The sequence below is a fragment of the Shinella zoogloeoides genome, from assembly GCF_030733845.1.
Lineage (GTDB): Bacteria > Pseudomonadota > Alphaproteobacteria > Rhizobiales > Rhizobiaceae > Shinella > Shinella zoogloeoides_C.
On record NZ_CP132311.1, the window covers coordinates 664,797 to 774,898 of the forward strand.

Annotated in this window: 119 protein-coding genes and 4 pseudogenes (2 of these 123 cut by a window edge); 61 read left to right on the plus strand and 62 right to left on the minus strand. The window is 65.7% G+C overall.

Annotated elements, in window-relative coordinates; translation table 11 throughout:
* From Q9316_RS04155 to Q9316_RS04165, 3 genes are all read left to right on the plus strand, one after another.
* On the plus strand, positions 1-579 hold the 3' end of the coding sequence (locus tag Q9316_RS04155; RefSeq protein WP_306033986.1) for a response regulator. 1,161 nt of this gene lie to the left of the window's left edge; the window shows 579 of its 1,740 coding nt (coding positions 1,162-1,740); its start codon lies off the left edge, out of view; its stop codon occupies positions 577-579.
* A 152-nt stretch (positions 580-731) separates the two neighbouring features.
* On the plus strand, positions 732-2,087 hold the full coding sequence (locus Q9316_RS04160) for a putative bifunctional diguanylate cyclase/phosphodiesterase (protein ID WP_306033987.1): 1,356 nt from the start codon (positions 732-734) through the stop codon (positions 2,085-2,087).
* 116 nt (positions 2,088-2,203) lie between these two features.
* A complete protein-coding gene (locus tag Q9316_RS04165) occupies positions 2,204-2,539 on the plus strand; it encodes a PilZ domain-containing protein (protein WP_306033988.1) in 336 nt (111 codons plus the stop codon).
* A 3-nt stretch (positions 2,540-2,542) separates the two neighbouring features.
* On the opposite strand, the gene Q9316_RS04170 is transcribed toward Q9316_RS04165, so the two are convergent.
* Positions 2,543-3,472 carry a LysR substrate-binding domain-containing protein gene (locus tag Q9316_RS04170; protein ID WP_306033989.1) on the minus strand — a complete coding sequence of 310 codons (930 nt, stop codon included), beginning with the start codon at positions 3,470-3,472 and terminating at the stop codon, positions 2,543-2,545.
* Between the two features lie 89 nt (positions 3,473-3,561).
* Between Q9316_RS04170 and Q9316_RS04175 the strand changes: the two genes are divergently transcribed.
* Positions 3,562-5,103 carry a trimethylamine methyltransferase family protein gene (locus Q9316_RS04175; protein ID WP_371877951.1) on the plus strand — a complete coding sequence of 514 codons (1,542 nt, stop codon included), beginning with the start codon at positions 3,562-3,564 and terminating at the stop codon, positions 5,101-5,103.
* A 69-nt stretch (positions 5,104-5,172) separates the two neighbouring features.
* Here the strand turns inward: Q9316_RS04175 and Q9316_RS04180 are convergent, their stop codons facing one another.
* The 5 genes from Q9316_RS04180 to Q9316_RS04200 form a co-directional block, all read right to left on the minus strand.
* On the minus strand, positions 5,173-5,886 hold the full coding sequence (locus tag Q9316_RS04180; RefSeq protein ID WP_306033991.1) for a PRC-barrel domain-containing protein: 714 nt from the start codon (positions 5,884-5,886) through the stop codon (positions 5,173-5,175).
* A 200-nt stretch (positions 5,887-6,086) separates the two neighbouring features.
* Positions 6,087-6,971: an SMP-30/gluconolactonase/LRE family protein gene (locus Q9316_RS04185; RefSeq protein WP_306033992.1), complete on the minus strand. Its 885-nt coding sequence runs from the start codon at positions 6,969-6,971 to the stop codon at positions 6,087-6,089.
* Positions 6,968-7,606 carry a 2-dehydro-3-deoxy-6-phosphogalactonate aldolase gene (locus Q9316_RS04190; protein WP_306033993.1) on the minus strand — a complete coding sequence of 213 codons (639 nt, stop codon included), beginning with the start codon at positions 7,604-7,606 and terminating at the stop codon, positions 6,968-6,970. Before Q9316_RS04190 ends, Q9316_RS04185 begins: the two co-directional genes overlap by 4 nt.
* 25 nt (positions 7,607-7,631) lie before the next feature.
* Positions 7,632-8,561 (minus strand): 2-dehydro-3-deoxygalactonokinase, encoded by a 930-nt coding sequence (locus Q9316_RS04195; protein WP_306033994.1) that lies wholly within the window; start codon positions 8,559-8,561, stop codon positions 7,632-7,634.
* On the minus strand, positions 8,561-9,322 hold the full coding sequence (locus Q9316_RS04200; protein ID WP_306033995.1) for an SDR family NAD(P)-dependent oxidoreductase: 762 nt from the start codon (positions 9,320-9,322) through the stop codon (positions 8,561-8,563). Before Q9316_RS04200 ends, Q9316_RS04195 begins: the two co-directional genes overlap by 1 nt.
* A gap of 101 nt (positions 9,323-9,423) precedes the next feature.
* Here Q9316_RS04200 and Q9316_RS04205 point away from each other — a divergent pair, with 101 nt between their 5' ends.
* From Q9316_RS04205 to Q9316_RS04260, 12 genes are all read left to right on the plus strand, one after another.
* A complete protein-coding gene (locus Q9316_RS04205) occupies positions 9,424-10,212 on the plus strand; it encodes an IclR family transcriptional regulator (RefSeq protein ID WP_306033996.1) in 789 nt (262 codons plus the stop codon).
* 263 nt (positions 10,213-10,475) lie between these two features.
* The gene (locus tag Q9316_RS04210) at positions 10,476-11,204 is read left to right on the plus strand and encodes a helix-turn-helix transcriptional regulator (RefSeq protein ID WP_306033997.1); all 729 of its coding nucleotides are present in this window, start codon (positions 10,476-10,478) and stop codon (positions 11,202-11,204) included.
* 88 nt (positions 11,205-11,292) lie between these two features.
* Positions 11,293-12,036: a helix-turn-helix transcriptional regulator gene (locus tag Q9316_RS04215; RefSeq protein WP_306033998.1), complete on the plus strand. Its 744-nt coding sequence runs from the start codon at positions 11,293-11,295 to the stop codon at positions 12,034-12,036.
* Between the two features lie 144 nt (positions 12,037-12,180).
* Positions 12,181-13,362: an Mrp/NBP35 family ATP-binding protein gene (locus Q9316_RS04220; protein WP_306033999.1), complete on the plus strand. Its 1,182-nt coding sequence runs from the start codon at positions 12,181-12,183 to the stop codon at positions 13,360-13,362.
* 159 nt (positions 13,363-13,521) lie between these two features.
* Positions 13,522-14,505 carry a magnesium transporter CorA family protein gene (locus Q9316_RS04225; RefSeq protein WP_371877952.1) on the plus strand — a complete coding sequence of 328 codons (984 nt, stop codon included), beginning with the start codon at positions 13,522-13,524 and terminating at the stop codon, positions 14,503-14,505.
* 14 nt (positions 14,506-14,519) lie between these two features.
* Positions 14,520-16,421 carry a potassium transporter Kup gene (locus Q9316_RS04230; RefSeq protein ID WP_306034000.1) on the plus strand — a complete coding sequence of 634 codons (1,902 nt, stop codon included), beginning with the start codon at positions 14,520-14,522 and terminating at the stop codon, positions 16,419-16,421.
* A gap of 233 nt (positions 16,422-16,654) precedes the next feature.
* Positions 16,655-17,830, plus strand: a complete 1,176-nt coding sequence (locus tag Q9316_RS04235) for a cell wall hydrolase (protein WP_306035201.1) — start codon at positions 16,655-16,657, stop codon at positions 17,828-17,830.
* Between the two features lie 275 nt (positions 17,831-18,105).
* A complete protein-coding gene (locus Q9316_RS04240; RefSeq protein ID WP_306034001.1) occupies positions 18,106-18,501 on the plus strand; it encodes an AtpZ/AtpI family protein in 396 nt (131 codons plus the stop codon).
* Positions 18,502-18,562: 61 nt separating this feature from the next.
* Entirely contained in the window at positions 18,563-19,315 is a 753-nt protein-coding gene (locus Q9316_RS04245; protein ID WP_306034002.1) for a F0F1 ATP synthase subunit A, read from the plus strand.
* A 66-nt stretch (positions 19,316-19,381) separates the two neighbouring features.
* Complete coding sequence (locus tag Q9316_RS04250; RefSeq protein ID WP_024270186.1) at positions 19,382-19,609, plus strand: F0F1 ATP synthase subunit C; 228 nt, start codon at positions 19,382-19,384, stop codon at positions 19,607-19,609.
* Positions 19,610-19,697: 88 nt separating this feature from the next.
* On the plus strand, positions 19,698-20,351 hold the full coding sequence (locus tag Q9316_RS04255; RefSeq protein WP_306034003.1) for a F0F1 ATP synthase subunit B: 654 nt from the start codon (positions 19,698-19,700) through the stop codon (positions 20,349-20,351).
* Between the two features lie 10 nt (positions 20,352-20,361).
* On the plus strand, positions 20,362-20,847 hold the full coding sequence (locus Q9316_RS04260) for a F0F1 ATP synthase subunit B (RefSeq protein WP_306034004.1): 486 nt from the start codon (positions 20,362-20,364) through the stop codon (positions 20,845-20,847).
* 71 nt (positions 20,848-20,918) lie between these two features.
* Here the strand turns inward: Q9316_RS04260 and Q9316_RS04265 are convergent, their stop codons facing one another.
* From Q9316_RS04265 to Q9316_RS04285, 5 genes are all read right to left on the minus strand, one after another.
* A complete protein-coding gene (locus Q9316_RS04265; protein WP_306034005.1) occupies positions 20,919-21,542 on the minus strand; it encodes an ATP-dependent Clp protease proteolytic subunit in 624 nt (207 codons plus the stop codon).
* A 38-nt stretch (positions 21,543-21,580) separates the two neighbouring features.
* The gene (locus Q9316_RS04270) at positions 21,581-21,940 is read right to left on the minus strand and encodes an SRPBCC family protein (protein WP_306034006.1); all 360 of its coding nucleotides are present in this window, start codon (positions 21,938-21,940) and stop codon (positions 21,581-21,583) included.
* A complete protein-coding gene (locus tag Q9316_RS04275; RefSeq protein WP_306035202.1) occupies positions 21,937-22,251 on the minus strand; it encodes an ArsR/SmtB family transcription factor in 315 nt (104 codons plus the stop codon). Before Q9316_RS04275 ends, Q9316_RS04270 begins: the two co-directional genes overlap by 4 nt.
* A 116-nt stretch (positions 22,252-22,367) precedes the next feature.
* On the minus strand, positions 22,368-23,018 hold the full coding sequence (locus Q9316_RS04280) for a ribonuclease HII (protein ID WP_306034007.1): 651 nt from the start codon (positions 23,016-23,018) through the stop codon (positions 22,368-22,370).
* 183 nt (positions 23,019-23,201) lie between these two features.
* Positions 23,202-24,359, minus strand: a complete 1,158-nt coding sequence (locus Q9316_RS04285; protein ID WP_306034008.1) for a PA0069 family radical SAM protein — start codon at positions 24,357-24,359, stop codon at positions 23,202-23,204.
* A 151-nt stretch (positions 24,360-24,510) separates the two neighbouring features.
* On the opposite strand from Q9316_RS04285, the gene Q9316_RS04290 reads away from it, so the two are divergent.
* The gene (locus Q9316_RS04290) at positions 24,511-25,035 is read left to right on the plus strand and encodes a glycosyl transferase (protein WP_306034009.1); all 525 of its coding nucleotides are present in this window, start codon (positions 24,511-24,513) and stop codon (positions 25,033-25,035) included.
* Positions 25,036-25,073: 38 nt separating this feature from the next.
* Here Q9316_RS04290 and moaB read toward each other — a convergent pair whose 3' ends face one another.
* The 4 genes from moaB to Q9316_RS04310 form a co-directional block, all read right to left on the minus strand.
* Entirely contained in the window at positions 25,074-25,622 is a 549-nt protein-coding gene (moaB, locus tag Q9316_RS04295; RefSeq protein ID WP_306034010.1) for a molybdenum cofactor biosynthesis protein B, read from the minus strand.
* Positions 25,609-26,514 carry a 4-(cytidine 5'-diphospho)-2-C-methyl-D-erythritol kinase gene (locus Q9316_RS04300; protein ID WP_306034011.1) on the minus strand — a complete coding sequence of 302 codons (906 nt, stop codon included), beginning with the start codon at positions 26,512-26,514 and terminating at the stop codon, positions 25,609-25,611. The genes moaB and Q9316_RS04300 overlap by 14 nt, the downstream gene beginning before the upstream one ends.
* A 278-nt stretch (positions 26,515-26,792) precedes the next feature.
* The gene (locus tag Q9316_RS04305; RefSeq protein WP_306034012.1) at positions 26,793-28,649 is read right to left on the minus strand and encodes a tetratricopeptide repeat protein; all 1,857 of its coding nucleotides are present in this window, start codon (positions 28,647-28,649) and stop codon (positions 26,793-26,795) included.
* A 164-nt stretch (positions 28,650-28,813) separates the two neighbouring features.
* Positions 28,814-29,830: a polyprenyl synthetase family protein gene (locus Q9316_RS04310; protein ID WP_306034013.1), complete on the minus strand. Its 1,017-nt coding sequence runs from the start codon at positions 29,828-29,830 to the stop codon at positions 28,814-28,816.
* A 108-nt stretch (positions 29,831-29,938) separates the two neighbouring features.
* Here Q9316_RS04310 and Q9316_RS04315 point away from each other — a divergent pair, with 108 nt between their 5' ends.
* The 9 genes from Q9316_RS04315 (at position 29,939) to Q9316_RS04355 (ending at position 36,082) form a co-directional block, all read left to right on the plus strand.
* On the plus strand, positions 29,939-30,160 hold the full coding sequence (locus Q9316_RS04315; protein ID WP_306034014.1) for a putative signal transducing protein: 222 nt from the start codon (positions 29,939-29,941) through the stop codon (positions 30,158-30,160).
* Between the two features lie 232 nt (positions 30,161-30,392).
* Positions 30,393-31,169, plus strand: a complete 777-nt coding sequence (locus tag Q9316_RS04320) for a tRNA1(Val) (adenine(37)-N6)-methyltransferase (RefSeq protein ID WP_306034015.1) — start codon at positions 30,393-30,395, stop codon at positions 31,167-31,169.
* Positions 31,170-31,218: 49 nt separating this feature from the next.
* A complete protein-coding gene (locus tag Q9316_RS04325) occupies positions 31,219-31,482 on the plus strand; it encodes a CopG family ribbon-helix-helix protein (RefSeq protein ID WP_306034016.1) in 264 nt (87 codons plus the stop codon).
* On the plus strand, positions 31,482-31,799 hold the full coding sequence (locus tag Q9316_RS04330; RefSeq protein WP_306034017.1) for a type II toxin-antitoxin system RelE/ParE family toxin: 318 nt from the start codon (positions 31,482-31,484) through the stop codon (positions 31,797-31,799). Before Q9316_RS04325 ends, Q9316_RS04330 begins: the two co-directional genes overlap by 1 nt.
* An 81-nt stretch (positions 31,800-31,880) precedes the next feature.
* Entirely contained in the window at positions 31,881-32,756 is an 876-nt protein-coding gene (locus Q9316_RS04335) for a S49 family peptidase (RefSeq protein ID WP_306034018.1), read from the plus strand.
* Between the two features lie 37 nt (positions 32,757-32,793).
* Positions 32,794-32,985, plus strand: a complete 192-nt coding sequence (locus tag Q9316_RS04340; protein ID WP_306034019.1) for a hypothetical protein — start codon at positions 32,794-32,796, stop codon at positions 32,983-32,985.
* Between the two features lie 208 nt (positions 32,986-33,193).
* A complete protein-coding gene (locus tag Q9316_RS04345; protein WP_306034020.1) occupies positions 33,194-34,264 on the plus strand; it encodes a dTDP-glucose 4,6-dehydratase in 1,071 nt (356 codons plus the stop codon).
* Positions 34,265-34,578: 314 nt separating this feature from the next.
* Positions 34,579-35,535 carry a glycine--tRNA ligase subunit alpha gene (locus Q9316_RS04350; protein WP_306034021.1) on the plus strand — a complete coding sequence of 319 codons (957 nt, stop codon included), beginning with the start codon at positions 34,579-34,581 and terminating at the stop codon, positions 35,533-35,535.
* A gap of 1 nt (position 35,536) precedes the next feature.
* The gene (locus Q9316_RS04355; protein WP_306034022.1) at positions 35,537-36,082 is read left to right on the plus strand and encodes a nucleoside kinase; all 546 of its coding nucleotides are present in this window, start codon (positions 35,537-35,539) and stop codon (positions 36,080-36,082) included.
* Positions 36,083-36,088: 6 nt separating this feature from the next.
* On the opposite strand, the gene Q9316_RS04360 is transcribed toward Q9316_RS04355, so the two are convergent.
* On the minus strand, positions 36,089-36,286 hold the full coding sequence (locus Q9316_RS04360; RefSeq protein ID WP_306034023.1) for a hypothetical protein: 198 nt from the start codon (positions 36,284-36,286) through the stop codon (positions 36,089-36,091).
* Between the two features lie 197 nt (positions 36,287-36,483).
* On the opposite strand from Q9316_RS04360, the gene Q9316_RS04365 reads away from it, so the two are divergent.
* From Q9316_RS04365 to Q9316_RS04375, 3 genes are all read left to right on the plus strand, one after another.
* Complete coding sequence (locus Q9316_RS04365) at positions 36,484-37,032, plus strand: LemA family protein (RefSeq protein ID WP_306034024.1); 549 nt, start codon at positions 36,484-36,486, stop codon at positions 37,030-37,032.
* A gap of 13 nt (positions 37,033-37,045) precedes the next feature.
* Positions 37,046-38,983, plus strand: coding sequence for a DUF2207 domain-containing protein (locus Q9316_RS04370; protein ID WP_306034025.1), 1,938 nt, complete (start codon positions 37,046-37,048; stop codon positions 38,981-38,983).
* A 348-nt stretch (positions 38,984-39,331) separates the two neighbouring features.
* On the plus strand, positions 39,332-40,300 hold the full coding sequence (locus Q9316_RS04375; protein ID WP_306034026.1) for an IS110 family transposase: 969 nt from the start codon (positions 39,332-39,334) through the stop codon (positions 40,298-40,300).
* Positions 40,301-40,432: 132 nt separating this feature from the next.
* Here Q9316_RS04375 and Q9316_RS04380 read toward each other — a convergent pair whose 3' ends face one another.
* Positions 40,433-41,527, minus strand: a complete 1,095-nt coding sequence (locus tag Q9316_RS04380; protein ID WP_371877953.1) for a glycoside hydrolase family 25 protein — start codon at positions 41,525-41,527, stop codon at positions 40,433-40,435.
* A gap of 318 nt (positions 41,528-41,845) precedes the next feature.
* Here Q9316_RS04380 and Q9316_RS04385 point away from each other — a divergent pair, with 318 nt between their 5' ends.
* From Q9316_RS04385 to mcpU, 4 genes are all read left to right on the plus strand, one after another.
* Positions 41,846-42,301 carry a BA14K family protein gene (locus Q9316_RS04385; RefSeq protein ID WP_443096511.1) on the plus strand — a complete coding sequence of 152 codons (456 nt, stop codon included), beginning with the start codon at positions 41,846-41,848 and terminating at the stop codon, positions 42,299-42,301.
* A 184-nt stretch (positions 42,302-42,485) separates the two neighbouring features.
* A complete protein-coding gene (locus Q9316_RS04390; RefSeq protein ID WP_306034028.1) occupies positions 42,486-44,258 on the plus strand; it encodes an acyl-CoA dehydrogenase in 1,773 nt (590 codons plus the stop codon).
* Between the two features lie 165 nt (positions 44,259-44,423).
* A complete protein-coding gene (locus Q9316_RS04395; RefSeq protein ID WP_306034029.1) occupies positions 44,424-45,185 on the plus strand; it encodes a crotonase/enoyl-CoA hydratase family protein in 762 nt (253 codons plus the stop codon).
* Positions 45,186-45,366: 181 nt separating this feature from the next.
* Positions 45,367-47,460, plus strand: a complete 2,094-nt coding sequence (gene mcpU / locus Q9316_RS04400) for a methyl-accepting chemotaxis protein McpU (protein ID WP_443096509.1) — start codon at positions 45,367-45,369, stop codon at positions 47,458-47,460.
* A 57-nt stretch (positions 47,461-47,517) separates the two neighbouring features.
* Here mcpU and Q9316_RS04405 read toward each other — a convergent pair whose 3' ends face one another.
* From Q9316_RS04405 to Q9316_RS04415, 3 genes are read right to left on the minus strand one after another with little or no spacing between them, the layout of a single operon-like run.
* Complete coding sequence (locus Q9316_RS04405) at positions 47,518-48,768, minus strand: class I SAM-dependent RNA methyltransferase (protein WP_306034030.1); 1,251 nt, start codon at positions 48,766-48,768, stop codon at positions 47,518-47,520.
* On the minus strand, positions 48,765-49,517 hold the full coding sequence (locus tag Q9316_RS04410; protein WP_306034031.1) for a TlyA family RNA methyltransferase: 753 nt from the start codon (positions 49,515-49,517) through the stop codon (positions 48,765-48,767). The genes Q9316_RS04405 and Q9316_RS04410 overlap by 4 nt, the downstream gene beginning before the upstream one ends.
* 42 nt (positions 49,518-49,559) lie before the next feature.
* Positions 49,560-49,832: a hypothetical protein gene (locus Q9316_RS04415; protein ID WP_306034032.1), complete on the minus strand. Its 273-nt coding sequence runs from the start codon at positions 49,830-49,832 to the stop codon at positions 49,560-49,562.
* Positions 49,833-50,022: 190 nt separating this feature from the next.
* Between Q9316_RS04415 and Q9316_RS04420 the strand changes: the two genes are divergently transcribed.
* Positions 50,023-50,832: a class I SAM-dependent methyltransferase gene (locus Q9316_RS04420; RefSeq protein WP_306034033.1), complete on the plus strand. Its 810-nt coding sequence runs from the start codon at positions 50,023-50,025 to the stop codon at positions 50,830-50,832.
* A gap of 7 nt (positions 50,833-50,839) precedes the next feature.
* On the opposite strand, the gene dxs is transcribed toward Q9316_RS04420, so the two are convergent.
* The 13 genes and pseudogenes from dxs to Q9316_RS04485 form a co-directional block, all read right to left on the minus strand.
* Complete coding sequence (gene dxs, locus Q9316_RS04425; protein ID WP_306034034.1) at positions 50,840-52,759, minus strand: 1-deoxy-D-xylulose-5-phosphate synthase; 1,920 nt, start codon at positions 52,757-52,759, stop codon at positions 50,840-50,842.
* A 261-nt stretch (positions 52,760-53,020) separates the two neighbouring features.
* A complete protein-coding gene (locus tag Q9316_RS04430) occupies positions 53,021-53,422 on the minus strand; it encodes a DUF1801 domain-containing protein (protein ID WP_306034035.1) in 402 nt (133 codons plus the stop codon).
* Between the two features lie 19 nt (positions 53,423-53,441).
* Entirely contained in the window at positions 53,442-53,864 is a 423-nt protein-coding gene (locus Q9316_RS04435; protein WP_306034036.1) for a DUF1801 domain-containing protein, read from the minus strand.
* A 9-nt stretch (positions 53,865-53,873) separates the two neighbouring features.
* Positions 53,874-54,080 carry a hypothetical protein gene (locus Q9316_RS04440; protein ID WP_306034037.1) on the minus strand — a complete coding sequence of 69 codons (207 nt, stop codon included), beginning with the start codon at positions 54,078-54,080 and terminating at the stop codon, positions 53,874-53,876.
* Positions 54,081-54,090: 10 nt separating this feature from the next.
* On the minus strand, positions 54,091-54,510 hold the full coding sequence (locus Q9316_RS04445; protein WP_306034038.1) for an SRPBCC family protein: 420 nt from the start codon (positions 54,508-54,510) through the stop codon (positions 54,091-54,093).
* A complete protein-coding gene (locus Q9316_RS04450) occupies positions 54,507-54,830 on the minus strand; it encodes an ArsR/SmtB family transcription factor (protein WP_306034039.1) in 324 nt (107 codons plus the stop codon). The genes Q9316_RS04445 and Q9316_RS04450 overlap by 4 nt, the downstream gene beginning before the upstream one ends.
* A gap of 127 nt (positions 54,831-54,957) precedes the next feature.
* Complete coding sequence (locus tag Q9316_RS04455) at positions 54,958-55,881, minus strand: pirin family protein (RefSeq protein WP_306034040.1); 924 nt, start codon at positions 55,879-55,881, stop codon at positions 54,958-54,960.
* A 90-nt stretch (positions 55,882-55,971) separates the two neighbouring features.
* Positions 55,972-56,328 carry a HepT-like ribonuclease domain-containing protein gene (locus Q9316_RS04460; protein ID WP_306034041.1) on the minus strand — a complete coding sequence of 119 codons (357 nt, stop codon included), beginning with the start codon at positions 56,326-56,328 and terminating at the stop codon, positions 55,972-55,974.
* Positions 56,318-56,626 carry a nucleotidyltransferase family protein gene (locus tag Q9316_RS04465; RefSeq protein ID WP_306034042.1) on the minus strand — a complete coding sequence of 103 codons (309 nt, stop codon included), beginning with the start codon at positions 56,624-56,626 and terminating at the stop codon, positions 56,318-56,320. The genes Q9316_RS04460 and Q9316_RS04465 overlap by 11 nt, the downstream gene beginning before the upstream one ends.
* 24 nt (positions 56,627-56,650) lie before the next feature.
* Positions 56,651-56,902: an exodeoxyribonuclease VII small subunit gene (locus Q9316_RS04470; RefSeq protein ID WP_306034043.1), complete on the minus strand. Its 252-nt coding sequence runs from the start codon at positions 56,900-56,902 to the stop codon at positions 56,651-56,653.
* A 2-nt stretch (positions 56,903-56,904) separates the two neighbouring features.
* Entirely contained in the window at positions 56,905-57,831 is a 927-nt protein-coding gene (locus tag Q9316_RS04475) for a histone deacetylase family protein (protein WP_306034044.1), read from the minus strand.
* A 69-nt stretch (positions 57,832-57,900) separates the two neighbouring features.
* The gene (locus Q9316_RS04480; RefSeq protein WP_306035205.1) at positions 57,901-58,668 is read right to left on the minus strand and encodes a zinc-binding dehydrogenase; all 768 of its coding nucleotides are present in this window, start codon (positions 58,666-58,668) and stop codon (positions 57,901-57,903) included.
* A 150-nt stretch (positions 58,669-58,818) separates the two neighbouring features.
* A pseudogene (locus Q9316_RS04485) lies at positions 58,819-59,040 on the minus strand (alcohol dehydrogenase catalytic domain-containing protein); the annotation flags it as partial.
* Positions 59,041-59,121: 81 nt separating this feature from the next.
* On the opposite strand from Q9316_RS04485, the gene Q9316_RS04490 reads away from it, so the two are divergent.
* Positions 59,122-59,463 carry an acyl-CoA thioesterase gene (locus Q9316_RS04490; RefSeq protein ID WP_371877989.1) on the plus strand — a complete coding sequence of 114 codons (342 nt, stop codon included), beginning with the start codon at positions 59,122-59,124 and terminating at the stop codon, positions 59,461-59,463.
* Here Q9316_RS04490 and Q9316_RS04495 read toward each other — a convergent pair.
* From Q9316_RS04495 to Q9316_RS04520, 6 genes are read right to left on the minus strand one after another with little or no spacing between them, the layout of a single operon-like run.
* On the minus strand, positions 59,449-59,847 hold the full coding sequence (locus Q9316_RS04495) for a GFA family protein (protein ID WP_306034046.1): 399 nt from the start codon (positions 59,845-59,847) through the stop codon (positions 59,449-59,451). The two genes, Q9316_RS04490 and Q9316_RS04495, sit on opposite strands and share 15 nt — an antisense overlap.
* A gap of 10 nt (positions 59,848-59,857) precedes the next feature.
* Positions 59,858-61,039, minus strand: a complete 1,182-nt coding sequence (locus Q9316_RS04500; RefSeq protein WP_306034047.1) for a thiolase family protein — start codon at positions 61,037-61,039, stop codon at positions 59,858-59,860.
* Complete coding sequence (locus Q9316_RS04505) at positions 61,017-62,507, minus strand: class I adenylate-forming enzyme family protein (RefSeq protein WP_306034048.1); 1,491 nt, start codon at positions 62,505-62,507, stop codon at positions 61,017-61,019. Before Q9316_RS04505 ends, Q9316_RS04500 begins: the two co-directional genes overlap by 23 nt.
* Positions 62,508-62,511: 4 nt before the next feature.
* Entirely contained in the window at positions 62,512-63,075 is a 564-nt protein-coding gene (locus tag Q9316_RS04510; RefSeq protein WP_306034049.1) for a biotin transporter BioY, read from the minus strand.
* A gap of 36 nt (positions 63,076-63,111) precedes the next feature.
* Positions 63,112-63,717, minus strand: a complete 606-nt coding sequence (locus Q9316_RS04515; RefSeq protein WP_306034050.1) for an energy-coupling factor transporter transmembrane component T family protein — start codon at positions 63,715-63,717, stop codon at positions 63,112-63,114.
* Positions 63,711-64,391 carry an energy-coupling factor ABC transporter ATP-binding protein gene (locus tag Q9316_RS04520; protein ID WP_306034051.1) on the minus strand — a complete coding sequence of 227 codons (681 nt, stop codon included), beginning with the start codon at positions 64,389-64,391 and terminating at the stop codon, positions 63,711-63,713. The genes Q9316_RS04515 and Q9316_RS04520 overlap by 7 nt, the downstream gene beginning before the upstream one ends.
* A 167-nt stretch (positions 64,392-64,558) precedes the next feature.
* Between Q9316_RS04520 and Q9316_RS04525 the strand changes: the two genes are divergently transcribed.
* Entirely contained in the window at positions 64,559-65,755 is a 1,197-nt protein-coding gene (locus Q9316_RS04525) for a winged helix-turn-helix domain-containing protein (RefSeq protein ID WP_306034052.1), read from the plus strand.
* Between the two features lie 222 nt (positions 65,756-65,977).
* Here the strand turns inward: Q9316_RS04525 and ribB are convergent, their stop codons facing one another.
* The 4 genes and pseudogenes from ribB to Q9316_RS04540 all read right to left on the minus strand — a co-directional run bounded on the left by ribB (position 65,978) and on the right by Q9316_RS04540 (position 71,627).
* Positions 65,978-67,078, minus strand: a complete 1,101-nt coding sequence (ribB, locus tag Q9316_RS04530; protein ID WP_306034053.1) for a 3,4-dihydroxy-2-butanone-4-phosphate synthase — start codon at positions 67,076-67,078, stop codon at positions 65,978-65,980.
* A 25-nt stretch (positions 67,079-67,103) separates the two neighbouring features.
* Positions 67,104-68,201 carry a chorismate synthase gene (aroC, locus tag Q9316_RS04535; protein WP_306034054.1) on the minus strand — a complete coding sequence of 366 codons (1,098 nt, stop codon included), beginning with the start codon at positions 68,199-68,201 and terminating at the stop codon, positions 67,104-67,106.
* Positions 68,202-68,311: 110 nt separating this feature from the next.
* Positions 68,312-68,483, minus strand: a pseudogene (locus Q9316_RS25650) (bifunctional diaminohydroxyphosphoribosylaminopyrimidine deaminase/5-amino-6-(5-phosphoribosylamino)uracil reductase RibD); the annotation flags it as partial.
* Between the two features lie 15 nt (positions 68,484-68,498).
* A complete protein-coding gene (locus Q9316_RS04540; protein WP_306034055.1) occupies positions 68,499-71,627 on the minus strand; it encodes a bifunctional diguanylate cyclase/phosphodiesterase in 3,129 nt (1,042 codons plus the stop codon).
* Positions 71,628-71,911: 284 nt separating this feature from the next.
* On the opposite strand from Q9316_RS04540, the gene Q9316_RS04545 reads away from it, so the two are divergent.
* Positions 71,912-72,172 carry a DUF1344 domain-containing protein gene (locus Q9316_RS04545; protein ID WP_306035206.1) on the plus strand — a complete coding sequence of 87 codons (261 nt, stop codon included), beginning with the start codon at positions 71,912-71,914 and terminating at the stop codon, positions 72,170-72,172.
* Between the two features lie 11 nt (positions 72,173-72,183).
* Here Q9316_RS04545 and Q9316_RS25820 read toward each other — a convergent pair.
* From Q9316_RS25820 to Q9316_RS04565, 5 genes and pseudogenes are all read right to left on the minus strand, one after another.
* A pseudogene (locus Q9316_RS25820) lies at positions 72,184-72,352 on the minus strand (bifunctional diaminohydroxyphosphoribosylaminopyrimidine deaminase/5-amino-6-(5-phosphoribosylamino)uracil reductase RibD); the annotation flags it as partial.
* Between the two features lie 22 nt (positions 72,353-72,374).
* Positions 72,375-72,956: a histidine phosphatase family protein gene (locus tag Q9316_RS04550; RefSeq protein WP_306034056.1), complete on the minus strand. Its 582-nt coding sequence runs from the start codon at positions 72,954-72,956 to the stop codon at positions 72,375-72,377.
* Between the two features lie 16 nt (positions 72,957-72,972).
* Positions 72,973-73,791 (minus strand): enoyl-ACP reductase FabI, encoded by an 819-nt coding sequence (gene fabI / locus Q9316_RS04555; RefSeq protein ID WP_306034057.1) that lies wholly within the window; start codon positions 73,789-73,791, stop codon positions 72,973-72,975.
* 188 nt (positions 73,792-73,979) lie between these two features.
* A complete protein-coding gene (locus Q9316_RS04560) occupies positions 73,980-75,023 on the minus strand; it encodes a DnaJ C-terminal domain-containing protein (protein WP_306034058.1) in 1,044 nt (347 codons plus the stop codon).
* Positions 75,024-75,125: 102 nt separating this feature from the next.
* Complete coding sequence (locus Q9316_RS04565; protein WP_306034059.1) at positions 75,126-75,578, minus strand: RT0821/Lpp0805 family surface protein; 453 nt, start codon at positions 75,576-75,578, stop codon at positions 75,126-75,128.
* A gap of 45 nt (positions 75,579-75,623) precedes the next feature.
* Between Q9316_RS04565 and pdxH the strand changes: the two genes are divergently transcribed.
* Positions 75,624-76,244, plus strand: coding sequence for a pyridoxamine 5'-phosphate oxidase (gene pdxH / locus Q9316_RS04570; protein ID WP_306034060.1), 621 nt, complete (start codon positions 75,624-75,626; stop codon positions 76,242-76,244).
* Between the two features lie 6 nt (positions 76,245-76,250).
* On the opposite strand, the gene Q9316_RS04575 is transcribed toward pdxH, so the two are convergent.
* The 3 genes from Q9316_RS04575 to Q9316_RS04585 are packed head-to-tail and all read right to left on the minus strand — an operon-like array spanning position 76,251 to position 77,836.
* Positions 76,251-76,520, minus strand: a complete 270-nt coding sequence (locus tag Q9316_RS04575; protein WP_306034061.1) for a type II toxin-antitoxin system RelE family toxin — start codon at positions 76,518-76,520, stop codon at positions 76,251-76,253.
* On the minus strand, positions 76,504-76,728 hold the full coding sequence (gene relB / locus Q9316_RS04580) for a type II toxin-antitoxin system RelB family antitoxin (RefSeq protein ID WP_306034062.1): 225 nt from the start codon (positions 76,726-76,728) through the stop codon (positions 76,504-76,506). The genes Q9316_RS04575 and relB overlap by 17 nt, the downstream gene beginning before the upstream one ends.
* A 52-nt stretch (positions 76,729-76,780) precedes the next feature.
* The gene (locus Q9316_RS04585) at positions 76,781-77,836 is read right to left on the minus strand and encodes a polysaccharide deacetylase family protein (RefSeq protein WP_306035207.1); all 1,056 of its coding nucleotides are present in this window, start codon (positions 77,834-77,836) and stop codon (positions 76,781-76,783) included.
* Between the two features lie 268 nt (positions 77,837-78,104).
* Between Q9316_RS04585 and Q9316_RS04590 the strand changes: the two genes are divergently transcribed.
* A complete protein-coding gene (locus tag Q9316_RS04590; RefSeq protein WP_306034063.1) occupies positions 78,105-79,010 on the plus strand; it encodes a LysR substrate-binding domain-containing protein in 906 nt (301 codons plus the stop codon).
* A 35-nt stretch (positions 79,011-79,045) separates the two neighbouring features.
* On the opposite strand, the gene tldD is transcribed toward Q9316_RS04590, so the two are convergent.
* Both tldD and Q9316_RS04600 read right to left on the minus strand, forming a co-directional pair.
* Entirely contained in the window at positions 79,046-80,461 is a 1,416-nt protein-coding gene (tldD, locus tag Q9316_RS04595; RefSeq protein ID WP_306034064.1) for a metalloprotease TldD, read from the minus strand.
* 78 nt (positions 80,462-80,539) lie between these two features.
* A complete protein-coding gene (locus Q9316_RS04600) occupies positions 80,540-81,064 on the minus strand; it encodes an invasion associated locus B family protein (protein ID WP_371877954.1) in 525 nt (174 codons plus the stop codon).
* A gap of 236 nt (positions 81,065-81,300) precedes the next feature.
* Here Q9316_RS04600 and Q9316_RS04605 point away from each other — a divergent pair, with 236 nt between their 5' ends.
* The 14 genes and pseudogenes from Q9316_RS04605 (at position 81,301) to rnhA (ending at position 93,484) form a co-directional block, all read left to right on the plus strand.
* Entirely contained in the window at positions 81,301-82,896 is a 1,596-nt protein-coding gene (locus Q9316_RS04605) for a caspase family protein (RefSeq protein WP_306034066.1), read from the plus strand.
* Positions 82,897-83,194: 298 nt separating this feature from the next.
* Positions 83,195-84,079, plus strand: a complete 885-nt coding sequence (coxB, locus tag Q9316_RS04610; RefSeq protein ID WP_306034067.1) for a cytochrome c oxidase subunit II — start codon at positions 83,195-83,197, stop codon at positions 84,077-84,079.
* A 19-nt stretch (positions 84,080-84,098) separates the two neighbouring features.
* Positions 84,099-85,766, plus strand: a complete 1,668-nt coding sequence (ctaD, locus tag Q9316_RS04615; protein WP_306034068.1) for a cytochrome c oxidase subunit I — start codon at positions 84,099-84,101, stop codon at positions 85,764-85,766.
* Positions 85,767-85,852: 86 nt separating this feature from the next.
* Positions 85,853-86,799 (plus strand): annotated as a pseudogene (locus Q9316_RS04620) (heme o synthase); the annotation flags it as partial.
* Positions 86,797-86,937, plus strand: coding sequence for a hypothetical protein (locus Q9316_RS04625; protein WP_306034070.1), 141 nt, complete (start codon positions 86,797-86,799; stop codon positions 86,935-86,937). The pseudogene Q9316_RS04620 and the gene Q9316_RS04625, both read left to right, overlap by 3 nt.
* 2 nt (positions 86,938-86,939) lie before the next feature.
* A complete protein-coding gene (locus tag Q9316_RS04630; protein WP_371877955.1) occupies positions 86,940-87,566 on the plus strand; it encodes a cytochrome c oxidase assembly protein in 627 nt (208 codons plus the stop codon).
* Positions 87,567-87,624: 58 nt separating this feature from the next.
* Positions 87,625-88,503: a cytochrome c oxidase subunit 3 gene (locus Q9316_RS04635; RefSeq protein WP_306034071.1), complete on the plus strand. Its 879-nt coding sequence runs from the start codon at positions 87,625-87,627 to the stop codon at positions 88,501-88,503.
* 164 nt (positions 88,504-88,667) lie between these two features.
* Positions 88,668-89,102 carry an IS200/IS605 family transposase gene (gene tnpA, locus Q9316_RS04640; protein ID WP_306031944.1) on the plus strand — a complete coding sequence of 145 codons (435 nt, stop codon included), beginning with the start codon at positions 88,668-88,670 and terminating at the stop codon, positions 89,100-89,102.
* Positions 89,103-89,297: 195 nt separating this feature from the next.
* The gene (locus Q9316_RS04645; protein WP_306034072.1) at positions 89,298-89,681 is read left to right on the plus strand and encodes a DUF983 domain-containing protein; all 384 of its coding nucleotides are present in this window, start codon (positions 89,298-89,300) and stop codon (positions 89,679-89,681) included.
* Positions 89,674-90,438, plus strand: a complete 765-nt coding sequence (locus Q9316_RS04650; RefSeq protein WP_306034073.1) for an SURF1 family protein — start codon at positions 89,674-89,676, stop codon at positions 90,436-90,438. Before Q9316_RS04645 ends, Q9316_RS04650 begins: the two co-directional genes overlap by 8 nt.
* Before the next feature lie 38 nt (positions 90,439-90,476).
* The gene (locus Q9316_RS04655; protein WP_306034074.1) at positions 90,477-90,842 is read left to right on the plus strand and encodes a DUF1304 domain-containing protein; all 366 of its coding nucleotides are present in this window, start codon (positions 90,477-90,479) and stop codon (positions 90,840-90,842) included.
* Between the two features lie 9 nt (positions 90,843-90,851).
* The gene (gene ispH / locus Q9316_RS04660; RefSeq protein ID WP_371877956.1) at positions 90,852-91,853 is read left to right on the plus strand and encodes a 4-hydroxy-3-methylbut-2-enyl diphosphate reductase; all 1,002 of its coding nucleotides are present in this window, start codon (positions 90,852-90,854) and stop codon (positions 91,851-91,853) included.
* A 228-nt stretch (positions 91,854-92,081) separates the two neighbouring features.
* Positions 92,082-93,047: a homoserine kinase gene (locus Q9316_RS04665; RefSeq protein WP_306034076.1), complete on the plus strand. Its 966-nt coding sequence runs from the start codon at positions 92,082-92,084 to the stop codon at positions 93,045-93,047.
* Positions 93,044-93,484, plus strand: coding sequence for a ribonuclease HI (gene rnhA / locus Q9316_RS04670; RefSeq protein WP_306034077.1), 441 nt, complete (start codon positions 93,044-93,046; stop codon positions 93,482-93,484). Before Q9316_RS04665 ends, rnhA begins: the two co-directional genes overlap by 4 nt.
* Positions 93,485-93,683: 199 nt before the next feature.
* Here rnhA and Q9316_RS04675 read toward each other — a convergent pair whose 3' ends face one another.
* Both Q9316_RS04675 and Q9316_RS04680 read right to left on the minus strand, forming a co-directional pair.
* A complete protein-coding gene (locus Q9316_RS04675; RefSeq protein ID WP_306034078.1) occupies positions 93,684-94,169 on the minus strand; it encodes a peroxiredoxin in 486 nt (161 codons plus the stop codon).
* Between the two features lie 55 nt (positions 94,170-94,224).
* A complete protein-coding gene (locus Q9316_RS04680) occupies positions 94,225-95,016 on the minus strand; it encodes a protein-disulfide reductase DsbD domain-containing protein (protein ID WP_306034079.1) in 792 nt (263 codons plus the stop codon).
* 172 nt (positions 95,017-95,188) lie between these two features.
* Between Q9316_RS04680 and Q9316_RS04685 the strand changes: the two genes are divergently transcribed.
* The 3 genes from Q9316_RS04685 to Q9316_RS04695 all read left to right on the plus strand — a co-directional run bounded on the left by Q9316_RS04685 (position 95,189) and on the right by Q9316_RS04695 (position 97,258).
* Positions 95,189-95,794 carry a YqgE/AlgH family protein gene (locus tag Q9316_RS04685; RefSeq protein WP_306034080.1) on the plus strand — a complete coding sequence of 202 codons (606 nt, stop codon included), beginning with the start codon at positions 95,189-95,191 and terminating at the stop codon, positions 95,792-95,794.
* A gap of 100 nt (positions 95,795-95,894) precedes the next feature.
* Entirely contained in the window at positions 95,895-96,086 is a 192-nt protein-coding gene (locus Q9316_RS04690) for a CsbD family protein (protein ID WP_306035209.1), read from the plus strand.
* 110 nt (positions 96,087-96,196) lie between these two features.
* Positions 96,197-97,258: a zinc-binding metallopeptidase family protein gene (locus Q9316_RS04695; protein WP_306034081.1), complete on the plus strand. Its 1,062-nt coding sequence runs from the start codon at positions 96,197-96,199 to the stop codon at positions 97,256-97,258.
* Between the two features lie 56 nt (positions 97,259-97,314).
* Here the strand turns inward: Q9316_RS04695 and Q9316_RS04700 are convergent, their stop codons facing one another.
* Positions 97,315-100,158 carry an EAL domain-containing protein gene (locus Q9316_RS04700; protein ID WP_306035210.1) on the minus strand — a complete coding sequence of 948 codons (2,844 nt, stop codon included), beginning with the start codon at positions 100,156-100,158 and terminating at the stop codon, positions 97,315-97,317.
* A 125-nt stretch (positions 100,159-100,283) separates the two neighbouring features.
* Complete coding sequence (locus Q9316_RS04705) at positions 100,284-100,877, minus strand: GNAT family N-acetyltransferase (RefSeq protein WP_306034082.1); 594 nt, start codon at positions 100,875-100,877, stop codon at positions 100,284-100,286.
* 281 nt (positions 100,878-101,158) lie between these two features.
* Here Q9316_RS04705 and Q9316_RS04710 point away from each other — a divergent pair, with 281 nt between their 5' ends.
* Positions 101,159-101,308, plus strand: a complete 150-nt coding sequence (locus Q9316_RS04710; RefSeq protein ID WP_306034083.1) for a DUF1127 domain-containing protein — start codon at positions 101,159-101,161, stop codon at positions 101,306-101,308.
* A gap of 122 nt (positions 101,309-101,430) precedes the next feature.
* Here the strand turns inward: Q9316_RS04710 and Q9316_RS04715 are convergent, their stop codons facing one another.
* Both Q9316_RS04715 and thrC read right to left on the minus strand, forming a co-directional pair.
* Positions 101,431-102,729, minus strand: a complete 1,299-nt coding sequence (locus Q9316_RS04715; protein WP_306034084.1) for a M16 family metallopeptidase — start codon at positions 102,727-102,729, stop codon at positions 101,431-101,433.
* Positions 102,730-102,746: 17 nt separating this feature from the next.
* The gene (gene thrC / locus Q9316_RS04720) at positions 102,747-104,144 is read right to left on the minus strand and encodes a threonine synthase (protein WP_306034085.1); all 1,398 of its coding nucleotides are present in this window, start codon (positions 104,142-104,144) and stop codon (positions 102,747-102,749) included.
* A 226-nt stretch (positions 104,145-104,370) separates the two neighbouring features.
* Here thrC and Q9316_RS04725 point away from each other — a divergent pair, with 226 nt between their 5' ends.
* A complete protein-coding gene (locus Q9316_RS04725) occupies positions 104,371-104,937 on the plus strand; it encodes a hypothetical protein (RefSeq protein ID WP_306034086.1) in 567 nt (188 codons plus the stop codon).
* A gap of 72 nt (positions 104,938-105,009) precedes the next feature.
* Here Q9316_RS04725 and Q9316_RS04730 read toward each other — a convergent pair whose 3' ends face one another.
* Together Q9316_RS04730 and Q9316_RS04735 are read right to left on the minus strand one after the other, a co-directional pair.
* The gene (locus Q9316_RS04730; protein WP_306034087.1) at positions 105,010-105,699 is read right to left on the minus strand and encodes an HAD family hydrolase; all 690 of its coding nucleotides are present in this window, start codon (positions 105,697-105,699) and stop codon (positions 105,010-105,012) included.
* A gap of 317 nt (positions 105,700-106,016) precedes the next feature.
* Positions 106,017-106,727 carry an ArsR/SmtB family transcription factor gene (locus tag Q9316_RS04735; RefSeq protein WP_306034088.1) on the minus strand — a complete coding sequence of 237 codons (711 nt, stop codon included), beginning with the start codon at positions 106,725-106,727 and terminating at the stop codon, positions 106,017-106,019.
* 72 nt (positions 106,728-106,799) lie between these two features.
* On the opposite strand from Q9316_RS04735, the gene Q9316_RS04740 reads away from it, so the two are divergent.
* Together Q9316_RS04740 and Q9316_RS04745 are read left to right on the plus strand one after the other, a co-directional pair.
* Positions 106,800-107,129 (plus strand): NIPSNAP family protein, encoded by a 330-nt coding sequence (locus Q9316_RS04740; RefSeq protein WP_306035211.1) that lies wholly within the window; start codon positions 106,800-106,802, stop codon positions 107,127-107,129.
* On the plus strand, positions 107,126-107,473 hold the full coding sequence (locus tag Q9316_RS04745) for an antibiotic biosynthesis monooxygenase family protein (RefSeq protein WP_306034089.1): 348 nt from the start codon (positions 107,126-107,128) through the stop codon (positions 107,471-107,473). The genes Q9316_RS04740 and Q9316_RS04745 overlap by 4 nt, the downstream gene beginning before the upstream one ends.
* A gap of 36 nt (positions 107,474-107,509) precedes the next feature.
* Here Q9316_RS04745 and Q9316_RS04750 read toward each other — a convergent pair whose 3' ends face one another.
* Positions 107,510-109,180: a vWA domain-containing protein gene (locus Q9316_RS04750; protein ID WP_371877957.1), complete on the minus strand. Its 1,671-nt coding sequence runs from the start codon at positions 109,178-109,180 to the stop codon at positions 107,510-107,512.
* Positions 109,181-109,416: 236 nt separating this feature from the next.
* Here Q9316_RS04750 and Q9316_RS04755 point away from each other — a divergent pair, with 236 nt between their 5' ends.
* On the plus strand, positions 109,417-110,102 hold the 5' portion of the coding sequence (locus tag Q9316_RS04755; RefSeq protein ID WP_306034090.1) for a site-specific DNA-methyltransferase. 445 nt of this gene lie beyond the right edge of the window; only the first 686 of its 1,131 coding nucleotides appear in the window; its start codon is at positions 109,417-109,419; the stop codon falls past the right edge of the window.

A 110,102-nucleotide genomic window follows, 5' to 3' on the forward strand; every position in this document is an offset into this window, starting at 1 on the left:
GGCATCGCGACAAGACTGGTCGTGCCCGACGGCATCGGGCCGGATTTCATACGCGCGCTCGTCGAGGAGCACGAGCTCCTGTCGGAAAACGCTTCGCCGCTTGGCGATATCGTTACGCCCGTCTCACTCGCCGACGACTGGTACATCGCCACCGACATCACGACCATGCTGCCCGCCGCCGTCGGCGACGTGGAAGTGCTCGTCGCCGAGGACAACCAGATCAACCAGTTCGTCTTCTCGCAGATACTCGAGGGCATGGGCATTTCGCACCGTATCGCCGAGAACGGCGAGGAAGCCGTGATGCTGTGGCGCAAGCACCAGCCACGCCTCGTCCTGATGGATATCTCCATGCCGGTCATGAACGGCATCGATGCGGCCATGGAAATCCGCGCGGCGGAAAAGCTGACGGGAACGCACACGCCCATCGTCGCCGTCACCGCCCAGGCGCTCAATGTCGATATGCAGAACTGCATGGATGCCGGCATGGACGACTACATCACCAAGCCGGTCAGCCCGGACATGATCGAAGCCATCTATCGGCGCTATGCCTCCGTGAAGCCCGAAAGATCCGTCGCCTAGGAAAGCTTTGAGTTGAAACGGGGCCGGTCAACTCCCCAGAATTGGGGAGGGTCGTGGGCAGGACTGACGGTCGGTTGCTATGCATTTGTTAACGGTCATGCCTCATCGTGGAGCGGACGTCGGAGGTAGGGTGCAAGTACGGGAAATCATTGATGAAGTCTGCTGATCATGCGGCGCTGGATGTTTCCCAGACTGACCTCCATGCCATGGCCTATACCGATCCCCTGACCGGGCTCGGCAATCTCTACCGCCTGCGTGACAAGGTCCGCCAGATCGCCAAGGAGCGCGAGGAGGACCCGGCGCCCTTTGCCATCGGCATCGCCAATCTCGACGGTTTCAAACCGATCAACGATCTCTTCGGCCCGCGGGCCGGCGACGAGATTCTCTGCCAGGTGGCCCATCGCCTGAAGGCCTGCATTCCCGACGGCGCGACCGTCACCCGCCACGGCGGCGACGAGTTCGCCTTCGTGCTGCCGCTCGTCTTCGAGCGCAAGGGCGCGGAAAAGATCGGCCAGATGCTGCGCGAGGTGCTGTCCGCCCCCTTCGATCTCGGCGACCGCAACGTGCGCCTGTCCGCCTCCTTCGGCTTCGCCATCTACCCCTTCGCGGGCGAGGATTTCACCGAGCTGCTGAAGAGCGCCGACACGGCCCTTTACCGCTCGAAACGCCGCGGCCGCGGCCAGATCACCGTCTATTCGCAGGAAATCGCCCAGGAGATGAAGCGCGCGACGCAGCTCGAACAGGCGCTGCGCAATGCCATCATCGCCAACGAGGTCGACGTGCATTTCCAGCCGATCGTCAGCCTGCGCGACGACACGGTCGTTGGCTTCGAGGCCTTGGCGCGCTGGTGCGACGCCGATCTCGGCTATGTCTCGCCGGCCGTCTTCGTGCCGCTCGCCGAAGAGCGCGGCTTCATCGACGCGCTGTCCGACACGCTCCTGCGCAAGGCGGCAGAGGCGGCGCTCTCCTGGCCGAGGGAGCTGTTCCTCTCCTTCAACCTCTCTTCCGCCCAGCTGATGGACCCGAAGACGGCATTCAACACGCTGGCCATCCTCAACCGCGTCGGGCTCGATCCGCGCCGGCTGGAGCTGGAGATCACCGAGACGGCGGTCATGACCGACGCCGACACGGCGCAGAAGATCGTCGGCGAATTGCGGGCGGCGGGCGTGCGCATCTCGCTCGACGATTTCGGCACCGGCCAGTCGAGCCTCGGGCGGCTGCGCGATTTCACTTTCGACAAGGTGAAGATTGACCGCGCCTTCGTCTCGCGCATCTCCAACGACAAGGCGTCCGAACACATCATCAAGGCCATCGTCGCCATGTGCGAGGGCCTTGACCTTGCGGTCGTGGCCGAAGGCATCGAGGATTTCTCCGAGGCCCTGAAGCTGAAGGCGCTCGGCTGCGGCATGGGGCAGGGCTATTTCTACGGCAAGCCGGCGGACGCCGTCGCCACCCTGCGCTTCCTCGCGGACCGCTATGTCAGCGTCGACGGCCGCGCCGCCTCCTGAGTCTGCCGTCCCCGAACAGGTCACTTCGTTAAAATTGCAGGCGTTTGTTTATCCTGACGGAAAACCATCCGCGCTATCGTCTCCATCACACGAATATTGCGTGAGGGGAGCCACGGATGACGACCATCAAGGATATGCCCGTCAGGGCCACCGACCGTTCCAATGTGCGTATTTTCGCCGACGTGCGCGTCATGCACCAGACGTGCCGCGGCCGGGTCGTCGACCTGTCGCCGACCGGCATGGCGCTTGACCTGGAAAAGCCGATCCAGGCGATGCCGGGCCAGCTCGTGACCATCGAGAGCGAGGAACTCGGCCGCCTCAGCGGCACGATCCGCTGGTTCAGCAACGGCCGGCTCGGCATCCAGTACAAGCTCTCGACCAATGCGCTGGCGCAGATCAATTCCTATTTCCGCTTCTTCCACGAGGAGGTGCGGCCGGTCCTGCGGCGCTGACGATCAGGCCTCGGTGGTCTCCCGGCTCCGCCGGCCTTCCTCCACCAGCCAGTCGCGCACGCGCCGGGCCGGGCCGTTGAGCTCGCGCGAGCGCGGCCAGACGACGTGGAAGGCGTCTTCGGTCTTCAGCACATGGCCGCCGACGGCGACGAGCGCGCCCGAGCGCACCTGCCCCTCGATGAGATGCTGCCAGCCGAGCGCCACGCCTTCTCCCGCCAGCACCGCCTGGATCACCAGCACGTAATCGTTGATGGAGAGCCGCCGCGCCTGCGCGGGATAGCGCACGCCGGCGCTAGCAAACCAGCCCGGCCAGTCGCAGGCCGTGCGCACCGGTTCCTCCAGGTGGATCAGCGGCAGTTTCAGAAGATCCTCGGGCGTCCTCGGAAGGCCGCGGCTCTCCACGAAGGCGGGGCTCGCCACCGCCGTGATGACCTCTGGCGCCAGCAGGGCGGAATGGTAGCGCGGCCATTTGCCCGGGTCGCCGCCGCGGATGCCGAGCGGGATCGGCTCCTCGTCGAGGTCGAGATCGCGCACGCTGGTCTGGATGCGCAGGTCGATCTCCGGCAGGTCCGCCCGCAGCTTGGCAAGCCGTGGCAACATCCACATCGAGGCGAAGGCCGTGGAGGCGGCGAGCGTCACGTTCGCCTCGCGCCCCTTGGCGCGGATGTCCTCCGCCGATTTCTGGATGCGCGACAGGCCGAGCGTCACATCCGCATGGAAGCGCTCGCCGGCATCCGTGAGTTCGACGGCTCTATGGACGCGGTGAAAGAGCGCGACGCCGAGCTGTTCCTCCAGATTGCGCACGGCATAGGAGACGGCGGCCTGCGTCATGCCGAGCTCGGTGGCGGCGCGGGTGAAGTTTTGGTGCCGACCGGCAGCCTCGAAGATGATGAGGCTGGAGGCGGAGGGAAGCAGGCGGCGCAGGGTTTCCATAAATGGAGCTTATAGTGTCGAATAATTTTTTCCAGCGTTACAAGGTGGCTTTTCGCGCCTAGCCTCGTTCTCAAATTATGGAGGCGGGAATGGGCGAGGCAGCAACGATCGAAGCACCGGCACGGCGGGGCAGGGGCACGCGGCGCGACAATGCGGCAAAGCCCCTCGGCGTGCCCTATATCGTGCGCGGCATTCCGACCTATGACGTACTCTCGGAGGAAAATCTGCAGAAGGTCGAGCGCGCCGCGGACCGCATCCTCGCCGAGGTCGGCATCGAATTCCGCGATGACTCCGCCGTCCTCGACCACTGGAAGCGCGCCGGCGCAAAGGTCGAGGGCGTCCTTGTGCGCTTCGAGCCGGGCATGCTGCGCGAGATCGTCTCCTCCGCACCGGCCGAGTTCACCCAGCACGCCCGCAACCCGGCGAACAACGTGCAGATCGGCGGCAGCAAGGTCGTCTTCTCGCCTGCCTACGGCTCGCCCTTCGTCATGGACCTCGACAAGGGCCGGCGCTACGGCACGCTGGAGGATTTCAGGAACTTCATCAAGCTCGCCCAGTCGAGCCCCTGGCTGCACCATTCCGGCGGCACGATCTGCGAGCCGGTCGACATCCCCGTCAACAAGCGCCATCTCGATATGGTCTACAGCCATATCAGATATTCCGACCGACCCTTCATGGGCTCGATCACGGCGGAGGAGCGCGCCGAGGATTCCATCGACATGGCGCGCATCCTGTTCGGTGCCGATTTCGTCGACCGGAACTGCGTCATCCTCGGCAATGTCAACGTCAATTCGCCGCTCGTCTGGGACGGCACGATGACGAAGTCGCTGCGCGCCTATGCCCGCGCCAACCAGGCCGCCGTCATCGTGCCCTTCATCCTCGGCGGGGCCATGGGGCCGGTCACCAATGCCGGCGCCATCGCGCAATCCTTCGCCGAAACGCTCGCCGGCTGCGCTCTGACCCAGCTCGAAAGGAAGGGCGCGCCGGTCATCTTCGGCAATTTCCTCTCCTCCATGTCGCTGCGCTCGGGCTCGCCGACCTTCGGCACGCCGGAGCCGGCCATCGGCTCCATGGTCGTCGGCCAGCTCGCCCGCCGGCTCAAGCTGCCGCTGCGCTGCGCCGGCAATTTCTCCAATTCCAAGCTGCCGGACGGGCAGGCCATGCAGGAAGGGCTGATGTCCATGCTGTCGGCCGTGCATTGCGGCGCGAATTTCATCCTGCATTCCGCCGGCTTCCTCGATGGCCTGCTCTCCATGTCCTACGAGAAGTTCGTGATGGATGCTGACCTCTGCGGGGCGCTGCATTCCTATCTCGCCGGCGTCACCGTCGATGACAACACGCTCGCCATGGACGCGTTCCTTGAGGTCGGCCCGGGTAGCCATTTCCTCGGCTGCGACCACACGATGCGCAACTACCAGACGGCCTTCTGGGACACGACGCTCTCCGACAACGAACCCTTCGAGAAATGGAGCGAGGAGGGCGGCTCGACGGACATGGCGACACGCGCCAACCGTCAGTGGAAGAAGACGCTCGCCGAATACGAGGCGCCGCCGCTGGACGTCGCCGTCGACGAGGCGCTTTGCGACTACATGGAGCGCAAGAAGGCAGCCATGGCCGACGCCTGGTACTAAAAACTACAAAGAAAAACCCGGCGGCGCAGGGGACGCCACCGGGCTGGAGGTCAGGATAAACCTGCCGGCTTATTCGACCGGCTGGGTCGTGGCCGGGGCCGCGCCCGTATCGGTCGTCGACGAGGTCGTCGAGCTGTCGACCGGGGTATTGGCCTGGCGTTCGGCGACCTGCTGCGACTTGGTCTTGAATTCCGGCGCAGCCTGCAGGCTTTCGGCGGTTTCGGTCGTCGTCAGCTTGACGTCGTCGCTGTCCGGGACCTGCGTGATCGAGATCTTCTCGAACGGAACGGCAACCCACTTCTCACCGATGCCCAGGAAGCCGCCGACACCGATCACGGCCGCGGTGATGCCGCCGTCCTTTTCCATGATCAGGTCGGAGATCTTGCCGATGCTTTCATCGGCGCTGTTGTAGACAGCCTGGCCGATATAGGTGTTGGCGCTGATCTGCTCGTCCGACTGGGCCGTCAGATAATCGCCACCAGCGGCCGGAGCCTGGGCGGTATCTTCAGTCGCGGTCGAGGGGGTCTGGGCCGTATCCTCGGTTGCCGTGCCCGTAGCCGGCGTCTGGGCCGTGTCTTCGGTCGGCGTCGTGCCCGGGGTGGCGGCGGTGTCGTCCGGGGTCGTGCCCGTGGCGGCGTCACCGGTCATGCCGGGCTGCTGTTCCATGGTCTGGGTTTCGCCGGCGGCCGGCTGGGTGGTGTCCTGTGCGTAAGCTGCCGGAGCAAAAGCCGCGCCCAGGAGGAGTGCACCAGCGGCAACGGAAGTAAGAAATTTATTGGTCATTGTGAACCTGCCTTTCGTCTCGTTGGCATCAAGGCGCGGCGGCGGTTTCGAGTGCCCGTCCGCACCGGCTGATGGACAAGGAACGGCGACCCCCCGGTTTGGTTCCGATGAAAATTGCCTTCTTTTTGGCGGCAGCCATGCAAAAGGAGCGGCCTTGCCCGGCAAAACGGGCGGCCGCTCCCTGTTTTCGCGCAGGCGGATCAGAGCGCGAATTTCGGCTCGAAACGGCCCTTGACCGCAATGCCCAGCTCGAAGGTCTGGCCGGCGCGCGGATCGGCAAGGCGTGCCGCCGCATCCATGTCCGCGAAGGCGGAGGTCACCAGCAGCCGGTCGGCCTTTTCGCCGATGAAGGCCGGGCAGCTCGCTTGCGAGGCCGGCACGAGATGGCGCGCGATCCGCGTGCCGTCGGGCTTGTAGACGTCGACGGCGTTCGCGCCCCAGCGGGCGTTCCAGATCAGGCCGTCGGCATCGCAGACCGAGCCGTCGACGCCGCCGGTCGTGCCGCTCTCGTCGCTGATCATCTCCGGCGTACCGGTCGGAAGGCCGGTCTTCGGATCGAGCGCCACCCGCATCAGGCGGTTGCGGTCCGTGTCGGTGAAGTAGCCGGTGCCGCCATCCGGCGAAAAGCAGATGCTGTTCGGGATGGTGATGTCGGAAAAGAGCTTCGTCACCCGGTCGCCCGCGACATGATAGATCGCGCCGGAATGTTTTTCGGCGCTGCGGCCCATCGTGCTCGCCCAGAGTGCGCCCGAGGGGTGGACGCGCCCGTCGTTGGAGCGGTTCACGGCCTTGTCCTCCAGCGTGACGAAGGGCGTGAGCTTTCCGTCCGAGACCGCGCGGATGAAAAGGCCCTGGTCGGAAACGACGAGCTGGCGTTCGGCATCGATGACGGCGAGCGCGCTGCCGAGGAAGGGCAGGTCGTGCACGGTCTTCGTCATGGTCGAAAGGTGCAGCTCATGCAGCGTCCGGCCCTTGATGTCGAACCAGAAGGCCTTGTCGGTCGCCGGGTCGTAGGTCGGGCCCTCGCCGAGTTCGCAGGCGGTGTCGCAGAGAATGCGACCCGTGAAGGAGTGTGTATCGCTCATCGGCCTGCTCCATAGACGGCGTCATAGGCTTCGATCGTCGCCTTGGCGCGGGTGCGCACCTCGGCAGCGCTCATGCCGATCTTGTAGAGGCTGGAGCCGAGGCCGAAGCTGCGCACGCCGATGGCGGCATAGTCGCCGAAATTCTTCTCCGAAACGCCGCCGACGGCGGCGATTTCCAGTTCGGCCGGCAGCACGGCGCGGATCGCCTGGATGCCGGATGGGCCGAGCACGCTGGCCGGGAAGAATTTCAGGCCCGTCGCGCCGGCCCGGGCGGCGGCAAGCGCCTCGGTCGGGGTAAAGACGCCCGGCATGGTCACCATGCCCTTGGCCGCGGCGGTGGAGATCACCTCCGGCTCGACATTGGGGCTGACCATCAGCCGCCCGCCGACATCGGCGAGGCGATCGACGTCAGCAACGGTGAGCACGGTGCCGGCGCCGATCAGGCAGCCCTCGGGCGCCATCTTCACGGCGGTCTCGATCGACGTGAAGGGCTCCGGCGAGTTCAGCGGGATTTCGATCGCGGTGAAGCCCGTCTCGATCAGCGCGCCGACGACTTCTTCGGTCTCGCCGGGTTTCAGGCCGCGCAGGATGGCGATCAGGGGATATTTCATCGGGGGGAAGGGAATGCGGCTCATGGTTCTTTGCTTTCTCAGGAGGTGTTCAGAGGGACCAGAGCGCCTTGGCGCCCGCGGCAAGGCCGTTGCGCACGGCGGTATCGGCATCGATGACGGTGGGCGACAGGCCCGCCGCGGCAAGGGCCTCCCGGTAAAGCGCGCCGAGCCCGCCGGACACGACGAGCGCGACCGGCGTTCCATCGGCGACGAGCGAGAGGGCGCCGGCAATCTCCAGCCCGATCAGCGTGCCGGAAAGGCGGGCCTTGGCGTCGTCGGGCGAAAGTCCGGCGATCAACGAGCCGGCGCGCACGGAAAAGAGCTGGCTCGTGGCGAGCGCCGGCTTTTCCACCATGCGCGCCACGGCGGCGCGGAAGGCGGCATTGTCGCCGGAAATCGCGCCGGCATCGGCGATGGCATGGCTGAGGATCGTATTCTTCGCGACGGCCTCGAAAAGCTCGCCCGTCATGAAGGTGGAGAAGCCCGCGACCCTGCCGCCGGAAAGCCGCACCCATTTGCTGTGGGTGCCGGGCATGCAGACGAGGTGGTCGCCGCTGCCGAGTTCACCGGCGGCGCCGAGAAGCTGCGTTTCCTCGCCGCGCATGACGTCGGGCGCCATCGCTTCGCGCTGGGCAAGGCCGGGCAGGATACGGATATCCGCCTCGATGCCCGGAATGCGCACGGCGGCGGCGGGAATGTCGGAAAGGGCGGCGGGCGTGTCGAGATAGCCGGCCTCGATCCAGCCCTGCTTGGCGCCAGCCATGCCGCAGATCAGGACGGGCAGGCCCGCGGGCGCGGCGACGGCGGCAAGGTGGCTCGCCAGTACCTCGGCAAAGCCGGTGCGGGCGGCCGTCGTCATGCCTTCGCCGCTGCGCCGTTCGGCAAGCACCCGGCCATCCGTGCCGACGAGCCAGAGACGGAAGCTGGAGGTTCCCCAGTCCACCGCGACATAGGCGGGTTGCGGGGTGGTTTCGGTCATCAGAGCATGCCTCCATCGACGATGAGCGTTTGGGCGGTGATGGCGGCGGAGGCCTCCGACGCCAGGAAAAGACAGGGGCCGACCATGTCGCCGGCGGTCAGCGAGCGCTTCAGGCATTGGCGCGCAATGCCGCCCTCGATGGTCGCCTCGTCTATCCACAGGCGCTTTTGCCGCTCGGTCAGCACCATGCCGGGCAGGATGGCGTTGACGCGGATATTGTCCGGGCCAAGCCTGCCGGCAAGCGACTTGGTGAGGCCGACGATGCCGGCCTTGGCGGTGGCATAGCCGGGAAGCTCGCCCATGTTGAGCAGGAAGGCGATGGACGAGAAGCTGACGATGGCCCCGCCGCCGCCCTTGCGCATATGCGGCGCGACGGCCTGCGCGGCGAAGAACAGGTGGCGCAGGTTCACCGCCTGGTTCTCGTCCCAATAGTCCGGTTCGACGGTTTCGAATTCGTGCCGGTCGTCGCGCGCCGCATTGTTGACGAGCACGCGGATGCCGCCGACGATCGTCGCAGCCTCTTCGACGGCGGCGCGCAGCGCGCCGATGTCGCGAAGGTCTACTCTTATATAATGAGGCAGGTGCGCGACCTTGCCTTCGAGCCGCGAGACGAGCGTGCGGCTCTCCGCCTCGGCGATGTCGAGAAAGGCGACGCGGGCACCTTCGGCCGCAAAGCCCTCGACCAGCACCGCGCCGATTCCCGAGCCGCCGCCGGTGACGAGCACGCCCTGTCCTGCAAGATCCGGATAGCGGCCGGCCATCGCATGCTCCCAATAATTCCATTATTTGGAACTGAGTTTGATTATTCGGAATTATTCCGCTATGATGCCGGCCTGTCAAGGGATGGGCGAGGGTTGCGACAATGGCGACGGAACGGGACGAGGATACGGGCACCGGCACCCTCGGCAAGGCGATGGCCGTGCTGGAGACGGTGGCGCTCGCCGACCGGCCGCTGCGCTTTACCGATGTGCTCGCCGTCAGCGGCCAGCCGCGCGGCACGCTGCACCGCCAGCTTTCCCATCTCGTGCAGGAAGGGCTTCTGGAACTGCGCACGGACCACGCCTATGTGCCGGGCCTGCGCCTCCTGAAGCTCGCCTCGGCGAGCTGGGCGCGCAACGAGTTCCGCGCCGTCGCCGCGCCTTTCCTGGAGGCGCTGCACCGGGAGACGGGCGAGACCGTGCATCTCGGCGTGCTGCGCGGGCGCGAGATCATCTATCTCGACAAGGTGGAAAGCCGGCAGGCGGTGCGTATGAATTCGCAGATCGGCAATGCCTCGCCTGCCTATTGCACCGGCGTCGGCAAGGCGGCGCTCTCCGTGCTGGAGGAAGGGGCGCTCGAAGCGATTCTCTCGGGCGTGGAGTTCCGCCGGTTCACGCCGCAGACGATCACCGATCGCCCGGAGCTGCTTGCCGAACTTGCCGATATCCGCGAAAGCGGCATCGCCTTCGACCGGGAGGAGCACGAGCCGGGCATCCGCTGCGTCGCCGCGCCGGTCTTCGATCCCGGCCGTTCGCTCGTGGCGGGCGTCTCCGTCACGGGGCCGGCCTATCGGGTGGGGCAGGAGCAGCTCGACGACTGGGCGCCGCGCGTGCGTCATGCGGCGAGTGCGATCATGGAAGAACTCTCCGTCAGGCTCGGTCCGCAACGATAGGGCGATTGTGCGGTGCGTTGCTGATCATAGAGTTGTCTTCCGGCCCGATTTTACGGTAAATTAGAAAATCGCGCTGGACGTGGATTGGGGTCGCCATTAGCTTTCCTCACGACCGGCTTATGAGTTGCGTCGCTCACCGCGGACTTGAGGCGCGGTTCTCGAACATACTTGCATTGGGATACGGGGGTTCCTGGGGCAAGCAAGTGCATTGTGCCTGCAGGCTCTGCGGTACAGTCGCGTGCGTTGCTGAAGGAAAAACGGATATGGCGGATCGATTCCATACGACATCTGCGCAATTCCAGAACCGCTGGGGCTCGGCCCTGGGGTCGGAAGACGATGTTGCCGAAACGCTGGACGGCATCGTCAGGCGCTACGGTTTCCGCGGCTATCTCCTGATCAACGTTCCCTCCGAGACCTCGACGGATTTCTCGTCCAACGTGCTTCTGACGTCCTGGCCGGACGACATGCTGAAGACCTACGACCATGCGGGCCTCATCTTCGGCAGCCCGGTCATCGAACGCCTGCGCCAGAGCACAAATCCCTTCACCTATGATGCGGACCGCACGAACCGCCCCCGCATCGACGGCAAGGCGGCGATCGCGGCGGCGCTTTTCGAACGGCATGGCCTGCAGCGCGGCGCCTATTTCCCCGCGCACAATTCGGCGGGCCTGCGCGGTGCGCTCGCCTTCGGCGGCGCGCGCGACGACCTCAATCCGCGCGAGATGGCCGAACTCAACGCCCTGGCGAACCAGATATTTACCGAGGTGCTGGAGCTGCGCGCCGGGCGCCGGCAGCACGTCTCGCTGTCGCGCCGCGAGATCGAATGCCTGTCCTGGGCCTCGGCCGGCAAGACCAGCGTGGAAATGTCGGAAATCCTTGGCCTCTCCGAATATACCGTCAATCATTACCTGAACCGCGCCACGCGAAAGCTCGATGCGGTCAACCGGGTTCAAGCGGTCGCCAAGGCGATCCGCGCCGGGCTTTTGAACTGATGTATAATAATAACCTTGCGACTTTCTGGAATGCGTGCGGTCCCGCTCCAATTGCCCAAGGCGAGGAAGATAACCATTGCGGGGCACCATGACGGCTGACGAAACCAGTGGCGGCGAAAGCCAGGTACAGGACGAGGGCGTAGAGATCGCCGCCCTCGAGACCCAGTTCGACATCGTGCGCTACATGCGGCGCAAGTGCGAGGAATACGGTCTCAAATATTTCATCGTCTTCACCCTGCCGGGCTTCGAGGCGGAAAAGCTCTCGGCCTATTCCATCGTCAGCAACTGGCCGCAGGAAATCCTCGCCAAGTACGACGCCATGCGCATGGTCCGGCACAGTGCCGGCATCCGCAAGCTGCGCCTGACCACGGTGCCGTTTTCCTACGACATGCGCGAATGGATCGGCGAATCGTCCGAAGACGCGGATTTCACCGAACTGCTCGCCGTCATGACCGGTCACGGCATGCTGGTCGGCCATTTCTTCCCGGTGCACGATGCGCTCGGCAATCGCGGCGCCGTCGTCTGGGGCGGCGAGAACGGAACGCTCGGCCGTGATGAGCGGCTGATGCTACAGATGATTTCCGTGCATCTCTTCAACCGGCTGGCGGAAATCGGCTCGGCCTGGAAATCCGGCCAGGTGGTGCTCACCGAGCGCGAGATCCAGTGCCTGAGCTGGACGGCGGCGGGCAAGACCAGCCTAGAGATCGCCGAAATCCTCGGCCTTTCCGAGCATACGGTGAACCATTACCTCAACCAGGTCACCCGCAAGCTGGAGGCCGTCAACCGCACCCAGGCGGTGGTCAAGGCGATCCGTCGCGGGCTGATCGCCTGACCCGGCCGCAGCGTGCGGCCTGAGGCATCCTGCCGCAAAGCCGGGCCTGCCCGTCGCTGGGAAAGTCGTTGGCGTCTGCCTTTCCGTGCACTATCTACGGAAAAGGGCAGCGGGCCGATCCCGCGCAGGGTCTACGAGGATGTCATGACGGATGTAAGCAAGGAACAGGTTCTGGAACGGCTGCGCACGGTGCGCGGCCCGGACATGGACGGCAACATTGTCGATCTCGGCCTCGTCTCCGACGTCTTCATCTCCGACGGCAAGGCCTATTTCTCGATCACCGTGCCGGCCGAACGCGCCCGCGAGCTCGATCCGATGCGCGCGGCCGCCGAGCGGGTCGTCAAGGAAATTCCCGGCATCAAGGCCGCCATGGTGGCGCTGACGGCGGACAAGCGCGCCGCTTCCGGCCCCGCCGCCGCCCGCGCGCCGACCCCGCCGCCGCCCGGCCGGGGCGCCGCGCACGACCATGCCGGCCACGGCCATGCCGCTCCCGGCCAGCCGCCGCAGCGCGCGAAATCCGGCATTCCCGGTGTCGGGGCCATCATCGCGGTCGCCTCGGGCAAGGGCGGCGTCGGCAAGTCGACCACCTCGGTCAACCTGGCGCTGGCGCTGAAGGCCAACGGGCTGCGCGTCGGCATCCTCGATGCCGATATCTACGGCCCCTCCATGCCGCGCCTCCTGAAGATTTCCGGCCGGCCGCAGCAGATCGAGGGCCGCATCATCAAGCCGATGGAGAACTACGGCATCAAGGTCATGTCCATGGGCTTCCTCGTCGATGAGGAGGTGGCGATGATCTGGCGCGGGCCGATGATCCAGTCGGCGCTGATGCAGATGCTGCGCGAGGTCGCCTGGGGCGAGCTCGACGTGCTCGTCGTCGACATGCCGCCCGGCACGGGCGACGCCCAGCTCACCATGGCCCAGCAGGTACCGCTCGCCGGCGCCGTCATCGTCTCCACCCCGCAGGACCTTGCCCTCATCGATGCGCGCAAGGGCCTCAACATGTTCAGCAAGGTCGAGGTGCCGGTGCTCGGCATTGTCGAGAACATGAGCTATTTCATCGCGCCCGACACCGGCAACCGCTATGACATTTTCGGCCATGGCGGTGCGCGCAAGGAAGCCGAGCGCATCGGCGTGCCCTTCCTCGGCGAGGTGCCGCTGACCATGGACATCCGCGAGACGTCCGACGCCGGCACGCCGGTCGTCGTCTCCAATCCGGAAGGCGCCGCCGCGAAGACCTATCGCGCGATCGCGACGCGCGTCTGGCAGGAGCTGGAGGCCGTGCAGGGCAAGGGCAACCGCGGCGCGCCGGCCATCGTCTTCGAATAGGCGGACCTTTCGCCTTCTGGGGGCGCTTGAGGGCACCAGCTTGATTTTTATGTTGCGCCGCGCAATATGCGCGGCCGGCCTCTGACGGTCGACGTTCAATCACGCGCGGAAAAGCGCGAGGGGAGTGTGAGCGATGGTCCGTTCCGGAGCCACTCGTCGGTGATCACGGTTTTCCGTCCCAACGGCGAGGCACGCACCCTGCCGACAGAGACCGATTCTGCCGCAGCCGACGCGCTCGCCGGCGCCGTCTGGGTCGATCTCGTCGAGCCCGACCGCGACGAGGAAGCGCTGATCGAGCGCATTCTCGGCCTCGAGGTGCCGACGCGCGACGAACTCAAGGATATCGAGCCGTCGAGCCGCCTCTACACCGACGGCAACGCGGCCTACATGACCGCCTCGCTGATGGTGAAGGCGGAAAGCGACCTGCCGCACCTGACCGACGTCGCCTTCATCCTGACGCCCGGCAAGCTGCTCACCGTGCGCTATGACGAGCCGCGCTCCTTCGCCCTCTTCAAGAGCGCGATGCACCGCATTCCCGGCGGCTGTTCCTCGCCCACCGTGATGATCACGCGCCTGCTGGAGACCGTGGCCGACCGCACGGCGGAAATCCTCGAGATCGCCGTCTCGCGCGCCGACAAGCTCTCGATGGAGGTGTTCGGCGACAAGCGGCATCTCTCCCGCCGCCCGCCGCGCTACCTGGAAGACCGCGTCGTGCAGGTCTCCGCGCTGCACCGCCTCGTCGCCAAGACGCGCGACAGCCTCATGTCCCTGTCGCGCGTGCTGACCTTCCTGCACGGTCTCCCGGCGCTGCAATCCGACCGCGACAGCCTCGAACTCTGCCGCACGGTGACGCGTGACGTGCAGTCGCTGTCCGAACATGCCGGTTTCGTCGCCGGCAACATCACCTTCCTGCTCGATGCCTCGCTCGGGCTCATCAATCTCGAGCAGAACGCCATCATCAAGATCTTCTCGATCGCCTCCGTCGTGCTGCTGCCGCCGACGCTGATCGCATCGACCTACGGCATGAACTTCGAGTTCATGCCCGAACTGCGCATCGCCTACGCCTATCCGCTGACGCTCGTCGCGATGGTGTTGTCGGCAATCCTTCCCTTTTTCTTCTTCCGCTGGAAAGGCTGGCTCTAGAGCCTGATCGCCCCATGCAGTCACATACCGGTAGCGCACCGCATTCCCACAGCCGGGGGCGCACGCTGTTCCTTCTCGCTCTCGGCTCCGTCGGCGTCGTCTACGGCGACATCGGCACGAGCCCGCTCTATGCCTTCCGTGAGGCGCTGCGGCCGGTTTCCGACAACGGGCTGGTGCGCGAGGAGGTGGTCGGCCTCATCTCGCTGATGATATGGACGCTGACGATCATCGTCACCGTCAAATATGTGCTCTTCCTGCTGCGCGCCGACAACCACGGGGAGGGCGGCACGCTGTCCCTGCTGGCGCTGCTGTCCAAGACCGCCGGAAAACATGCCGCCGTGCTCTTCTTCATGGGCGCGATCGGCGCCGCGCTCTTCATCGGCGATGCCATGATCACGCCGGCGCTCTCGGTTCTCTCGGCCGTGGAAGGGCTCAAGCTGGTGACGCCGACGCTTGGCGACTATGTCGTGCCCATCTCGGTCGTCATCCTCGTCATGCTCTTCGCCGTCCAGTCGCTCGGCACGGCGGCCGTGTCGAAATTCTTCGGGCCGATCACCGCCGTCTGGTTCATGGTCATGGGGCTCGGCGGCATCAGCCACATCAGCGACGACCTCGGCATCCTGGCGGCCTTCAATCCCTATTACGCCGTGCTCTTCATGGCGACCGAGGGCTATGTCGGCCTCGTCGTGCTCGGCGCGGTCTTCCTCACGGTCACCGGCGCGGAAGCGCTCTATGCGGATCTCGGCCATTTCGGCCGCCGGCCGATCCAGTGGGCCTGGTTCTGTCTGGTGTTTCCGGCGCTCACGCTCAACTATCTCGGCCAGGGCGCGCTGGTGCTCGCCCATCCCGAAACGATCGCCAATCCGTTCTTCCTGATGTTCCCGAAATGGGCGCTGCTGCCCGTCGTCATCCTGGCGACGGCGGCGACCATCATCGCCAGCCAGGCGGTGATAACAGGCGCCTTCTCGCTGACGCGCCAGGCGATCCATCTCGGCTTCCTGCCGCGTATGGAGATATTCCACACTTCGGAGACCCAGACTGGCCAGATCTACCTGCCGGGCGTCAACACCGTGCTGCTCTTCGGCGTCATGGCCCTCGTCTTCATCTTCGGCTCGTCAGAAGCGCTGGCGACGGCCTACGGCATCTCGGTCACCGGCGCGATGGTGGTGACGACGGTGCTCGCCTTCGAGTTCCTGCGCGCGCGCTGGCGCTGGACGCCACTCGCCGCCGCTGCCGTGCTGCTGCCGCTCTTCCTGCTCGAGCTCACCTTCCTCGGCGCAAACCTCCTCAAGGTGCATGACGGCGGCTATGTGCCGGTCATGATCGCCGCCGCCGTCGTCGTTCTGATGTGGACCTGGACGCGCGGCACCCGCATCCTGCACGAAAAGACGCGCCGCATCGAAGTGCCGCTGCCGGCCTTCGTCAAATCGGTGGAAAAGCAGAGCGCCCATGCGCCGGTGCAGGTCACCGGCACCGCGATCTTCCTGACCAGCGATCCGGATTTTGCGCCCGCCGCGCTGCTGCACAACATCAAGCACAACCACGTTTTGCACGAGCAGAACTTCATCCTGACCGTCAAGACCGCCAACACGCCACGCGTCATTCCGGCCGAGCGCTTCTCTGTGGAAAGGATCTCCGACCGGTTCTCGCGCATCGAGATGCGCTTCGGCTTCATGGAGACGCAGAACGTCTCCCACGGCCTCGGCCTGATGCGCAAGGCGGGCCACAAGTTCGACATCATGTCGACCTCGTTCTATCTCGGCCGGCGCAAGCTGGTGCCCGATGCGCAGTCCGGCATGCCCATGTGGCAGGACCGGCTGTTCATCGCCCTCGCCAACCTCGCCACCGACCCTTCCGACTACTTCCGCCTGCCGACCAACCGCGTGGTCGAACTCGGCTCGCATGTCGTGATCTGACGAAAACGTGAAGGGGAGGCGACGGCCTCCCCCCATCGCGTTCATGAGCATTAACCAACCATCAAGGTTAATGCTTCATTTTACCCTCACAGCGAGCCGCCTTGGGCCCGTGCTTCGGCGCGGCAGGCTCCCATACGAACATTATCCGGGCAGGAAGACATGCCGGTCACAAGGCCGGCGGTGGGGCCTGCGCGCGCATCAGGGTGCGGAGTAGTCAGTTGCGTAAGCGTAGCATTCGTCTTGCAGATGCCAGCCGCGTCATCGCGTATCTGAAGCGGGAATGGAAAATCCCTCTCGCCGTCGGCCTCGGTCTTGCGGCGGTCTTCCCCACACAATCGGCCCATACGGACCTTGCCACCTATCTCGCGGGCCTCAACCGCAAGGGCGGCAACCAGGCCATGGTGCTGACCCGCTCGCCGGCCGGCTCCGTGCACGAGGTGGAGATCGAGTTCGCCGACGCGATGATCACCGGCGGCGTCGAGAGCGGGGCAGGGGTGGAACTGCCGGGTGGCGTGAAGGCCGCGCTGCGCAGCGAGCACAAGGGCAAGGGCGAGATCCCCGACGAGGACCGCGTCAACCGCCGCGACAAGAAGGGCCGCATCGTCGCCGTGATGCCCGTCCTGCCGCCGAAGGGCTTTGCCGCCGGCTCGATCCTGGAGCGCACCTCCTCGCTGCTCTCGCCGATCTTCGACACCGGCGAGAGCATGGCCTTCGCCAAGCCGAAGATCCAGGGCAAGGAAATCGAGATCGCGACGGCCTTCTACAAGAAGAAGCCGGTCCACACGAACCGTGGACTCTCGCCGATGATCGCGAGCCTCGTCACCAACGACAGGGCCGACGTGCTGGCAACCGCCTATGCGCGCGTCGAGCCGGACTATGCGCGGGAATCGCCCTTCGATTCGATCCTGAAGCCGAAGGCGGAGCTCGGCCGCTTCATCCCCGAGATTTCCCCTGAAGACCACGCCTGGGCGGCGACCGCGTTGCCGGCCGGCGTCTTCAGCGCCAAGGAGCAGAAATGCCTTGCCGAAGGCATCTATTTCGAGGCGCGCGGCGAGGAGGTGAAGGGACAGGCCGCCGTGGCGCAGGTCATTCTCAACCGCGTGCGCAACCCCACCTATCCCAAGACGATCTGCGGCGTCGTCTACCAGAACGAAAACTGGCGCAACCGCTGCCAGTTCTCCTTCGCCTGCGACCGCATTCCCGACCTGATCCTCTCGCCCTGGCACTGGAAGACCGCCAAGGAGATCGCCATGGCGGTCACTGCCGGCAAGATCTGGTTCGACGATGTCGGCTCGTCCACCCATTACCACGCGACCTACGTGAAGCCGCCATGGGGCCGGACGATGAAGCGGGTGGCCAAGATCGGCAAGCACATCTTCTACCGCACCTATGGCGGCGGCTGGAGCTGACGGCATCCGTCCCGGGTCCCGGGCGTGGTGAGTCCGTGCCACACTCCGCGCGATTCCCGGGGCAGAGAGTCGCGCCTCGCACGCGTTTATCCATAATCTATTGATTTTGTTCAATATAATTGCCGCTGCGCAAAGCTTCGCCACGCCTTGACTATGCGGGCACCTAAAACTATGTTGCGGCCGACTTCGAGAGGGGTCGGATATGGCTTGAACCCTAGCCTTTAATATGTCCGCAATGGGGCGAAAGCTCCGGCGGAAACAACGAGGAGGGCGCCATGACCGACGATCAAAAGGGAAGTCTGGAAGACCGGCTGAAGCGCCTTGACGCGGAACTCGCGGAACGGCGCAAGGAGGACGGGACGGAAGCGGCCGCCGAGGCGCGGGCATCCGAAAGCCGGAAGGGCTATGCGGTTGCCATGAAGCTCTCGAGCGAGTTCGTCGCCGCCGTCATCGTCGGGGCGCTTCTGGGCTATCTTTTGGACCATTTTGCGGGTACAGGGCCTTGGGGAATGATCATTTTCCTGCTTCTTGGCTTCGGTGCCGGCGTTCTGAACGTCATGCGCGCGGCTGGCATGGTGGCATCGCCCCATCCGGTCGACAGGCTGGCCGGGCGGGATCCCGCCAAGGCTGGCGGCGGACGCGAAGAGACCGAAACGAGGGACGACGCCTGACGGCCCGTCCCGATTAATGGGTAACTTCCGCCGTAAGGCGGGCAAGCGAGAGAGATAAGCGGTGTCCAACGATCCGACCCATCAGTTCCTGGTCAACAAGATTGTTCCGATCGAAATCGGCGGCATCGATTTCTCGTTCACCAATGCCTCGCTGTTCATGGTCGCCACCGTCGCGGCCGCCGCGGGCTTCCTCTACTTCACCACCGGCCAGCGCGGTCTCGTTCCGAGCCGCATGCAGTCCGTGTCGGAAATGTCCTACGAGTTCATCGCCTCGATGCTGAGGGAAGGGGCGGGCAGCCACGGGATGAAGTTCTTCCCGCTCGTCTTCTCGCTCTTCATGTTCGTCCTGACGGCGAACCTGCTCGGCATGGTGCCGTACTTCTTCACCGTCACCAGCCAGATCATCGTCACCTTTGCCCTTGCCCTTCTGGTCATCGGCACGGTCGTCTTCTACGGCTTCTACAAGCACGGTTTCGGCTTCCTGAAGCTCTTCGTGCCGTCGGGCGTTCCCGGCGCGCTGCTCCCGCTGGTTGTCTCGATCGAGGTCATCTCGTTCCTCTCGCGCCCGATCAGCCTCTCGATCCGTCTTTTCGCCAACATGCTGGCGGGTCACATCACGCTGAAGGTCTTCGCCGGCTTCGTCACCTCGCTCGGCGCGCTCGGCGCCGTCGGTGTAGCCGGCTCGATCCTGCCCCTCCTCATGACGGTCGCCCTGACCGGTCTCGAATTCCTCGTGTCGTTCCTGCAGGCCTATGTCTTCGCAGTTCTGACATGCATGTACCTCAACGATGCCGTGCATCCGGGTGGTCACTAGGAAACAGTCGTCGGCGCCTTTCCCGGCGTCGCTCCAAGCCGCAACAACCCATTCAAGGAGTTTCACATGGAAGCGGAAGCAGCAAAGTTCATCGGCGCAGGTCTTGCCACGTTCGGTCTCGCCGGCACGGCTCTCGGCCTCGGCAACATCTTCGGCAACTACCTGGCCGGCGCTCTGCGCAACCCGTCTGCTGCCGACAGCCAGTTCGGCCGTCTCGTATTCGGCTTCGCCGTTACGGAAGCTCTGGGCATCTTCTCGCTGCTCATCGCTCTCCTTCTCCTCTTCGCCGTCTGATATCGGCCGAGGACTGGACCATGGCCCTTCGGGCCGTGGTCCATCGTACGCTTAGTACATTCTTTGTGAGTGCCCCCTGGAGGTGAGCATGTCCGTGACCTTGGCATCGGCCGAGTCCACCCCTTTCGAAATCGCCCAGGCGGAAACCCCTGCGACGACGCATGAGACCCCTGCGGACACGCATGCGGCTCAGCCGGCAGGCGAGGTGCACACCGAAACCGGTGTCGCCCATGGCGAAGAAGCAGGTTCCGGCGTCTTCCCGCCGTTCGACCAGACCACGTTCGCATCGCAGCTCCTGTGGCTGGCGATTACCTTCGGTCTTTTCTACCTTCTCATGTCGAAGGTCGTCATTCCGCGCATCGGCAGCATCCTCGAGACGCGCCACGACCGCATCGCGCAGGATCTCGACGAGGCATCGCGCCTGAAGGCGGAAGCCGACGCCGCGATCGCTTCCTACGAGCAGGACCTGGCCACTGCCCGCGCCAAGGGCAACGCGATCGCCGCGGCCGCCCGTGACGAAGCCAAGGCCAAGGCCGACGCCGAGCGCGCCAAGATCGAAGCCTCGCTGCAGGACAAGATCGCCGGTGCCGAAACGCGCATCGCCGAAATCAAGGCCAAGGCGCTTGCCGATGTCGGCACGATCGCCGAGGAAACCACGGCAGCCGTGGTCGAGCAGCTGATCGGCGCCAAGGCCACCAAGGCCGAGATCGCTTCGGCCGTCAAAACGTCCGCAGGCGAATAAGGAGCGAACCATGGCATTCGACGCAACATTCTTTGCCTTTGTCGGCCTCCTGCTGTTCCTCGCCCTCATCGCCTACCTCAAGGTTCCCGGCATGATGGCGAAGGGCCTCGACGCCCGCGCGGAGAAGATCCAGAACGAGCTGGCGGAAGCCAAGCGTCTTCGCGAGGAAGCCCAGCACCTGCTCGCCGAATACCAGCGCAAGCGCAAGGATGCCGAAGCGGAAGCCGCCAGCATCGTCGCCGCCGCTGAACGCGAGGCAAGCGCCCTGACGGCGGAAGCCAAGCAGAAGACCGAGGAATACGTGACCCGCCGCACGGCACTGTCCGAGCAGAAGATCAAGCAGGCGGAAGCCGACGCGATCAACGCCGTGCGCGCCGCCGCCGTCGACCTCGCAGTCGCTGCCGCCGAGAAGGTCATCGCCGCCAAGTCCGACGCCGCGACCGGCAAGGCGCTGTTCGACAACGCCATCAGCGAAGTGAAGACCCGCCTCAACTGAGGCCTTCACCCAATGATTTGAGAAAAGGCCGGAGCGATCCGGCCTTTTTCGTTTGGTGCCGATCCTGACCGTCAGGCCTCCGCCGGATGCGCCTCGGCGATATCGCGCTCGGTGAGGACGCGGTCGATCAGGCCCCATTCCAGCGCCTCCTCGGCCGTCATGAAGCGGTCGCGGTCCATGGCCCGCTCGAACTCCTCGTAGCTGCGCCCGCAATGCTCCGCATAAAGCCGCGTCATGCGCTGCTTGGTCTTCAATATCTCCTCGGCATGGATGAGCATGTCCGATGCCTGTCCCTGGAAGCCGCCCAGCGGCTGGTGGATGAGGATGCTGGCATTGGGCAGGGCGGCGCGCTGGCCGGGCTCGCCCGCCATCAGCAGGAACGATCCCATGGAGCGCGCCGTGCCCATGCAGAGCGTGTGCACGGGCGCACGGATGAACCGCATGGTGTCGTACATCGCAAAGCCGCTGGTCACCATGCCGCCGGGCGAATTGACGTAGAGCTGGATCGGCTTCTTCGGGTTCTCCGCCTCCAAGAACAGGAGCTGCGCGCAGACGAGCGCGGACACCGTGTCGTTCACCTCGCCATTGAGGAAGATGATCCGCTCCCGCAGCAGGCGGGAGTAGATATCGAAGGAGCGTTCGCCCCGGCTGGATTGCTCGACCACCATGGGGACGAGCTGCATCGCTTCGCGCATAGGCGAACTCCTGTCTTGTTGCGTGATGTGGGTTGGTGTCAGGCGGCTCGCATCAGCGAGAGCCCGTTGTCGTTCACCGCCTGCGGCCCGTGCGGCGCGAGCCGCGCATCGTCCAGGCCATGGACGATGCGAAGCGTCGTGCCGCCGTCGGCGTTGGGGCGAAGCTGGAAGGCCACGAGGCTTTCAAGATAGGGCGGTGCGTCGTCCCGCATCCTGTAGCGGATTTCCTCGCCGGGGACTATCGAGACCGGCGCGGCATCGGCGAGGTCGCCGCCAGGCAGCCATCTCTCGCGAAACGCCGGGATGCTGATCGCCCGCCAGACCTTCTCGGTCGGCGCGTCCAGTTCGTATTCGCACACGAGGTCCGGTGCCGGTCGATTGGATGTCCTGTCGTTCATTGGTCCATGTCCTTCAGCAAATCCTTCAACGCATCGATCCGCGCCGGCCAGTAGGCACGGTACTTCGTGAGCCATCTGGCTATGAGCGCAAGCCCGTCCGGATCGACCTCGTAGTTCACGAAACGCCCCCGGCGCTCCTCGCGCACCAGCCCCGCACCGCGCAGCACCGCCAGATGCTGCGACATGGCCGGCTGGCTGATCTCCATGCCGTCGCGAAGCGCGCTGGCATTCATCGCCCCGCCCGCCAGTTTCTCGAAGATCGTGCGGCGTGTCGGGTCGGCAAGCGCCTTGAATATCTCGTTCTCGATCATGGGAGTGAGATAAGCATACACTTATCTGATTTGCAATGGCGATATCGCGCGCCAGCGTTTCGTCCTCTGCGGAGGACCTGTCACAGGTGTTGGGGGAAACGGCTGCCCGTTGCCGTTCAATCCTGCTTGAGCGGGCGGAAGGTCATGCGGTGCAGGCGGCAGGGGCCGATGGCCTGGATGGCCTTGCGGTGGACCTCGGTGGCGTAGCCGGCGTGGATGGCGAAGCCGTAGCCGGGGAAGGTCGCCTCGGCGCGGGCCATCATGCGGTCGCGCATGACCTTCGCCACGATGGAGGCGGCGGCGATGGAAACGGAGAGCGCGTCGCCCTTGATGACCGCACGGCCCTCGCAGGCAAGGCCCGGCGGCACGTCGCGCCCGTCGGTGAGCACCAGCTTGGGCGCGACCTCGAGGCCCGCGACCGCCCGGCGCATGGCGTCGAGGCTCGCCTTGCGGATGTCGATGATGTCGATGCGGCGCGACGAGCTGGAGGCGACCGAGACGAAGGCGCTTTGCATGATGAGGGCGAACAGCGCCTCGCGCTTCGCCATGCTCAACTGCTTGGAATCGTTGAGGCCCGGTGGGATGTTGTCCGGGTCGAGCACCACGGCGGCAGCGACGACGGGACCGGCGAGCGGCCCGCGGCCGGCCTCGTCCGTGCCGGCGACCGGCCAGAGGCCGCGCTTGCGGGCGGCCATCTCCATCGAGAAGTCCGGCCCTTCGGGAAGGTCGAAAAGAAGGCGGGAATCGGAGGATGCGGGACGGGACATGCGGCGAACCTCGCACATCCATCCGATTCCCTGCAAGTCCCCCGGCAGGAGGCGGATGCCGGGGGAACGACCGGTGCGCCCGGGGACTGGCGGACCGGAAGATGGGCCGAGCGCGAAGGCTCGGAAATTCGTCTATTCCTGGCTCCCGAAACGCATCTGGCATGCGTCCAGGTCGCCGGGGGATCACAGCAGCGAGAGCTGCACGCCGCTGCCCGAGGGCGGCACGAACTGGTCGACGGCGAGGTTGCGGCGGGTGCGGGTCAGTTCCAACCGCTTGCTCGCCATCTCGAAGCGCCGGGCGATCTGCCAGGCATAGGGGCCGGCGCCCTTCATGCGCTTGCCGAACTCGGCGTCATAGTCCTTGCCGTCGCGCATGGAGCGCACCAGCGACATGACGTGGCGGTAGCGGTCCGGGTAGTTGCGCAGCAGCCAGTCGCGGAAGAGCGGGCTCACCTCCAGCGGCAGGCGGAGCAGGACATAGCTCGCCTCCAGCGCCCCGGCCGCCTTGCCCGAATCGAGCACCCGCTCGATCTCGTGGTCGTTGAGGCCGGGAATGATCGGCGCCATCATGATGGCGGTCGGGATGCCGGCATCCGAGAGCGCGCGGATCGCCTCCAGCCGGCGCGGCGGGGTCGCGGCGCGCGGCTCCATGGTGCGGGCGAGCTTGCGGTCGAGCGTGGTGACGGACATGCCCACCCAGGCAAGGCCGCGGGCCGCCATGCGCGAGAGGATGTCGATGTCGCGCATGACGAGCGCCGACTTGGTGACGATCGAGACCGGATGGTTCGCCTTGTCGAGCACGTCGAGGATCTGGCGCATGATGCGCCATTCCTTCTCGATCGGCTGGTAGGGATCGGTGTTGGTGCCGATGGCGATGACCCGCGGCTTGTAGCCGGGCTTGGAAAGCTCGCGCTCCAGGAGTTTCGGCGCATCGGGCTTGGCGAAGAGCTTCGCCTCGAAATCGAGGCCGGCCGAAAGGCCCATGAAGGCATGCGTCGGCCGGGCGAAGCAGTAGATGCAGCCATGCTCGCAACCGCGATAGGGATTGATTGAGCGGTCGAAGGGAATGTCCGGCGATTCGTTGCGGGTGATGATGGTGCGCGGCTTTTCGACCTGCACCTCGGTGCGGAAGGGCGGCAGCTCCTCCAGCGTCTGCCAGCCGTCGTCGAAGCCTTCCCGCGTCACCGGCTCGAACCGGCCGGTGAAATTCAGGCCCGCCCCGCGGCCACGCCGGCGATCCCCGTCCACGCGCATGCCCGTCTGGGCCATCAGCGCATCGGCAACGTCCTTCGTGTGGCCGGGCGCAAGCGCGCCCTGCCTGAGGCTGACAAGATCGTTCATGGTGGTCTCCGGCGGGGCTGCGTCGCCCCGATTCAATGACTATATTCCTATCGCTGGAATGAGAACAATGCAAGAACAAATTTCGGCGCGGCCGCTAACCATGCGCGCGTCCGGCGGTGGCGTTCGATGTTGCAATGCGGTATGGGAGGGGATGCTGACGATCATCATGGAATGCCGGGACGACGAGGCGGAACTGGCGCAGACGCTATCGGCGCTCGTCGCCGGGGCCGTCGAGGGCGTGGTGCGCGACGTGATCGTGCTCGACCACGGCTCGCGCGACGGCTCAGCCAGGGTGGCGGATGCGGCGGGCTGCCGCTTCCTGGCCGACTGGGACCTGGCGGAGGTCGTGCGTTCGGCGCGTGGCGACTGGCTGCTTCTGCTGGAGCCGGGCGCGCGCCCGCTCGCCGGCTGGGTCGATGCCGTCGTCGACCATGTCGCGATCAATCCCGACCCGGCACGCTTTGCCGGTGCGCGCGGCTATCGCCGGCCGTTCCTCGAAAGATTCGCGCGCAGGGCGCCGCCGCTGGAGCAGGGCTATCTCGTCAGCAAGCATCAGGCGCTGGCGCATGCGCGCGCGGGCATGGCGCTGTCCGACATGGTGCGCGGCGGCAAGGTGCGCGGGCTCGGCGCCGAGATCGTGCCAGCCTGGGCGGTGAAGGCGATGCGGGCGGGTTAGGGCAAATTGTGCGCAGCGGTGTTGCGTCCGTAAATGCTCTACCCGGCAGAGCGCTTCAGGTGCTCGTCGAGCCGCGGCATGATTTCCACGAAATTGCAGGGCATGTGGCGGTAGTCGAGCTGCCCCTTGAGGATGCCGTCCCAGGCGTCCTTGCAGGCGCCGGGCGAGCCGGGCAGCACGAAGACGAAGGTGGCATTGAGCACGCCGCCGGTGGCGCGCGACTGGATGGTCGACGTGCCGATCTTGTCGTAGGAGATGCGGTGGAACACTTCGGAAAAGCCGTCCATGCGCTTTTCGAAGATCGGCTCCAGCGCTTCGGGCGTCACGTCACGACCGGTAAAGCCAGTGCCGCCGGTGGTGATGACCACGTCGATATCGTCGTTTCGGCTCCAGCTTTCCACCTGCGCGCGGATCGCGGCGACGTCGTCCTTGACGATGGCGCGGGCGGCGAGACGGTGGCCGGTTTCCACGATGCGGGCGGCGAGCGTGTCGCCGGACTTGTCGTTCTCAGGCGTGCGCGTGTCCGAGACGGTGAGCACGGCGATGCCGACCGGAATGAAGGGTCTCGTCTCGTCAATGCGCGTCATCGCTCGCTCCCAGGGTAGAGGTGGCGGTGAAGAACCAGTGCGGATGACGCTCGGAAAGCCTCGCCGCCGCCGCTTCCGCCGCGTCATGCGCATGATATAGCGCGAAGCAGGTCGCGCCGGAACCGGACATGCGCACGACGCGCGCTTCGGTCGCGGCAAGGTTCTGCGCGATCAGCGATATCTCCGGGCAAAGCCGGCGGGCAGGGGGTTCCAGGTCGTTGCGCAGCGCGCCGATGGCGGCGATCCAGTCCGCGGGCTCGCCGGGCTCCACGGCAAGCGCAAGCGGCGGATTGTGCTTCGAGGCGAGCGCCTTGAAGACGGCCGGCGTCGAGACGCCGACGAGGGGATTGGCGAGCACCATGGCAAGCGCCGGCATCGCGACCGGCGTGATGTCGTCCCCGACGCCCCGGGCGATCAGCGGCCGGCCGGCAAGGCACATGGGCACGTCGGCGCCGAGGCCGAGCGCGAGGGCGTCGAGATCGGCCTTCGGCAGGCCGGCCTGCCACAGCGAGAGCAGCCCGCGCAGCGTCGCGGCCGCATCCGCCGAGCCGCCGCCGATGCCCGACGCGATGGGCAGGTTCTTTTCCAGATGGATGTGCACGGGCGGGGCGGCTTGCCCGCTGTCCGCCAGCGCCGTCCGCAGTCCGTCGCGCGCGCGGGTGACGAGGTTGTCGCCATCCGCCGAAAGCGCCCCGGCGAAGCGGCCGGACAGCGTGAAGCGGTCTTCCGCAGCCGGCGTGAGGCCGATGCGGTCGCCGAAGGCGGTGAAGGTCACCAGGCTGTCGAGCAGATGATAGCCATCCGCGCGCTGGCCGACGACGGCAAGCGCCAGATTGATCTTGGCGGGGGCCTGTTCGAGGATGGCGACGTGCGAGAGGTTGTCACGCGGCATGGCCGGTTATCCGCTTGTGAAGGGGAAGGGCTGACGGCCGGAACCCCCCTCTGCCCTGCCGGGCATCTCCCCCTCAAGGGGGGAGATTGGATTTGGCAATGTTTCGCCTATCTCCAGCGTTGCTGATGAAGCAAGGCTCTCGCTCCTTGCCGATCTCCCCCCTTGAGGGGGAGATGCCCGGCAGGGCAGAGGGGGGTGCCCGTAAACGGGCTCGTTCATATGCGGCCGCCTTTCCGACAGACAGGAAGCGCTGGACGCCATGTGCGCGAGCATGGGGATCAGGACTTACGGTCGGCCGCCTTGCCTTCCGGCGAGGTGTTTTCGGCCGGCTTCTCGTCCTTCGCCTCGGCGGAGGCCGGGGCGGTCTTCTTCAATTCGGGCAGGCCGTTGGCGATCTTCAGCTTGATCTTGGGAATCTCCGCCTCTTCCGGCTTCAGGCCGAGCGCGCGGTTCCACTGGAAGGTGGCCTCCAGCTTGCGGCCGACGCGCCAGTAGGCATCGCCCAGATGGTCGTTGATCGTCGGGTCGCCGGCCTTCAGCTCGGCCGCGCGCTCCAGCTCCGCCACGGCATCGTCGAAGCGGTCGAGGCGGAAATAGGCCCAGCCGAGCGAATCGACGATGTAGCCGTCATCCGGCTTGAGGCTGACGGCCTTGCGGATCATGTCCAGCCCCTCGTCGAGGTTCCGGTTCATGTCCACCCACGAATAGCCGAGATAGTTCAGCACCTGCGGCTGGTCCGGGTTCAATTCCAGCGCCTTGCGGAAGTTCGGCTCGGCCTTGTCCCATTCCTTCAGACGCTCATAGGCGATGCCGCGCTGGAAGAAGATGCTCCAGTGGTTGCGCTGGGGCACGGCGCCGATGACATCGGCCGCCTTGTCGTAGAGCGCGCCCATCGCCTTGTAGTCCTTGGCGTCGGAAAACACGCTGCCGAGCGCCAGATAGGACCGCAGGTCCGCCGGGTCGGCGTCGATCAGCGCCTGGAGGTGCTTCTTGGCCTCCTCGACCTTGCCCGTATCGGCAAGGTTGAGGCCGAGCTGCAGCTCGGAAATACGCCGCATCGGCGATTTTTCCGGCACGGCGCGGTAATATTCGATGGCACGGTCGGCCTTCTTCTGGTTCTCGGCAAGGCCGCCGAGCAGGACGAGCACGTCGTCGCTGTCGGGATCGAGCGCGCGCGCCGCCTGCATGTAGAGCGAGACGATGTCTTCCGCGCCTTCGCGGTTCAGCGCCCCGCCGATCGAGAAGAGCACGGCGGCGGCGCCCTGGGCGGCGGTGCGGACCTGCTGCTCCTGCTTCTCGCCGGCCTCGATGCTCTGGCGCAGCGCCTTCAGCGGCGCATAGCTGGTGATGAAGCTGTCGCCGACCGACACCGCATCGAGCGCCTTCTGCTTGTTGCCGTCGCGCGCTTCGAGGCGCGCGAGCGCCATGACCGCGCGCAGGAACGTGTCGGGCGCGGCGCTGGCGCCGTTGCGGTCGAGGATCGCCTCGTTGAGCCGGGCGCGCGCGGTCGCCTTGTCGCCGGCGGCAGCGGCCAGCGCCCCGGCATGGTAGTTCTTGAAGATCGAAAGCCATTCCGGCCCTTCCATGCCGGAGATCAGCTTCAGCGCCTCCTTGGACTTGCCGTCGCCGAACTTGGCCCAGGCGAGCAGCAGGTCGTTCATCATCCGGTCGAGATCGTTCGGGCCGTTATAGACGAGGATGCGCTCGGCGGTCTTGTATTCCCGCTTGCGGATCGCCTCCATGCCGCGCACGACGGAGGTGATGCGCTCGACGGCCGGGTCGTTCTTCAACGCATCGGCGAACTTCACGCCCTCGGAAAAGTCGCCGTTCATCAGCTGCGTCACCATCAGGCGCTGCTTGACGTCGGAATTCGTCGGATCGAACTGCAGGGCGATCTTGTAGAGCGCGACGGCGGTCTCGTAGTCCTTGTCGAAATCCGCGGTGCGGGCGGCAAGGAAGGCACCGGAGAAGGTGTTGACGCTCAAGGGATCGAACGGCGTTTCCTCCGCGGCGGCTGCGGCCGCAGGCTTTTCCTCCGCGTAAGCCGCCTGAGGGCCGGCCAGGGAGCCGGCAAGCGCGATGCTGGCCGCAATCGCCACGCCGGAAAGAAGCCGAAGGAGAAGGGAATGCCGCATCAAAATGCCTTTCGCCACAAAGTATGGAGTTCGCCCCGGAGCTCGAACATGGCACAACGTGCCACGATGGCGCCCAAATCAGTCACGGACTCATGACGGCAGAGAATGGCTTTTTTGGCGCGGTGCGGCAAGAAAATCCTGCCGGACCGTTTTGGGCGCTCCGGTCAGCTGACGCGCGCGATCGCGAAGTCGATCACGTCGAGCAGCGCATCCTTCCAGGGCGTCGCCGGAAGGGGGGCGAGCGCGTCGCGGGCGATCATGCCGTAGTGCTGCGCGCGCGCGATGGTGTCCGTCAGGCCGCCATAGCGCGAGATGAGCCCGAGCGCGTGCTCCAGATTGGCGTCGTCGCTCTTGCCGCCCTCGATCGCCTCGCGCCAGAAGGCGCGGTCATCAGCCGTGCCGCGGCGCCAGGCCAGGATGACCGGCAGCGTGATCTTGCCCTCGCGGAAGTCGTCGCCGGTGTTCTTGCCGAGATCGGCCGCCTTGCCGCCGTAGTCCAGCGCGTCGTCGACGAGTTGGAAGGCAAGGCCGAGATTCATGCCGTAGGATTTCAGCGCGTTGCGCTGCGCCTTGCTGGCATTGGCGATGATCGGGCCGACTTCCGCGGCGGCTGCGAAGAGCGCCGCCGTCTTGGCGCGGATGACCTCCAGGTAGTCGTCCTCGGTCGTCTCCATGTTCTTGGCGACGGAGAGCTGCAGCACCTCGCCCTCCGCGATCACGGTGGCGGCGGTGGAGAGCACGTCGAGCGCTTCGAGCGAGCCGACCTCCACCATCATCTTGAAGGCCTGGCCGAGCAGGAAGTCGCCGACCAGCACGCTCGCCTGGTTGCCCCAGATCATGCGCGCGGTGGATTTGCCGCGTCTGAGATCGCTCTCGTCCACCACGTCGTCGTGCAGCAGCGTCGCGGTGTGCATGAACTCGACGCTGGTCGCCAGCTTGACGTGATGGTCGCCGTCATAGCCGAACATCGAGGCGGCAGCGAGCGTCAGCATCGGACGCAGGCGCTTGCCGCCGGAGGAGATCAGGTGGTTGGCGACCTCCGGGATCATCTGCACGTCGGAACCGGCCTTCGACAGGATGAGCTGGTTCACCCGCTCCATATCGGCCTTCGTGAGGTCGACGAGCGGTTTCACCGACGCCTGTTTGTTTTTGCCTTCTTCAAGCGGTATCACGACGCCCAAATGCCCGGACTCCTGTTCATTTTTGTTGAAAGACAATAGAAAGCGGGGCCTTCTGCGGCAAGAGGCGAATTGTCCCGCCTCCGGAATTATGGCTGGAAAACGACCGGAATGATCGAACTGATCCGCACCAACGACCCTGTCCTGCTCTCTTTCGCCGAGAGCCTGATGAAGGAGGCGAAAATCCACTGCCTGATCGCCGACGAGGGCATGAGCATCCTCGAGGGCTCCCTCGGCATGCTGCCGCGCCGCTTCCTGGTGGAAAGCGACCGGGAGGACGAGGCGCGGCAGATCCTGAAGGACGCCGGCCTTGCGGCGGAGCTGCGCCCGTGAGGATGGCGGTTTTTGTGTTGCCGTCCGTTGCCGGGATACCCCCCTCTGCCCTGCCGGGCATCTCCCCCTCACGGGGGGGGATCGGCAGGGGGCTGGCTCTTTGCTCAAATCGCAACGTCGGAGATGGGCGAAGACGACGCTCCATCCAATCTCCCCCCTTGAGGGGGAGATGCCCGGCAGGGCAGAGGGGGGTGAGCAACATCCGCTCCGCTTTCGAAAAAGCCTCGAATCCATGACCGTCACCGAAACCGTCGACGCCTTCCACTATGGCCGCTTCCACGTCGTCCAGCCGAAGGGCGTCGGCCACCGCTCGGGCATGGACGCCATGCTGCTGGCGGCGCTGGTGACCGGCGAGGGGCCGATGCGGGTGGCCGATCTCGGGGCCGGGGCGGGGGCGGCCGGCCTTGCCGTCGCATCGCGCATCGAGAAGGCCGAGGTGATGCTGGTCGAGCGCTCGCCGCTCATGGCCGACTTCGCCCGCAAGTCGGTCGCGCTCCCGTCGAATGCCGCCCTTGCGGGCCGCGTCCATGTTCTGGAGGCGGACGTCTCGCTCGCCGGCAAGGCACGCGTCGCGACGGGGCTGGCGGACGAGGCCTTCGACCACGTCATCATGAACCCGCCCTTCAATGACCGCATCTACAACCGCCCGCCCGATGCCCTGAAGGCCGAGGCGCATGCGATGGACGGCGATCTTTTCGAACGCTGGATCCGCACGGCGGGCGCCATCCTGAAGCCCGGCGGCCAGCTCTCGCTGATCGCCCGTCCGCAATCGATCGCCGAGATCATCGCTGCCTGCGGCCGCCGCTTCGGCGGCATCGAGATCACCGCGCTGCACCCGCGTGCCGACGAGGCGGCGCTGCGCATCCTCGTCACCGCCATCAAGGGCCGGCGAACCAGCCTTTCAATGCGGATGCCGCTCGTCATGCACGACCCCGGCCAGCACGCCTTCACGCCTTTCGTCAAGGACCTCAACAACGGCCTTGCAAGCTACCCGCGGCTGCGGCGTTGACAATCTGACGGATATCGAAGACCCTGTATTACAAAAGGAAGGGTTTTTCATGGAAAATCAAAGAAGCCTCTCCGATCCTATAACCCTTCGGCTGCCGAGTGACCTGCTGGGCGACATCGAGGCGATCGCGCGCATTTCCGGCCGATCCCGCAGCTGGGTCATGGTTCGGGCGATGAAGGCCTATCTCGCAGCCGAAGGGCAGGAGATACTCGAACTCGACCGTGCCCGCCAGGCCGCCGCGCAGGAAGGGGCGACGGAACTGGATGATTTGCTCGCCGAACTCGACGGCAACCTTCCGGGCAACGCCGCCTGATGCTGAAGGTGCTGTTCGCGCCGCCGGCCAGAGCCTTCATCGAGCAGGAGATCCGCTATCTGCGGGATCGCAATCCTGCCGCTGCGATGGCGTTCCGGATGAGCGTGACGCGCCTTGGCCGGCAGCTTGCGCGCTTTCCGCATTCCGGCTTCCTGCGCCAGGATATTCCCTTGAGCGGCATTTACCGCATCGTTCTCGGCGACTATCGCATCGACTACGAACTGATCGAAGGCGCCGTGCTCGTTCTGCTCATGCGCCATGGGCATCAGGCGGAACCCGGTCTTCCCGTCGATGACGATGAGGACTACGAGACGTAGGTGATTTCCGCTGCCGATCTTGCGTTTTCGCCCGCCGTGCATACATCAGCCGGACAACGAAAACAGGAGACAGATCGCGCGATGGCCGGATTTTTGAAGAGGCTGGTACCGAAGAAGTTCCGCAAGGAAGGCGTCGTGATCCCGGTCGTCCGGCTGCAGGGGGCGATCATGGCGAGCGGCAGCCAGTTCCGCCCGCCGCTGAACCTCGCCACCGCCGCGCCCGCGCTGGAAAAGGCTTTTGCCTACAAGGACGCGCCGGCTGTTGCGATCTCCATCAATTCCCCCGGCGGCTCGCCGGTGCAGTCGCGGCTGATCTTCCAGCGCATCCGTGATCTTGCGGCCGAGAAGAACAAGCATGTGCTCGTCTTCGTCGAGGACGTCGCGGCATCGGGCGGCTACATGATCGCGCTCGCCGGCGACGAGATCTTCGCTGATCCGACCTCCATCGTCGGCTCCATCGGCGTCGTTTCGGGCGGTTTCGGTTTCCCGGAAATGCTGAAGAAGATCGGGGTCGAGCGGCGCGTCTATACGGCGGGCACCAACAAGGCGATCCTCGATCCCTTCCAGCCGGAGCGGGAAAACGAGATCGAGTACCTGAAATCCCTTCAGCTCGAGATTCACCAGGTCTTCATCGACATGGTGAAGGCGCGCCGGGGCACGAAGCTGGCGGACGACCCGGACCTGTTCTCCGGCCTGTTCTGGACCGGCAGCCGCGGCCGCGCGCTCGGCCTTGTCGACGGGCTTTCCGACATGCGATCGGAGCTGAAACGGCGCTACGGGCCGAAGACGCGGCTGGAGCTCGTCTCGGCGCCCAAGGGGCTGTTTGGTCGCAAGTCTCCCGGCGTCGGGGGGCTTTCCGGCGACATGGCGGAGCGTATAGGCTCTGCCGGCGTGGCGGCGGTGGCCGGCCTTGCGGAGGAAAAGGCGCTCTGGGGCCGTTTCGGGCTCTCCGGATAAGCGCCGGAGCAACAATAAAAGAACAAGGGGAGGGGCGATGGCCCAGATCATCTTTCTGCTTCTGATCGTCGGGCTTGCCTGGTTCGGCTATCGCAAGTTCGTGGCCGATGCCGAGCGGCTGAGCAAGCTGCGCAAGCGCTCCGACGAGGAGCGCCGCACGGGGGCGACCGGCACGCTCGTCAAGGATCCGGAGACCGGCGAATATCGCCTGCGCCGCGAGGACGAGTAGCGTTGCGGCACGTTTCGTGCCGCCGCGGGACTGCTCGAAAAAGCCCCGCCGTGCCGTCTCGGCACATTAACCACGCCCCGTAAGGTTAACGCCGTTTTTATTCGTTTGCACGCCGGGGGCCACGTTGCTCCCGCGCGCAGGAGAGCCGATCTGTGAGCCAAGGGCCGCATGCGGCGGCCGACGCGTCTGGAACGAACGGAGTAACCCCATGGCCTCGCTGAACCTCGATCGGATTCGCACCATCGTCGTGACGGGCGGTGCGGGCTTCGTCGGCTCGCATATCGTCGACGACCTTCTGGCGCACTGCCCGAATGCCCGCATCCGCGTGCTCGATGCCTTCACCTATGCTGCCGACATGTCCCATCTCGACGCCGCCTTCCGCACGGGCCGCGTGACGATCCAGGAAGGCGACATCGGCAATCTCGACCTCGTGACGGAGATGCTGAAGGACGCCGACCTCGTCGTGCATGCGGCGGGCGAAAGCCATGTCGAGCGCGCCTTCTCCGTGCCGGAACGGTTCACGGTGGCCAATGCGCTTGGCACGCAGGTGCTCGTCGAGGCGATGGGCCGCCGCCGCGTGCCGCTGATGATCCATGTCAGCTCGGCGGACGTCTACGGCGCGGGCACCGGCGACCCGTTCGGCGAACACACGCCGCTCCTGCCGGACAACCCCTACGGCGCCTCCAAGGCCGCCGCCGAAATGCTGATTGCCGGCCTCACCCGCTCCTTCGACCTCGATATCCGCGTGCTGCGGCCGGTCAACATCGTCGGCACGCGCCAGAACACCGAAAAGCTGCTGCCGCTCTTCCTGGAGCTTGCCGCCGTCGGCCGGCCGCTGCCGGTGCACGGCGACGGCACGCAGACCCGCGCCTTCGTCACCATGGCGGATTTCTGCGCGGCGGTTCGCGCGGTCATCACGCGCGGCGCCGAGAACGCCACCTACAACGTGGCCGGCAACGACGTGCACGACGTGCTCTCCGTCGCCCGCATGGTCCTCGATGCGGTGCAGGATCCGGTTTCCGGCGTCAGCTTCACCGGCGGCCGGCCGGGCAATGCCAGCCGTCCGCCGCTCGATACGACCGCGCTGCGGGCGCTCGGCTGGCAGGCGAGGGGCTCGCTCGCCCGCGAGCTGCCGATGCTTGCCGCCTGGTATGGCGCCCGCGTACCGGGCGGCGCGCGCCGCCGCCTCGCGCAGGTGCCGGACCTCGCGCCGCAGCGCGTGCAGGCCGTCACCCAGGCCGCCGGCTCCGGGCTCTTCCGCTCGCTCGAACGGCATTGAGTTTTTTCCTCGGGGTTTTTCGCGCTGGCTCTGAATGCGCGGCTTACCCCCCTCTGCCCTGCCGGGCATCTCCCCCTCAAGGGGGGAGATCGGCAAGCGGCAAGAACCTTGCTTCATCAGCAACGCTGGAGATGGGCGAAACAGTGCCCCATTCAATCTCCCCCCTTGAGGGGGAGATGCCCGGCAGGGCAGAGGGGGGTATGGCGCGGCACGCCCCCCAGGGAACGGTCCCATCCGCCTGAAACCCTTGACCCATCTGGCGCATCGTGGCACCAGTCCGCCAGCTTTTCAAAGAATGCCCGGACACCGAACCGATGACCTCTGCCGCCCTGCCTGACCATATGAACCCGACCCGCTCCTTCCAGGGGCTGATCCTGACGCTGCACGATTACTGGGCGGACAAGGGTTGCGCGGTTCTCCAGCCCTACGACATGGAAGTCGGCGCCGGCACGTTCCATCCGGCAACGACGCTGCGCGCGCTCGGGCCGCGCCCCTGGCGCGCCGCCTATGTGCAGCCCTCGCGCCGCCCGTCGGATGGCCGCTACGGCGAGAACCCCAACCGCCTCCAGCACTATTACCAGTACCAGGTCATCCTGAAACCGAACCCGTCGAACCTGCAGGAGCTCTATCTCGGCTCGCTCGCCGCCATCGGTCTCGATCCGCTGCTGCATGACGTGCGCTTCGTCGAGGACGACTGGGAAAGCCCGACGCTCGGCGCCTGGGGGCTCGGCTGGGAATGCTGGTGTGACGGCATGGAAGTCTCGCAGTTCACCTATTTCCAGCAGGTCTGCGGCATTGAATGCGCGCCCGTCGCCGGCGAGCTGACCTATGGCCTCGAACGCCTCGCCATGTACGTGCAGGGTGTCGACAACGTCTACGACCTCAACTTCAACGGCCGCGAGGGTGCGGAAAAAATCACCTATGGCGACGTCTTCCTGCAGGCCGAGCAGGAATATTCCCGCCATAATTTCGAATATGCCGACACCGCCATGCTGCATCGCCACTTCATCGATGCGGAGAAGGAGTGCCAGGCGCTGCTCGCCGCCGGTGCGCCGGGCGACAGCAACGTGCTGCACAAATGCGTGCTGCCGGCCTACGACCAGTGCATCAAGGCCTCCCACGTCTTCAACCTGCTCGACGCCCGCGGCGTGATCTCCGTGACCGAACGCCAGAGCTATATCCTGCGCGTGCGCGCGCTGGCCAAGGCCTGCGGCGAGGCCTTCCTGCTGACGGATGCCGGCGGGGCGAACTGGAACCGGGACGCGGCCTGACATGAACGGCGCGCCGGGCCTGATCGTTCACATCAACGGTTGGCCGGGCACGGGAAAGCTGACGATCGGCCGGCTCCTGGCCGATCGGCTCGGGGCAAGGCTCCTCGACAACCACACCATGATCAATCCGGCGGAGGCGCTGTTCTCCCGCCGCGATCCCTTGCACTATTCGCTGCGCAACGCGGTGCGGGATGCGGTTTTCGAGCATCTGCTGCGCGCGCCGCCCGGCGGACGGTATGTCTTCACCGATGCCCTTGCCGACGACGACTGGGACCGGGGCCAGTTCGACTGGTATCGCGACCTTGCCGCGCAGCGCGGCGCCCGCCTTGCGGCGGTCCTGCTCGACTGCGGGATCGACGAGAACCGCCGCCGGCTGGTGGCGGGCGAGCGCGCGCATCTCCTCAAGCTCACGGATGTCACGGTTCTGGAATCGCTGCGGGCCCGACACCGGCTGCTCCGCCCGCAGGCCGACATGCTGATCGAGCTGGATGTCACGACTATCACGGCGGAAGCGGCGGCGCAGGCGATTGCCGACCGCCTCGGCTGAAAAACCTCAAGCCAGCGTCGAAACCTTCACGCCGAGTTCCCAGACGGGCTTCAGCGTCGGCATGGCGCCGGTCGGAAGCTGGCCGGCATAGGTCTGGAGCGCCCGGCGCACGCCCGACGGACGGTCGACCGCGGCGCCCATCGTGTAGGCGAGGAAGAGGGCGGTGAAACCGAGGACGTTGATGGTGAGGACGAGGGCTTTCATGACCGTTGCTTCTGGGGTTCGTGTTGTTGGTGAAGCGACTATCGGGCAAAGGCCGCCGCGGCGCGGTTCCCGCGGTTACAGGCCGGCACGCATCTGATGTTCTTGATGAAATCGGCGCCTCTTCCCGCGAGGGGGCTTTCCAGCGGCGCGGCGGATGCTAAGTTCCGGGTGAACGCCAAGAAGGAGCGGAGAACGTCATGATCGGTCTGGCAATCGCGGCAGTGGTCGTCATCTATGCCATCGTCGTCTACAACGGCCTGGTGCGCGCACGGCAGACGAAGGAAGAGGCCTGGTCGGGCATCGACGTCCAGCTGAAGCGCCGCGCCGACCTCATCCCCAACCTCTTGGAGACAGTGAAGGGCTACGCCGCGCACGAGAAGGAGACGCTGGAAAAGGTCGTCGAGCTGCGCAACCGCGCGCAGGCTGTGCCCGGCGACGACATTGCCGGCCGCGCCCAGGCCGAGGGCATGCTGAGCCAGGCGCTCGGCCGCCTCTTCGCCCTTGCCGAGGCCTATCCGGACCTCAAGGCCAACCAGAACTTCGCCGACCTGCAGGAGACGCTGGAGACGATCGAGGGCGAGATCCAGATGTCGCGCCGCTATTACAACGGCGCGGCGCGCGACCTCAACGTCAAGGTCGAAAGCTTCCCGTCGAACCTCCTCGCCAGTCTCTTCAAATTCGTGAAGGCGCCCTATTTCGAAGTGGAGAACCCGGACGACCGGGCCGTGCCGACCGTCAAGTTCTGACCCGGAGTTGCCGATGATGCGGATTGCCGCCCTGCTGGTGCTGTGGCTCTGGCTTATCGCCGGGGGCGCGGCGCGGGCGGAAGAATATTTCGACCGCTACCATTCCGACATTGCGGTGGCGAAGAACGGCACGCTGACGGTGACGGAGACGATCCGCGTCCACGCCGAGGGCAACAATATCCGCCGCGGCATCTACCGCGATTTCCCGCTCACCTTCGCCGATGCCGAGGGGCGCGAGCGCGAGGTCGGCTTCAGGATCGTCGGTGTCGAGCGCGACGGGCGGCCGGAGCCCTATCGCACGGAAACGATACGCCGCGGCATCCGCATCTATTTCGGCTCGGCCGACGTGCTGCTCGATACCGGTTTCCACGATTATCGCCTGACCTACGAGACGACGCGGCAGATCCGCTTCTTCGATACGCATGACGAGCTGTTCTGGAACGTCACCGGCACGGAATGGGCCTTTCCCATCCGCCGGGCCAGCGCGACGGTGACGCTGCCGCAAGGCGTCGATGCGCAGGAGCTGACCTATTTCACCGGTCCCTTCGGCGCGAAGGACAGGAATGCGCGGGCGGAAAACCGCGGCAACCGGGCGACCTTCGAGACGACGCGGGCGCTCGGCCCGCACGAGGGCCTGACGATCGGCGTGAAGATGCCGGCCGGCAGCATCGACAAGCCGACCGTGGCGGAGGAGCGCGCGCTCTTCCTCAAGGACAACCGCAACCTCTTCCTCGCCTTCGGCGGGCTGGTCCTCGTCGTCGGCTACTATCTCTGGGCCTGGGTCTCCGTCGGCCGCGACCCGCCGCGCGGCGTGGTCGTGCCGCGCTGGGATGCGCCGGAGGGCATGTCGCCGGCGCTCGTCAACTATATCGACGAGAAGGGGTTCGGCGGGCAGGGCTGGACGGCGATCTCCGCCTCCTTCCTCAATCTCGCGGTCAAGGGCCTCGTGGAGTTGCAGGACCTCAAGACGTCGATCACCGTCACCCGCACGGACAAGCAGGCCGCGGCGGACCTGCCGACCGGCGAGAAGGTGCTGCTCGGCGCGCTCGGCTCCGCCGGGTCCAGCCTCGTCATCGAGAAATCGAACGGCAAGCGCGTGCAGACGCTCGGCCGCGATTTCCGCGATGCGATGGAAAAGGAACATCGCCGCAAGTACTACCTCGCCAACTGGCCGCAGGTGATCGGCGGCATCCTGCTTTCGCTTGCCTGCCTGGCAAGCCTCGTCCTCTTCGGCTCGCTGCCGGAGGAGGGCATCGTGCTCGTCATCCTGCCGGTCTTCGCCTCGGTCTTCGTGTCGATCTTCTCGGTGGCGCTCGGCCAGAATCTCAGGCGCGCGAAATCGCTCGGGGCGCGTATCCTCGCGGTGGCGATCATCGCTTTCGTCGGCTTCGTCTTCGTCAGCGTCTTCGGCAGCATCGCCGTCGCGCTCTTTGCCGCGAGCGCCGCCACCGGCCATCTGCCGCTCTTTGCCGCCATCGGCGGCATCGTCGTGGCCAATCTCGTCTTCTTCTTCCTGATGGGCGCGCCGACGCCGCTCGGCCGCAAGATGATGGACGGCATCGCGGGCCTGCGGCAATACCTGACGCTCGCCGAGAAGGACCGCATGAACATGGCCGGCGCGCCGGAAATGTCGCCCCGCCATTTCGAGACCCTGCTGCCCTATGCCGTGGCGCTCGGCGTGGAAAAGCCCTGGTCACAGACCTTCGACCGCTGGCTTCTGGCGGCGGCTGCGGCCGGCGCCGCCGCCTACCAGCCCGTCTGGTATCACGGCGACAGCTTCTCCTCCGGCAGCTTCTCCGATCGCGTGGGCGGCTTTGCCGGCTCTATGGCGGGCACGATGACATCCTCGCTGCCCGACCCGCCGAAAAGCTCGTCCTCGGGCTTCTCGTCCGGCAGCGGCGGCGGTTCGTCCGGCGGGGGAGGCGGCGGCGGCGGTGGTGGCGGCTGGTAGGAGTTGCGTTTCAAAGACCCCTCCCTAAATCCCTCCCCACAAGGGGGAGGGTTATCGCATATGAAGTGAAACCACTGCGGTGTGTTCCCTTCTCCCCTGCGGGGAGAAGGTGCCGGCAGGCGGATGAGGGGGATGCCGAAGGCAAAAGGACAACGTTTCCCGCCGCATCACCCCCTTGCATGTTCATTTTGCATTGATTGCTTGATGATCGATGCGCACTCCGGCGGATGGCCATCCGCCGGAGTGCGGACGGTCGGGACCGCGACCCCCTTGGCTTGAACCGGGGATGAGCTTGGTCCGGCCGTCCTTCGCGTTTGTCCTGAACAGATGATGGGGAGCAAGTCCCGCATGCAAGGCAAGGTATCGTCAAAACCAAACGCGGCACCAGTTTATGTCGGTGTCGATGTCTGTAAAGAGTGGCTCGACATTCATTTGCATCCGCTGGGCCGCGACCTCAGGCTCGCCAATGGCAAGGCCGGGCTGCAAGCGCTGAAGCGGCTACTGCGCGGGCTGCAGCCGGCCTCTATCGTGATGGAGGCGACGGGCAAGTTTCACCGACTGGCCCATCGCAGTCTGCATGAGAGCGGCTTTCCGGTCGCTATCGTCGATCCGTATCGCGCCCGCATGTTCGCCAGAGCCTGCGGCCACTTGGCCAAGACCGATCGGCTGGATGCCCGCTTTCTCGCCATTCTCTCGCAAATGCAGCAGCCAGCGCCCACCGCGCCTCCCGACAAGCTTCTGGAAACACTTGGCGAACTGATCAATGCGCGCTGCGCGGCCGCAGCCGATCTGGCGGCGCACAAGAACCGCCTGAAAGCGACGGATAGTGCTTTCCTGCGCCAGCAGCTCGGCAAGCTGGTCATAGCCTTGCAGCGGCATATCGAAAGCTTGGACAAGGAGATCGCCCAGCGCATCGCCGAGGATCCCGAGCTTTGCCGCAGAGTGGAAATCCTGACCTCCGTTCCCGGCGTCGGCGCCGTCACGGCTCATTGCCTGGTCATCGGCCTGAGCGAGTTGGGGCACTGCAATGCCAAGCAGGCGGCCATGCTGGCCGGCTTGGCGCCGATCGCCAACGACAGTGGCGCGCGCCAGGGGCAGCGCTCGATCAGTGGCGGCCGCAAGACGCCGCGCAACGCCCTCTACATGGCGGCGCTGTCGGCCTGCCGCTACAATCCGGATATGAAAACCTTCGCCACACGGCTGAAGGACAACGGAAAGCAGGCCAAGGTCGTTCTCACCGCCGTCATGCGAAAACTCGTCGTCCTCGCCAACACGCTTCTTACCCAAAATCGATGCTGGACGCCAAATCCACCTTGACCTTCAACACAGATGCTCATCCGACCCTTCGGGCCACCTTCTCCCCGCTGGGGAGAAGGGGAAAACCGCAACGCTCTACCATAGGCGACAACCTTCCCCTTGTGGGGGAGATGCCGGCAGGCAGAGAGGGCCTTAGAAATCCTGGTAGTTGAGCGGCGTGATCTCGACCATGCGGCGGGTGGGCGTGACCGTTGCCGCGCCCGCGACCGCAAGGCCCGCGCCGACCGAAGCGGAAACGCTGACGGGGAAGGAGGCGATGGTGCCGGAGGCGAGCGTGATCGCGCCCGTCGTCTGCACTGAGGCCCCGGTCGAGGCTGCCGCTTGCGCCGTGGCGGTCAGCGTGCCCGTTACGGGAATGGAGGCGGTAAGGATGTCGTCCACCGGCTCGAAGGGTTTTTCCGGCAGGAGGCTGCCGAACGCCCAGACCGCCTTCAACTGCGTCTTGGTCATCGACGCGACGTTGACGTCGATATCGTTCTCCGCGCCCTTCACCCGATAGGGGCAGCGCCGCTTGGAGCAGTTGACGGCGGCGGAGAACTGCCAGAGCGCGTAGTTGTCCCAGTTGCCCATCGGGAAGCTGCCCGTGATGCCCGGTTTGTAGCGGGCGTACCAGAGCGGCAGGCGCGACAGGATGCGGTACTTGTCGCGGTTGGCGGCGATATGCCGGGCGGTGGCGTGATTGGTGTAGAGCACCGGATAGCGGCCCGTGCGCGTCCTGATATGGCCGGCGAAGACCTGTGCATCCTCCAGCGACATGTAGTTTTCCGGATCGATGCCCTCGATATCCAGCACCATCATCTCGTCGTCCTGTGGATTGGCATAGTCGAGGAAATGGTTGGCCTGGTCGACAGGATTGCCGGGGCGGGCGAGATGGTAGGCGCCCCAGAGCAGGCCCTTGGCGCGGGCAAGCAGCCGCCGCGTCTCGTAGAGCTCGCGGCTCACCGCATATTTGCGCCACATCGTCTTGCAATGGGCGAAGGTATCGCCGTTATGGTCGCCCCTGCAACTGTAGCTTTCCGGCAGGCCGTCGGAGGCCTTCGAGATGAAGCCGGCGATCCGCTTGTCGGATAGCATCTGCGACCAGTCGATCTCGTTGAGTTCGTAGGCGTCGATGACGATGGCGTTTTCCGGCTTCTTCCAGGGCTCCATGTCGGCCGCGCCGGCGCAAAAGGGAAGGGCGGTCGAAAGAAGAAGAGCGGCGAGGCCGGAAAGCTGCTTTGGTTTCATGGACGTTCCCTCGCGAATCTCGGATCCTCCGCAAGCGGCGATGGTGCGGCAGGTATGGTTAACGAAGCGCTAAGTCATGTATTGCGGTGAACGGGACATTTGAGGAACAATGCGGGCCGGTTCGCATTATATAGTAAAATGCCCTTCCGCGGGTTGCCGCGGCCGAATTACGGGAGAAGCGTCATGAGACTTTCGAGCAAATGTATCGTCGTCGCCTTTTCGGCGCTGTTTGCCATCACGCCGATGGTGCCGGCCGCCGCCATGCCGCTGGGGGCCGTGAAGGCTCAGCCGGTAGAGGGCGGTGCAGATGTCACGCTCATCGACCAGCGGTGCATCTACTGCAAGCGCGGGGGTGGTGGCGACTGGCGCGCGCGCGTCTTCCAGGAACAGTCCAACTGGTACGGCGACAGCAAGAACACCGGCCTCTACAATGGCGGTCCCCGCCGTTATCGCGACGGCTGGTCGGAACGCCGCCGCTACCGGGATGGCTGGTCCGGCCATCGCGGCTATCGTGACGGCTGGTATCGCGGCCATCGCGGCTACCGCTATGCACGTCCCGGCTATCGCCGCCACGACAACGGTTTCTGGTTCCCGCTCGCCGCATTCGGCGCGGGCGCCATCATCGGCGGCGCGATCGCCAACGACCGCGTCTACAGCGGTGGCGGCTCGCATGTGAACTGGTGCGCCAATCGCTATCGTTCGTACCGCGCCTACGACAACACGTTCCAGCCCTATAACGGCCCCCGCCGTCAGTGCCTGTCGCCCTATCGCTGATAGCGCCTTGCAACATGCCGGACCGTTCCGGCTCTCATGAACAGGCCGACCGGATGAACCGGCCGGCCTGTTTTCATATGATGGGCTTCGCAAAACATTGACGTTTACGTAAAAATCAATAATCTGGCCGCCGGATAGTCACTGCGCCCCTCAGTCCGGGGCGGCGGTCGGGAGGAGGATAAGCATGTACAAGGCGCCGGTCGAGGAGATTGCGTTCACGCTGAAGCACGTTGCCGGGCTCACCCCCGCGCTCGACGGCGGCCATCTGGGCGACCTGACGGACGATCTTGTCGACGCCATCCTGTCGGAGGCCGGCCGCTTCGCCACCGAAGAGGTCGCCCCGCTCGCCGAGATCGGCGACACGCAGGGCGCGCGCCTTGCCGATGGCAAGGTTTCCATGCCCGACGGCTGGCCGGCACTCTACAAGGCCTGGGCCGAGGGCGGCTGGAACTCGCTGACGGCCTCGCCGGAATTCGGCGGGCAGGGGCTTCCCCACATGCTGCACGTCGCCGCGCTCGAAATGTGGAACAGCGGCTCGATGGCCTTCGCGATCGGCCCGACGCTCACCATCGGCGCCATCGAGGCCCTGACAGCGCACGGTTCCGAGCATCTCAAGAACACCTACCTGCCGCAGATGGTCTCGGGCGAATGGATGGGCTCGATGAACCTCACCGAGCCCCATGCCGGCTCCGACCTCGGCGTCATGAAGACTCGCGCCGAGCGCCGTGACGACGGCACCTACCGCCTGTTCGGCCAGAAGATCTTCATCACCTACGGCGAGCATGACTTCACCGACAACATCGTCCATCTCGTGCTCGCCCGCCTGCCCGATGCGCCGGCCGGCACGCGCGGCATCTCGCTCTTCCTCGTGCCGAAGTTCCTCGTCAACGCGGACGGCTCGCTCGGCGCGCGCAACGATGCCTATTGCCATTCCATCGAGCACAAGCTCGGCATCCACGGCTCGCCGACCTGCACCATGATCTACGGCGACGGCCGTTTCGGCGACGAGCCGGGCGCCGTCGGCTGGCTGATCGGCGAGGAGAACCGGGGCCTCGCCTGCATGTTCACCATGATGAACAACGCCCGCCTCGCCGTCGGCATGCAGGGCGTGGCGATCGCGGAGGCGGCGACGCAGAAGGCCATCGCCTACGCGAAGGAGCGCACGCAGGGCAAGGCGCCCGGCTGGCAGGGTTCCGGCATGAGCCCGATCATCGAGCACCCGGACGTCGCCCGCATGCTCCTGACCATGAAGGTGCTGACCCAGGGCGCCCGCGCCATCACCTACGCCTGCGCGCACGCCGTCGACCTGTCGCATGGCGACGAGGCGAAGCACTGGAGCGAGCGCGCCAGCCTGCTCACCCCCATCGCCAAGAGCTTTGCTACCGATGCCGGCGTGGATGTCGCCTCGCTCGGTGTGCAGGTGCACGGCGGCATGGGCTTCATCGAGGAGACGGGCGCCGCCCGCCTCTACCGTGACGCCCGCATCGCGCCGATCTACGAGGGCACCAACGGAATCCAGGCGATCGACCTCGTGACGCGCAAGCTGCCGCTCTCGGACGGCGGCCACATCCACGGCTTCATAGCCGAATTGCGCGAGATCGCCGCCAAGGCCCGCGCCGCTAACGCCCCGGCGCTGGGCGAGACCGGTGAGCGGCTGGAGGCGAGCATTGCCGATCTCGAGGCGGCGACCGAATGGCTGCTCGCCACGCTCGCCGAAGGCAGGCAGGCCGAGGCGCTCGCCGGCGCCACGCCCTACCAGCGCCTCTTCGGCCTGGTGCTGACCGGCGCCTATCTCGCCAAGGGCGCGCTCGCCGATGGTGGCGACGGCAGCAACGCCGAACGCGCCGCGCTCTGCCGCTTTGCCGCGGAAAACGTCATCGGCGAGACGGCGGCGCTCAAGGACCGGGTGATGACGGGGGCGCAGAGCCTGGAAGCGGCCCGCGCCGTGCTGGGTTAAGACCCCTCCCCACAAGGGGGAGGGGCTAACGCGCGGCACCCTCGGTATGCAAATCAGAGGCAAGTGCGCGCGTCTTTCTTTCTCCCCCCTTGTGGGGGAGATGCCGGCAGGCAGAGGGGGTGTCCGGATGCGCGACCTCTCCGCATTCATGAGGGAAACGATACCATGACCGACCACATTCTGATCGAACGCCCGCAAGACGCTCCCGGCGTCCAGGTGATCCGCCTCAACCGCGCGGACAAGAAGAACGCCATCACCCGCGCCATGTACCAGGCGATGACGGACGCGCTGAAGGCGGGCGATGCGGATGATGCCGTGCGCGCCACCGTCTTCCTCGGCAGTGAGGGCTGCTTTTCCGCGGGCAACGACCTCAACGACTTCATGGCCTTCGCCATGGGCGGCACGATGGGCCGCGAGGTGATCGATTTCCTCCATGCGCTCGCCGCCCATACCAGGCCGCTGGTCTCCGGCGTCGACGGCCTCGCCATCGGAATCGGCACGACCATCCATCTGCACTGCGACCTGACCTATGCGTCGATCCGCACGGAATTCCGCACGCCCTTCGTCGATCTGGCGCTGGTGCCGGAGGCGGCCTCCAGCCTGCTGGCGCCCCGCCTGATGGGCCACCAGCGCGCCTTCGCGCTGCTGGCCGCCGGCGATGGCTTTTCCGCCGCTGCCGCGCGCGATGCCGGTCTCGTCCATGCCGTGGTCGAGCCGGCCGCGGTGGACGAACAGGCGCTGGCCGCGGCAAGGCACCTTGCCGCCAAGCCGCCGAAGGCGCTGGCGATCGCCCGCAACCTCATCCGCGGCGATCGCGCGGACGTCGCCGCGCGCATCGACGAGGAGGCCGGCCATTTCGCCGCCCAGCTCAAGAGCCCGGAAGCGCGCGCCGCCTTCGAGGCCTTCATGGCGCGCGGCAAGGCTTGACGGCCTTGCCATTTGTGGTCTGTCAATTTTAACAGGACCTTAAACACGTTTTCCTATGGTGCGGCCATTCTCCGGCGCTTCCGCCGGCGGCCGCATGATGCGTCCGACCTTCGCCTTCCGGCATGCCCGTTCAGCATCGAGTGCCGCCCCATCGCGGCGCTCCCGAAGGAATACGCTCCCCGTGTCCAAGCGCTCCAATCTCATGACGCGCATCCTTGTCGTCGCGTCCCTCGTCGTCATCGCCGCCTTCACCGGCTTCTCCCTCTATATCGATAGCCTGCAGCGCAGCGTGCTGACGAATTCCGTCGAGGAAAGCATCGACAGCTCCGGCAAGCAGGCCGCGCAGAGCATCGCCAACTGGCTGAACGCCCGCGTCGCGCTGACCGAAATGGCGGGCAACGCCGCCGCCAAGGCCGCCGACCCGGCCGGCATCGAAACCGTGCTGCAGAACGACGTGCTGGTCGGCCAGTTCATGACCACCTATGTCGGAGACGAGGCCGGTATCTTCACGCAGTGGCCGAAGTCGGAAATGCCCGATGGATACGACCCGCGCCAGCGCCCGTGGTATCAGGACGCGGTCAAGGCGAATGCCAGCGTGCTGACCGAACCCTATATCGACGCCTCCACCAACGACCTGATCATCAGCGCCGCCACCCCGGTCAAGCGCGACGGCAAGCTCACCGGCGTCGCCGGCAGCGACTTCTCGCTGAAGTCGCTGGTCGACATGGTGGATTCGGTCGATCTCGGCGGCATGGGCTTCGCCTTCCTCGTCAACAAGAACGGCCAGATCCTCGTGCACCAGGACAAGGCGCTCGTCACCAAGACGCTTGCCGACGCCTTCCCCGAGGCGACGCCCGCCATCGGCGGCGGCATCGCGCACACCACCTATGCCGGCAAGCCGGTGCTCGTCTCCTTCGTGCCGGTCACGGGCCTGCCCTCGGTGGAATGGTATCTCGGCTTCACTATCGACAGCGGCATGGCCTATGCGGCCATCGACCAGTTCCGCATTGCCGCGACCATTGCCACCGTGCTCGCCGTCATCGTCATGATGGGCTTCCTGGCCACCGTGCTCTCGCGCCTCGTGGTGCGCCCGGTCAAGGACATGACCGGCGCCATGGACAAGCTCGCCTCCGGCGATGTGCGCACCGAAATCCCCGGCCAGGAGCGCACGGACGAGATCGGCCGCATGGCCGCCGCGGTCGCCGTCTTCCGCGACAATGCGATCGAGCGCGCGCGCCTCGAAAACGCCGCCGAGGAGGGCCGCGTGCTCTCCGAAAGCGAGCGCCGTGAGCGCGAGGCCGTGAAAGCCCGCGAAGCCGCCGAGATCCACCACGCCGTCGAGGCGCTGGCCGACGGCCTCGGCCGCCTTGCCGAGGGCGACCTCGCCCACCGCATCGAGGCACCCTTCGCCGGTCATCTCGATCGCCTGCGTACGGACTTCAACCACTCGCTGAGCAAGCTGCATACGGCGATGACGACGGTCGGCCAGAACGCCCGCGCCATCGATGCCGGCGCGACGGAAATCCGCTCGGCCGCAGACGATCTCGCCCGCCGCACCGAACAGCAGGCCGCTTCCGTGGAAGAGACGGCAGCCGCGCTGGAAGAGATCACCACGACCGTCAAGGACTCGACCCGCCGGGCCGAGGAAGTCGGCTCGCTCGTCGCCCGCACCCGCACCGGAGCAGAGAAATCCGGCGAGGTGGTGCGCCGTGCCGTCTCGGCCATGCAGGGCATCGAAAAATCCTCGCACGAGATCTCCAACATCATCGGCGTCATCGACGACATCGCCTTCCAGACCAACCTGCTGGCGCTGAATGCCGGCGTGGAAGCCGCCCGCGCCGGCGAGGCCGGCAAGGGCTTCGCGGTCGTCGCGCAGGAAGTGCGCGAACTCGCGCAGCGCTCGGCCAATGCCGCCAAGGAGATCAAGGCGCTGATCACCACCTCGGGCGATCAGGTCCGCTCCGGGGTGGCGCTGGTCGATGAGACGGGTGCGGCGCTCGAAGCCATCGTGCGCGAGGTGCAGGAGATCAACGGCCACGTCAACGCCATCGTGCTCGCCGCCCGCGAGCAGTCGACCGGCCTGCAGGAGATCAACACCGCCGTCAACACGATGGACCAGGGCACGCAGCAGAACGCCGCCATGGTGGAGGAACAGACCGCCGCCAGCCACGGCCTCGCCACCGAAGCCGCCGCCCTCAATGCGCTGCTGGCGCAGTTCCGGCTGGGGCAGGGGATCGCAGGCCACGCCGCCTCGTCCTCGCGCCGCGCGGCCTGATAGAAGGCCCTTCAAGACGAAGGCCCGGGAGCGATCCCGGGCCTTCGTTGTTTTGCGCTACTTCTCCAGCACCGCCACCGCCTCGACATGGGCCGACCAGAGGAACTGGTCGATCGGCGTCACTTGGCGGATGCGGTAGCCGGCGGCGGTGAGGATGGAAAGGTCGCGGGCAAGGCTCGTCGGGTTGCAGGAGACGGCGACGATTGTCTTGACGCCGGAGCGGGCGAGTTCCTTGCACTGGTCCCCGGCGCCGGCGCGCGGCGGGTCGAAGACGACCGCGTCATAGGCCTTGAGCTCGGAGACCATCAGCGGGCGGCGGAAGAGGTCGCGCCGTTCCACCGTAACCGGCTTGAGGCCCTGGGTGGTGCGGGCGGCCTGGTCCAGCGCCTTCAGCGCCTTCTCCTCGCCCTCCACGGCATGCACTTTGGCCTGTCTTGCGATGCGCAGCGCGAAGGTGCCGGAGCCGGCGAAGAGGTCGGCGACGCGCTTGGCCTTGCCGAGCGCGGCCAGCACCAGCTCGGCCATCGCGTCCTCGGCCGGCTTCGTCGCCTGCGTAAAGCCGCCGGCCGGCGGAGAGACGCGGACGCCGGAAAACTCGATCTGAGGCTTCTGCGGCTCGATGAGGATTTCGCCGTCATTGGAAACGCGGGCGATGCCGCGCAGCGACAGCACGCATTCGGTGACGGCGCGCCGTTCCCGGTCGCCAATCTTCTTCACGCCCTCGAAGGCGAGGTCGAGGCCGGAGAGCGTTTCGAGCACCGTCACGCGGAACGGTTCGCTGGAGGTCGCGACGGCCCCGGCGATCCGGCGGATGGCGTCCAGCCGGGAGACGATGCCGTCGCTCGAGATCGGACAGTGGTCGATGGAGACGATGTGGTGGCTGCCGGCCTGGTTGAAGCCGAGAAGCACTGCCTTTTCCGTCTTGCGCGCCGTGAAGACGACGCGCCGGCGCTCGCCCGGCCGGGCGATGACGAGCGGCGCCACCTCCGGCGTCAGGCCCTTCGATTTGAGGGCGGCGATGACGAGATTGCGCTTGAAATCGTGGTAGAGCGCATCGCCCGCATGCTGCAGCGTGCAGCCGCCGCAGGTGCCGTTCTTGCCATCAGGGCCGAAATGCACGCAGGGCGGCTCCACCCGCTCGGGCGAGGCGACCGCCATGGACATGACCGTGCCGTGGTTCTTCACCCGCGCCACGGCGACCGTTTCGCCGGGCAGCGTGAAGGGCACGTAGACCGGGCCGCCCGCCGCATCGGCAATGCCGTCGCCGCCCGCGCCCAGCCGCGCGATGGTGAGCGTTTCCGCCGTCATGGCTTGCGGCCTCCCAGCAGGAACTCGACATTGCCGTCGCCGCCGGCGATCGGCGAGGGGATGAGGCCGAGGCTCTGCCAGCCCATATCCTCGACGAGCCAGCGTTCCAGCTCGGCGGCGACCGCCGGGGCGCTCTCCGGATCCTTCAGGAGCCCCGCCTTGCTGATCGCCTCGCGGCCCGCCTCGAACTGCGGCTTGACGAGCAGGACGCAGAAGGCGCCCGGCTGCGCCATGGTGAGCGCCGGCGGCAGCGCCAGCTTCAGCGAGATGAAGGAGACGTCGGAGACGACGGCGCCGATCTCGCGGTCTTCGAGATGATCTTCGTCGAGCACGCGCGCATTCAGGCCCTCGTGGTTGGTGATGCGCTCGTCTTCCCGCAGCCGGGGGTGCAGCTGGTCATGACCGACATCGACGGCGACGACATGGTTCGCGCCGCGCTCCAGCAGGATATCGGTGAAGCCGCCGGTCGAGGCGCCGATGTCGAGGCAGTCGAGGCCGGCGGGGTCGAGGCCGAAATGGTCGAGCGCCGCCTTCAGCTTGAGCGCCGCACGCGAGACGTAGGCCTGTGCAGGGTCGTCGATCTCGATGGTCGCGGAGGCCGGGAAAGTGGAGCTCGGCTTGGTGACGACGCGGCCGTTCACCTTGACGGTGCCGCGCGTGATGGCGTCGCGCGCCCGCGAGCGGCTTGCAACGAGGCCGGCATTCAGCAGGAGCTGGTCGAGGCGGATGGTTTCTGTGGGATGTGACATGGCCTCTCATGACGCCTCGGGCGCAAAGAGGCAAGCCCCCGCTCAAAGCCAGATGATGCGGCCGGCGAAGTTTTGCGAGAAGTCCAGGTCCATCAGGGCGGAAATGCCCTGCGGCCGCTCTTCCGGCCTTGCTTTGCGCACGATCACCGGCTCGTCGCCGATATCGCGCGACTTGCGGATGTCGGGCAGCTTCTTCTGCAGCATGGCGATGGCCGCCGCCTCTATGGCGGGGTCGTGCGCCGGCCGCTCCTCGGCCGCCGCGATGGAGGCATGGCAAAGCGTTGCGGCAAGAGCCGCAAGCAGCGCGTGGCGCATGGTGAAAATCCCTGTCCGGTCGTTCTTGTCGTTGACCGGCATAGTAGCGGGCGGAGGTTTCACAACACCCAAGGGACGTGGTTACGTGCCGGCAAACCGCGATGGTTGAGAAAGTCTGACGGATGCCGGAGCGATGGCGCATGCGGCTTTGCACCCGTATGATCTGCCCCGCGTGAATGGGGAGGAGACGATGTCATCCACGACATCCGGAATGACGTCCGGCAATGACCGGCAATATGGCGACAGCCGCAAGCTCGCGGCGCGGGCCCGCCTCAACCGGGAATACACGATTGCCGAGGTCGGCTGGTTTTCCTGGGTGGCGGCGCGGCTGCCTCTGAAGGCGGGAAGCCGTGTTCTCGACGCCGGCTGCGGGCCCGGCTGGTTCTGGGAGAGCGCCGCGGCGGCCCTGCCGGAGCGTCTCGACCTGACGCTTTCGGATCTGTCGCCGGGCATGGTGGAGGAGGCTCTGGCACGGTGCCGGCGCCTGCCCTTTGCCGGCGTCGCGGGCCATCAGGCGGATGCATCCGCCTTGCCCTTCGCCGACGATACCTTCGACGCCGTCATCGCCATGCACATGCTCTACCATGTGCCGGAGCCGGCGAGGGCCATCGCGGAAATGCACCGGGTGCTGAAGCCCGGCGGCGTTCTAGCGGTCACGACGAACGGGATCGGCAATACGCGTGCGATCTACGCGCTGGCGACCACGCTCGGCAGCCAGCCGTTCGATCCCGCCGCCGCCCGTTTCGGCTATGATGAGGCCGAGCGCCTGATGCGCGCCGCGTTCGGCAATGTCGCCATGGAGCAGCATCCCGCCCGTCTTCGCGTGACGGAGGCCGAAGACGTCTTCCTGGCGCTGACGTCCTTTCCGCCGGGCGATACGGCCGACGAGGCGCAGCTTGCTGATTTGCGCAACGCCATTGCCGCTGCGTTCCGCGAGGGCAATGGCGTGCTGGAAACCGCCAAGGAAAGCGGGCTCTTCCTCAGCATAAAAGCAGTGTGAAGGGCGCTCAGCCGGCCGCGCCGACGCCGATGGCCTTCTGGCCGAGCGCCTGGAAGACCGTCGAGACGATGCCGGCGCGGTCGAGGCCGGCCTTGGCATACATCGCGTCGGGCTTGGCCTGTTCCATCCAGATATCCGGCAGCACCAGCGGGCGCACCTTGAGGCCGTGGTCGAGCAGGCCTTCGAGCGCGAGGAACTGCAGCACATGGCTGCCGAAGCCGCCGACAGCGCCCTCCTCGATGGTGATCAGCACCTCGTGGTGGCGGGCGAGCTGGCGGATGAGGTCATGGTCGAGCGGCTTGGCGAAGCGCGCATCGGCGACCGTGGTGGAAAGGCCTGCCGCGTCGAGGTCCTCGGCGGCCAGCAAACAGTCGGCAAGGCGGGTGCCGAAGGAGAGGAGGGCGACCTTGGAGCCCTGCTTGACGACGCGGCCCTTGCCGATCTCGAGGATTTCGCCGCGAACCGGCATATCGACGCCGACGCCCTCGCCGCGCGGATAGCGGAAGGAGATCGGGCCGGCGTCATAGGCGGCGGCGGTGCGCACCATGTGCTTCAGCTCCGCCTCGTCGGCGGCGGCCATCACCACGAAGCCGGGCAGGGCCGCAAGATAGGTCGTGTCGAAGGAGCCGGCATGGGTCGGCCCGTCGGCGCCGACGAAGCCCGCCCGGTCGATGGGAAAACGAACCGGCAGGCCCTGAATGGCGACGTCGTGCACCACCTGGTCGTAGCCGCGCTGGAGGAAGGTGGAATAGAGCGCGCAGAACGGCTTGTAGCCCTCGGCGGCAAGGCCGGCGGCGAAAGTCACCGCATGCTGCTCGGCAATGCCGACGTCGAAGGTGCGCGCCGGGAAGGCGTTCGCGAGCTTGTCGAGGCCGGTGCCGTTCGGCATGGCGGCGGTGACGCCGACGATCTTCTCGTCGAAGCCGGCTTCCTGCACCAGCGCATCGGCGAAGACGGCGGTATAGGCCGGCGCATTGGGCTTGGCCTTGGCCTGCGCGCCGGTGATGACGTCGAACGTGTTGACGCCGTGATACTTGTCGGGTGCGGCTTCCGCCGGCGGATAGCCCTTGCCCTTCTGGGTGACGACGTGGATCAGCACCGGACCCTTGGAATTGTCGCGCACATTGCGCAGCACCGGCAGCAGGTGCTCGAAAGAATGGCCGTCGATCGGGCCGATATGGTAGAAGCCCATCTCCTCGAACAGCGTGCCGCCCGTGACGTAGCCGCGCGCATGCTCGACGGCGCGGGTGATGGCGCGGTCGACCTTCTTGCCGAGATAGGCCGTCAGCTTCTTGCCGAGGTCGCGGAAGCCCATATAGGTGCGGCCCGAGGCCAGGCGCGCGAGATAGGCGCTCATCGCGCCCGTCGGCGGGGCGATCGACATGTCGTTGTCGTTGAGGATGACGATGAGGCGGGCATCGAGCGCGCCGGCATTGTTCAGCGCCTCGTAGGCCATGCCGGCCGACAGCGCGCCGTCGCCGATGACGGCGATGACATTGCGGTGGTCGCCCGACAGGTCTGCGGCGACCGCCATGCCGAGGCCGGCGGAAATCGAGGTCGAGGAATGGGCGGCGCCGAAGGGGTCGTATTCGCTCTCGGCCCGGCGGGTGAAGCCGGAAAGGCCGTCTTCCTGGCGCAGCGTGCGGATGCGGTCGCGCCGGCCGGTCAGGATCTTGTGCGGGTAGCACTGGTGGCCGACGTCGAAGATCAGCCGGTCCTTCGGCGTGTCGAACACCTTGTGGATGGCGATGGTCAGCTCCACCACGCCGAGGCCCGCACCGAGGTGCCCGCCGGTGCGCGAGACGGCATCGACCATCTCGGCGCGCAGTTCGGCTGCCAGCTGCGGCAGGTCGCGATCGTCCACGGCCTTGAGGTCCGCGGGAATGTGGACCTTGTCGAGCAGGGGTGTGGCGGGTGCTTGTGTCACTCTCATGCCTCGTGTTCTCGCCCGCGTGCCGCCGCTCCGTTGCGGAGCCCGGCCCGGACATGCGGTTTGAAGCCGCGCTTGCCTGTCACATGCAGAATGCGGCGCGCGATTTCAACCGTTTCGGCAAGTCTAGAGCGTATTTCGCCGGATTGATACCTTACAAACCGACGCATTCACGGAGTCTTGTTGGGCAATTGGGGCATTTTGCGGACGCCCCGCCCGAGAGACTTCAACATGATTCCCGAGGCGGACGACGTTCCTTCACCTCTTCTTCTTCGCGCGGCCGGCACTGTTGAGTGCGACGGCGGCGCGGATCAGCGCCTTCAGCGCGTCTTCCCTGATCGCCTCGCCCTCGTGGAAGTCGATGGCGCGGCGCGTGTTACCGTCGAGGCTGGAATTGAACAGCCCGGCCGGATCCTCCAGCGAGGCGCCCTTGGCAAAGGTCAGCTTCACCACGGCCTTGTAGGTCTCGCCGGTGCACACGATGCCGTCATGTTCGAAGACGGGGACGCCGCGCCATTTCCATTCCTCGACGATGTCGGGGTCGGCTTCCCGTATCAGCGCACGCAGCCGGGCCAGCGTCTCGCCGCGCCAATCGGCAAGCTCGGCGATGCGCTTGTCGATCAGCGCGGAAGGGGATTGCGCGGTTTCGGTTTCAGCCATGGGTCCACCCTTTATGTTGCTACATGCGCTCGCCGGGAAGCCGGCTCGCCTGTTTGATCCAGCTTGCCAGCAGGGCCTCGTCCAGCGCTTCGCCCTCATGAATGTGGAAATAGCGCGTTTCCGGCGTCTTGGAAGCGACCGGCGGAACCGGATCGAGCGAGGTGCCGCGAAAGAAGGTCAGCTTGATGTATTTCGCAAAGCAATGATAGCTGAGGAACCAGCCGTCGCCCTCGATGCCGTAGAACGGCGAGTTCCACTTCACCGCCTTGTGGACATCGGGCACCGTCTTCTCGACCAGGGCGTCGAGCTTTCGCCCGATATCGCTCTTCCAGCCCGGCATGGCCGCGATATAGGCCTTGATCGGCCCGTCGCCGTAGCCCTTGGCGATCTGCGGGTTGCCGCCCGAAAGCAGGACGGGCTTGTCGGATTTTTCGCCGGCCATCGCGCCCTCCTAGCCTTGCCGCCACCGCGCCGCATAGGGCAGGGCGAAGAGATAGAGCCCGCTCGCCAGCAGCAGGATGAGCGGGAAGAGGGCGAGGAGACCGATCCAGATGGCCGGCTGGCCCTGTGCCATCGCCGCGATGTTGATGAGCACGGCAAGCGTGAAGATGATCGACAGCCAACGGTGGACCTGTCTTATCCGCATGTTCCAGTTCATCGTTTCCTCCCTATTCCATTCCCGCCAGAACCCGCTCAAGGTTGGTGAAATGCTCCTCCCAACCATAGCGCGCGCCGCCGAAGGCCTGCTTCTGCTCCGGCCGGAAGCCGGTCTGCTCCATGCGCAGGACGGTTCCCGAGGCGGTCGGCGTGAGCGTGAAGCATACCACGCTCCTCAGGTCGAAAGCTGGGTCGTCGTGAACGTGGTTCCAGGTATAGGTCAGGGCTTTTCCCGGCTCGACCGTCAGGACGTCGCATTCGACGCTGCCCCAGTCTCCGGTCAGCGTGAACTTGTGGCCGACATGCGGCGCAAAATCGTTGCGCATCAGCCATTCGGCGATGAGATGCGGCTGCGTCAGCGCGCGCCAGAGCTTTTCGGGCGGATGCGCGATCTCGCGCTCGACCACGACCGTGCGTGTCTGCGTGTTCATTGGTCCATTCTCCTGAGCAAATTTTCGAGATCATCGAACCGCGCCTCCCAGAACCGGGCCATCTGGCCGGTCCAGTCGACCAGCGGCGCGAGCGCGCCAAGTTGCGCGCTGTAATGCGTCTGGCGGCCCTCATGGCGGTCGCGCACGAGGCCGGCCTGCTTGAGCAGGCCGAGATGTTTCGAGACGACCGGCTGGGAGACGCCGGCCTGCGCCGTCAGCGCCCCGACCGTCTTTTCGCCCTCGCGGCAAAGCCGCTCGAAGAGCGCCCGGCGGGTCGGGTCCGCCAGGGTGCGGAAGAGGATGTCGTGCGGCTCGGTCAAAATCCATACCTCAATGGCTATGGATTTTCATATAGCTGAATGGCTATGAATGTGTCAAGCCTCCACACAAGGCCGCTATCGGCATCGAATAGAGGGCGGCGATATTAAATATCCAGCCGTCTATGCGTTAGCCTGCCGGCAGCGGCACGAACTCCTCCTCGTCGCCGGGAACGATGTCGAAACGGCCGGTGCGCCACTCCTCCTTCGCCTGCTCGATGCGCTCCTTGGAGGAGGAGACGAAGTTCCACCAGATATAGCGTTTCGAGCCGAGCGCCGCGCCACCGAATAGCATGATGTGACAGCCCTCCGGCCCCGCCTTCAGCGTGATGGCGTCGCCGGCGCGGAAGACGAGCAGCCGGTCGGCCTCGAACACGTCACCGGCGACGTCGAGCGTGCCGGACAGCACATAGACCGCGCGCTCCTCCCAGTCCGCCGCGAGCGGCGCAGAGGCGCCGGGGGCCAGCGTCAGGTCCGTGTAGAGCGTGTCCGTCGGCACGCTGACAGGCGAGGCATGGCCCTCATAGGTGCCGATGATCGTGCGCCCTGTGATGCCGTCGGCGGAGAAGGCGGGAAGCTCGGCCTTCGTGGTGTGGGAGAAGACCGGGGCCATCTCCTCGTGGCTGTCGGGCAGCGCCAGCCAGGTCTGCAGCCCGGAGATGGATTGCGGCTTGCCGCGCAGGTTCTCCGGCGAGCGCTCCGAATGCACGATGCCGCGCCCCGCCGTCATGAGGTTGATGTCGCCGGGCGCGATCACCATTTCGGTGCCGAGGCTGTCGCGATGCTTGATCTCTCCATCGAACAGATAGGTGACGGTGGACAGCCCGATATGCGGATGCGGCTTGACGTCGATCGCCTCGCCGGCCCTCAACAGCGCCGGGCCCATGCGGTCGAAGAAGATGAAGGGACCGACCAGCCGGCGCTTGGCCGTGGGCAGCGCCCGCCGCACCTCCAGCCCGCCGATATCGCTGGTGCGCGGGATGATCAGATGCTCCAGCGCATCGCACGCCGCCGCATCCCCGGCCTCGGGGTCCTTTCCCGGAAAAAAGCTCATCGCGCCCTCCTGTCGTTGGTTCGTGAGGGCATGCTAGCGGGCGGGGGAGGACGTGGATAGGCTCGCGGGCGTTGACGGTGTGTTGCGCTTCTATGTTCCATCGTCGGGCAGATGGGCCGCTGCGTCCCGAACGTCGGCAAGAAGCTTGGGAAGCTGTTCGTGTATGATCATCCAGACGATTTCCGCATCGAGATGATCGTAGGCATGGCGAATAACGTTGCCGAGGTCCCGAATCTGGCGCCACGGGTGTTGTGGCAGCATCGTCTCGGCGGTCTTGTCGAGCTTTACGGCGGCTTCTGAGATTCTGGCCAGACAGCGCTCGACGGCGTCCCGGGTGCGCCGATCCTGCTCGAACGATACGCGGTCCATACCCGCTGTGTAGTGAAGAATGCTGTCGGCATTCTCGGCTATATCCAGAAAGCGAATCTTGGGCCGGCTAGAAGGCAACAACACGCTCCTGTTCGACGTTTCGCCGAAGCTGTTCCTTCTGGATCGGCTCGGGCAAAACATCGACTCCCCGCCCAGTCAGGTTCTCGATCAGCCCCTTGAGGTCGGCAAGTGCGCCGAAATAGCCGAAGCCCGATTGCCGGACCGGTTCGGAAAGCTTGACGAGGACGTCGATGTCCGACTCGTCTGTATGGTCGCCGCGCGCCGCGGACCCGAACAGGGAAACATGCTCCGCCCCCGCCGCCTCGAGTTCGGCGCGGTGCTCCAGCAGCTTCGCGATGATCTCTTCCTTCGTCATGGCCTCATTCTACCATGGCGGGTATCAGCCGTCGAGCGGCTCGGTGCCCTGCGGCTTGCCGGCGCGGTCGAGGCGGATCTTCTCGATGCGGTTCTCGGCGGCCGACAGCAGCGTCTCGCAGTGCTTCTTCAGCGCCTCGCCGCGCTCGTAGATCTCGATGGAGCGGTCGAGCGGCACGTCGCCGCGCTCCAGCGCCGCGACGATCTTTTCCAGTTCTTCCACGGCCTGCTCGAAGGAGAGGGCGGAAACATCGGGGGCGGGGGCGGGGTTGTTCATGGTCAGCCTCTCATCAGGCGGTAGATATGGGTGGCGGCGGATTCGGCGAGGCCCTGCAGGTCGTAGCCGCCTTCCAGCAGGCTGACCACCCGGTTGTTCGCCGATTTTTCGGAAAGTTCCATCAGCTTGGCCGTCGCCCAGTCGAAATCGTCGGCGACGAGGTTGATCTGGGCCAGCGGATCGCGGTGGTGGGCGTCGAAGCCGGCGGAGATGATGATCAGGTCCGGCTCGAAATCGGCGACGCGCGGCAGCACGCGCGACCTGAACGCCTCGCGGAACTGGTCGCTGCCGTCGTTCATCGACAGCGGCGCGTTGACGATGTTGCCCGCGCCCGTCTCGTCCTTCGCGCCGGTGCCGGGATAGAGCGGCATCTGGTGCGTCGAGCAGAACAGCACGGACGGATCGTCGAAGAAGATGTCCTGCGTGCCGTTGCCATGGTGCACGTCCCAGTCGACGATGGCGACGCGCTCGGCGCCGTGGACCTTCTGTGCATGGCGGGCGGCAATGGCGGCATTGTTGAAGAAGCAGAAGCCCATCGCCTTCGTGCGCTCGGCATGGTGGCCGGGCGGGCGGGCGGCGACGAAGGCATTGTCCGCCTTGCCGGCGAAGACGGCGTCCACGGCCGCGACCGCCCCGCCGATGCCGGTCAGCGCGGCCTGGAGGCTGGCGGGGCTGGCATAGGTGTCCGCCTCCACCTGGTCGATGCCCTCTTCGGGCATTGCGGACATCACGGCGGTGAGGTGACGCTCCGGATGGGCGAGCAGCACGAAATCCTCGTTCGCCTGCGGCGCCTTCTCGCGCACCAGCGGTAAGAAGCGCTCGTGCTCCAGCGCGAGGTTCAGCGCCCGGATGCGGTCCGACCGCTCCGGGTGGCCCTCCGGCGTATGGTGCTCGAGGAAGATCGGGTTCTCGAAGAGAAACGTCGTCATGGCCGGAAGCTACCCATTGCGGTTGGTAAGGTCCACGGGAAATGGGCCATGTCCACGCCTTTTCAACCGTCACGGCGCGATGAGCAGTTTTCCGGTGCGGGTCGGGTCATCCTGGCGGGCAAGCGCCGCGGGAAGGTCTGGGAGCGCAAAGACGGCGTCGACGGGCGAGCCGAGGACGCCGGTGCGGATGCCGGCGAAGCTGCGTGCGAAGGCGGCTTCGATGGCGCCGCGCGGGGCCGAATGCACCCAGTTGCGCAGCCAAAGGAAGGAGAAGGCGACGTCCTCGCGGCGGCGCGCAACCAGCATCGGATCGAGCTGCGCGCCGGAGAGCGCGCCGTACTGGATGAAGGCGCCGCCGGCGCGGACCTGCCGGAACAGCGCATTGCCCGGCTCCCCGCCGACCGCATCGAGCACGGCGTCGAGCGGCGGGCAGGACTGGACGGCGATCTCGCCGGAAAAGCGCCCGGCCAGCCGCGCTGCCGTCGCTTCGCTGCGCACCAGCGCCACCGGGCGGAAACCTTCCTCCGTCAGAAGCACCAGCAGCATCTTGCCGATGGCGGAGGCCGCGGCGGTGACGCCCACCTGCTGCCCGCGCCCTCCGCCGAAATGGGCCTCCACGGCATCGACCAGCCGAAAGGCCGTCAGAGGGTTGACATAGGCCATGGCGGCCTGATCGTCGGAGAGGTCGTACGGCACGGGAAAGCACCATTCCGCCGGGCGCACGAGATATTCCTGCCATAGCCCGCTCGCCCCAATGGGAAGCACGCGCTGGCCGATGGAAAGTCCTGTCTTGGGGCCTTGAGGATTTGGCTCACCCCCCTCTGTCCTGCCGGACATCTCCCCCTCAGGGGGGGAGATTGGCAAGTGGTGAGAGCCTTGCTCAACCTGCGCCGTTGAGGATGGGTGCGACATTGCCCCAGCCGATCTCCCCCCCTGAGGGGGAGATGTCCGGCAGGACAGAGGGGGGCGAACCCCACAGACGCCCGCGCCCATCCGCACGATCTCCCCCACGCCCTCGAAGCCGGGCACGAAGGGTAGGGGGGTGCGGCTGCGGTAGGCGCCGGTGACGGGGATGAGGTCGGAGGGGTTAATCGCCGCGCGCCGGATGCGGATCTCCACCTCGCCGGGGGCCGGGGCGGTGCGCTCCACCTCTTCGAGGCCGATCACTTGCCGGGGATCGCCGAACGCTCTAACAACGGCACGAAGCATGGTTTTATCCCGGGACAAGACGTGGAACAGGCGGCAGACATCACGGTCAGCGAGGTCCGGATACCGTTCCGCGATATAGACATGCACGGCCATATGCACAATGCCGCCTATTACGCGCATGCCGAGGCGGCCGTCGCCCATCTTTGGCGCCACCGGCCCGAGGGCGCGAACGATCCCGTCTATTTCGTGCGCAAGTCCGGCTGCACCTTCCATCACGGCCTCCGGCTCGACGATGTCGCCCGCTTCAAGGTCTCGCTCACCCGCATCGGCGCGACCTCGCTCAGCTTCGCGGTGGCGATTTCGTCGGAAGGCGCGCCGGCCGCCGATCTGGAGATCGTCTGGGTCGCCGTCGATCCGGCGAGCCGCCAGCCCGTCAACGTGCCGCAGCCCGTGCGCGACTGGCTGAAATCATTCCTCGCCTGACGGCGCCGTCTCGACCCGCAGCCAGCCCGGCCGGCAATCCTCGAAGGAATGGTATTGCGGCGCCAGATCGGGATCGGACGGCTCGTCGAAACCGCCGATGAGCAGGGCCACGACCGGCTCGTCGTCGACAGCACCGATGGAACTGCCGCAGGCGGGGCAGAAGGCGCGGCTGGAATAGTCCGAGGAGCGCCAGGTGGATGGTTTTCCGCCCGCGCCGGTCCATTGCAGGCGCTCGGTGGGAAACTCCACCCAGGCGGCCGCCGGCGCGCCGGTATGCTGCTGGCAGAATCGGCAGGAGCAGGTATGCGGCTTTTCCGCCGGCCCCGTCGCTTCGAAGCGGATGGTGCCGCACAGGCAGCCGCCGGAATAGGTCTTCTCGCTCATTTCTCTCCCCTCACATTTTCCGAAACAGGGTCGCAATGCCCATGCCGCCGCCGATGCCCATCATGGCGAGCGCCTCGGTCCCGTCGCCCGCCGCCCGCATCTGCGCGAAGAGCCGTGTGACGAGGATCGCGCCCGACGCGCCGTAGGGATGGCCGAGCGCCAGCGCGCCGCCGTCGCGGTTGACGACGGCGGGATCGACGTTCAATGCGTCAAGGCTTGCGAGCACCTGCGAGGCGAAGGCCTCGTTGAATTCGATGAAGGGGATGTTGCTGGCGTCGAGACCGGGATTGCGCGCGGCAAGCCTACGCATGGCCGGGACGGGACCGAGGCCGAGCAGGTTCGGATCGACGCCCGCCACGGCGCTGTCCACCACTTCCAGCAAGACGGGAAGGCCGAGGTTCCTCGCCTCGGCGAGCGACGTCACCAGCACGACCGAGGCGCCGTCATTGACTGGGCAGGCATTGCCCGCCGTCACGGTGCCGTCCGGCCGGAAGGCGGGTTTCAGCGCGGCCAGCTTTTCCAGCGAGGTGTTTTCGCGCGGGCATTCGTCGCGGGAGATGGTGCCGGCTGATGTTTCGACCGGCACGATCTCGTCGTCGAACCTGCCGGCCCGTTGCGCCGCCACGGCGCGCCGGTGGCTTTCGAGCGCGAAGGCGTCCTGCCGTTCCCGGCCGATGCCGGCATGGGCGGCGACGTTCTCGGCGGCGATCCCCATGTCCGGGTCGCCGACGGCATCGGGCGCCATGCGGGCGCGGCGCACCGGATCGGGCGCGCCGCCGGGCTCTGGCGGCGGGCGAAAGCGCAGATGCGCGCGGCTGGTGCTCTCGGTGCCGCCGGCAAGATAGAAGCGGCCCGCGCCGGCCTGGACCAGCCGGGCCGCAAGCGCGATCGCCTCCAGCCCCGAGCCGCATTGCCGGTCCACCGTCATGCCGGGAACGGAAACGGGCAGGCTCGCCTCCAGCGCGGCAAGGCGCGCGAGGTTGCCGGCGCTGTTGGCGGCATTGCCGAGGATCACGTCGTCCACGGCTTCCGGCGGCAGTCCCGTTTCGGCGAGGATGTGGCGGATGAGCGGTGCGGCAAGCCTCGCCGGCTCGACGGACGCGAGCGATCCGTTGATGCGGCCGATCGGCGTGCGGAACGCTGCCGCGACGACCGGAACGCGCGTGGGATCAGACGAGCCGTTCGAGTGCATCGCTTCCCTCCGCCACCCATTGCCGCACGGTTCTCGCCTCGACCTTGCCGGAGGGCGTTACCGGCATTTTCAGGCAGAGCCAGATGCGGCGCGGCTGCTTGTAGCGTGGCAGCACCGCCGCCATCGCCGTGGCGAGCGCCGCCGCGGTCGGGTCGCTTCCGGCCATGGGCTCAATCACGGCGACAAGCTCGCTGCCGAGGTCGGCATGTTCTACGCCGAAGACATGGGCGGCGCGAATGCCGGCAAGGCCGAGCAGGGCCGCCTCGACCTCGGACGGATAGATGTTGTTGCCGCCGGAAAGCACCATGCCGCCGGAGCGGCCGAGCAGGTGCAGCGTGCCGTCCGCATCGAGGAAGCCGAGGTCGCCCACCGTCGCAAGGGCGCCGAAACGGACGAGCCCCGCGCAGTCGCCCGCGCCGAGATAGCCGGAGGAGATGAGCGGGCTTTCGACGAAGACGGTTCCGGTTTCGCCCGCCGGCAGTACCTTGCCGGCTTCATCGAGAACGACGGGCCGCACGCCGGGAAATGCCTTGCCGACGGCGGTGGACGAGGCGGCATCGCCTGGTGCCGTGACGGTGATGAAGCCGAGTTCGGATGCGCCGTAATATTCGCGCAGCGCCGCCTTCGGGAAGTTCTTCATGCAGAGCGCATGATCGGCGGCCGTCAGCTTGGCGCCGGCCACGGTGACGGCTTCGACGCTTTCGACCGGCGTGCCTTCGCACAGCCGCCGCAGCATCGTCGGCACCAGCACCAGCCGGCGAACGGCCTCGGCCCGGATCGTCTCCAGCCCCTCCGTCGCATCGAAATGCCGGGCCGAGTGGAACGTGCCGCCGGCGAGCAGCGTCTCCGTCATCGCATAGAGCGCAAGGCCATGGGCGAGGGGGCCGGGCGCGTAGGTGCTGGTGGCGGCGTTGATGCCGAAGAAGGGCGCGCCGGTGGCAAGGCTGATGCGCCAGGAGCGGCGGTCGCGGATGATCGGCTTGGGGTCGGCCGTGGTGCCGGAGGTGAAGACGATCAGGAACGGCGCGTCGTCGCTGCCTTCCGGTAACGGTGCATGGAGGCAGGCATCGACTTCCGTGACGATCAGGGCCGCGCCGCTGTGCGGATTGCGCAGATGGAGACCATCGCCCGCGACGGTGACGACGATATCGGGGTCGAGCGTCTCGATGAGCCGCTGCCGGACGGCTTCCGGCAGGTGCGGATCGATCAGCGCCGCGCAATTGTTACCCGCCGTGGCGGCGACGAAGGCGGCGGGAAAGAGCGCGTGGTTGCCGGTGGCGACGGCGACGAGGCGGTTTTCCGGGCCGATGCTGCTTCGGCCTTCGGGTGCCAGGGTCGCCAGGCCGGCAAAAACCTGCCGGGCCGTGGCCGCGAGGCCCGCGTAGGAAAGAACCCGGTCCTCCAGATGGAAGGCCGGGTCCGTAGGACGGGTGGCGGCGTGCCGTTCGATGGCGCCGGAAAGCGGCATCGGCTCAGGCGCGCTGCGGCAGCAGCGGATAGCCGGCGAGCACGGCGCGGCCCGCGAGCATGGCGACGAAGGCCTTGATGAGGTCGCCGGGCAGGAAGACCAGCGAGGCGACGGCGGTCTCGAAGAAGGCCTTGCCGCTCATATAGGCGAGCCACGGAACGCCGAAGAGATAGACGACGGCGACGCCGCCGACGATGGAGGCCGCGAGGAAGGCGAGGAACTGGGTGAGTTCGTTCTGGTCTTCCTTGACGAGGCGTTCGGCGATCAGGCCGCAGACGAAGGCGCCGACAACCCAGCCGACGATATAGCCGGCGCTCGGGCCGACGAGGACGCCAAGGCCGCCGCGCCCGCCCGACAGGACCGGCAGGCCGATTGCCACGAGAAGCACCAGGAGCAGCATAGAGGCCGCGCCGCGCCGCGCGCCGATGATGCAGCCGGCCAGCATGGGGCCGAGCGACTGCGCGGTGATCGGCACGGGGATGAAGCCGAAGGTGATCGGCGGCAGCAGGCCAAGCACCACCATGATGGCGGTGAAGAGGGCGATGAGGACGATGTCTCTGGTGGTCATGTCAGGTTCCCTGGATGGACAAGGCTGGGTGGATGGTTAGTGCCGCCGAAAGCCGCGGGCGTCAATCGCCATGGCGATCGTATCCGCATCCTTCAGCGTGAGAATGATCAACGGCACGAGCGTCGTCAGCGGCCGGACGGGCAGGCCGCGCGCCCGGTGCGCGTCGGCTATGTCCTGATAGCGCGCGAAGATTTCCGGCACGAATCGGATGACGAGGCCGACCGCCAGGCTGACATCCGCCGCCCGCACGAAGCCGAAGCGCTCGAGCGGCGTGAGCAGCCGGGTGATCTCGTCCATGAAGGCCGAGATGCCGGTCGTCGCGGTGACGGCGGCGGCGAGCAGGACGAGCGCGGACAGGCGGCAGAAGACGACGACGGCTTCGTGCAGCGAATGGAAGAGATAGTTCGCGCCTGCGAGGATGAGCACCGTGAACAGAACGAGGCGCGTGCGTCGAAGCGCGTTTCCAAGGCCGATGCCGGTCGAAAGGTAGAGCGCGGCGCAAAGAGCCAGGGCGGGCACGAGGAGGCGCAGGTCGGAAACGAGGAAAAGCCCGATCGCGGCGACAAAGAGCAGAACCAGCTTGCCGCGCACCGGCAGGCGGTGAAGTGGCGAATCGCCCTCGATGTCGAGCCCGTTCAGCACGCGGCGATCTCCCGGTAGGCGCGGATCGCCTCTGCCGGCGAAGCGTCGGCGGCAAGCCGTCCCTCGTGGAAGACCAGCACGCGGTCGAAGCCGTCGAGCAGCGCAAGGTCATGCGTGATCACCAGCACCTGTTCCGGCAGGGCCGCGATGGTGCGCTCGATCAGCGCTCGGTTCTTGAGGTCGAGCTGGTTGGTCGGCTCGTCGAGGATCAAAAGGTCAGGGCCGGTAACGAGCACGCTGGCGATCGCCCCAAGCTGCGTCTCGCCGCCGGAAAGCTCGTGCACGCGCCGCCGCGCGAGATGCGAAATGTTGAAGCGCGAGAGGATCGCCTCCGTCTTCTCGGCGATCTCCGCCTTGCCGAGCCCGCGGTTCTTCAGGCCGAAGGCGATGTCCTCGGCAAGGATGGGCAGGATCATCTGGTGCTGCGGGTTCTGGAAGATGAAGCCGGTCCTGCCGCGCGCCGCCTCGGCATCCTCAACCGTATCGAGCCCGCTGACCGTCACCGTGCCCTCGGTCGGCTTGACGAGGCCGTTGATCAGCCGCGCCATGGTCGTCTTGCCGGAACCGTTGAGGCCGACGACGCCGATGCGCCGCTCGACGAGCGTCAGGGTCAGCGGATGGAGCGCCGCGCGTGCGCCATAGCGCACCGTGGCGGCGGTAAAGACGATATCCAAGAGCGGAATCCCGGTTCGCAGAAAATCGGGGGGAGCTATAACACGGCAAGACGCAAAGGAAACCGCAGGATGGTTGCATTCGCGCGGCGCGGGCGAGCGAGCCCGACGGGACAGGGCCGCTGCATAAAGCGCTAGAACAAACCGGGAATATGTGCCTATCATCCGGCATGACGATTCTCCTTTCCAATGCCGAGGCCCGGCGCATCTTCCTCGCCCGCCAGGGCCTCAGCGCCCCGCCGGGCCGCCTGCTCGGCAAGGAGGGGCTGCTGCAGCTCATCCAGGACATCGGCTTCGTGCAGGTGGACAGCATCGCCACCGTCGAGCGGGCGCATCACCAGATCCTTTTCTCGCGCAACCAGACCTACCGGCGCGAGCATCTGGCGGAGCTGCTGGAAAAGGACGGCGAGCTCTTCGAGCACTGGACGCATGACGCCTCCATCATTCCGAGCGAATTCTTCCGCTACTGGAAGCATCGGTTTCGCCGCAAGGAGGCGTCCATCCTGGAGCGCTGGCGCAAATGGCAGGGCGAGGGCTTCGACAGGGCGTTCGAGGAAACCTACGAGCGCATTGCCGCCGGCGGGCCGGTTCTCTCACGCGACCTGAAGGTGGACGACCACAAGTCGGGCGGCTGGTGGAACTGGCATCCGAACAAGACGGCGCTGGAATATCTCTGGCACACCGGCAAGCTGGCCATCGCCCGGCGGGAGAACTTCCAGAAGGTCTACGATCTCTCCGAGCGCGTGCTGCCGCCGCACCACCATGCGCCGGATGTGGAGCACGATGCCTTCGTCGACTGGGCCTGCCGCAGCGCCTTGGAGCGGCTTGGTTTTGCCACCCACGGCGAGATCGCCGCCTTCTGGGCGCTTATCTCGCCGGAGGAGGCGAAGGCCTGGGTCGAGGCGCATCGCGACGAGCTGCGCCCCGTTTCCATCGAGACGGCCGACGGCGGCAAGCCGCGGGGTGCCTACGCCTTTGCCGATTTTCCGGCGGGTCTCGGCGACATACCGGAGCCTCCGGCGCGTCTGCGCGTGCTGTCGCCCTTCGATCCGCTGATTCGCGACCGCAATCGCACGGAACGGCTCTTCGGCTATTTCTACCGCATCGAGGTCTTCGTGCCGGAGCCGAAGCGGCAATACGGCTACTATGTCTTCCCGCTGCTCGAAGGCGACCGCCTCGTCGGCCGCATCGACATGAAGGCCGACCGCAAGGCCGGCACGCTCGACGTCAAGCGCCTCTGGTGGGAGCCGAAGGTCCGCGTCTCGTCAGGGCGGTTGGAGAAGCTGGAGGCGGAGCTGGCGCGCCTTGCGAAATTCACGGGGGTGGAAGGGGTGCGCTATCTCGACGGCTGGCGCGGGGAGGTGTAGCCCGGCCGGAGTGGGAGTGGGCGACTGTGGCCGCCGTGACCAGGAAGACCCCCTCTGCCTGTCGGCATCTCCCCCACAAGGGGGGAGAAAGCTTGAGGCTTGCTCTCCGGTTGATTTTTCATCGCCGAGGGTGCGGCCGGTTAAGTCCCTCCCCCTTGTGGGGAGGGGTTGGGGAGGGGCCTTTTGCCTCTGTAGCGCAGTTGCTTCGGTAGCGACCCCGGGTCAGCAGAGGTCCGTCGCGCTGATCGCGATGCCGAAGCCTTCGAGGCCGACATAGTGGCGCTCGCGCGAGGCCATCAGGCGGATCGAGGTGATGCCGAGGTCCTTCAGGATCTGCGCGCCGAGGCCGATTTCCAGCCATTCGCTTTCGCGCGCCTGCGCCTCGTCATGGCCTTCGCGGTCGTGCATGCCCTTGCGGGCGGTCGAGGACTGGCCGACGCCGACCGAACCCTCGCGCAGGTAGACGATGACGCCGCGGCCCTGCTCGGCGATGCGCTTCATGATGCTATCGATCTGCCGGCTCGCGCCGAAGACGTCGCCGCCGACATTTTCGAGATGCAGGCGCACGGGAATGTCGACGCCGTCGCGGATGTCGCCGAAGACCACGGCAAGATGCTGCATCGGATCCCAGGGCAGCGTGTAGGTATAGGCCTTCGCCTTGCCGTAGAGGGTTTTGAGGTCGAAGCTGTCGACCTGCTCGATCAGCGTTTCCTTGCGCTGGCGGTAGGCGATGAGATCGGCGACGGAGAGCTGCCTGAGGCCGTGCTGTTCGGCGAAATCCGCCACCTGCGGCCCGCGCATCACGGTGCCGTCGTCGTTGACGAGTTCGCTGATCACGCCGATCAGCGGCAGGCTGGCGAGGCGGCAGAGATCGACGGCCGCTTCCGTATGGCCGGAGCGCATCAGCACGCCGCCCTCGCGGGCGACCAGCGGAAAGATGTGGCCGGGGCGCACGAAGTCCGCCGGGCCGACATTGGGATTGGCGAGGTTGCGCACGGTCAAGGTGCGGTCGTCGGCGGAAATGCCCGTCGTCGTGCCGTGCTTGAAATCGACGGAGACGGTGAAGGCAGTGGTGTGCGCCGAGTCGTTCTCCGCCACCATGGCGTTGAGGTTGAGGCGCTTGGCCTCTTCGCGCGGCATAGGCGTGCAGACGATGCCGGAGGTGTGGCGCACGATGAAGGCCATCTTTTCCGGCGTGCAATGCACGGCGGCGACGATCAGGTCGCCCTCGTTCTCGCGGCCGTCGTCATCGGTCACGACGACGATCTCGCCGGCCTCGAAGGCGCGGATGGCATCGACGACACGCTTCTGGTCGTAGCTCATGGCAGGCTCCTGTTTCAGGCGGCGGTTATTTCAGGCGGCCGGTCTGGCCGCGGTCGCGAAGATAATGATCTGCAATGGCGCAGGCGACCATGGCCTCGCCGATCGGCACGGCGCGGATGCCCACGCACGGATCGTGCCGGCCCTTGGTGCGCACGTCGACATTGTTGCCGTCGGCATCGATCGAGCGGCGCTCGGTGAGGATCGAGGAGGTCGGCTTGATGGCGAAGCGGGCGACGACTGGCTGGCCGGTGGAAATGCCGCCCAGGATGCCGCCGGCATGGTTGGACAGGAAGATCGGGTTGCCGTCGTTGCCCATGCGCATCTCGTCGGCATTGTCCTCGCCGGTGAGCTCGGCGGCGCCGAAACCTTCGCCGATCTCGACGCCCTTGACGGCGTTGATCGACATCAGCAGCGAGGCGATGTCCTGGTCGAGCTTGCCGTAGATCGGCGCGCCGATGCCGGCCGGCACGCCCTCGGCGACGACCTCGACGACCGCGCCGACCGAGGAACCGGCCTTGCGGATGCTGTCGAGATACTCTTCCCAGACGGGCACGATGGCGGGGTCGGGCGCGAAGAACGGGTTGTCGTTCACCGTACCCCAGTCCCAGTTGTTGCGGTCGATCCTGTGCTTGCCGATCTGCACCAGCGCGGCGCGCACGGTCAGCCCCGGCACCACCTTGCGGGCAAGGCCGCCGGCGGCGACGCGCGCGGCGGTCTCGCGGGCGGAGGAGCGGCCGCCGCCGCGATAGTCGCGGATGCCGTATTTCACGTCATAGGCATAGTCGGCATGGCCGGGGCGGTAGCGCCGCGCGATCTCGCCATAGTCCTTGGAACGCTGGTCGGTGTTCTCGATCAGCATGGAGACCGGCGTGCCGGTGGTGATCATCGTCTCGCCGTCGTCGTCGAGCATCACGCCGGACAGCACCTTGACGAGGTCGTCCTCGCGGCGCTGCGTCACGAAGCGCGACTGGCCGGGCTTGCGCTTGTCGAGCCAGGCCTGGATTTCGGCGAGCGTGAAGCGAATGCCGGGCGGGCAGCCGTCCACCACGCAGCCGAGCGCCGGCCCATGGCTTTCGCCCCAGGTGGTGACGCGGAAAAGGTGACCGAAGGTGTTGTGCGACATGAGCGGACCCGGACCCGAAAGAAACTGTGCCCTCTCTTAGTGGAAAAGGCGGGGGCGGGACAAGGGTTTCGCGACACGAGGATGGTCTCCAGTGCTGTTCTTTTCGGTGTCCGATGTCGTGGCTCACCCCCCTCTGCCCTGCCGGGCATCTCCCCCTCAAGGGGGGAGATTGGATGGAGCGAGGTCGCGACCATCGTGGACGCTGCAATTTGAGCGAGGTTCCCGCCTCTTGCCGATCTCCCCCCTTGAGGGGGAGATGCCCGGCAGGGCAGAGGGGGGTATGAAACCCGCCAATCTTTATGAAGCCAGCGCCCAGCGCATCTCGCTGCCGAAGGCCAGGAAGGCCTCGCGGGAGAGGGGCTTGGCGAAGGCGTAGCCCTGCAACAGGTCGCAGCCGAGCAGGCCGAGCATTTCGGCATGCTCCATCGTCTCCACGCCTTCCGCGACGATCTCGATGCCGAGCGAGCGGCCGATCTCGATGATAGAGCGCACCAGAGCCTGCTCGTTGTGCGAGGAAAGGATGGGCGCGACGAGCTGGCGGTCGATCTTCAGCCGCTTGGGCTTCAGTTTCAGCAGGCTGACGATGGAGGTATGGCCGGTGCCGAAATCGTCGATTTCGATGTCGATGCCGAGCGCCTTGATCCGCTCGATATTGGAGAGCACCACGTCGTCGCTTTCGTCGAGGAAGATCGATTCCACCAGCTCGAAGGAAATCTGGCCGGGCTGGATCGAAAGTCCCGTCAGGCTCTCGACCAGGCTCTCGTCGCGCAGCCGCCGGGCCGACACGTTGACCGAGATCTTCGGCATGATGAGGCCCTGCGCCGCCCAGCGGGCGCAGTCGAGAAGTGCCTTTTCCAGCACGATCCGGTCGAGCGTCGCCATGACGTTGAGGTCTTCGGCGATCTTGAGGAAGCGGTCGGGGGTGAGCAGCCCGTCGCGCGGATGGTTCCAGCGGATGAGCGCCTCGGCCCCGGCGAGCTTCAGCGTGCCGGCATCGATCTGCGGCTGGTAGTAGGGCACGAATTCGTTGTTCTCGATGCCCGCCAGGATGTCGTCGGCGATGCGCTTGTTCGAGATGATCTCGGCCTGCAGCGCCTCGGTGAAGAATTCGTGCCGGCCCCGCCCGAGCGCCTTGGCGCGGTAGAGCGCGATGTCGGCGTTGACGAGCAGCTTTGCCGTGTCGACCGCGCGGCCTTCGGCAAGCGCGATGCCGATGCTGACGCCGAAGCGGCAGAGATGGCCTTCGTAATCGACCGGCTGCTGCATCAGGCCGATGATGCGGCGGGCGAGCGCGCTGAGATAGGCCTGGTCGGTCATGTCGCCGACCACCACCACGAATTCGTCGCCGCCGATGCGCGCCACGAGATCGCCCTTGCGCACGGAAGAGCGCAGCACCTGCGAGGCGTGCACCAGCAGCGCGTCGCCGGCGGCGTGGCCGAGCGTGTCGTTGATCTGCTTGAAGCGGTCGAGGTCGATGTGGAGGATGCCGACATGCACGTCCGCGCCCATGCTGCGCTCCGCGATGCCTGTCAGCTCGTCGTCGAGCTTGCGCCGGTTGCCGAGCCCGGTCAGCGGGTCGTGCAGCGCATTGTGCTCGATGCGGTCCTTGGCCTGTTCCAGCTCGATGTTCTTGGCGTCCGCCTGTTTCTTCGCCGCCTTGAGGTTCTCCTTGAGGATCACGTCCTCCGTCACGTCGAAGGCGATGCCGATCAGCTTGCGGCCGTCCGGGCCGTGATGGATCTTGCCGACGGAGCGCACATGGCGCACGGCCCCGCCAGGCAACAGGATCCGCGCCTCGTGCACATAGGGCAGGTCCTGCTCGATGCAGCGGTCGACATTCTCGATCATGGCGCCGCGGTCGTCCGGATGGATGACGCCGAGCCAGGCTTCGCGCGTGACGAGACCGTCGGTGTAGGTAAGGCCGTAGAGCTGGTGCATGCGGGCGTCCCACAGCGTCTGCTCCCGGTCGAGATCGGCCTCCCATAGGCCGCACTGGTAGGAATCGAGCGCGAGGTCGAGGCGCCGGGTGAGCTTGGCAAGCTCGGTGTTCTGGATTTCCGCATGCTCCTTGGCGCTCTGGAGCGCCTGGTTGAGCAGCACGTCCTCGGTGACGTCCCAGCTGATGCCGGTCAGCTTCTCCTCGCCGTTCGGCCCGACGAGGCGCGAACCGACATTGCGGATATAGTGCCAGCTGCCGTCGGGCATGAGGATGCGGTATTGCGACTTGTAGTCGTTGCCGCCGGCGCGGATGAGGTCCATTTCGCCCTTGGCGATGGCGACGTCGTCCGGATGGAGCACGGAGCGCCATTCCGCATCGTGCGGCGTCTCGTTCTCCGGGAAACCGTGCAGCCGGTGCATCTGCGCATCCCAGTTGCGCGCGCCGGTCGAAAGCTCGATTTCCCAGATGCCGATCTTGGAGGCATCGAGCGCGACGTCGAGGCGCTGCGAGAGAGACTGCACCTGCCGCTCGCGCGCCTTGATGCGGGCGATGTTGCGCTGGCGCTCGCCGACGAGACCGCCGGTCAGGAAGATCGGTACGATGATGACGAGGGCGGCGGCGATAATGCTCAGCCGGACCTGCGTGCGGTTTTCCGGCGGATGATGCCAGCCCTTCGACGGAATGGCGGCGAGCTCCCAGCGGCCGCCGGGAAAGTCGAGCACCTGCACCACCGGCTCGTTCTCGAAGACATCGGCATCGCCGAAGAACGGATCGACGATGTTGTCGGGCACGCTGACGTCGCGGATGGCAAGCTCGATATCGGGCTCGTGCTGCGGCATGCCGGGCCGGCGGTGGCGGGTCGGGTCGATCAGGCCGGCATCGGTGAACAGCTTGCGCTCGTCGATCAGCCCGTCGATGTAACCCCAGAAATAGTGCCGCGCCTCGACATTGGTGAAGACAGGCATGAAGAGATTGAAGCCGCGTCCGCCCCTGGCGAATTCGACCGGGCCGAACATCAGCGGCCGGCCGCGCGAGCGGTCGGCCTGGGCGGCGCGGCGGAAGGAGGGGAAGCGGTTGAAATCGGTGCCGAGATAATGCTCGCCCGCATCGGTCGGAAACGCCTGGGCGACCTTTGCGGCGGGGGCCACGCCTACGCGGCGGAAATGGGTGTTCTGCAGCATCAGCTTGCGGGCGAAGACATTGAATTGCAGCGTCGCCTGTTCCGGCGCCACGGCGAACATGTTGGCGACGCTGCGCAGCGCGACGACGTCGCTGTTGACCTCGCTCTGGAGCCGGGCGCTGACCAGCGCGAGGTCGCCCGCGACATGGCTTTGCAGTTCGTTGCGGTAGACGGCTTCGTTCTGCCGCTCGTAGAGGATGCTTGCCGTGAGGATGACGCAGCCGGCGATCGCCGCGGGAACGAGCGAGGGGCGTGCCCACTCGGCAAGCGACGCCAGATAGCGTTGGATGGCGTCGGTCAAAGGCAAGAAGAAAGTCCCCGGTTGTGGCGAAACCGTACGGGAGGCTCCCTTAAAATTGCATTTATAAGCAACTGAAATACTTGTACTTCCCCGCTCGTACCTTGCGCCCCGTCAAAGGGGAGGCGGATTTGTCCGACAATCCGGGGGATGACGCCGTGGGCCGCCTTGATTCGCCGTCCCTTTCCGGCCATCCATTCCATCTGGGGCATGGAACGGGCGAATTTCGCCATATTTGGGGGGCATCTGACGTGACCGGCAAAAAGACTGATTCATTTCCAGGGGTTCGTACGATGCGGTTGCTGATCGCTGCACTGATGGCTATGGCCGTTTTCCTTTCGCCGCTCGCCGCTTCCGCGGAAAGCGCCGACGTCGAGGCCGTGATCACCAATGTGGACACGACCAATCTCAGCCTGTCGCTCGACGACGGCAAGAAGTACCAGGCGCCGGAAGAATTCAATTTCGAGGGGCTGGAACCGGGCGTGAAGGTGCTGGTGTTCTACACCGAAGTCGACGGCAAGCGCGTCATCAACGATCTCGAAGTTCTTCAGTAAGGCGCGGGCGAGTTTGGCACACCCCCCTCTGCCCTGCCGGGCATCTCCCCCTCAAGGGGGGAGATCGGATGGGGCACCGCTTCGCCCATCTCAAACGCTGCTATTCGAGTTAGGTTCTTGCCTCCTGCCAATCTCCCCCCTTGAGGGGGAGATGCCCGGTAGGGCAGAGGGGGGTAAAGCCCCACGCTCCGCCTGGAGATATCTACAGCCAGTTCATCCCCGTCCCGTCGAGGCGCAGGATACGGTCCTGGTGGATCGGGGTGTTGGCCGCTTCTTCCTCATCCATGCCGTAAAGGCGGAAGGCCGCGCGGAAGACGCCGCCATGGCTGACGCAGACCGTGGGCCGCGTCACGTCGGCGAGGAAGGAACCGATGCGCCACGAGAGGATCTCGTAGCTTTCCGCCGCTTCGCCCGGCGGGATGAAGTTCCATTTGGCCCGTCCGCGTTCTTCCACCCGCTCCGGCGTGCTCTCCCGCAGTTCCGCGAGCGTATGGCCTTCCCAGTCGCCGAAGGAGAGTTCGACGAGGCGCGGATCGGTGCGGTAGGCGAGGGGAGGAAGGTCCATGGCGCGGCGCAGGATCTCCATCGTCTCGCGCGTGCGCCCGAGCGGACTTGCCACGAAGTCGAAGTCGGAAACCGTTTTGCCGAGAATGCCCTTGAGGGCGAGGCCGTTGCCGGCCGCCTGCTGGCGGCCGGTATCGTTGAGCGGGATGTCCTTCTGGCCTTGCAGCCTGCCTTCTGCATTCCACGCGGTCTGGCCGTGGCGGATCATGTAGATGAGCAAGGCAACGTCCCGGCGATTAGTCCTTGACGACGGAAATGTCCGGCGCGTCCACGGCCTTCATGCCGATGACATGGTAGCCGCTGTCGGCATGGTGCGTCTCGCCGGTCACCGAGCGCGACAGGTCCGACAGCAGGTAGAGGCCGACATCGCCAACTTCCTCGATGGTGACGGTGCGGCGCAGCGGCGCATTGTACTCGTTCCACTTGAGGATATAGCGGAAATCGCCGATGCCGGAGGCCGCGAGCGTCTTGATCGGGCCGGCCGAGATGGCGTTGACGCGGATGTTCTTCGGGCCGAGGTCGACTGCGAGGTACTTCACGCTCGCCTCGAGCGCGGCCTTGGCAACGCCCATGACGTTGTAGTTCGGCATGACCTTCTCTGCGCCGTAATAGGTCAGCGTCAGCATCGCGCCGCCGTCGGTCATCAGCTTTTCCGCCCGCCGCGCGACCGAGGTGAAGGAATAGACCGAGATCTGCATCGTCTTGGCGAAGTTGCCGGGCGTGGTGTCGACATAGCGGCCGGTCAGCTCGTCCTTGTCGGAAAAGCCGATGGCATGCACGATGAAGTCGATCTTGCCCCACATCTTCTCGATATTGTCGAAGACCGCGTCGATCGACGCCTCGTCGGAAACATCGCAGTCGCCGGCCAGCACCGCGCCGATTTCGGCGGCCAGCGGCTCGACGCGCTTCTTCAGCGCATCGCCCTGATAGGTGAAGGCGATTTCGCCGCCCTGCGCGTGGATTGCCTTGGCAATGCCCCAGGCGATGGAGCGGTTGTTGGCGACGCCCATGATGACGCCGCGCTTGCCCTTCATCAGACCAGATGCCTGAACCATGGTTTGCCCCCTGATAGCTAGAAGCAATTCCAGCAAAAAGCGCCAAGCGGCGGCGTGTTCGGAATTGCTTGAAATAAGTCGAAATTGCCTATGGCATAGGCGGCAATGCGGTTCAAGCGCGTGAGGGTTCAGGAACTGTTAGCATCCGTAACAATGGGTGCATCTTTCACGCAAGGGTCATAAATCGATTAAAGGTAAAGGCCTTCCCGCAGCGAGCGCATCAGGTCGATCATCTTGGCATCCGGCTTTTCCCACAGGAGCAGGCGGATTTCGGCGATGAGATCGCCGCGCTCACCGTTTTCCTTGGCAAGGCCTTCGCCTGCAATGCGGATCGCCTGGTCGGAACCGGACCAGGCCGGAACCGTGACGGTGAGCGGGCCGAGCGGCCCGTCGATCGTCGTCTCGCAGCCGAGCACGGCATTCTCGATGGTGACCGGCAGGTCGACCTTGAGGTCGAAGCCGTCGGTGCGGAAGCGGCCGGGGGCGACGCGCACGGTGATCACCGCGTCGCCGCGCCTCAGATTCTCGATGCGGTGGCCAGCCTCCTTGAGCCGGATCACCTGCCCGTCCGTCGTTCCCGCGCCGATCGGCACGCGGATCGTCTGTCCCTCGGGCGTCTCGATGCTCGGGCGCACGCGGTTGAGGATGTCCTCGACCGTGACGGTGACGTCGGCGACGAGGTCGGGCGCCTTGTCGACCTTGGCGCGGCTGCCGCGGATGCGGCGGATGATGGCGGAGATGAGCGCCGCGGCAGGCGCGCTGCCGCGCGCCGACGGGCCATCGTCGACGGCGGTCTCGTCGGCGGTTTTGCGGACGTCCTGCGCCTGCGCCGTGCCCGTCTGCGTCTGTGCCTGGGCCTGCGGGCGTGCCTGCTTCGCGTCGGCCGGCTGGCCGCGGGAATCGACGCCGAAGATGCGGGCGATCATGTCCTCGGCATCCTCGCTGGACATGCGCGGGGCCTCGGGCTTGGCCTTGCGTTCGGCCTGCTGGCGGCGCATCTGCTCCATGCGGCGCAGCTCTGCCTCGCGCTGCTGGCGGTCGTAGCGGCTGCGCTTGTCGGGATCGCGCAGGAGATCGTAGGCGCGGCCGGCCTCGGTGAAGCGGACGGTTGCCAGCGGGTCGTCGTGATTCTGGTCGGGATGCACGGCTTTCGCCAGCGAGCGCCAGGCGGCCTTGATTTCCTCCTGCCCGGCGCTCTTCTTGACGCCGAGGACCGAATAGGGATCACGCATAACTTCCACCCGTTTCCGTTTTACCGTTCATGGTAGCGACGAACGTCCTAACCGCCGGTTACGGGTCAGGGTTGAAAAAGTGCAAACATGCTCTGAATACGGTCAACCCTGGCGGTCGAAGGCGAGCAGCAGCCATTCGCCGGAGCTGCCCATGCAGGTGCGGCCGGTGAAGCTGGCGATGCCCTGGTAGGAATGTTTCGTCGTCACGAAATCGCGGCAGGTCCGGCCGGCCGTGTCGTGGTTCTCCGCGATGGAACTGATGACGCCGGCGCTGCCGGAGGCCGAATTCGCCCACGGAATGGGGTTCCCGCCGCTGCGCAGGATATCGGCCGAGGACACGGCGTTTCGCACGGTGATCTCGTCGGTCAGGCGTTCGGTATTGCCGTTCGACACGGTGCTGGTGCGCACCGTCTTGTCGACATTGCTGTCGGAAAACAGGTCGAGACCGCTCATGCAGCCGGAGAGAACCGCACCGGACATCATGACCGCGGCAACCCCCAGGCAGCGCGTCCAGTATTGCTTTGTCTCCGGTCGCGTCTTTGCTATGACTTTCACTCCAGACTGCCTCATACAGCTAGATAGATCGGCATTGAATCGAATATGAGCGAAAATGCGTTAACAAGCGGTGACTTCACCGAGGAAAACGAACCCTATGCCCTGTTCGCGACCTGGCTCGAAGAGGCCGGCAGGAGCGAGCCGAACGACGCGAACGCACTGGCGCTCGCCACCGTGGACGAGACGGGCCTGCCGAATGTGCGCATGGTGCTTTTGAAGGGTTTCGACGAGCGGGGCTTCGTCTTCTACACCAATTTCGAGAGCCGAAAGGGCGTGGAGATCCTCGGCGCCCGCAAGGCGGCGATGTGCTTTCATTGGAAATCGCTGCGCCGGCAGGTGCGCGTGCGCGGCGATATCGAGATCGTCACCGATGCCGAAGCCGACGAATATTACGCCTCCCGCCCGCGCGGCAGCCGCATCGGCGCCTGGGCTTCAAAACAGTCGCGCCCGCTCGAAGGCCGTTTCGCGCTGGAAAAGGCGGTCGCCGAATATACCGCACGCTACGCGATCGGCGAGATTCCCCGCCCGCCGCACTGGTCCGGCTTCCGCCTGAAACCCGTCTCCATCGAGTTCTGGCACGACCGCCCCTTCCGCCTGCACGACCGCGTCGAATTCCGCCGAACCGAAGACGGCCGGGGCTGGACGAAGGTGCGGATGTATCCGTGAAAGTGTTCAGCGGTAGACGGATTTGCGGTCGCCGATGCGAACCACGAAGATCGTGACGACGGAATCCTCTATCCGGGCGATGACGCGATAGTCGCCGACCCGGTATTTCCAGAATTCGCCGAGCTCCGATCCCTTCAACGCCTGGCCGACGACGCGGGGATTGTCGAGGGATGCGATGCGGTCGTGAAGGAAGCGCAGGATGCGGCGCGCCGCGACGGGGCCGACCTTGTCGAGTTCCTTCTCCGCTCCCAGATGGAGCTCAATTCTCCATGCCATGGGATTTCATCACGTCGCCGAGGGAACGCGTGCCCGCTTCCCCCTTCTGGAGTTCGCGGAATCTTTCCTCGGCGACCTGCAGGTCCAAAAGGTCGTCCAGATGCTCGACCAGGACGTCCTGGATGTAGTCGCTCTTGCTGCGCCCGGTCTTGCGGGCGACGTCGTCGAGGCGCTTTTCGATATCGGCGGGCAGTTGAAGGGCAAGCATCGGGTGATCTCCTAGGCGCCGATCATAGCATGACGAGCGCCGCCGCCAAAGCCTACCGTCGCAGCAGCCTGAACGGGATGCCCGAGGCGAGGGCGCCGACATATTTCGGCTTCTGGTAGAGGCCGTTCAGCGAGATGCGGGGGAGCGCGGTCGGCGCGTCGAAGGAGCGTGGCGAGAGCGTGCCGGGCTCCGTCGTCACCGCGACGCGGAAGCCGAGGTCCTTGGCAAGCCGGTGCTCGCGCGGCGAGACGGCGGCGCGGTCGCCATAGGGATAGGCGAAGGTCTCGGGGCGCTGGCCGGTGATCGCGGCGATGCGCTCGGCCGACTGGTCCATCTCGCGCCGCGCGTCCTCGTCGCCGAGCCGCGCCAGCGCGCGATGGCTCACCGTGTGGCCGCCGATCGAGGCGAGGGGGTTGAGCACGAGGCTCTTCAGCTCCGGTTCGCGCATGACGAGCCGTTCGGTGAGCATCAGCGGATCGATGCCATGGGCTTTGGCGGCCGCGTCCAGCCTTTCGATAGCCGCCGCCTCGTCCGTCTCGGACTGGATGAACCGCGCGAAGCGGCTATAGGCCGCCTGCTTCTGGAAGGGCGTGGCGAGGGGCAGGATGACCGGGCCGGAGCCGAAGTCGAATTCGAGATGCGGCGCGGCACGCAGCAGCTCGGTCAGCGTCTCCCACCAGATGCCATGGGTCTTCGAGGCGAAGCCGGGCGCGACGAATACCGTGAACGGCACCTTGTGCCGCGTGAAGACCGGCTGGGCATGCACCGCATTGTTGCGGTAGCCGTCGTCCAGCGTGAAGGCGGCGAAGCGCTCGCCGGCCCGCGCGATGGCTAGCCGCGCCGGCATGTCGCCGAGTGCCACGAACTGGTAGCCTTCCTCCTTCAGGTGCTCGATGGCCACGTCCAGGAAGTCCGGCGTGATCTCCAGATGGGCGTTCGGATCGAAGGCCTGCGGCACCTTGGGCCGCACATGATGCAGCGTGAAGATCGCGCCCATGCCGCGGGCCGAGGCCATCAGTCCGGCCCGTCCCGCCAGATGCGCGACCTCGAGCCCGCCCGTGATCACGGCGCGCTTCAGCCCCTGTCGCATGGTGCTGCGGATCGGCATGTCGTCTTCATCTTCCTTCACGGTGTCTTTCGGCCGTTATCGCACCCGGTCGGTATCCGAGTGGTTAACAACGGCTTTCCTGTGGCGGGGCGGCGCGGGCCGTCCGGTCTGAAAAGTTAGGATGCGGACGACCTCCATGAAGATCGTGGTGACGGAGCAGAACATGTTCCTGTCCTCCAGGACTGTTGACTGGCCCGGATTGTCCGCCCGCTTGCCACCTTTCCTCAAACGAGTTTATCGTCGATTTCAGATGACTTGAGGTTATGTCATGAAACGCGGACGGCTGCCCCTGACGGCGCTGAGGACATTCGAGGCGGCGGGCCGGCTCGCAAGCTTCACGCTGGCCGCCGACGAACTTGCCGTATCGCAGGCCGCCGTCAGCCGGCAGGTGAAGGAACTGGAAGCCGAACTCGGCAAGCCGCTCTTCGAGCGCCGCCACCGCAGCGTCCGCCTCACGCCCGACGGACAGGCGCTCCTCGACGTGCTCTCCCGTTCCTTCGATGCGATGGATGCAGGCCTTGCGGAAATCCGCGGCCGGCGCGGAGGAGGGGTGCTGGAGATCAGCGCCGAGCCGTCCTTCGCCGCCTGCTGGCTCGTGCCGCATCTCGACGATTTTCAATCGGACCACCCGGAGATCGACGTCGTCGTCCAATCAGACGGCCGGCTCATCGAGTTCCGCAGGCACGAGGCCGAGATCGCCATACGCCACGGTGCGGACGCGAGTGCCTGGCCCCGCGTTCAGGCCGAGCGCCTTGCCGAGGTGGAAATGGTGCCTGTGGTCATGCCTTGCCTGGCGGAGGACGGCCCGCCGCTGAACGCGCCGGCCGACCTGTTGGCCTACACCTTGCTGCATGAGGAGAACCGCAGCGCCTGGCACCGCTGGTTTGCCGCCGCCGGCCTGCCGGACGCCTCGCTCGGGCGCGCCCAGATTTTCACGGAGGGCAATCTGGTGCTGCAGGCGGCGCTGCGCGGGCACGGCGTTGCATTGGTCGACCGTTCCTTCGCGGCGGACGACATCGCCGAAGGCCGCCTCGTGCAGCCCTTCGCCCTTTCCATTCCCTTCGGTGCCTATTGGCTGGTCGCACGCGATTTCAAGCGCCTCTCGCCGGAAGCACGCGCCTTCCGGACGTGGCTTCTCGATCGCATGGCAGCGAAGGGTGGAGACGGCGTGTGAGGCGCTTCGCAAGGTGCGCAGCGGTCTTGCGGTCGCTAGGCCTTCGTGCCGCCGACGGTGATCTGGTCCATCCTGAGATGCGGCTGGCCGACGCCGACCGGCACCCACTGGCCGGCCTTGCCGCAATTGCCGATGCCGGTGTCGAGCTTCGTGTCGTTGCCGATCATCGAGACGCGGCGCATGGCGTCCGGCCCGTTGCCGATCAGCATCGCGCCCTTGACCGGCGCCGTCACCTTGCCGTTTTCGATGAGATAGGCCTCCGTGCAGCCGAAGACGAACTTGCCGGAGGTGATGTCCACCTGCCCGCCGCCGAAGGAGACGGCATAGATGCCGTTCTTCACCGAGGCGATGATCTCCTCGGGCGTCTTGTCGCCGGAGAGCATGTAGGTGTTGGTCATGCGCGGCATCGGGCGATAGGCATAACCCTGCCGGCGGCCGTTGCCGGTGGCCTTCATGCCCATGAGGCGGGCGTTCTGCCGGTCCTGCATGTAGCCGACCAGCTTGCCGTCCTCGATCAGCACATTGTAGGCCGAAGGCGTGCCCTCGTCGTCGACGGTGATCGAGCCGCGGCGGTTGTCGATCGTGCCGTCGTCGACGACGGTGACGCCTTTTGCCGCCACTTGCTCGCCCATCAGCCCGGCAAAGGCGGATGTCTTCTTGCGGTTGAAATCGCCTTCGAGGCCATGGCCGACCGCCTCGTGCAGCATGACGCCCGGCCAGCCGGACGACAGCACCACGTCCATCGTGCCCGCCGGCGCCTCGACGGCGTCGAGATTGACGAGCGCCTGGCGCAGCGCCTCGTCGGCGCCCGAGCGCCAGCTCTCCTCCGTCAGGAAGGCGTCGAAGGTGGTGCGCCCGCCGATGCCGTAGCTGCCGGTCTCCTGCCGGTCGCCCTCGCCGACGACCACGGAAACGTTGACGCGCGTCATCGGCCTGACGTCGGTGACGCGGTGCCCGTCGGCGCGCAGGATGTTGACGACCTGCCAGCTCGCCGCGATCGAGGCGGTGACCTGCCGCACCTTCGGGTCCTTGCCGCGCAGATAGGCGTCGATCTCGGTCAGAAGCGCCACCTTCGCCTCGAAGTTCGGTGAGCCGATCGGGTTGTCTTGCGTATAGAGCCGACGGTTGGTGCCGACAGGCGCATCGGCATAGTCGCCGGAATAGCCGCGCGTCACCGCGCTCGCGGCATCCGCCGCGCGCTTCAGCGCCGAAAGCGTCATCTCGCCGGAATGCGCATAGCCGACCGCCTCGCCGGCAACGGCGCGCAGGCCGAAACCCTGGTCCGTGTTGAAGCTGCCGCCCTTGAGGCGGCCGTTGTCGAAGGAAAGCGATTCCGCCTGCGCATGCTCCAGGAAGAGCTCGCCGTCGTCGGCCCCCTTCAGCGTCTCCCTGAGCACCGCCTGCACGGACGCCTCGTCGGCATCGAAAAAGGAAAGGAGGTCGGTGTTCATGGCAGGCTCCGCAGGCATTTGAATTCGGGGTTCATGTAAGTCCCCCGGCGGCGGGCGGCAAGCCCGCCGGGCAGATGCTTACGGCAGCGCGTCGTAGCCCTCGCCGAAACCCTTGAGGTCGACGGGGATGCCGATGCCTTCTTCGGGCGACTGGAAGACGATGAAGGTGGCCGTCGCGCCGGAGCGGAAGGTCTTCAGGAGTTCTTCCTCCAGCACGACTTCCGCATAGCAGCCGTCAGAGAAGCAGCGCACGAAATAGGCGCGGCCGATATCCTTGCCGTCGACGTTGAGGCCGAGGCCGTTCGGCAGGAGCACGCCGAGCGGGGCGAGCACGCGCAGGATCTTCGCCTTGCGGTCGGCGGTCTTCAGCACCACGACGGAAAGCCCGAGTTCCGGCCGGTCCTCGGCAAGAACGTTCTGCATCAGCGCGCACTGCTCGCCGGACGCGCCAGCCGGCTGGTCGCAGACGATCGACCAGGCGCCATGGTTCGATTTCACCGTACCGGGCTGCTGGGCCGATGCCGTCGCCGTGCACATTGCGACCATTGCCGCGGCAGCCATCGAAGCTGTCAGGAGCGGCTTTAAGGGAGACCAAAGGCCCATAACTACCTCTAAAAGACGAATCACAGGGCTATTCTTGAAGCCTGACTGAAGGAATGAAAAGCCCGAACGGATACATTCCAGTCCTATTGGGCCGAAATTGGACCGCCGTCTTTTGATCATCGTTTGCAGGGGAGCGCAAGATTGACAGGGCGTAGGACAGGTGACAGCCTCCCTGCAAGGGACGGCGAATAGTCGGGGCGACCGGACCGTATAGCAAGCGTAGCGGGGGCGACGCGGTGAAATATATCTCCATTCTGGTTGCAATGTTCCTGGTCGCCTTTTCCGGCGACGTCCGCGCGGAAAAACGTGTGGCCCTCGTCATCGGCAACTCGGCCTACAAATTTGCTCCGACGCTCGCCAATCCCATCAACGACGCCAGCGACATAGCGGAAAAGCTGCGCGGTCTCGGATTCGAGGTCGTCAGCGGGCACGATCTCGACCTCAGCGGCGTGCGGCACACGGTCCGCGATTTCGTTTCCCGGCTCGATGGCGCGGATATCGCGCTCTTCTATTATGCCGGCCATGGCCTTCAGGTGAATGGGGAGAACTATCTCGCCCCTGTGGATGCGAAATTGTCCTCCGCCATCGACCTCGATTTCGAGACGGTGCCGATGAATCTCATCATGTCGGCCATGGAGCGGTCGGCGAAGGTCAACCTGTTCTTCTTCGATGCCTGCCGCGACAATCCGCTGGTCGACAATCTCGCCCGCTCGATGGGGACGCGGTCCGGATCGGTCGGGCGGGGGTTGGCGAAGCTGGGCACCGGCATCGGCTCGCTCATCGCCTTCGCCACGCAGCCGGGCAATGTTGCGCTCGACGGAAAGGAGCGAAACTCGCCCTTCACCGCCGCATTGCTGCGCCATCTCGGCACGCCGGGCGAGGATGTCACCAGCGACCTGGTCAAGGTCCGGCGGGACGTCCTGGCCGCGACGAACGGCCGCCAGGTCCCCTGGGACAATTCATCCCTGACGAGCGAGGTCGTCCTGGTGAGCGCCCCCGTGGAAAAGCCGGCCGAGGTCGCCGAGGATGCGTCGAAAACCCCCGATGACAAGGTGAAGGCGGAACCCGACAACAGCGTCGAGCTCGCCTATTGGGACACGATCAAGGAGGCCGAGGACAAGGACTACTTCGCCCTCTACCTCACGCAATATCCGCAGGGCATCTTCGCGCCGCTCGCACGCATGAAGATTGCGATGATCGACAAGCGCAGCGCGGCGATGGCGAGGGCAGAGGCGGACGCGCGGGCAAAACGCGAAGCCGAGGAACGCAAGGCCGCCGAGGCCGGCCAGGAAGTCGCGGCCCTGCCGCAAACCGTGGACCAGCCGGAGACGACGGAAACGGAACCTGATCTGGAGGCGGTCCGCGCCGTCCAGAAGGAACTGAACCGCCTTGGATGCAGTGTGGGCCGCGCCGATGGCGTGTGGGGAGCGGGCAGCCGCCGCGCCCTCGGCCTGTTCAGGCGCCATTCCGGCGCGCAGCTTGCCGCGCTGGAACCGACCGCGGACGTGCTCAACGCCTTGCGCGCCCGCAAGGCACGGGTTTGCCCTCTGGCCTGTGGCCGCGACCAGGAAGAAAAGGGCGGCCGCTGCGTCGATATCCGCAGGGAGGCGAAGCTGCCGCCCGCCGAGAAAAAGCAAGGCGAAGTGACGAAGAAGGCATCGAGCGGGAGCTGCCCCGCGTCCGCCGTGGCCGCGGCAACGCAGATGGCGCAATACGGCGAGATTGGTTACATGCGGCGCACGGATTTTGTCGTCGGCGTCCACAAGTGTGGAAAAAAATACACCTGCACGAGAATGGTTGCCGGCTACCCATGGCGTTGCTGGTGGCGCTAAGCCGCCAGCCGCCGCCTGCCGCCTTCAACAATATGTCGCCGAGCCCGGACTGAGGCGCAATTTGGGTGCCGCTGTGGCAACCTATTCCCAAGATGTGGTGGATATCCCGGCGCGACCGCGATAGAAATCATTGTAGCGGCTGATGAGCCGGTCCGGATTTGGCATTGCGCAAAAATGCCGCATTGCAGTGAATGGACGGGTGTTGCGGCCCGAACCAAACTATGATTTTAAGCACTCAGTATAGCAGGGATTCTGCGCATCTGTTTGATCCCGATCAAACGCCTTGGGGAGATACGTTGTGAAAAACAAAGCTTTTGCAGTTCTGGCCGCGATCGGCTGTCTGCTCTTTGCTTCGACCGCTTTCGCGGATCAGCCGTTCGACTGGCAGAAGGGCCTCCAGCCGGCCGCCACCTCGATCATGGAAGAGATTCGCTGGTTCGAGCAGTACACACTCTGGTTCATCGTCCCGATCACGCTGTTCGTTCTCGCCCTGCTCATCGTCATCGTCGTGAAGTTCCGCGAAAGCGCGAACCCGGTGCCGTCCAAGACCAGCCACAACACGGCGATCGAAGTCGTCTGGACGCTCGGTCCGGTCATCGTTCTCCTCTTCCTCGCGGTTCCCTCCTTCCAGCTCCTGACCAAGCAGCTTGCGCCGACGGAAGAGCCCGAGCTGACCATCAAGGCCACCGGCTTCCAGTGGTACTGGGGTTATGAATACCAGACGGGCGAGACCCCGGTTTCCTTCGACAGCCTGCTGATGCAGGACGCCGACCGCGCCGCTGCCGGCAAGGAAGACAAGTCGGTCTATCCGCGTCTTCTTGCCGTCGACAACGAGATCGTCGTTCCGGTCGGCAAGCATGTCCGCCTCCTCGTCACCGCCGCCGACGTGATCCACGCCTTCGCCATGCCGTCCTTCGGCATCAAGATCGACGCCGTTCCGGGCCGCCTGAACGAGACCTGGTTCAAGGCAGACCGCGAAGGCCTGTTCTACGGCCAGTGTTCCGAGCTCTGCGGCAAGGACCACGCGTACATGCCGATCGCCGTGCGCGTCGTCTCGCAGGAGAAGTTCGATACCTGGCTTGCTGCCGCCGCGACCAATGTCGGCGAGGCAAACAAGGCCCTGATGGCGTCTGTCGACGGTGCGGCGAAGGCCGTAGACGTCGCCCAGAACGCCGCGCAGTAATACCTAGGGAGTTGAGACCATGGCCGGAACATCCGCTGCCCACGGCGATCACCACGATCACCACGAACACAAGCCGCTCACCTTCTTCCAGCGTTGGTTCCTGTCGACCAACCACAAGGATATCGGCACCCTCTACCTGATCTTCGCGATCTGTGCGGGCATCATCGGCGGCACGCTGTCGGTGGTGATGCGCATGGAACTGCAGGAGCCGGGCATCCAGATCTTCCATGGTCTCGCCCAGATGGTCTATGGCTTCGAGGGCGATGCCGCCATCGACGGCGGCAAGCACATGTTCAACGTCTTCACGACGGCGCACGCGCTCATCATGATCTTCTTCATGGTCATGCCGGCGCTCATCGGCGGCTTTGCCAACTGGATGGTGCCGATCATGATCGGCGCGCCCGACATGGCGTTCCCGCGCATGAACAACATTTCGTTCTGGCTCATCATCCCGGCCTTCCTGCTGGTCCTGCTATCGATGTTCGTCGAAGGCCCGGCGGGCGCCTACGGCGCGGGCGGCGGCTGGACGATCTATCCGCCGTTCTCGACCTCCGGCCAGCCGGGTCCTGCCATGGACTTCGTGATCCTCGGCCTGCACATTGCCGGCGCCTCCTCGATCCTCGGCGCGATCAACTTCATCACGACGATCCTCAACATGCGCGCTCCGGGCATGACGCTGCACAAGATGCCGCTCTTCGCCTGGTCGGTGCTGATCACCGCCTTCCTGCTGCTGCTCTCGCTGCCGGTCCTGGCAGGCGGCATCACCATGCTGCTCACCGACCGCAACTTCGGCACGGCCTTCTTCGCGCCGGAAAACGGCGGTGACCCGATCCTCTTCCAGCACCTGTTCTGGTTCTTCGGCCACCCGGAAGTGTACATCCTGATCCTGCCCGGCTTCGGCATCGTCAGCCACATCGTCTCCACCTTCGCGCGCAAGCCGATCTTCGGCTACCTCGGCATGGCCTATGCCATGGTCGCCATCGGCGCCGTCGGCTTCATCGTGTGGGCGCACCACATGTACACGGTCGGCATGTCGCTCGACACGCAGCGCTACTTCGTCTTCGCCACGATGGTCATCGCGGTTCCGACGGGCGTGAAGATCTTCTCGTGGATCGCGACGATGTGGGGCGGCTCGATCCGCTTCACGACCCCGATGGTCTGGGCGATCGGCTTCATCTTCCTGTTCACCGTCGGCGGCGTGACGGGCGTCCAGCTCGCCAATGCCGGCCTCGACCGCGCCCTGCACGACACCTACTACGTGGTTGCCCACTTCCACTACGTGCTGTCGCTCGGCGCCGTCTTCGCCATCTTCGCGGCCTGGTACTACTGGTTCCCGAAGATGACCGGCTACATGTATTCCGAGTTCATCGGCAAGCTGCACTTCTGGGTCATGTTCATCGGCGTGAACCTGATCTTCTTCCCGCAGCACTTCCTGGGCCTCGCCGGCATGCCGCGCCGCTACATCGACTATCCGGATGCGTTCGCAGGGTGGAACGCGGTGTCGTCCTACGGCTCCTACATCTCGGCCGTCGCGGTGCTAATCTTCCTCTTCGGCGTCTTCGAAGCCTTCGCCAAGAAGCGCGTCGCCGGCGACAATCCTTGGGGCGAGGGTGCCAACACCCTGGAATGGCAGCTCTCTTCGCCGCCGCCGTTCCACCAGTGGGAACAGCTCCCGAAGATCAAGTAAGATCTTGAAACGATCGGGGCCGCCGGCAACGGCGGCCCCTAAAATCAAAGGCCGGGTGGACCGGCCGAAAGAGCGACGGAAAGAACATGGCGGTCATCGAGCATCACGAAACGGTTCCGGGCGGCGGCGAGGTCTACCTCTCCGAAGCGTCGCCGCGTGATTTCTTCGAGCTCCTGAAGCCGCGCGTCATGTCGCTCGTCGTCTTCACGGCCTTTGCCGGCCTCGTCGTCGCGCCGGGCACGATCAACCCGTTCATCGGCGCCATCGCGATCCTCTGTATCGCCGTGGGCGCCGGCGCGTCCGGTGCCCTCAACATGTGGTACGACGCCGACATCGACGCGGTCATGACCCGCACCGCCAAGCGTCCCATTCCCTCCGGCCGCATCCGCCCGGAAGAAGCGCTCGCCTTCGGCCTGACGCTCTCCGCCTTCTCGGTCGCGATCCTTGGCCTTGCGGTCAACTGGCTGGCAGCCGGCCTGCTCGCCTTCACCATCTTCTTCTACGCCGTCATCTACACGATGTGGCTGAAGCGCTCGACGCCGCAGAACATCGTCATCGGTGGCGCGGCCGGCGCCTTCCCGCCGATGATCGGCTGGGCCTGCGTCACCGGCGGCATCTCCATCGAGAGCGTCGTGCTCTTCCTCATCACCTTCCTGTGGACCCCGGCGCATTTCTGGGCGCTCGCGCTGTTCAAGATGCGCGACTACGACGCCGTCGGCGTGCCGATGCTGCCGAACGTCTCGGGCGAAGCCACCACCAAGGTGCAGATCCTGATCTATGCGGTGCTGACCGCCGCCATCGCCGTGGTGCCGACCTTCCTTGGCATGGCAAGCCTTGGTTACGGTCTCTTTGCCGCAGCGCTCGGCCTCGGCTTCGTGTGGTACTCTGTCGGCGTGCTGCGCATGCCGGAAGGCGACCGCGCGATGGTGCCGGCCAAGAAGCTCTTCGCCTTCTCCATCGTCTATCTGTTCGCGGTCTTCTCCGGCCTCATGCTCGATCACCTGATCGCGTCATTTGGATGGGTATAGTCATGGAAACGGTAAATCTCACGGAAAGCCAGAAGAAGTCGCGCCGCGGTCGCAACATCGCGCTCGGCATCGTCCTTCTCGGCCTCGTCGTGCTCTTCTATATCGTCACGCTGGTGAAATTCTCCGGCGGAATGGCAGGCTGAGTATGAGCGATATCAACAAGAGCGGCCCCGGGAAAAGTGGCGCCGAGAAAAGCGGAATGGGCAACGGCGTCATCGTCGCCATCTGCTGTTCCTTCGTCATCGGCATGGTCGGCATGGCCTATGCCGCCGTGCCGCTTTACGAAATGTTCTGCAAGGTGACGGGCTACGGCGGCACGACGCAGCGCGTCGAGCAGGCCTCCGACGTCATCCTCGACCGCAAGATCAAGGTGCGCTTCGACGCCAATGTCGGCCCGGGCCTGCCCTGGTCCTTCGAGCCGGTGCAGCGCGAGGTCGAGCTGAAGATCGGCGAGACCGTGCAGATTCTCTACAAGGCGCGCAACAACGCCTCGACGCCGACGACCGGCCAGGCGACGTTCAACGTCACGCCGCAGGCCGCCGGCGCCTATTTCAACAAGGTCCAGTGCTTCTGCTTCACCGAAACCACGCTGAAGCCGGGCGAGGAACTGGAAATGCCCGTCGTCTTCTTCGTCGACCCCGCCATCGTCGAGCCGGTCGAGACGAAGGGCATCCACACGATCACGCTGTCCTACACCTTCTATCCGCATGAGGCGTCGAAGCCGGTCGCTTCGGCTGCGGACAAGACGGCGGACGACGCGAACAAGCTTTGAAAGACATGCGTTTCCGGCTATGCCGGGAATGGAACGCGATACATTGGGGATACGTCACATGGCCGATGCGCACCAGAAGAAACACGACTACCACATCATCGACCCGAGCCCGTGGCCGTTGCTCGCCTCCATTGGCGCCTTCGTTCTGGCGTTCGGCGGTATCGGCTACATGCGCTACCTTTCGGGCGGTGCGTTCCACCTGTTCGGCGTCAACCTCGCCAATCCGTGGATATTCTTCATCGGTCTCGTGATCACGCTCTACACCATGTACGCCTGGTGGGCGGACACGGTGAAGGAAGCCCATGAGGGCCACCATACGCGCGTCGTCTCGCTGCACCTGCGCTACGGCATGATCATGTTCATCGCCTCCGAGGTGATGTTCTTCGTCGCCTGGTTCTGGGCCTTCTTCGACGCCAGCCTGTTCCCGGGCGAGCTCATCCAGGCCGCCCGCGTCGAGCATACCGGCGGCGTCTGGCCGCCGAAGGGCATCGAGGTTCTCGATCCCTGGCACCTGCCGCTCTACAACACCGTCATCCTGCTGCTTTCGGGCACCTGCGTGACCTGGGCGCACCACGCGCTGCTGCACAACGACCGCAAGGGCCTCGTCAACGGCCTCGCGCTGACGGTCGCCCTCGGCGTGCTGTTCTCCTTCGTGCAGGCCTACGAATACGCCCACGCTCCGTTCGCCTTCAAGGACTCGATCTACGGCGCGACCTTCTTCATGGCGACCGGTTTCCACGGCTTCCACGTCCTGGTCGGCACGATCTTCCTGATCGTCTGCCTCGTGCGCGCCATGCGCGGCGACTTCACGCCGAAGCAGCATTTCGGCTTCGAGGCCGCCGCCTGGTACTGGCACTTCGTCGACGTCGTCTGGCTGTTCCTGTTCTTCTCCATCTACATCTGGGGTGGCTGGGGCGCGCCGATCTCGCACGGCTGAGCCGGCGATAGACGACTTTCGAACGGCCGCAGCGATGCGGCCGTTTTTCTTATGGAATAAATAAACCTCCACCTACGGTGGAGGACTGGACTGGTTCTACATTGTCGTTGAGAGACCTCCGCGCTTGGACCGCTAGATTGGCCGAGACATAGAACGGAGGTTTTATGGACGAACGATCGCAATCACACGCGACGTGGGACTGCAAATATCATGTGGTCTTCGCGAGTAAGTACCGAACGAAGCGCCTTTACGGGGACGTAAGGCGTGAGTTGGGTGATCTGCTGCATAATCTTGCTCGACAAAAGGGATGCGAGATCAGGGAAGGGCACTTGATGCCCGACCATGTGCACATGCTGATATCGATCCCGCCGAAATACTCGGTGTCTTCGATTGTCGGCTTTTTGAAAGGCAAGACGGCCCTTTACGTGGCCAACAAATATGCCCGCAAGCGGCGCTACAAGGGCTATCACTTTTGGGCGCGTGGGTACTTCGTCTCTACGGCTGGCTATGATGAGCAGGTCGTCAGACGTTATATCCGTAATCAGGAAAAGGCCGACAAAGCTTCCGACTTTGCCGACCTCTTTAACCGTAGCTACTAACACATAGCAAAACCGCTTCTAGCGGTTCAAGCGCAGCGTTTCAAACCTCCACCTCTGGTGGAGGTCATGACTTGCGGTGCATTGTCGCGGCCTTTCGGTTGGACGGGCGGCGAGCGGGCGATGTATAGCTGGCAGGCAGGTGAGGGGGCTTCGCGCGCTCGCTTGTGACAGCAAGGACAGAACGGAACGATCGCCATGGACGACGACAAGGCCCTCTACCCGCCCATCGAACCCATCAGCGCCGGCGCGCGCGGCTGCTGCCCGCGCTGCGGACAGGGCAGGCTGTTCGACGGGCTCCTGAAGGTGAAGCCGGCCTGCACGAATTGCGGGCTCGACTATTCCTTCGCCGATTCGGGGGACGGCCCGGTCGTCTTCGTGCTGCTGATCGTCGGCTTCATCGTCGTCGGCGCGGCGCTGTGGATGGAGGTGAACGTCAACCCGCCGCTCTGGGTGCATTTCGTGCTCTGGATCCCGCTGGTGATCGTGCTCGGCCTGGGCCTCACGCGCATCCTCAAGGGCATGCTGATCACGCTGCAGTACCGCAACAATGCGCGTCCGGGCGAGATCGACCATGGCTGAGGTGCCGGCGAACCACAGGCCGCGCATCGGCAGGGGCAAGGTCGTCCTGACCACGCTCGCCTTCTTCGTGGCGCTTGCCATCCTGCTTTCGCTCGGCACCTGGCAGGTGCAGCGCCTCCACTGGAAGGAGCAGCTTCTCGCCGACATGAGCGAACGCCGCATCGCCCCGCCCGCCGGCCTCGCAGAGATCGAGGCGATGGCGGCGAAGGGCGCGGATATCGAATACCGGCCCGTCACCGTTTCGGGCGTCTTCGCCAACAACAGGGAGCGTCACTTCTTCGCCACCTGGCGCGGCCAGACCGGCTATCATGTCTATACGCCGCTCCGGCTTGCCGACGGCCGCTTCCTCTTCGTCAATCGCGGCTTCGTGCCCTTCGAGGCGAAGGAGCCGGAAATGCGCAAGCAGGGCCAGCTCACCGGCGAGCAGACCGTGACGGGCCTCGCCCGCGCCCGCCTTGCCGAAAAGCCGTCCTCCATCGTGCCGGACAACGACCTTTCCAAGAACATCTTCTACTGGAAGGACCTCGATGCGATGGCGTCGAGCACCGGTATCCCGGCCGAGAAGCTGGTGCCCTTCTTCGTCGATGCGGGCGATGCGCCCAACCCCAAGGGTCTGCCGATCGGCGCCGTCACTCAGTTCGACCTGCCGAACAACCATTTGCAATATGCCGTCACCTGGTACGGCCTCGCCGCCGCGCTGGTGGGCGTCGCCCTCTATGCGCTGTTCCGGCGAAAAGGCGGTCGCCCGGCGCCCTGAAATGCCGTAGGAAAGGCGAGGGCAACAGGGGAAAGACCATGCACGCGCTCGCCACCATACTCGTCGCGCTCATCGCGCTCGAACATGTCTATATCCTCGTCCTCGAAATGTTTCTCTGGACCACCCCGAGGGGCCTCCGGGCCTTCGGCATGAAGCCCGCCGACGCGGAGGCGACGAAGGTGCTCGCCGCCAATCAGGGGCTCTACAACGGCTTCCTCGCCGCCGGCCTCTTCTGGTCGCTGGTCCATCCCGAGCCGGCCTTCGCCTTCCAGATCAAATTGTTTTTTCTTGGCGCGGTCGTGGTCGCCGGCCTATATGGGGGCGCGACGGCCTCGCGGAAGATTTTCGTCATCCAGGCGCTTCCCGCGGCCATCGCCCTTGTTGCCGTCCTCATTGCCGGATAATCGATGCGCATGATTGAGAACCGACCGGACTTGACCATCAGGCTTTGCGGCCCGCGCGGCTTCTGCGCCGGGGTCGACCGCGCCATCCAGATCGTCGTCTTGGCGCTGAAGGCCTACGGCGCGCCGGTCTATGTCCGCCATGAGATCGTGCACAACCGCTATGTGGTGGAGGGCCTGGAAGCCAAGGGCGCGATCTTCGTCGAGGAGCTCGACGAGATTCCGGAAGAGCACCGCCAGCAGCCCGTCGTGTTCTCCGCGCATGGCGTGCCGAAATCGGTGCCCGCCGATGCGGAGAGCCGCAACCTCTTCTATCTCGACGCGACATGCCCGCTCGTCTCGAAGGTCCACAAGCAGGCGATGCGCCACCAGCGCCTCGGCCGCCATGTCGTCTTGATCGGCCATGCCGGCCATCCGGAGGTGATCGGCACGATGGGGCAATTGCCGGAAGGCTCCGTCTCGCTGGTCGAGACCGTCGAGGACGCGGAGACCTATGTGCCGCCGGATCCGGACAATCTCGGCTTCGTCACCCAGACGACGCTTTCGGTCGACGACACGGCCGGCGTCATCAAGCGCCTGCACGAGCGCTTCCCGAACCTCACGGCGCCGGCCGCCGATTCGATCTGCTACGCCACCACCAACCGGCAGGAGGCCGTCAAGCAGGCCGCCCCCGGCTGCGACCTCTTCCTCATCGTCGGCGCGCCGAACTCTTCCAATTCCAAGCGCCTCGTCGAGGTGGCGCTGCGGGCGGGGGCGACAAAGTCCGTGCTCGTGCAGCGCGCCGCCGAGATCGACTGGGAGACTATCGGCGACATCCGCACCGTTGGCCTCTCGGCCGGCGCTTCCGCGCCCGAGGTCATCGTCAACGAGATCATCGAGGCGTTTCGCACCCGCTACAATGCGGTGGTGGAGCTTGCCGACACGGTCGAGGAGAACGAGCACTTCCTCGTCAACCGCGAACTGCGCAGCATCGAGCTCACCGCTGCCGACATGGCCTTCGTGAATGGAGAATAGGGTAGGGATGGCGTTCGCCGCGGCTCACCCCCCTCTGGCCTGCCGGCCATCTCCCCCTCAAGGGGGGAGATCGGCAAGAGGCGGAAACCTTGCTCGAAGCGCACCGCCGAAGATGGGCGAAGCAGCTCTCCATCCGATCTCCCCCCTTGAGGGGGAGATGGCCGGCAGGCCAGAGGGGGGTATTCCCACCCGACCACCGATCCGATCCATGCAAGCCTGAGACCCGCCGTGGCCGTCTATACCGATATCACCGAAGACGATCTCTCCCGTTTCCTCACCGCCTATGACGCGGGCACGCTGCTGTCCTACAAGGGCATCGCCGAGGGCGTGGAGAATTCCAACTTCCTGCTCCACACCACGAAGGGCGCCTTCATCCTGACGCTCTACGAAAAGCGCGTCGAGCGGAACGACCTGCCGTTCTTCCTCGGCCTCATGCATCATCTGGCGGAGCGGGGCCTTTCCTGCCCGCTGCCCCTGCCGCGCAACGACGGCGCGCTGCTCGGCGAGCTCTCCGGCCGCCCGGCCGCGATGATCTCCTTCCTCGAAGGCATGTGGCTGAGGAAGCCTGCGCCAAAACATTGCCGCGAGGTCGGCCGCGCGCTGGCGCAGATGCATCTTGCCGGCGAGGGGTTCGAGATCACCCGAAAGAATGCGCTTTCGGTCGACGGCTGGCGGCCGCTGTGGGAGAAATCCGCCGCGCGCGCCGACGAGGTGGAAACGGGCCTTCAGGACGAGATCGCCGGCGAACTCGCCTTCCTCGAGTCCAACTGGCCGAAGGACCTGCCGGCCGGCGTCATCCATGCCGATCTCTTCCCGGACAACGTCTTCTTCATCGGCGACGACCTCTCCGGCCTCATCGACTTCTATTTCGCCTGCAACGACCTCTTGGCCTATGACGTCGTCACCTGCCTCAATGCCTGGTGCTTCGAGAAGGACGGCGCGTTCAACTTGACCAAGGGCATGGCGATGCTGGCCGGCTACGAGAGCGTGCGACCGCTTTCCGCCGAGGAGGCTGCCGCGCTGCCGCTCCTGTCGCGCGGCTCGGCGCTGCGCTTCTTCCTGACGCGGCTCTACGACTGGCTGATGACGCCGCCCGGCGCGCTGGTCGTCAAGAAGGACCCGCTCGAATATCTGCGCAAGCTGCGCTTCCACCGCCAGGTCCAGAGCCCCGCGGAATACGGTCTTTCCCGATGAAGCATGTCGATATCTTCACGGACGGCGCCTGCTCGGGCAATCCGGGCCCCGGCGGCTGGGGCGCGGTGCTGCGTTATGGAGAGGTCGAGAAGGACATGTGCGGCGGCGAGGCGCTGACGACCAACAACCGCATGGAGCTCTCCGCCGCCGTCGCCGCGCTCGGCGCGTTGAAGACGCCCTGCGAGGTCGATCTCTACACGGATTCGAAATACGTCATGGACGGCATTTCCAAGTGGATCTTCGGCTGGAAGAAGAACGGCTGGAAGACCGCCGACAAGAAGCCGGTGAAGAACGGCGATCTCTGGCAGGCGCTCGACGAGGCGCGGCTGCGCCACAAGGTCGAATGGCACTGGGTAAAGGGCCACGCCGGCCACCCGGAAAACGAACGCGCCGACGAACTGGCGCGAAAGGGCATGTCGCCGTTCAAGCGGGGGTGAAAAGGGGCGACGCTTCGGCAAGCCGCTCACCCCCCTCTGCCCTGCCGGGCATCTCCCCCTCGAGGGGGGAGATCGGCAAGAGGCCGGCTCCCTGCTCAAATCGCATCGCCGGAGATGCGCGAGATCTCGCTCCATCCAATCTCCCCCCTTGAGGGGGAGATGCCCGGCAGGGCAGAGGGGGGTAAATCCCTCCGTCAGCTCAAAGCTGCTCGATCATCGCAGCCGCGCCGGAAACCGTTGCCTGGCCGGGGCTTTCTTCCACGTTCAGCGCCTTCACCACGCCGTCCTCGACGAGCATGGAATAGCGCTTGGAGCGCACGCCGAGCGTGCCGGCGGAAAGGTCGATGTCCATGCCGAGCGCCTTGGTGAAGGCGGCGTCCCAGTCGGCGAGGAAACGCAGCTTGTCCGCGCCGCCCGTCGAGGTCGCCCAGGCGCCCATGACGTGATGGTCGTTGACCGCGACGACGGCGATGTCGTCCACGCCCTTGCCGAGGATCGCATCGCGGTTTTCGAGATAGCCCGGCAGGTGGTTCAGCGAGCAGGTGGGCGTGAAGGCGCCCGGCACAGCGAAGAGCACGACGCGCTTGCCCTTGAACAGGTCCCCGGTCGAGACCTCGGCGGGGCCATCAGGCGTGCGTTCCTTGAGCTTGAGGTCGGGCAGCTTGTCTCCAACGGCAATGGTCACGGCGTCTCTCCTGTACGGTCAGCGGAATGCTATGCGCGGGAACTATAGGGGACGCCTAGTCGATGGCAAGCGGGCTTTCCATCGTCTTTTCGCCTGCGCGCACGGTCAGTCGGATGGGGTCCTTGTCGAGATCGAAGACCTTGGGCTTGTGCAGCACCGGTACCTCCGCGACGAAGGCCGCGCCCTCGCGGCGGACGGGACCGGCCGCGCCGAACTCGAAGGTCGATGAGCCCGAAAGGAAGACGTCCGGCAGCGGGCCATCGCCCGGCGCCTCGAAGCGCACCGTCACGCTCTTGCCGTCCGCGGCCCAACGCCCGGAAAGCGGCTTGAAACCCTCGCCCACGCCATGGGGAAGCGATGCTTCGGCGCCGGCGATCGCCGTTTCCTCCAGCGGGTTGGCAAAGCGCTCGCCGCCGGCGTCCACCGACAGCTCCGCCTGTACGGGAATACAGATGTCCTTGCAGACGCCGAGGAAGACCGTCGCGGTGATCGCTCCGCCTTCCGCCCTGTGCAGCTTCAGCGGCAGCCGGACGGGCTTGTCGTAGCCGATATAGTGGGTCCGCGCATCGCCCAGCCGCTTGGGCGCGGGAAAGCCGATCGAGGTAAGCTCAGCGCCGTCGATGGCGATCGTCGGCGGTATGCCACTGCCGCCCGGATCGCGCCAATAGGTCTTCCAGCCGTCGTGTAGGCGAATGTCCAGCATGGCGCGCACCGTGCCGTCGCTGGCCGCCGGAAGCGCGACGAGACGCACATCGCCGCCCGGCGTCTCGACCCAGGAGGAGGTTGCCGCCTGCGCGGCGGAACTGACAAAAAGCAGCGCCATGACAGCGGTTTGCAGGTGTTTCATGTGTTGACATCTAGCGCTCGCGGCAGCCGCTTTCCAGCAACAAAACCTCGCGCGCCAATCATAAAAGCTTGATCGCCCGCTCCTGCGGCATAGCTATCCTGCAAGGGTGGCGCTGCATCCGGGTGAAAAGAACACTTTTCATTTGGCGGCGAATTGATAGGCTGATTGCACTATGGCTATGTCGGTTCTGAAAAACAGGCGAGAACGCGGCTTCCTTGACGGTCATTTCCTGATCGCCATGCCGGGCATGGCTGATGCCAATTTTGCCCGCACCGTGGTCTATATCTGCGCCCATTCGGAGGATGGCGCGATGGGCTTCGTCATCAATCGGCCGCAGCAGTTGAACTTCTCCGATGTGCTCTTGCATCTCGATCTCGTGGGCGAGGACGAGGTGATCCGCCTGCCGGGCGCCACGCTCGATTTCCCGATCCGCAGCGGCGGCCCGGTGGAAAGCGGCCGCGGCTTCGTCCTGCATTCCGATGACTACCTGTCGGAATCGAGCATTCCCGTCAGCGACGACATCTGCCTGACGGCGACGCTCGACATCGTGCGCGCCATTTCCCGCGGGCGCGGCCCGCAGCGCGGCCTGATGATGCTCGGCTATGCCGGCTGGGGCGCGGGGCAGATCGAAAACGAGATCGGCGCCAACGGCTGGCTGTCCTGCCCGGCCGAGGAGGAACTGATCTTCGACACCAATCTCGACAACAAGTACGAGCGCGCGCTCGGCCTGATGGGCATCACGCCCGCCATGCTCTCCGCCGAGGCCGGGCACGCCTGACCGGCGCCATGCGTTTTCATTTTTCCGCTGGAACTTACCCCGGCCTGCGCCGTTCTTTCGCCGCGTGAATGATCACGCCTCGAACAACGGGAGTACGATGGTGGGTAGCACGAGCGACAAGATCAAGGGCACGGCCAACGAACTGGCCGGCAAGGCCAAGCAGGCGGCGGGCAAGGCGACCGACAGCCCCAAGATGCGCGCCGAGGGCGCCGCCCAGGAAGCCAAGGGCAAGACCCAGAAGGCGGTCGGCAAGGCCAAGGACGCCGTCAAGGGCGCGGTGGACCGCCTCTGATCATTAAGGGATGGCGCGTGTCATCCCGTCATCTTGAAAAACGGATACCCGTGTCGCCTGTGGCCGACGCGGGTCTTCGTTCGAAGCCACACCGCCTGCCAGGGGACGTCATGAAGCTCTTCACCTGCAAGACCTGCGGCCAGACCATCCATTTCGACAATCGCCTCTGCGTGCGCTGCGGCTCCTCGCTCGGTTTCCTGGCCGAGGACGTGACGCTGCATGCGCTGGTGCCGGAGGGCGAGGGGTTCTGGAGGATCGCGCCCGGCGAAGGCCTCTACCGCTTCTGCGAGAACGCCGTGCAGGACGTCTGCAACTGGCTGCTGCCGGCCGACAGCCCCCATGCCTTCTGCGAGGCCTGCCGCCACAACCGCATCGTGCCGACGACCGATCCGAAGGGGCTGGAGCGCTGGCGGCGCATCGGCGCGGCGCAAAGGCATCTTTTCTATTCCATCCTGCGCTGGAAACTGCCGCACCCGACCCGCGAGGAAGATCCGGACGGCGGCCTCGTCTTCGATTTCCTGGCCGACGAGGTGGATGCGGACGGCAATGTCGTCAACGCCGCCATGACCGGCCACGAGGATGGCCTGATCAGCCTGCGCGCCGCCGAGGCCGACGACGAGGTGCGCGAAAGTGTGCGCGTCTCCATGGGCGAGCCCTACCGTTCGCTGCTCGGCCATTTCCGCCACGAGGTCGGGCATTTCTACTGGGCGCTGCTCGTGCGCGACGAGGCGACGCTGGAGGAGACGCGGCGCCTCTTCGGCGACGAGCGCGAAGACTATGCGGCCGCGCTCCAGCGCAACTACGAACAGGGGCCGCCGTCCGACTGGCAGCAGCATTTCATCAGCACCTATGCAAGCTGCCATCCGGCCGAGGACTTTGCAGAATGCTGGGCGCATTTCTTCCACATCGTCGATACGCTGGAGACCGCCCGCGCCTTCGGCCTCAACACCGACCCCAAGGGCCACGAGGAACTGGAAGCCGAAGTCACCTTCGACCCCTATCGCGCGCCCAATGCGGGTCGCCTCGTCGAGGCCTGGATTCCCCTTTCCGTCGCCATGAACGCCATCCAGCGCTCCATGGGCCAGCCCGACAGCTACCCCTTCGTCCTGCCGCCGCCGGTCGTGGAAAAGCTGGATTTCATCAACCGGCTGGTCAAAGGCAGTAGGCAGTAGGATTTAGGCAATAGGGATATTCAGCTAATTCCTACTGCTTACTGCCTAATTCCTTCTCACGCCCGCTTCATCAGCGGAAACCGTTCCTTGAGCAGGCGCAGCACCGAATCGTAGCCGATCGGCGGGCCGAAGAGGTAGCTCTGGCCGAATTCGCAGCCCATGTTGCCGAGCTCGATGGCGTCCTCTTCCGATTCGATGCCTTCAGCCACGACCTGCATTTCCAGCTCCCGCGCCATCGAGACGACCGAGCGCAGCAGCACGCTGCGCTTGTCCGAGCCGTCGCGCACCAGCGCCTTGTCGATCTTGATCGTGTCGAAGGGGAAGCGGGTGAGGTAGGAGAGCGAGGAATGGCCGGTGCCGAAATCGTCCAGCGCGAGGCCGAGGCCGACATCCTTCAGCTTGGTGAGGATCAGGCGGGCCTGTTCCGGGTTCTCCATCACCACGGATTCGGTGAGTTCCAGCTTGATCTTCTGCGGCTCGCAGCGCGTGCGGGCGAGCGCCGCGCGCACATCGTTGTAGAGCTCGTTGTTGAGAAGCTGGGCGCTGGAGAGGTTGACCGAGACGAAGACGGGAAGGTCGCCGGTCTGGAGCTGCCAGTCCATCAGGTCGCTTGCCGCCTTGTCGAAGGCGAAGAGGCCGAGCTGGTTGATGAGGTCGGAACTCTCGGCGATCGGGATGAACTCGGTCGGCGAGATGTTGCCGCGCTTGGGATGGTCCCAGCGCATCAGCGCCTCGAAACCGGCGATCTCGGCGTCCTGCAGGCGGACGATCGGCTGGTAGACGAGGGAGAGTTCCTTGCGCTCGATGGCGCGGCGCAGGTCCGTCTCGATCTGCAGGCGGTCCGCGCCGAAGGTGCGGAAGGCGGGGCGGAAGGGCTCGACGCGGTTGCCGCCAGCCTTCTTGGCCCGGTACATGGCGAGCTCCGCATCGTTGAGCAGCCCCGGCGCGTCCTCCTGCTGGTCGACCCAGGAAACGAGGCCGATAGAGGCCGTCAGGATGATCTCGCGGCCGCCGAAATTGATCGGCACCATGATCGCCTTGCTGACCGCATCGGCGAAATCGGCGACCTTGGCCGGGTCGCGCTCCGACATCAGGATCAGGCCGAACTGATCGCCGGCAAGACGCGCCAGCGTGTCCTGCGGCTTGAGGAGACGGCGAAGGCGCCGGGTGAGGGCGATCAGGATATTGTCGCCGGCGGCGATGCCGAGCGCATCGTTGACCTGCTTGTAACGGTCGATGTCGATGGTCAGCACCGTCGGGCGCACATTGTCGGAGCTGGCCGTCAGCGACAGCAGTGATTGCAGGCGGTCGAGGAAGACCTGGCGGTTCGGCAGGCCCGTCAGGTTGTCGTGCAGGGCGTCCTGCAAGAGCCGGTCGACGGAGTTACGCTGCTCGGTGATGTCGATGATCGTGCCGACGCAGCGGATGATCTCGCCGTTCGCGCCGAGCACGGGGCGGGCGCGGATCGAGAGCCAGTGATAGTGGCCGTCCTCGGCGCGCACGCGGAACTGATGGTTGAGCCGGCCCTTGCGGTGCTCCAGCAGGACATCCAGCGTCGCGCGGAAGCGGTCGCGGTCGTCGGGGTGGAGGCGCGGCAGCCAGTTGCGCGCCGGGCCGTGCATGACGCCGGGGGCAAGGCCGAGCTGGATGGAGATATCGGGAATGGTGACGACGCGGTCGCGCGCCACGTCCCAGTCCCAGACGGTGTCGCCCGAGCCGGTCAGCGCCAGCGACTGGCGCTCGAGATCGGAGAACAGGCCCTGGCTATAGGCACCGCCGGCAAAGGCGTGCTGCATCACCGTGAAGCCGATGAGCAGCACGATCAGCACGAGCCCGCCGCCGAGCGCCGGCTGGATGATGTCGTTGTTGAGCTGGCCCGTCACCGTCAGCCAGGCGCCGAACAGCCAGACGAGGATCAGCGCCCAGGCGGGCACCAGCAGGATGGCGCGGTCGTAGCGGTTGAAGCCGAGATAGGCGATCAGCACGATGCCGACCGTGCCGGTCAGCGCGAAGGAGAGGCGGGCGATGCCCGAGGCGATCGGCGGATCGTAGATCGCGACGCCGAAGAGGAGGCCGAGCCCGAGAATCCAGGCGAGCGTCGCATAGGAGAGATGCGCGTGCCAGCGGTTGAGGTTGAGGTAGGTGAAGAGGAAGACGACGAGGCCCGCCGCGAGGAACACCTCCGTTCCCGCGCGCCATATGCGCTCGTCGCCGGCGGTGATCGAGATGAGCTTGGACAGGAAGCCGAAATCGACGCAGATATAGCCGAGCACCGCCCAGGCGAGCGCCGCCGTCGCCGGCAGCATCGATGTGCCCTTCACCACGAAGAGGATGGTGAGGAACACCGCGAGCAGGCCGGCGATGCCGAGCACGATGCCGCGGTAGAGCGTGAAGGCGTTGACCGTGTCCTTGTAGGCGTCCGGCTGCCAAAGATAGATCTGCGGCAGGTCGGGCGTCGCCAGTTCTGCCACGAAGGTGACGACCGTGCCGGGGTTGAGCGTGATGCGGAAGACGTCCGCCTCTTCGCTCGGCTGCCGGTCGAGCGCGAAGCCTTCGCTCGGCGTGATCGAGATGATGCGCCTGGCGCCGAGGTCCGGCCAGAAGAGTTTCGATTGCACGAGGCGGAAATGCGGGGCGACGATCAAGCGGTCGATCTGCTCTTCCGAGACGTTGGCGAGCGCGAAGACGGCCCAGTCGCCCTGATGGTTCTCGGAGGTCGCGCGCACCTCGATGCGGCGCACGATGCCGTCCGTGCCGGGCGCGGTGGAGACCTGGAAAGCCTCGCCCCGGCCGGTATAGATCTCCGTCGTGGCGGTGAGGTCGAGCGCGGTGTCGTCACGGGAAATCTTGACGGGTTCGACGGCGAAGGCGCGTCCCGCCATCATGCCGGCGAGCAGCATCGTTGCCAGAAGGACGAGGGAAAGCAACCGGCTGGCACGCAGCGCTTGCGGCACGAAGGAAGACGTCATTGAAAGTGCATTGTCCTTAAGGTACTGCCCAGTCCTGCCGCGCCCGCCGGTGCCGCTCACGACTGCCTGTCGGCTGCCAGAAGCGAGAACATCAGGTGGTCGCGCCACTCCCCGTTTATCTTCAGATACTCCCGAAGGTAGCCTTCCTGCTGAAAGCCGGCCTTTTCAAGGAGACGGATGCTTCTTGTATTGTCTGGAATACAGGCTGCCTCGATACGGTGCAACTGAAGGCTCGAAAAGATATAGGTTATGGCCAGTTTCAGGGCGCCGTGCATGTGGCCCTGGCCGGCATGCCGCTCGCCCATCCAATAGCCGACCATGCAGCATTGCGCCGCCCCGCGCCTGATATAGCCGATGGTCAGCCCGCCCAGCAGCATGTTTTCCGCGCGCGTGAAGACGAGGAGCGGCACGGCCTGGCCGGACGAAAATTCCTGTTCATTTCTGAGAACGCGGGCGCGGAACGAGCTCTCGGTCAGCTCGTCGTTGCGCCAGGTCGGCTCCCACGGCACGAGGAAGCGCCGGCTTTCAGAACGCAGCGCATACCATTGTCGGTAATCCTGGAAGCGGGGGAGGCGAAGCATGTGCCGTTCGCTGGCAAGCTCGACGGTGTCGGACTGCCGCGACAGAAACCGAAAAACCGACCGTGCCATTCAGTCCTCCGTGCGCGCCGATGCAATGGTGCGCCTCTCGGTCAAGATTATGCCGAGAGGCTTGCCGGCGTCAAATGGTGGGGCGGTTTTACAGCGCAAACATTGTTGCCCCTGCTGCACGATGCGAAGAGCATCGCGGCGCGAAAATTGGTCTTGTTTTGGTGCTATGCAAAAGCCGCATGCCTGCGGTGTAAGCATATGCATTTTCCCTAGGCAGGAGATCGACTATCTATTGATCAACACGAAGAGAAACACACAGACAAACCCAAAGGACCTGACAAATGAACGTTTTCGCAAAGCTCAAGAAGAACGCCGCCGACCGCCGCGCCGTCCGCGAACTCAACGCCCTCGATGACCGCGCCCTCCAGGACCTCGGCATCTCGCGCTCGAACATCCAGTCCGCCGTCAAGGGCTTCCTGGTATTCGGCTGATACTGTCCGGGAAAACGGGCGCGAAGCGGCTCCTCCCGCCGACTGATCCGCGCCCTTCATCCCCGCATCAACAACCCGCCGCAAGGCGGGTTTTGTTTTGCGTGGAATTCGCTGGCGAAGCCTCAGCTCGCCGCGCGGTCCGGCACCGAGGCGCGCGACAGCGAGCGCGCGATGTCGCCGGTCGGCACGAGATGGTCCAGCGGGCCGATGGCCGAGATCGTGGGCACCGTGTCGAAGAACAGGCGGCCGGCAAGGTCCGTCAGGCGTTCGATGGTGATGCCGGCGAGGCGCTCCATCAGCTCCTCGTTGGGGATAGGACGGCCGTAGAGCATCATCTGGCGGGCGATCTGGCCGGCGCGGGCGGCCGGGCTTTCCTGGCCCATCAGCAGCTGTGCGCGGATCTGCGCGCGGGCGCGCTCGATTTCCTGCTGCTCGATCGTCTCGGACGACTTCTTCAGTTCGTCGAAGATGACGGGCATCAGTTCCGGCAGGTTCTCGCCGCCGGTCGCGGCGTGGATGCCGAAGATGCCGGTATCGGAAAAGCCCCAGTGGAACGCATAGATCGAGTAGCAGAGGCCCCGGTGCTCGCGCACTTCCTGGAAGAGGCGGGAGGACATGCCGCCGCCGAGGATGTTGGCGAGGATCTGCGAACAGTAGAAGTCGCGGGCGTGATAGGCCTTGCCCTCGAAGCCGAGAAGAACCTGCGCGTCCATCAGGTCGCGCGTCTCGCGAATGTCGCCGCCGGTATAGCGGGCGGGCTCGAAGACCGGAGAGATCTTGGGCGCGGTCGGCAGGCTGGAGAAACGATCCTCGACCTGGCGCACGAATTCCTCGTGGTTCACCGCGCCGGCCGCCACGACGAACATGCGGTCCGTCGTGTAATTGCGGTCGAGATAGCTGCGGATTTCGCCCGGCGAGAAGGAGAGCACGGTTTCCGGCGTGCCGAGGATGGCGCGGCCGATGATTTGGTCGCGATAGGCGACCTCGGAGAACTTGTCGAAGACCACGTCGTCGGGCGTGTCGTTCGCCGCGCCGATCTCCTGCAGGATGACGTGCTTCTCGCGGCGAAGCTCGTCCTCGTCGAAGACCGATTCCGTCAGGATGTCTGCGAGGATGTCGACCGCGAGCGGGACGTGGTCCTTCAGCACGCGGGCATAGTAGGAGGTGGTTTCCGTCGAGGTGGCGGCGTTGACCTCGCCGCCGACATTTTCGATTTCCTCGGCGATCTGGCGGGCGGAGCGGCGCTCCGTGCCCTTGAAGGCCATGTGTTCCAGAAGATGGGCGATGCCGTGCTCGTCCGCGGTTTCGTTGCGTGACCCAGACTTGATCCATACGCCGAGAGCGACGCTCTCGAGATGGGGCATGTTTTCCGTCACCACGGTCAACCCGGATGCGAGCCGGGTGCACTCAACTTTCATCATGCGCACTTTCTGCGTTTCTAGCCTCGAACCCGCGTATGTTTCCCGATGAAGCCTTCAACCGCATCGAGTTCCGCATCGAGGACGTCGAACCGCTCCTCCCTTTGCATGAGGTCAGCAAGCCACGTCGGAAGCGCCGGGTCAATACCGCATGCCGATTTTACTGCGGCGGGGAATTTCGCCGGGTGGGCGGTGGCGAGCGTCACCATGGGCGCGTTCGCCTTCTCGTGCTTTGCCGCCACGAAGACGCCGATCGCCGAATGCGGATCGAGCAGGTAGCCCGTGTCGGCAAGCGTCTGGCGGATCGTCGCCGCGACCTGCTTTTCGGATGCGCGGCCGGCGCGGAACTCCTTGCGGATCGCCTTCAACGCGTTCTCCTCGATGTCGAAGGCGTTGGACTGCTTGAGGCTCGCCATGGCCCGGCGGACGGCGCCGGCATCGCGGCCGTGCGATTCGAACAGCAGCCGTTCGAAGTTCGACGAGATCTGGATGTCCATGGAGGGCGAGGTGGTGGCCTTGACGTCCTTCATCTCGTAGCGGCCGGTCTTCAGCGTGCGGGCGAGGATGTCGTTCTCGTTGGTGGCGATGACGAGCTTGTCGATCGGCAGACCCATGCGCTTGGCGGCGTAGCCGGCGAAGATGTCGCCGAAATTGCCCGTCGGGACCGTGAAGGAGATCTTGCGGTCCGGCCCGCCGAGCGCGACCGACGTCGTGAAGTAGTAGACGATCTGGGCCATGATGCGCGCCCAGTTGATCGAGTTGACGCCGGAAAGCTTCACCCGGTCGCGGAACTTTGCATCGTTGAACATCGCTTTGACGAGGTTCTGGCAGTCGTCGAAATTACCCTTGACGGCGAGCGCGTGGACGTTCTTTTCCGTCGAGGTGGTCATCTGGCGCTGCTGCACCGGCGAGACCTTGCCTTCCGGGAAGAGGATGAAGATATCGGTGCGCTCGCGGCCGGCGAACGCGTCGATCGCCGCCCCACCGGTATCGCCCGAAGTGGCACCGACGATGGTGGCCCGCTCGCCGCGTTTCGCCAGCGCATGGTCCATCAGGCGGGCGAGAAGCTGCATCGCCACGTCCTTGAAGGCGAGCGTCGTGCCGTGGAAGAGCTCCATGACGAAGGAGTTCGGTCCGGTCTGGACGAGCGGCGCGATCGCCGGATGCCGGAAGGTGGCGTAGGCCTCGTCGATCATCGCCCGGAAGTCTTTGGCGGGAACGTCGCCCTCGACGAAGGGGGAGAGCACGGTGAAGGCGATCTCCTGGTAGGACTTGCCGCGCAGCGCCCGGATCTCCTTCTTGGAGAATGTCGGCCATTTGCGTGGCACGTAGAGCCCGCCGTCGCGGGCAAGGCCGGCCAGAAGCGCATCGGAGAAACCGAGGGAAGGGGCCTCGCCCCGGGTCGAAACATAATCCACGTTCAGGCGTCCTTGGATTTGCAAATGCCGTTGCGTCCTGCCCGACTGGCGAGCAGAAGGGCCTGTTCGAAATTCTGCGGGCGGTTTCATTCGACAATCGATTTTTCCCCGCGCCGCTGCTATAGACCATCGCCTGGGGTCGTGAAAAGGCCCGTAAAACGAGTTCCGAAAGGCTTGGACGCCGGGGGCGGGGCCTGATTGCAGGGGTTGAAGTAACGTGTTTGGAATGACCATCCGCCGCTTTCTCGGCATTTCCCTTCTCGCCGTCGTCGCCGGCTGCAACCAGACAGACAAGCCTGCCGATCTCGGCGTGACGAGCGATCCGTCCGGCCTCGAGACGGCGCACCAGCAGCAGACGCAGGTGGCCGTGGTGCAGGGTTCGTGCCCGCAGGTCTACCTGCGCGACGGCACGGCCGTGCTGCAGCGCTACGGCAAGGGCGCCAAGGACGATCCGCAGAACCTCGCCTACCAGGTGACGCTTGCCGACACGACGCGCCAGTGCGTGATGAACGAGAACCAGCTCGTGATGACGGTGATGGTGCAGGGCCGCATCGTGACGGGTCCGGCGGGCGCGGCCGGCTCCACGGTGAACGTGCCGATCCGCGTCACCGCGTCCGATGGCAGCAACACGGTCTATTCGGAAGTCGTGCAGCAACCGGTCACCATTCCCGCCGATAGCGGCGCAGGCCAGTTCATCTTCACCAAGTCCGATGTCGCGCTTCCGGGCGGCTCCGGCGGCTTCCTGCGGGTCTATATCGGCTTCGACGACGGCCCGGCGAAGAAGAGGAAGTAGGATTTCAATTCCCTGAAATGAGAAAGGCCTCGGAAATGCTTCCGCGGCCTTTGTTTTTGCCGATGGGCAGGATCAGATCGCCTCGCGCCATTCGGCCAGCGCGGCGATCATCTCCGGCAATTCGCTCATGCGCGAGATCACCGTTTCCGCGCCGGCTTCCGTCAGACGGTCGGCATGCGAGGGATAGGTGTGCGAGGCGCCGGTGAAGCCGACGACGCGCATGCCGGCGGCGCGGGCGCCGGCGATGCCGTGCACCGAATCCTCGATCACCAGCGTGCGGGCCGGATCGGCGTTGAACTGCTTGGCGCCGTGCAGGAAGATATCCGGCTTCGGCTTGACGCGATCCGGGCCGAGATCCTTGGCCGAATAGACATGCGGCGCGAAGATCTCCTTCAGGCCGACCTTGGAGAGCATCATGTCCAGGCGGTGCGAGGCCGAGTTCGAGCAGATGCAATAGGGCTTGCGGATGCGCGAGAGCATCGCCTTGACGCCGTCGATCACCTTTACCTCGGCGGCAAGCCGCGCATCGAGCAGCTTCTCCGACTTGTCGAGCAGCGAGGCGGAGAGGGGAATGGCGGCCTCGCGCTCGATGGTCAGCAGGATGTTGTGCCAGGTCATGCCGGCAAAGCGCTCGCCCATCTCCTCGCTGCCGATCGGATAGCCCGCTTCCGTGAGCAGCCGCGATTCCACTTCCGCCGCGATGATTTCCGAATCGACCAGAACGCCGTCGCAGTCGAAGATGATGAGATCGAAACCGTCCATGACCTGCCGTCTTTCAAAGGGGCAATTCCGGCAAGGGGAACTGCAGAAGAACAATGGGGCGCACGCGCCCATGAAGCCGCCGGTTCCCTACACGAAAGGGCCTTGCGGAACAATCGCCGATTCCGGGATAGAGCTATGCGTGGGGGCTGCGGCGCGTGATGAAGGCGCCTTGGAATAAAAGCCCCTCCCCAACCCCTCCCCACAAGGGGGAGGGACTTAACGTGCGGCACGCTCGGCGTAAAAATCGGGAATGAGGAGCAGGCGGCTTGCGTTCTCCCCCCTTGTGGGGGAGATGCCGGCAGGCAGAGAGGGTCTTCCTATCCGCTGATACCGTCGATGAGGGCACTCGTCCCCGGAAACAGCGCCAGGAACCGCCGCTCGCCTTCGCCGGTGAAGCGGATGGCGCGGCTGTCCTTCTCGCGCTTCGCCCAGCCGTCCTCGATGAAGCGGGCGAGGATCGCCTCGCCGAGCGAGCCGGCAAGATGCGAGCGCCGCTCGCTCCAGTCGAGGCAGGTGCGGCAGACGGGGCGGCGCTGCGCCTTGAGGGCGGCGACATCGATGCCGAGCGCGCCGACGCGCGACTCGCCGGACGGCGTCAGCATGGCCTCGTCGCCGTCGAGCGTGACGTCGCCGCCCGCGACCAACCGGTCCAGCATGCGCACGCCGAAATCGCCGGCGAGGTGGTTGTAGCAGACGCGCGCCTTGCGCAACGCCGGGTCCTTCGGGCCGGGGCGGCTGCGCATGAGCCCGCGATTGGCCGCAAAGCCCATGATGCCCTCAAGCAGCAGCCCCACCTCGTCGTCGGCCAGCGCGAAATAGCGGTGCCGGCCCTGCTTGCGCTGGGCGATCAGCCCGCCGCCCTCCAGCCGGGAGAGGTGGGAGCTTGCCGTCTGCAGGGTGATGCCGGCCGCGCCGGCAAGCTCCGTGGCGGTCAGCGCCTGCCCGCCCATCAGCGCGGTCAGCATGTTGGCGCGGGCGGGGTCGCCGATCAGCGCGCCGATCTGTGAGATGTCGGGGCCTTCTTTCATAGTTCGATGATAGCCGAAGCATTCGTGTTCGGCAATGTGGGAAAAGGGAGCATCGAAAACGAGGACCAGACCATGATCACCTGCTTCATCCGCTACGAGATCGACCCGTTCCGCAAGGACGCCTTCGCCGCCTATGCCCGCAACTGGGGCGAGGCGATCCCGCGTTGCGGCGCCGACCTGATCGGCTATTTCGGCCCGCACGAGGGTTCCTCCACCACCGCCTACGGCGTCTACAATATCGAAAGCCTCGCCGCCTACGAGGCCTATCGCGCTCGGCTTCTCGCCGATCCGCTCGGCCGCGAGAACTACGATTTTTCCCGCAAGGAGCGCTTCATCCTCAAGGAAGACCGCATCTTCCTGAAAAACGTCTCGCTGCCCCATGCGCGAAGGGTGATGCCATGATCGCGGTGATCTTCGAAGTGGTGCCGGCGCCTGGCCGCATGGACCTCTATCTCGATACGGCGCGGGACCTGCGCCCGCTGCTCGAAAACATCGAGGGTTTCATCTCCATCGAGCGCTTCCGCAGCCTGACGGACCCGACGCGGCTGCTCTCGCTCTCCTTCTGGCGCGACGAGGCGGCGGTGAAAGCCTGGCGCAACACCGAGGAGCATCGCGCCGCCCAGTCCCTCGGCCGCGATGTCGTGTTCGACGCCTATCGCCTGCGCATCGCCAGCGTCCTGCGCGACTACGGCCTCAACGACCGCGACGAGGCGCCCGGCGACAGCCGGGCCTTCCACGCGGCCTGATGCAGGGCTGCCCGCCGGAGCGGGCCGCTGCATGGCCTATTGCACGGCCACTTCGGAGCGCTCCCCGGCCTTCACCGTGGCAGTCACCTCCTTCGGCGCGACGTCGCCCTCGTATTTGACGAGAAGCACATAGTCGCCGGTCGGAAGCGTATCCTGCACTTCGGCGCCGTAATGCGTGGCGATGGACTTGCGGTTGCCCTGGATGTCCTTCTTGGCGCTGAGGATTTCCACGCTGGCAGCGCCGGGCGCGGTGACCGCCAGCACGCCGGCATTCATGTTGACGACGACCTCCTGCATCTCGCCGGCCTTCGCGGTGAAGGGGATTTCGCCCGTCGCCGAGCCGAGCTTGGCCGTCAGCACGAAATCGCCGGCCGGCACGTCGAGCTTGGTGCCGGTGCCGTAGGTGTAGGCCACGCTCTTGCGGTTGCCGTCGATGGCTTTCTTTGCCTCCACCACCTCGAAGAACACGTCGCGGGAATCGACGTCCGGCCCACCTTCCGCATAGACCGCCTTGTTGAGCACGATGCCCGAGCCGATGACGAGGTCACGCTCGAGCGTCTCGCCCGCCTTGACCGTGACGGTCTCCGTCACCTTGGAAGGGCCGATGGAGCCGTTGAGCCTCACCTCGCCGGCAGATGCATAGAACTTCGCCGTGCCGTAATAGGTGGTGGAATAGTCTCCGAACGCGATCTCCACCGCCGCATCGGGATCGGCCTCTGCCTCCTGCGGCGTGCGCTTCGGCTTGATGATCAGCCGGCCGGCATCGAAGTTGACGAAGGGCTTCGCCACCTCGCCGTCCTTCACCTCGAAGGGCACCTCGCGCTTGATCGCACTTTGCAGCGTGGCGACGGCGACGTATCTGCCGGGCGGATAGTTGCCCGAATAGGCGCCCTTGTACTGGCTTTCGATATAGTCGCCGGCCGGCGCGCCGTTCGCGTCCGCCTTGTAGATCTGCCAGAAGACGTCGCTGTTCTCGCCGAGCGACGGGCCGCCCTCGGAAAGCACGCTGTCGAGCTCGGTGTTGAATTCGACCGCCGGCTCGGGCTCGGGCACTGCCTCAGCAACCTCCTCTTTCGGCTTGGACATCGGCGCTTCCGCCACCGTTTCCGTCAGCGCCGCGACGAGCTGGGCGGCGTCGGCGGCCTGGAAATATTTGCCGCCGGTGTTTTCGGCAAGGCAGGCGACCTGCCTGCCTTCCTCCGCCGTCAGCCCGAAGCCGACGACATGGGTGGTGAAATCGACGCCCTTGCTTTCGAGCGCCGAGGCGAGCGCGCAAGGATCGGCCTCGCAGGTCTCCAGCCCGTCCGTCACCAGCACGACGGTCGCCTTGTCCTCGGTGTATTTGAGGATGTCGGCCGCCTGCTCGACCGATTGCGTCAGCGGCGTCTTGCCCTTCGGGTTGAGTCCGTTGACGAAGGCGGTGATGGCGTTTTGCGTGCCCGCGCCCGGCGGCACGGCCAGCTCGATATCGCTGCACGAACCCTTCTCGCGGTGGCCGTAGACCATCAGGCCAAGCTCGGTGCCGTCAGGCACCGATTTGAGCACCGTGCCCAGCGTCTCGCGCGCGATCTCGATCTTGGATCGTCCGCCGATCTGGCCCCACATGGAGCCGGAGGCGTCGAGCACGATCATCGTCTTGTCGGCGGCGATGCCCTCGGTGGCGGCAAGAAGCCCCGCCACAAGCATGAAGACGGCTTTCAGTCGCACGATTGTCCTCCCCTTTTCCGGAAAATCCGGCCGTCCCCGTCCTTGGCGACGTGGCCCTGTCCCCCGGAAAACGTGTGGGGGAGGGCGTCTATTCGCTCTTGCTTGAATTGATCGCAAGGTCCCGTTGCAAGACGGTTTTCGCTTTTTCTCCAAACCCTTCAGCCTTTGGTAACCATCTTCGGTAACCATGTGCACCATCAAGTTCCGTTCCGAGTAAGCGTATCAGCGAGTATAAAATGCCATCTGTTCTTTCGCTTGCAGACGTCTCCCGTTCGCCCCGCAAGAGCGGTTGGCTCGACACGATCATCAAAGGCGATTGCGTCGCCGCGCTCGAGGCGCTGCCGGACCAGTCCGTCGACGTCATCTTCGCCGACCCGCCGTACAACCTCCAGCTCGGCGGCGCGCTGCACCGGCCGGACCAGAGCCTGGTCGATGCCTGCGACGACGAATGGGACCAGTTCTCCTCCTTCGAGGCCTACGACGCCTTCACGCGCGCCTGGCTGCTCGCCTGCCGCCGCGTGCTGAAGCCCTCCGGCACGATCTGGGTCATCGGCTCCTACCACAACATCTTCCGCGTCGGTGCGACCTTGCAGGATCTCAATTTCTGGATCCTCAACGACATCGTCTGGCGCAAGACCAACCCGATGCCGAACTTCAAGGGCCGCCGCTTCCAGAACGCGCACGAGACGATGATCTGGGCGACGCGCGACCCCAAGGCCAAGGGCTACACCTTCAACTACGACGCCATGAAGGCGGCCAACGACGACGTGCAGATGCGCTCGGACTGGCTGTTCCCGATCTGCAACGGCGGCGAGCGCCTGAAGGGCGCGGACGGCAAGAAGGTGCATCCGACGCAGAAGCCGGAAGCCCTGCTCGCCCGCATCCTGATGGCCTCCTCCAAGCCGGGCGACGTGGTGCTCGA

Coding starts and splice junctions, on each gene's coding strand:
- Q9316_RS04355 (WP_306034022.1), top strand. CDS start 35,537: ATGAACGGCGCGCCGGGCCTGATCGTTCACATCAACGGTTGGCCGGGC.
- Q9316_RS04645 (WP_306034072.1), top strand. CDS start 89,298: ATGGACGACGACAAGGCCCTCTACCCGCCCATCGAACCCATCAGCGCC.
- Q9316_RS04455 (WP_306034040.1), bottom strand. CDS start 55,881: ATGAGCTTTTTTCCGGGAAAGGACCCCGAGGCCGGGGATGCGGCGGCG.
- Q9316_RS04510 (WP_306034049.1), bottom strand. CDS start 63,075: ATGACCACCAGAGACATCGTCCTCATCGCCCTCTTCACCGCCATCATG.
- Q9316_RS04735 (WP_306034088.1), bottom strand. CDS start 106,727: ATGAAAGAAGGCCCCGACATCTCACAGATCGGCGCGCTGATCGGCGAC.
- relB (WP_306034062.1), bottom strand. CDS start 76,728: ATGCTTGCCCTTCAACTGCCCGCCGATATCGAAAAGCGCCTCGACGAC.
- ctaD (WP_306034068.1), top strand. CDS start 84,099: ATGGCCGGAACATCCGCTGCCCACGGCGATCACCACGATCACCACGAA.
- Q9316_RS04500 (WP_306034047.1), bottom strand. CDS start 61,039: ATGCACTCGAACGGCTCGTCTGATCCCACGCGCGTTCCGGTCGTCGCG.
- Q9316_RS04480 (WP_306035205.1), bottom strand. CDS start 58,668: ATGTCCGGCAGGACAGAGGGGGGTGAGCCAAATCCTCAAGGCCCCAAG.
- Q9316_RS04475 (WP_306034044.1), bottom strand. CDS start 57,831: ATGACGACGTTTCTCTTCGAGAACCCGATCTTCCTCGAGCACCATACG.
- Q9316_RS04165 (WP_306033988.1), top strand. CDS start 2,204: ATGACGACCATCAAGGATATGCCCGTCAGGGCCACCGACCGTTCCAAT.
- Q9316_RS04325 (WP_306034016.1), top strand. CDS start 31,219: ATGGAAAATCAAAGAAGCCTCTCCGATCCTATAACCCTTCGGCTGCCG.
- Q9316_RS04505 (WP_306034048.1), bottom strand. CDS start 62,507: ATGCCGCTTTCCGGCGCCATCGAACGGCACGCCGCCACCCGTCCTACG.
- Q9316_RS04685 (WP_306034080.1), top strand. CDS start 95,189: ATGGCTATGTCGGTTCTGAAAAACAGGCGAGAACGCGGCTTCCTTGAC.
- Q9316_RS04575 (WP_306034061.1), bottom strand. CDS start 76,520: ATGGCATGGAGAATTGAGCTCCATCTGGGAGCGGAGAAGGAACTCGAC.
- Q9316_RS04585 (WP_306035207.1), bottom strand. CDS start 77,836: ATGCCGATCCGCAGCACCATGCGACAGGGGCTGAAGCGCGCCGTGATC.
- Q9316_RS04695 (WP_306034081.1), top strand. CDS start 96,197: ATGAAGCTCTTCACCTGCAAGACCTGCGGCCAGACCATCCATTTCGAC.
- Q9316_RS04705 (WP_306034082.1), bottom strand. CDS start 100,877: ATGGCACGGTCGGTTTTTCGGTTTCTGTCGCGGCAGTCCGACACCGTC.
- Q9316_RS04195 (WP_306033994.1), bottom strand. CDS start 8,561: ATGACCGAAACCACCCCGCAACCCGCCTATGTCGCGGTGGACTGGGGA.
- Q9316_RS04680 (WP_306034079.1), bottom strand. CDS start 95,016: ATGAAACACCTGCAAACCGCTGTCATGGCGCTGCTTTTTGTCAGTTCC.
- Q9316_RS04740 (WP_306035211.1), top strand. CDS start 106,800: ATGATCACCTGCTTCATCCGCTACGAGATCGACCCGTTCCGCAAGGAC.
- Q9316_RS04730 (WP_306034087.1), bottom strand. CDS start 105,699: ATGGACGGTTTCGATCTCATCATCTTCGACTGCGACGGCGTTCTGGTC.
- Q9316_RS04265 (WP_306034005.1), bottom strand. CDS start 21,542: ATGCGCGAAGCGATGCAGCTCGTCCCCATGGTGGTCGAGCAATCCAGC.
- Q9316_RS04255 (WP_306034003.1), top strand. CDS start 19,698: ATGTCCGTGACCTTGGCATCGGCCGAGTCCACCCCTTTCGAAATCGCC.
- Q9316_RS04710 (WP_306034083.1), top strand. CDS start 101,159: ATGAACGTTTTCGCAAAGCTCAAGAAGAACGCCGCCGACCGCCGCGCC.
- Q9316_RS04545 (WP_306035206.1), top strand. CDS start 71,912: ATGCGGTTGCTGATCGCTGCACTGATGGCTATGGCCGTTTTCCTTTCG.
- Q9316_RS04590 (WP_306034063.1), top strand. CDS start 78,105: ATGAAACGCGGACGGCTGCCCCTGACGGCGCTGAGGACATTCGAGGCG.
- Q9316_RS04330 (WP_306034017.1), top strand. CDS start 31,482: ATGCTGAAGGTGCTGTTCGCGCCGCCGGCCAGAGCCTTCATCGAGCAG.
- Q9316_RS04205 (WP_306033996.1), top strand. CDS start 9,424: ATGGCGACGGAACGGGACGAGGATACGGGCACCGGCACCCTCGGCAAG.
- Q9316_RS04365 (WP_306034024.1), top strand. CDS start 36,484: ATGATCGGTCTGGCAATCGCGGCAGTGGTCGTCATCTATGCCATCGTC.
- Q9316_RS04380 (WP_371877953.1), bottom strand. CDS start 41,527: ATGAAACCAAAGCAGCTTTCCGGCCTCGCCGCTCTTCTTCTTTCGACC.
- Q9316_RS04270 (WP_306034006.1), bottom strand. CDS start 21,940: ATGAACGACAGGACATCCAATCGACCGGCACCGGACCTCGTGTGCGAA.
- Q9316_RS04210 (WP_306033997.1), top strand. CDS start 10,476: ATGGCGGATCGATTCCATACGACATCTGCGCAATTCCAGAACCGCTGG.
- Q9316_RS04430 (WP_306034035.1), bottom strand. CDS start 53,422: ATGGCTGAAACCGAAACCGCGCAATCCCCTTCCGCGCTGATCGACAAG.
- Q9316_RS04560 (WP_306034058.1), bottom strand. CDS start 75,023: ATGCGTGATCCCTATTCGGTCCTCGGCGTCAAGAAGAGCGCCGGGCAG.
- Q9316_RS04200 (WP_306033995.1), bottom strand. CDS start 9,322: ATGGCCGGCCGCTATCCGGATCTTGCAGGACAGGGCGTGCTCGTCACC.
- Q9316_RS04275 (WP_306035202.1), bottom strand. CDS start 22,251: ATGATCGAGAACGAGATATTCAAGGCGCTTGCCGACCCGACACGCCGC.
- moaB (WP_306034010.1), bottom strand. CDS start 25,622: ATGACGCGCATTGACGAGACGAGACCCTTCATTCCGGTCGGCATCGCC.
- Q9316_RS04290 (WP_306034009.1), top strand. CDS start 24,511: ATGCTGACGATCATCATGGAATGCCGGGACGACGAGGCGGAACTGGCG.
- Q9316_RS04525 (WP_306034052.1), top strand. CDS start 64,559: ATGACGATTCTCCTTTCCAATGCCGAGGCCCGGCGCATCTTCCTCGCC.
- Q9316_RS04465 (WP_306034042.1), bottom strand. CDS start 56,626: ATGACGAAGGAAGAGATCATCGCGAAGCTGCTGGAGCACCGCGCCGAA.
- Q9316_RS04435 (WP_306034036.1), bottom strand. CDS start 53,864: ATGGCCGGCGAAAAATCCGACAAGCCCGTCCTGCTTTCGGGCGGCAAC.
- Q9316_RS04495 (WP_306034046.1), bottom strand. CDS start 59,847: ATGAGCGAGAAGACCTATTCCGGCGGCTGCCTGTGCGGCACCATCCGC.
- Q9316_RS04650 (WP_306034073.1), top strand. CDS start 89,674: ATGGCTGAGGTGCCGGCGAACCACAGGCCGCGCATCGGCAGGGGCAAG.
- Q9316_RS04175 (WP_371877951.1), top strand. CDS start 3,562: ATGGGCGAGGCAGCAACGATCGAAGCACCGGCACGGCGGGGCAGGGGC.
- Q9316_RS04160 (WP_306033987.1), top strand. CDS start 732: ATGAAGTCTGCTGATCATGCGGCGCTGGATGTTTCCCAGACTGACCTC.
- Q9316_RS04280 (WP_306034007.1), bottom strand. CDS start 23,018: ATGTCCCGTCCCGCATCCTCCGATTCCCGCCTTCTTTTCGACCTTCCC.
- rnhA (WP_306034077.1), top strand. CDS start 93,044: ATGAAGCATGTCGATATCTTCACGGACGGCGCCTGCTCGGGCAATCCG.
- Q9316_RS04745 (WP_306034089.1), top strand. CDS start 107,126: ATGATCGCGGTGATCTTCGAAGTGGTGCCGGCGCCTGGCCGCATGGAC.
- Q9316_RS04170 (WP_306033989.1), bottom strand. CDS start 3,472: ATGGAAACCCTGCGCCGCCTGCTTCCCTCCGCCTCCAGCCTCATCATC.
- Q9316_RS04405 (WP_306034030.1), bottom strand. CDS start 48,768: ATGACGGCGGAAACGCTCACCATCGCGCGGCTGGGCGCGGGCGGCGAC.
- fabI (WP_306034057.1), bottom strand. CDS start 73,791: ATGGTTCAGGCATCTGGTCTGATGAAGGGCAAGCGCGGCGTCATCATG.
- Q9316_RS04635 (WP_306034071.1), top strand. CDS start 87,625: ATGGCCGATGCGCACCAGAAGAAACACGACTACCACATCATCGACCCG.
- Q9316_RS04395 (WP_306034029.1), top strand. CDS start 44,424: ATGACCGACCACATTCTGATCGAACGCCCGCAAGACGCTCCCGGCGTC.
- Q9316_RS04420 (WP_306034033.1), top strand. CDS start 50,023: ATGTCATCCACGACATCCGGAATGACGTCCGGCAATGACCGGCAATAT.
- Q9316_RS04470 (WP_306034043.1), bottom strand. CDS start 56,902: ATGAACAACCCCGCCCCCGCCCCCGATGTTTCCGCCCTCTCCTTCGAG.
- Q9316_RS04700 (WP_306035210.1), bottom strand. CDS start 100,158: ATGCTGCTCGCCGGCATGATGGCGGGACGCGCCTTCGCCGTCGAACCC.
- Q9316_RS04490 (WP_371877989.1), top strand. CDS start 59,122: ATGCACGGCCATATGCACAATGCCGCCTATTACGCGCATGCCGAGGCG.
- Q9316_RS04415 (WP_306034032.1), bottom strand. CDS start 49,832: ATGCGCCACGCGCTGCTTGCGGCTCTTGCCGCAACGCTTTGCCATGCC.
- Q9316_RS04260 (WP_306034004.1), top strand. CDS start 20,362: ATGGCATTCGACGCAACATTCTTTGCCTTTGTCGGCCTCCTGCTGTTC.
- Q9316_RS04180 (WP_306033991.1), bottom strand. CDS start 5,886: ATGACCAATAAATTTCTTACTTCCGTTGCCGCTGGTGCACTCCTCCTG.
- Q9316_RS04230 (WP_306034000.1), top strand. CDS start 14,520: ATGCAGTCACATACCGGTAGCGCACCGCATTCCCACAGCCGGGGGCGC.
- Q9316_RS04370 (WP_306034025.1), top strand. CDS start 37,046: ATGATGCGGATTGCCGCCCTGCTGGTGCTGTGGCTCTGGCTTATCGCC.
- ribB (WP_306034053.1), bottom strand. CDS start 67,078: ATGAGCTACGACCAGAAGCGTGTCGTCGATGCCATCCGCGCCTTCGAG.
- Q9316_RS04340 (WP_306034019.1), top strand. CDS start 32,794: ATGGCCCAGATCATCTTTCTGCTTCTGATCGTCGGGCTTGCCTGGTTC.
- Q9316_RS04390 (WP_306034028.1), top strand. CDS start 42,486: ATGTACAAGGCGCCGGTCGAGGAGATTGCGTTCACGCTGAAGCACGTT.
- Q9316_RS04185 (WP_306033992.1), bottom strand. CDS start 6,971: ATGAGCGATACACACTCCTTCACGGGTCGCATTCTCTGCGACACCGCC.
- Q9316_RS04440 (WP_306034037.1), bottom strand. CDS start 54,080: ATGAACTGGAACATGCGGATAAGACAGGTCCACCGTTGGCTGTCGATC.
- Q9316_RS04725 (WP_306034086.1), top strand. CDS start 104,371: ATGACCATCCGCCGCTTTCTCGGCATTTCCCTTCTCGCCGTCGTCGCC.
- Q9316_RS04350 (WP_306034021.1), top strand. CDS start 34,579: ATGACCTCTGCCGCCCTGCCTGACCATATGAACCCGACCCGCTCCTTC.
- tldD (WP_306034064.1), bottom strand. CDS start 80,461: ATGAACACCGACCTCCTTTCCTTTTTCGATGCCGACGAGGCGTCCGTG.
- Q9316_RS04625 (WP_306034070.1), top strand. CDS start 86,797: ATGGAAACGGTAAATCTCACGGAAAGCCAGAAGAAGTCGCGCCGCGGT.
- tnpA (WP_306031944.1), top strand. CDS start 88,668: ATGGACGAACGATCGCAATCACACGCGACGTGGGACTGCAAATATCAT.
- Q9316_RS04305 (WP_306034012.1), bottom strand. CDS start 28,649: ATGCGGCATTCCCTTCTCCTTCGGCTTCTTTCCGGCGTGGCGATTGCG.
- Q9316_RS04320 (WP_306034015.1), top strand. CDS start 30,393: ATGACCGTCACCGAAACCGTCGACGCCTTCCACTATGGCCGCTTCCAC.
- Q9316_RS04600 (WP_371877954.1), bottom strand. CDS start 81,064: ATGGGCCTTTGGTCTCCCTTAAAGCCGCTCCTGACAGCTTCGATGGCT.
- Q9316_RS04445 (WP_306034038.1), bottom strand. CDS start 54,510: ATGAACACGCAGACACGCACGGTCGTGGTCGAGCGCGAGATCGCGCAT.
- Q9316_RS04345 (WP_306034020.1), top strand. CDS start 33,194: ATGGCCTCGCTGAACCTCGATCGGATTCGCACCATCGTCGTGACGGGC.
- Q9316_RS04250 (WP_024270186.1), top strand. CDS start 19,382: ATGGAAGCGGAAGCAGCAAAGTTCATCGGCGCAGGTCTTGCCACGTTC.
- Q9316_RS04300 (WP_306034011.1), bottom strand. CDS start 26,514: ATGCCGCGTGACAACCTCTCGCACGTCGCCATCCTCGAACAGGCCCCC.
- Q9316_RS04375 (WP_306034026.1), top strand. CDS start 39,332: ATGCAAGGCAAGGTATCGTCAAAACCAAACGCGGCACCAGTTTATGTC.
- Q9316_RS04630 (WP_371877955.1), top strand. CDS start 86,940: ATGAGCGATATCAACAAGAGCGGCCCCGGGAAAAGTGGCGCCGAGAAA.
- Q9316_RS04220 (WP_306033999.1), top strand. CDS start 12,181: ATGACGGATGTAAGCAAGGAACAGGTTCTGGAACGGCTGCGCACGGTG.
- Q9316_RS04410 (WP_306034031.1), bottom strand. CDS start 49,517: ATGTCACATCCCACAGAAACCATCCGCCTCGACCAGCTCCTGCTGAAT.
- aroC (WP_306034054.1), bottom strand. CDS start 68,201: ATGTCGCACAACACCTTCGGTCACCTTTTCCGCGTCACCACCTGGGGC.
- Q9316_RS04360 (WP_306034023.1), bottom strand. CDS start 36,286: ATGAAAGCCCTCGTCCTCACCATCAACGTCCTCGGTTTCACCGCCCTC.
- Q9316_RS04215 (WP_306033998.1), top strand. CDS start 11,293: ATGACGGCTGACGAAACCAGTGGCGGCGAAAGCCAGGTACAGGACGAG.
- Q9316_RS04315 (WP_306034014.1), top strand. CDS start 29,939: ATGATCGAACTGATCCGCACCAACGACCCTGTCCTGCTCTCTTTCGCC.
- pdxH (WP_306034060.1), top strand. CDS start 75,624: ATGAGCGAAAATGCGTTAACAAGCGGTGACTTCACCGAGGAAAACGAA.
- Q9316_RS04715 (WP_306034084.1), bottom strand. CDS start 102,729: ATGATGAAAGTTGAGTGCACCCGGCTCGCATCCGGGTTGACCGTGGTG.
- Q9316_RS04655 (WP_306034074.1), top strand. CDS start 90,477: ATGCACGCGCTCGCCACCATACTCGTCGCGCTCATCGCGCTCGAACAT.
- Q9316_RS04240 (WP_306034001.1), top strand. CDS start 18,106: ATGACCGACGATCAAAAGGGAAGTCTGGAAGACCGGCTGAAGCGCCTT.
- Q9316_RS04190 (WP_306033993.1), bottom strand. CDS start 7,606: ATGAGCCGCATTCCCTTCCCCCCGATGAAATATCCCCTGATCGCCATC.
- ispH (WP_371877956.1), top strand. CDS start 90,852: ATGATTGAGAACCGACCGGACTTGACCATCAGGCTTTGCGGCCCGCGC.
- Q9316_RS04335 (WP_306034018.1), top strand. CDS start 31,881: ATGGCCGGATTTTTGAAGAGGCTGGTACCGAAGAAGTTCCGCAAGGAA.
- Q9316_RS04285 (WP_306034008.1), bottom strand. CDS start 24,359: ATGAACGATCTTGTCAGCCTCAGGCAGGGCGCGCTTGCGCCCGGCCAC.